This window comes from Nocardia ignorata NBRC 108230 (genome assembly GCF_001612905.1).
Lineage (GTDB): Bacteria > Actinomycetota > Actinomycetes > Mycobacteriales > Mycobacteriaceae > Nocardia > Nocardia ignorata.
In genome coordinates this window covers 57121-169304 of record NZ_BDBI01000030.1, presented here as the reverse complement: position 1 = coordinate 169304, position 112184 = coordinate 57121, and the positions used below count along the sequence as shown (strand labels likewise).

Here is a 112184-nt window from a genome sequence, read left to right as displayed (position 1 = left end):
CGTGCGCCTGTGCGACGCCTTCGAGATCCCCCTGATCTTCGTCGTCGACACCCCCGGCTTCCTGCCCGGCGTGGAACAGGAGAAGGTCGGCGTCATCAAGCGCGGCGGCCGCTTCCTGTTCTCCTACGTGGAAGCCTCGGTCCCCAAGATCACCCTGGTGGTCCGCAAGTCCTACGGCGGCGGCTACGCGGTGATGGGCTCCAAGCAGCTCGGCGCCGACATCAACCTCGCCTGGCCGACCGCCCGCCTCGCCGTGATGGGCGCCGAGGGCGCCGTCAGCCTCCTCGGCGCCGCCCAGATCGCCGCCGCCCCCGAAGACCAGCGCGCCGCCATCCGCCAAAACCTGATCGACTTCTACAACGCCAACATCGCCACCCCCTGGGTAGCCGCCGAACGCGGCTTCATCGACGCGGTAATCGAACCCGCCACCACCCGCCTGGAACTCCGCCGAGCCCTGAAACTCCTCCAGGACAAGAAACTCCAACGCAACCCCCGCAAACACCACGTGCTGCCCTTGTAGCCCTCACCAACGGCCTGTCGCGACTCCCGCGGCAGGCCGTTGTGCTCGGCCACCGAGCACCCACGCGCCGTCAACCACCGGCGACCGAGCGCAATCCTCATCGCGCTCCAAACCTGCTCGGGGGTCCCCACCCTCGCAGTCATCAAGGTCGGGGTGAAGGATGCCTCGTCGAGCGAATGCACTGGGTATCGTTGATTCATGACCGCAGCGCGTGAGCCGCTTATGACGACCGGGGAGTTCGAGGAACTCGCGCGCGTCGCCGGTCAGATGTCCGAAGGTGTACGGCTGGAGTTCGTCGAGGGGAAGCTGGGGGCGAAGGCCGTGCCGGACGGGGACCATGACTGTGTGCTCGAGTGGCTGATGCGTATCCTGCTCGTTCTGCGCCCCGAACTGTGGCTGTTTCCCGAACGCGGATTGAAGGTCGACTCGTATCGGACAGGTCGGGCGCGCCCGCACGGTGCACTTGCTCCGACCGGTGTCTTCGCAGGACAACCCGAATGGGCCGACCCTGCGCCGGTATTGATGGTCGTCGAGGTGACATCACACGATCAAGACACGGACCGGCGGGATCGTTGCGAGAAGCCGCGTGCTTACGCCAGAACCGGCATTCCGGTGTATCTCCTGATCGATCGGGAGAAGGGTTCCGTTGTCGTGCGGAGCAATCCGGTCGACGGTGAGTACGAGCGAATCCTCATCCAGCCTTTCGGTGCACAGGTCACCCTCCCCGAACCCGTCGGCGTCACACTCGATACAGAGCCGTTGAAAGCCTGGGTTGCCTGAGCCTGAAAAACCTTTTACGTGTTCGACCGACGAAGTCGGGGCTTTGGAATTCGTCGTCGACCAATTCTTTATTGCGGTCGGCCACCCGTGCGGTCATAAGCGTGCCGGAGTCGAATACCTTCGGGACGGGCCGCCACCGAAAGGAAGGTGGCGGCCCGGTGCAAGCGTCGAAAGATCAGGCGACGGTTGCGGATTCGATGATGACGTCGGCGGTGGGGACGTCCTGGTGGGGGCCCGCGTTGCCGGTGGGGACTGCGGCGATCTTGTCGACCACTTCGGTGCCCTCGGCGACCTTGCCGAAGACGGCGTAGCCCCAGCCCTGGCCCTGGGGGGCCGTGTGGTTGAGGAAGGCGTTGTCGGAGACGTTGATGAAGAACTGGGCGGTGGCCGAGTGGGGGTCGTTGGTGCGGGCCATCGCGACGGTGTACTTGTCGTTCTTCAGGCCGTTGGTTGCTTCGTTCTGGATGGGCGCCTGGGTGGGCTTCTGCTTCAGGCCGGGCTCGAAGCCGCCGCCCTGCACCATGAAACCGGGGATGACGCGGTGGAACACGGTGCCGTTGTAATGGCCGGAGTTCACGTAGTTCACGAAGTTGGCGACCGTGTTCGGCGCGGCCTGGTCGTCCAACTCGAGCACGATCGGTCCGTAGTTTGTTACGAGATTCACCTTGGTCATGCGGTCGAGTCTAGGGAGGGGAAGGGTCAGGAAGTGACCGGGGTCCGGCGCGCCGGTAAAACTACTCCCGGCAGAAGGGTGCGCCCGACCGGGAAATACCCTGTCGGGGGACATAATCGATCAGGAGCCCGCGTGCGCATCGAACGCACGCGGGCCTTATTGCACACCGGTGTGCTTCACCTGATTCGCGGTGACTTCGTCGCGATTCCCGTCACCGGAATATCACCCTGAAATCAGGGGCCGACCGTGATCGGCGTCGACGGATCGGTGGCGTTGTCCACCTTGTACGTGGCGGTCACCGTGCCGCTGGTCGCGCTGGTCGGGCAGCCGAACCCACCGGTCACCTTGATCGGTGCAGGCGCATCGGACAGCGCCACCGTGGAGGGCGTCCCGTTGGTCCACGTACCTGCCACATCTGCCGGGGCGGTTGGCGCGACCACGGCGGTGCAGGCCGTGATGCCACTGGTCTTGATCACCATGCCGCCGGTGGGGATCGCCAGGCTGCCGGTGATGGGCGAGCCGTTCTGGCCGGTGATCGCCCAATCTCCACTGGTGGTGATGGTGGCGCTGGTGCCGGGCAGACTCGTCGTGCAGTCGGCGAAGCTCGGCGCCGCGATCGGCACCGACACCGGCCCACTCGGGTTGGTGTTGCCGGGCGCGGCGGGCACCGTGCCGGTGGTGCTCGAGGTGGTGCAGGTGACGGTGACACCGCCCGCAACGAATTTCACCGACCCGGAATTCGTCGCCGACACATTCGCGCCGGCGGGCGAAATGGTGGTGGAGCCGGCGGCGTTTGCCGGTCCGATGCCGAAAGTGACGGCAACTGCCGCACAACTCACGCTTGCCAAGGCGGCGCGTGTCCAGAATTTGTTTTCGATCATGCGTACTCCTAGGTGAAGCCGACAAGCATTCGGAATGAAAGCTGTCAGGAGCAAGAGTACGAATCCGCATTGTTCATGTCGCGTGTTTCGCCGCGACCATTTCATGGTGAATCACCCGCCGTTCGGGACCCGAACGCGGCTCGTCCAGCTTAGAATGCCCAGCCGTTACCAGGCATAACAGTTACCACCGTTCGTATTAACGGTTGCACGATCGACCGGTACTATGGCGACTATCTCTGTGCCAAGCTGCGGGCGCCGATCCGAGTTGTTGCTGACCTGCTGTAATAGTTGTCAGGCATCATAAAGAAACGAACAGCAGGACCGTTGCAACTCGGTAGTTTCCGATTCTAAACACAATAAATCGGTTGAACTCCACACCGCCGGTCGTGAGAATTCGCCAGGCGTCATCTCATCCGAATCGGCTGTTCGGATCGGATATCCACAGCGGTGATGTCTCAGTGGATAACCGCCGAATCAGGACCCGGACATGGCAAATCCGCGTACAGGAAACAATTCTCGCCGCGGAATCTCTGAATGCGGGGACCCGCATGCGTCATCGGACGCATGCGGGCCTTTATTTATTGCACACCGGCGTGCTTCACCTGATTCGCGGTGACTTCGTCGCGTTACCCGTCACCGGAATATCAACCCTGAAATCAGGGGCCGACGGTAATCGGCACCGACGGGTTGGTGGTGTTGTTCACCTTGTAGGTGGCCGTCACCGTTCCGGTGGTCGAGCTGGTCGGGCAGCCGAATCCACCGGTCACCTTGATGGGCGCCGAGGCGTTGTTCAGCGACACCGTCGAGGGCGACCCGTTGGTCCACGAACCGGCCACATTCGCCGGTGCCGTGGGGGCGACAACGGCGGTGCAGGTGGCGAGACCGGAGGTCTTGATCACCGCGCCACCGGTGGGAATCACCAGGCTGCCCGTGATGGGCGAGCCGTTCTGGCCGGTGATCGCCCAGCTGCCGCTGGTGGTGACGGTGGCGCTCACACCCCACATGCTCGTGGTGCATCCGGTGATGCTCGGTGCCGCGATGGGAACCGTCACCGGCCCGCTCGGGTTCGAGTTGTTCGGCGCGGCGGGTACCGCGCCGGTGGTGCTCGAGGTCGTGCAGGTCACCGTGACGCTGCCCGCCACGAACTTCACCGTCCCCGAATTGGTAGCCGACACATTCGCCCCGGCGGGCGAAACGGTGGTGGATCCGGCGGCGTGCGCCGGCCCTATTCCGAAGGCAATTGCGGCTGCCGCACAACTCACGGAAGCCAGGGCTGCACGCGTATAGAAATTGGTATGGCTCATGCGTACTCCTAGGTGAAGCCGACAGACTTTCGGGATGAAAGCTGTCACGTTCAAGAGTACGAATGGGAATTGTTTACAGCGCTCGATTCATCGCGACGATTTCGTGCGGAAACTTTCGTGAAAAGGGTGCGTATTCGCCGATTCCGGCCTTAGAATGCACTGACGTTACCGCGTGTAACAGTTACTACACTTTTTATCAACACCGAGAACCCGCGCTGGTATCATCGGATGATTCCTGTGCCTTCTTCGGTCACCTTCTGCCACTCCGAACGGACCTGGATCGATAGCCGATACGCATCATGGCGAAACAAGCGGGGCCGGCGGGAGGATCACGGGCTCTACCAGGTTAAACCTAATGAAATGCTTGAACTTCACACTGGCAATCCGACGACTCCACGGCCGCTGACTCGCGCGCACCAACGCTGAGTCAACCCAGCAGATACCATGGCGAACCGTGCCAGACGCCGCAACAGCTGTTCTCTCCAAGCCACCCGCAGAACCGGTGGCCTCCGCGAAGGACTTCCGCATCGCGCGATGGATCGCGCTGATCGCCGGACTCCTGGGAGCCGTGTTCGCGGTGGCGACGCCGTTCCTGCCGGTCACCCAGACCACCGCGCAGCTGAACTGGCCGCAGAACGGCAAGCTCGGCAATCTGCAAGCGCCCCTGATGTCGCAGGTGCCGATCGACCTCAACGCCACCATTCCGTGCGCCGCGGTCGACCGGTTGCCCGCCCAGGGCGGCATGCTGCTGGCCACCGCACCACCCCAGGGCGACGGCGCCGCGCTCGAGGCGCTGTTCGTTCGCGTCTCCGACACCGCCGTCGACGTGGTCGACCGCAACGCGGTGGTCGCCTCGGCGCCGCGTTCGGAGATGGGCGGCTGCTCGACCATCACCATCGCCTCCGACCAGCACCGCACCCGCGCCTCGTTCGACGGCCTGACGACCGAGATCGAGCGGCCGATCCCCGGTCGGCCCGGCGCGACGGAGACGGTGCGCGTCCCGGTGGAGGGCGAGCTCGGCGGCGACCTGCGCCCGCAGATCGTCGGCGTGTTCTCCGATCTGGAAGGCGAAGTACCCCAGGGCCTCTCGCTCACCTCGACCATCGACACCAGGTTCTCGTCGAGCCCGTCGGCGGTGAAACTCATCGCGATCATCGCGGCCGTGCTGTGCACCCTGCTGGCACTCGGTGCGCTCGCCCAGCTCGACGGCAGCGACGGGCGTGGGCACCGCCGGTTCCTGCCGAAGAACTGGCTGAAACCGACCTGGGCCGACGGCGCGGTGATCGGCACGCTGCTCGTGTGGCATTTCGTCGGCGCCAACACCTCCGACGACGGCTACATCCTCTCGATGGTCCGGGTGGCGCCCGAAGCGGGCTACATGGCCAACTACTTCCGCTGGTACGGCGTGCCGGAGGCGCCGTTCGGCTGGTACTACTACGTCATCCAGGTGTTCGCGGAGATCTCCACGGCCAGCCCGTGGGTGCGCGTCCCGGCGCTGATCTGCGCGATCCTGTGCTGGATGGTCATCAGCCGCGAGGTGGTGCCCCGCCTCGGCAACGCGGTCAAGCGCAGCCAGGTGGCGCTGTGGACCGGTGGCCTGGTGTTCCTCGCCTTCTGGCTGCCCTTCGACAACGGCCTGCGCTCGGAGCCGATCGTCGCCCTCGGCGCGCTGCTCACCTGGGTCTCGATCGAACGCGCCATCGCCACCGGTCGGCTGCTGCCCGCTGGGATCGCGGTGCTCGTCGCCGCCTTCACGCTGGCCGCCGCCCCGACCGGTCTGATGTGTGTGGCCGCGCTGCTGGCCGGTATCCGGCCGCTGGTGCGGATCATCGTGCGCCGTCATCGGCAGTTCGGCACGGCCGCGCTGCTCGCGCCGATCGCCTCGGCGGGCCTGCTGGTGCTCACCGTGGTCTACAGCGACCAGACCTTCGCCGGTATCCAGGAGGCCAACCGGGTGCGCCAGGCCACCGGCCCGAACCTGGCCTGGTACGAGGACTACCTGCGCTACTACTACATGTTCGTCGAGACCGTCGACGGCTCGCTGGCCCGCCGCTTCGCCTTCCTGGTGATGCTGCTGTGCCTGTTCACGACGTTGCTGGTGCTGCTGCGCCGCCGCCAGGTGCCCGGTATCGCGTCCGGTCCGACCTGGCGTTTGATGGCCGTGGTGTTCGGCACGATCTTCTTCATGATGTTCAACCCGACGAAGTGGACCCACCACTTCGGCGCGTACGCGGGCATCGCCGGATCGCTGGCCGCGGTGACGGCCGTGGCCGTGTCACAGAGCGCGTTGCGTTCACGCAAGAACCGGGCGATCTTCCTCGCCGGGCTGCTGTTCGTGCTCGCGCTGTCGTTCTCGGGCATCAACGGGTACTGGTACGTGTCCAGCTACGGCGTGCCGTGGTTCGACAAGACCATCTCGCTGCGCGGGGTGCACTCCAACACCGTGATGCTGATCCTGTTCGGCGTCGGATTGGCCCTGGTCGGCTGGTACGCACTGCGCGAGGACTATGTGAAACCGCAACCCTCGGCGAAGACCAAGCGCGGCAGGCGGATTCGCAAGTTCGCCGCCATCCCGCTCACCGTCGTGGTCGGGCTGATGGTCGCGTTCGAGGTGCTCTCGCTGGTGAAGGGCGCCACCCAGCAGTACCCGGCGTATTCGCTCGCCCGCTCCAACATCGACGCGCTCGGTGGCGAGAGCTGCGGCCTGGCCCGCGACGTGCTGGTGGAAGCCGACCCGAACAGCGGCAGACTCGACCCGATCGTCGACCCGTCGCGTCCGCTCGTCGACCCTGCCGACCCGCTGCGCGGCACGCTGGCCGAAGGGTTCAGTGCCAACGGTGTGCCGAGCGACCTGTCGGCCGACGCCGTCGAGGTGAAGCCGGGTACCGGCAACACCAGCAACCAGTCGGTCGGCGCCGCCTTCGCCGAAGGTGAGAGCGCGGGCACCGGCGGTGGTGAGGGCGCGCGCGGCGTCAACGGGTCCACCGTCGCACTGCCGTTCGGTCTCGATCCCGCCCAGACGCCGGTGCTCGGCTCCTACCAGGAGGGCATGCAGCAGCGCGCCCGCCTCGAGTCGTCCTGGTACGGGCTGCCCGCGCGCACCGAGGAGTCGCCGCTGATCGTCATCAGCGCGGCCGGTCGCATCGCCTCCAAGGACGACACCGGCGCCGACAAGTACGGCCAGTCGCTGCTCGTGGAGTACGGCACGCGCAACCCCGACGGCAGCGTCACCCCGCTCGGCACCTACCAGCCGCGTGATATCGGTCCGGCGCCGTCATGGCGCAACCTGCGGGTGCCGCTGGCCGAGCTGGCTCCCGAGGCGAACGCCGTGCGCATCCTGGCCAACGACCCGATTCTGATCGGTGACCAGTGGCTGGCGTTCACCCCGCCGCGTGTGCCCAAGCTGCAGAGCCTCGACAGCTTCATCGGCCGCACCCAGCCGGTGCTGCTCGACTGGGCCGTGGGCCTGCAGTTCCCGTGCCAGCGTCCGTTCTCGCACGAGAACGGCGTGGCCGAGGTGCCCAACTACCGCATCCTGCCCGACCGCCCGCTGGCCATCTCCTCGACCGACACCTGGCAGGCCCAGGAGTTCGGTGGCCCGCTCGGCTTCGCGCAGATGCTGGCCGCCCGGGTGACCATCCCCACGTATCTGAAGGACGACTGGGCCCGCGACTGGGGTTCGCTGGAACGCTACGACCAGCACATCCAGGCCGAACCGGCCCAGCTCGAGACCACGACGACCGGTCGCGACGGGTTCTGGAGCCCGGGACCGCTTCGGGTGTTCTGAGTCGGGAAAGCGTGAAGGCGGGGACCACCATCGTGGTCCCCGCCTTCGGTTTGTATGCCGTGTGTGGAAGGTCAGACGTTGAGCAAGCGACGGTTGAGGTCGCGGCGTAATACCTCCTGGGAGGGCAGTCTTTCCAGCACCCGCATCACGGCAGGTCGTAGTTCCTTCTTCTCGTCGTCGCTGAGCAGGTCGACGAGATCCCGCAGGTCCATGTCATCGAAGGCTCCTGTCATACCCACCAGGGTACGTGCCCAAACCTGAGAACGGGCCAAGTTGAGCGGCTCCTTAACGGGTCTTTCACCGAAACGAAATGTGCAGTGACACTAGGGTTTTCGTGAAACGGCAGCGCAACTGCCCGATCACTGCCCATGCGCTGCCCCAGTCTCTACCGCGCCCGGATGTCCGGCTCCTTCGCCCGTCCGGACTGGTCTACCACGCGCACCGTGATGTCGGCGGGCGGCGCCGGTTCGTACGGGGTGAACCGCTCCAGCGAGCCCCAGTCGCGACCGAGATCACGATCCAGGTAGGTGGGCACAGTCTCGGCCTTCATCAGCAGACCTGTCCACCCGAGCGGGCCGCCGCCGATGTCGTCCTGCCAGGCGTTGGCCGCGTCCGAACCCACCCGGTCGGGCAGGATTCGCCACTTCGGCGCCTCGGCGACACCGTCGTGGTGCTCGAACGGGCGCTGACACGGGAACGCCAGGCCGACGTGCCAGTCCAGCAGCACAGGGTCGGTGTGCCCGACCACCGAGTCGAGGGAGGCCAATTTCGGCAGGCGCGGCGGGGTCACCGCGAGCCACTGCTTCTGGGTGATGTCGTTGTCGGTGGCGACCAGGCGCACCGCGTTCACGCCCGCGGGCAGACGGTCCAGCGGCACGCGCAGGTTGCGCCACGACGGCGACGGGCCGATGTCGAGCGGCTGGATCGAGCCGGTGACCTGCACCGATCCGTCGTCGGCGCGGGTGCCGTACTCGACGACCAGGTCCTGGCCGTAGTGCACGACGCCGTCGTTGTCGACGTAGCGGATGCGGCCCGCGGCGGTGACGACCAGGGCCTGGTAGGCGGGATCATCGCGCACGGCGTCGACATCGGCGCCGTACCACTGCGAGGTCAGCTTCGCCTGCTGCTGCACACCGTCCTGGTAGGAGCCGAGCACCGGCGTGCGGGCCGGGTCGAGGCCGAACGGCAGGGCGACGGTGCTGCCGTTGATGCCCGCCTCGGTGCTCGTGCCGCCGCCGGTACCCGCGCCGGTGGTGTTGGTCGTCTTGTTGGCCGAGTCCTTGTCGACGGAGTTGGCCCCGCCGACCACGGTCTCGTCGGCGTCGGCGGTGAGGTCGGCGGCCACCCCGTTCGGGGTGAAGGCCACCGATTCGGTGCTCAGCCCGTCGGCGGGGGCGCTGGTGATCGGGGTGAGCAAGGAATCGGCCGTATTCGTCTCCACCAGTACGTCGTTGGCCAAAGCGCACGTATTTCCCTGCAGCGACTCGATATTCGACTTGGCGATCGAATAGGCCGGGTACTGCGTGACCGCGCCCTTCAGCATCGAGGCCACCTCGAACGCCACGAGCAGCGCGGCCGCGATCGTCAACGGCATGGTGGCGAAACGGTCGAAACGGGCTGGGCGCGAAGGCTTGCGGTACGGGTCGCGCAGGTGGAAGTACAGGGCGACGAGCAGGGCGAGCACGCTGAGCCCGAGCAGTAGCGTCGACACGCCCTTGCCCGCGACCATCGGCGCCTTGTCCCAGAACGGCACCCCGAAGCTGGACACGTACCACCAACCGTTGGAGCCGGTGAACGTGAGCGCGAGCAGGAACAGGACCGCCGCGGTGAACAGGGCGCGATTGCGTGGTGCGCGAATACCATTGGCGCCCACCGCGACAGCGGCCAGTGCGGCAAGTGAGCCCGCCAGGCCCGCGTACACACCGAAGTGGTGTGTCCACTTGGTGGGCGTCCACATCATCAGCAGCAGCGCACCGAACACGATGCCGAGTATGCGCACCGACGGGCCGCGCGAGGTGCCGGGGATGCGGCCCTTGCGCAACACCTGCAGGATGCACACCAGCAGGCACAGCAGCATCACCAGGACGCCGAAACGTCTGGCCAGCGAGCCGTCGGGGGAGAGCATGAACAGCGAATCCCAGCGGGTGCGTTCGTCGAACCACGCCGCGTTGGGGCCGACCAGGGTGCGCACGCGGGTGGCTTCCATGACGGTCGCCAGAGTCTGGTCGGCGAAGACGACGATCAGCACGAGGGTGCCCGCGGCTATGCCCGGGGCCAGGAGGGCGGCGTAGCGGAAGATCTTTATGGCCAGGGAAAGTCGGCCGGATGCGGCATCGTCCGCGTCGGCGATATCCGCTGCCGTGGCCTGTTCGGCACGTGACCTCCGTGCCTCTTCGGCAGCGTCGAGTCCGTCTCTGTCAGCGGCGATTTCGCGAGGACGCAGACCTTGAGCGCGTTTGATGATGATCTGCATGACCGGGCGCGTGCCTGCGATGAGCGCGGCGATGCAGATGAGTCCGGTCGGACCCGCGGCCAGGGAGAACGCGGCGATGAGGATCGCGAGTGCGGCGGGGAGCAGGCGGGCGGTGGCGATCGCGCGTTCGATGGCGCACCAGGTGAGCAGGGCGCCTGCCGCGATGAGCGGTTCGGGGCGAAGACCGTTGTCGTAGGGGAGCCAGAAGGCGAGGAACACCAGGCCCGCCGTCCACAGCGCCACCTTGTCGCGCCGCACCCGGGCACCGAGGCGGGGCAGCACCTCTCGGCTGATCACCGCCCAGCACACCAGGCCCGCGACGAGCGCGGGCAGCCGCATCCACGGGCTGGCGTCGGAGATCTTCGTCATCCAGGCCAGCAGCTCGTAGGACCATCCGAACGGCGCCTCGGGCACCCCGAACCAGCGGTAGTAGTTCGCCATGTAGCCCGACGGGCCGGAGGCGCGCGCCATGTTCAGGATGTAGCCGTCGTCGGAGGTGTTCGCGCCGATCACATGCCAGCCGAGCAGCGTCGCCACCACGACCACGTCGGTCGGCGTGATGCGCCACCAGTGCCGGGGCAGGAAGTGACGGGCGCGGCGGCCGTCGGCGCGGTCGAGCAGGTGCAGGGCGACCAGCGCGACGAGAGTGGCGAGCGCGGCCACGATCATCACGGCCAGTTTCAGCGGCGTCGGGGTGGAGGTGAAGCGGGAGTCGATATCGGCGTGGAACCGGGCGCCGGTGAGCTGGGTTTCGTCGAGATCGGTGTACACCCCGACGATCTGCGGCCGCTTGTCCACGGTGACGGTGTTGCGGAACGGGCTGCCGTCGGCCCGCGTCACCCCGACGAACTCGACAGTCGTCGCGGCGATGGTCGACTCGATCGCGATGTGGTCGCAGTTCGCGATCTCCTCGATCGGCGCCGACAGCATCGGCACATCGCGGGCCTGCACCGTGAGCACGCCCTCGCGCGCGACGACACTCAGACCCTTGGTGATCTGCTCGGATTCGGCCGGGATCGTGGTGAGCAAGGTCGTCGGCTGCGGTGTGGGGTTCTCGCCCTCCGGGCCGCGCACATCAGCGCCGGGCAGTCCGCGCAGCACCGGACACGGCAATTGCGCGTTCACCTGCTGGGGCACATACGACACCAGTGGTGCTTGCACACTCGTCGCACCCGCCTGCGGCCAGTCGAGGCTCGCGCGGTCCTGGCGCACCGGCAACAGCGGTGTGAGCAGGGCAAGCACGAACCCGAGCAGCCCACAGACGAGGGCGATCAGGCGGTATCGGGTGAACGCTCGTTCAGATCGGTCCGGTCGCACGGGGGTTGATGCTAGCCACCCGACCCGATCGTGCGGGGGCGCCGCGTCCTATCCGGTCATCCTGTTCGACCAATCGAGCTGCGAGCGGGCCCAATCGGGAATCTCCGCGGCCGGACGCGGGTAGGCCACGAACTCCGCGCGCAGATCGTCGACCGATACCTCGGGCATCCAGTCGGCGACGGTGCCCGGCGAGTAGGTGGCCTTGAAACGGGTGGGTCCGGCGATGAAGATCTCCGCACTCAGCCAGGCGCCGACCGCCGGGTCGTAGGACATGCGCTTGTGGTCGGCCAGGTATTCGACGACCTCGGTCGGCGGCACCATATTGGTGACCGACCCATCGCGCTCCTTGACCTGAACGCCCGCCACCAGATGCCCGCCGACCTGCAGCGACCACAGCAAGGCGAACTTCTGACCGGGGGAGAGCATGGCGATCGCGGCATCGACCACGAACTTCTCGATTTCGCCGAGTGAGTGCAGTTGTTCCCGTGGCGCAGGTTCGGCGTCCTGGCGGTGTTCCCGCATCAGGAAATCGATTCGCTCCGGTCTGCTGAGCGTCATAGCTATACCTCTGCATCCGTACCGATCAGCGCTACCAAAACTGATTTCGGTCGGCCGAACTTGTCAACATTTCGCAGCGTACTCGCCCCGTCCGACGGACTGTGCGGTTTGTTCGCTGCAACCGCACATATTGTTGTCTATCGGTGCTCCGCACACCAGTAGCTACCGGGTGTCTATGGACACATGTCCGGTCAGGCTGCCGATGCGCGCAGGGCGAACCAGCCGTCGCCGGGGTCGGCGAAACCGTGGTAAACGAGGGGTACCCGCTGGTCCACGCCGAAAAACTGGTACACCGCCGCCATCGCCTGACGCACCGAGTGCGCCTGGAAGTCGTCGATGCGCCGGGCTGCGATCCGGTGTTCGGGCAGCATCGAGAGCCGGGTGAGCTCCGCCGGATCGTCCACATCGAGCCCGATCGGCGCCGGTTCCTCGATCAGATGGTCGTGCAGCACCGTGCGCGCCGCGGTGGGATCGTGCCGTGGGCCGGTGAACGCCACCCGTTGCACCCGGGCGAGCCCGGGCAGATTCAACGGCGTGCGCACCGCCTCGATGAGGTCGATCAGTTCGGGATCGGGCTCGGGCCCCCGTTCGGCCACCGGCGCCTGTTCCAGCAGATGCAGCATCTGCCCACCCCGAACCAGCGGCTCGGGCACCACGAACACACTGATACTCGGACAGGCGCAGTTCATTCCGGTGAGGCACACCCTGGTGTGCAACGGATCGGACATGAAGTCCTCCTCCGGTAACGGGCCACCCGGACCCACAACGTGCAGGATCGATAACCTTCGCCATCCGCCGACCCCCACCGACGACGACCGTTCCGCACCGCCAAGTGTAGTGCGCCTCCCCGCCCGGAAGACAGGGTTGGTGAAACTCGATTGCGGCAGGACCCTCCCGAGATGGGCCGGCGAGCCACAACCCTGCTCGCGGGGACCGACGAGTTCTACCTTCCGGATCTCATCCTCGCGGAAACCGTGTACGTCCTGCAGTGCGTGTACCGGGTGCCCAGGCCCGAGGTCGCGGCACTGGCCCGTGCCGTGATCGGCTCCCGCAATATCCAGACCGACGATCCGGCCGTCCTCATCCGGACGGTCGATGTGTATGAGCACCAACGGCTTTCATTCGCCGATGCCTACCGCGTCGCGCTCGCCGAAGCCGACTCCGATTCGGTGATCGCGTCGTTCGACAAAGGGATCGGCAAGGTCGGCACCGTGCGCCGTATCGAGCCTTGATTCAGCGGTTGACGGTGATGAGGGTGAAGGGGCCGATGTCGGTGGTGGTGAAGGCTGGGGAGGCGAAGAGTGGGCGGGGGAAGGTGACGGTGTAGCGCTTGACGTTGGGGTCGTTGGGGTAGACGTCTTCGGCGAGGCGGAGGGTGTAGTTGTCGCCGTCGCGGCGGAAGAGGAAGGCGTCGGGGGCGCGCCAGGGGGCGGCCGACATGGCGTCGAGGAGGGCCTGGGGGGAGTCGAGTCTGCTCCAGGCGGCGATGGTGTCGGCGCGGGCCTTGAAGTCGGCGAGGGGGTTCGCGTAGTGCGAGGTGAGGGCCTGGAAACCGAAGTAGGGGTAGAAGGACAGGAAGCTGGTGTCGGCCGTGAGGACGACGGATTCGTCACGGGGACGGCCGGTTTGCGCCACTAGAGCCTCGTCGACGGCGTGGTAGTAGGCCACGGCGGAGGGACGGCGCTTGTCGCCGCGTTCACCGAAAGTGCCGTAGGCGTCGGGTGTTTCGGTGGGCACCGTGTCGGTGTAGGCGGTGTCGATCTCGTGGACCAGAACGGTGGGGATCGTCTGGACGAAGGCCATCGCGCCGAGCACCGCGAGCGCGGCGGCCGCGGTACGCACCGGCGCGGGTTCGTTCAGCGCCTGATACACCGCGCGGCCGCCCTCGACGAAGCCGAAAACGCCTGCGGCGGCGAGCACGGCGAGCAGCACCGGTTCCAGCCGGAACGACAACAGGGTGGTGCCCACTGCCGTCGCCGCCATCGACAGCGATGTCCACAGGTAGATCGCCACCACACCGATGCCGAGCGCCTGCGCCCGCCGCGACGATCCCGCCCGCACGACCAGCCACAGCGACCCGAGCAGGCACAGCGCCCCACGCAGGGAGAACTCGAGCATCGGGAACGCCAGCTGCGCACCCGACTCGGGCAGATAGTGGAAAGCGTTGCCGGAGGGCAACTTCGCACCCGACAGCATCTTCAGCAGATACGGCGTCCACACCACCAGCGCCACCGCGATCGCGAGCACGCCGATCGCCGCCAGCCGCGTGAACGGCACGACAACCACCCGCCACGCCGGCTCGGTGGTGACGGCCGCATCGCGCTTACCGATCGCCCGCCCGCTCGCCCGCCGTGCGTACAGCGCGCACGCGGCGGCGATCACCGCCATCAGCACAACGGTGAACGCCGCGATCGCCAGGTACAGCGTGTAGAAACACGCCGCGACCCCGAGGAACAGCCCGGTCCCGAGCACCGCGCCCCACCCACCCGAGCGGCGGTGCAGCGCACCCCACGCCAGCACGAGCACCGGCGGAATGAACACGACCAGCACGGCCCCGTACGCCTCCGGCGAGGCATAGGCCAAGGTCATCGCGGTCACCGCGGCCGCGGCGCCCACGGCCGTGTCGGCGCGCACCAGCTGCGCCCACAGCACGAGCGCCACCGTGGCGGCCACGGCGAGCATGCCGATCGAGTACGGCTTGAACGCCTCCCAGCCGTCCATGCCGAGCAGGTTCGCGACCCGCCCACCGATCCAGAACCATCCGGCCGGATAGAACGGTGGCAGATCCACGTAGGTCATGTCCCGCAGTGCCGCACTGTCGGTGAGCCGCGTCAGATACTCGGTGCGGAATTCCTGGTCGACCGAAACACCGAACAGGTACAGCTTCGTCGCCGCCAACGGCATCCCGAGCGTCACCGTGACGAATCCCGAAATGCCCACCCAGGACGCGAGTTTCGCGACCACGGGCCATTTCCGCAGCCGGATCAGCAACACCGATACCACCAGCAGCCCCACCGAGACGACCTGCCCGACTGTGGTCAGCGCCCGAGTCACGTTGGAGGAGTTGAACGCAGGCCACTGCACCGCCGAGAACGCGAACAAGCCGACCACCGCCACGACCAGCGCGACGAGCGCCGCCGCGGCACCTTCGGCGAGACCGGTCGCTGTCGCGCGCCCCGCCCGCACGTTGTCATCGGTAGTCATCGGCGCGCATTCCTCCGGGTCCACTCTGCTCGACGGTCCGGGTCAGCCTAGTGGAGGGCTCGGGCTCCGTCGGCTCGCGCCGATGCCCCCGGCACAAAGAAACTGCCGCACCGCCGGAATGGCGGTGCGGCAGTCGCGATGGCTCCCGATCAGATGGGAAGCTTGCGGAAGATCGGGCGCGGCACGTGGCGCAGGGCCGACATCACGAAGCGGGCCTCGTTGGGGGTCCACACGATCTCGGTGCCCTTCTCCGAGGCGGCGACGGCCTGGCGGGCGACGTCTTCCGGGTTGACCGTGAGCGGCGCTTCCTTGGAACCGGTCGCTTCCCAGTGGGCCTTGGTCGCTGAGGTACGCACCTGCATCGGCCGCACGACGGTGACGCGCGGACCGTAGGGGCGAAGCGCTTCGCCGAGACCCAGGTAGAAGCCGTCGAGGCCGGCCTTGGTCGAGCCGTACACGAAGTTCGAGCGACGCACCCGCTCACCCGCCACCGACGACATCACGATGAACCGGCCGTGACCCTGCGCCTTGAACTTGTCGCCGACCAGCACACCCACCGACACACCGGCGGTGTAGTTGATGCCGACGGTCATGACCGCCTTGCGCTGGTCCTGCCACAGCTGCTCGGCATCGCCGAGCACACCGAACGCCACGATCGCGACATCCACGTCACCACCGGCGAACGCGGCGTCGACGACCTTCGGGTGCGAGTCGGTGTCGAGCGCGTCGAAGTCGATGACCTCGACGGCCGTGGCACCGGCCCCCTTCAGCTCGGCGACGGCGTCGTCGAGCAGCGGGTCGCCGGGCAGGTTCCCCAGGATGATCCGCGCGGGGCTCTTGCGCAGGTACTCCGCGCAGATCGCGAGACCGATCTCGGAGGTGCCGCCGAAGAGCAGGATGGTCTGCGGGTTGCCAACTGCGTTGATCACTGGAGCTCCAGCCTCCTGGCCATATCGGACATGAACACGCCGTTCGGGTCGACGCTGCGGCGGACCTTGATCCACTCGTCGATCCGGGGGTACATCTTGTGGAAGGTCTCGGCGCTGGTGCGCGAGTCCTTCGCGGTGTAGAGACGGCCGCCGAATTCCATCACGCGGCGGTCGAGCTCGGTGACCAGCTCGTTGAGGCCCGGCTTGATCGGGAAGTCCACGCAGATGTTCCAGCCCGGCATCGGGAAGCTCAGCGGCGCGTCGTTACCGGGGCCGAACAGCTTGAACACATTCAGCGCCGAGTAGTGGCCCGAGGCCTGGATGTCGATGATGATCCGCTTGAACTCCTCGACCGCCTCGGTCGGCACCACGAACTGGTACTGCAGGAACCCGTTGGAACCGTAGCCACGGTTCCACTCCGAGATCATGTCGAGCGGGTGGTAGAACTGCGTCAGGTTCTGCACCTTGCCGGTGTAGTTCCCGCCCATCGCGTAGTACGCCTCACCGATGGCCGACAGCGTCAGCTTGTTCATGGTGAAGTTCGGGAAGATGTCCGGCACGGTCATCAGGTGCGGCGCGTCGAACTTCAGTGGCTTCTTCTGCAACCGCTCGGGCAGTTCGTCGAGCTTGGCGAGGCGACCACGGGTGATGGTGGCGCGGCCCAGCTTGGGCAGCGGGCTGATCACGTCGAACCAGGCGCTCGAGTAGGTGTAGTTCGCCTCGCTGCCGTCGCTGTGCGCGGCGACCGTCTCGTCGAGGGTCGCGGTCTTCACACCGTCGTTGAGGAAGTAGGCCGTCTCCGTCGGCGCCATCTCGATGGTCGCGCGCAGGATGATGCCGGTGAGCCCGTTGCCGCCGACCGTCGCCCAGAACAGCTCGGCGTCGTTGTCGGGTGACACCGTGCGCACCGAACCGTCCGCGACGAGCAGGTCGATCGAGCGGACGTGGTTGCCGAAGCTGCCCTCGCTGTGGTGGTTCTTGCCGTGGATATCGGAGGCGATGGCGCCGCCGATGGTCACCTGGCGGGTGCCGGGTAGCACGGGAACCCACAGCCCGAACGGGAGCGCGGCCTTCATCAGCTGGTCCAGGCTCACGCCGCCGTCCACGTCGACCAGGCGGGTGTCGCGGTCGATGCGGTGGATGCGGTTGAGCGCGGGCATGTCGATGACGAGGCCGCCCGCGTTCTGGGCGTGGTCGCCGTAGGAGCGGCCGAGGCCACGGGCGATCACGCCGCGTCGCAGATGCGCCGGCTTGCTGTCGTTGTCCTCGGCGACCATGCGCACGGCCTCGGCGATCAGCTCGGGATCGCCGGTCGAGAGCACTTCGGCGGAGGTGGGTGCGGTGCGACCCCAACCGGTGAGCTTGCGCGTACGCGTAGGAAGCGTAAACGGCCCGTCGTTGGTGGTCGAAATGTTCTCAGACATCGGCTTAGAGGCTACAGGCATGGCACAACCTGTGACCGGTCTCGTACCCTTCCTCACGTGCAAGCACAGCCGCATCTGCCCCTGCCCCCCGAAATTCCCCTGGTCGACGAGCCGGGGGGTACCGATGTCGATCTGAAGACTCAGATTGTCCGGTTCACCCTCACGGGCGGTTTCTCGGCGATCGTCGACTTCGGCTTGCTGCTGCTGCTGTCGAACGTGCTCGGGGTGCCGGAGGTGCTCGCCAAGGCGATCAGCTTCATCGCCGGGACGACGACGGCCTACCTGATCAATCGTCGCTGGACGTTCCAGGCCGAGCCGAGCCGCAAGCGGTTCGTGGCGGTCGTCGCGCTGTACGCGGTGACGTTCGCCGTGCAGCTCGGGATGTATGCCGCGTTCGCGTTCGCGCTGCCCGACCAGTGGTGGCGTCAGGCGGTGGCGTTCGTCGTGGCGCAGGGCACGGCGACGGTGATCAACTTCGTCGTGCAGCGTGTGGTGATCTTCAAGATCAAGTAGGTCAGCCGGCTTTGACTTCGGCGTGCTGGCGGCCCGCCTTCACGCCGAAGTAGTCGCCGCCCTTGGCGCGGACGTTGTCGGTACCCCATTCGCGGCGGTCGCGGGAGACGGGAATCATCTGCGGAATGTGCTTGCGGCAGTGGATGTATGCCTCTTCCACGTCGACGACCACCCACACCTGCGCGGCTTTGCCCCGTTCCGCGGGTGGCAGATCGCTGACGGCCTCGCGTAGCTCGCTGTCGGCGACCATGCGGGCCTTCCCGTTCACGTGCAGGCCGATGAGGTCGCGGACGAAGTCGATCATCAGGATCCCGACGTGCGGGTTCTCGAGGATATTGCCGAGGCTGGCCATCACCCCGTTACCACGGTATTCGGGGTACGCAATCGTGCGATCGTCGATCACGTGCAGGAAACCGGGGGTGCCTGCACGGAAGCTGGCGTCGCATTCGCCGTGCGCGTCGGCGGTGGAGATGAACGCCATGTCCATCCGGGTGACGAATTCCATCATCATCGGGTTCAGATAGTCGATGACCTGGTCGTCGTAGAACCGTTCGGCGCGTTCGGTGGTGCCCAACGTTTCCTGAAGTTCGTGCTCTCCGTCGCTGCCGACCTGTGTTCCAGGCATCGGGGGCCCCTCTGCTGCCGAAGTGCTGTGACCACAATCTCATTGGAGTCTAGGGGAGTTCGGCGCGCGGCGTGGCGAGTCCAGTATTGCGAAGGACCGTAACGGGCGGTTTGCTTCGGGTTTCCTGGACGACGACCGATCAGGCCGGACCGACCGTCACCGGCACACCGTTGAAGACGGCGGTTCCGGTGATCGCGTCGACGATCGAATTGTCGGTCAGCGCATTGGCATTCACGCCTGCGTGCGCGCGGGCCACCGACTGGGTGGTGCTCGCGGCGTGTCCCCACCCGTGCGGCAGGCTCACCACCCCGGGCATGATCGCCGACGTCAGCTCCACTTGCACGGTCAGTGAGCCGGCGGCCGAGGTGATCTCGGCCGCCTCGCCGATGCCGAGGCGGTCGGCGTCGTCGGGGTGGATGTGCAGGGTGCAGTGGTTGGATCCGCCGACGAGTGCCTCGATGTTGTGCATCCAGCTGTTGTTGGAACGCAGCTGCCTGCGCCCGATCAGCACCATGGGCGGCGCACTCGCCGCGAGCCCTTCCCGGAGACGCGACACATCGGCGAGCAGCGGCTGCGGTGCCAGGTCGACGCGTCCCGTTGCGGTCAGCAGCACTCCGGGCAGACGTGGCTCCAGCGGGCCGAGGTCGATGCCGTGCGGGTTGTCGAGGAGGGTGCGCAGGCCGAGGTCGCCGCCGTTCCACGCGCCGTACGGGCCGAGTTTGAGCATCAGGTCGACGCGCTGTTCGGTGGTGTCGGCGCCCTCGAGCTCGTCGCGCCGGTCACTCATGCCCGCCTTGTGCAGCATGCCTGCGATGACCAGTTCGTCGATCATCGCGACGGCCTCGTCGCTGTGATGCGGCTGTCCGCTCACGGCCGCGGCGAGCCGGGCGAGCACCGCCGATTCCGACGGCCTGCCGTCGAGCGGCACCAGGGGGCGCGAGTAGCGCGCGTAGTTGCGCACCGCGAAGTGCAGCAGCGCGAAGTCGTAGTGCGGTGACTGGATCGAACGAGGCGGCGGCAGAATCACATTCGCGTGCCGGGTGGTCTCGTTGACGTACCGGTCGACGCTCACCATGAAGTCGAGCCCGGCCAGTCCCACGTCGAGCCGCGCGCCGCTCGGTGCGGAGAGCACCGGGTTGCCCGCCACCGTCACCAGCGCGCGGATCTGACCTTCACCAGGGGTTTCGAGTTCGTCGGCGAGGGTGGCGACGGGGAGTTCGCCCATGGTTTCGGGCAATTCGCGCACCCGGCTGGTCCAGCGGCCCGGCCGGAACGGCTTGGTGCGGGTGATGCCGAGTGCCGCGGGGGTGGCGAACATGGCGCCACCGGGGGCGTCGAGATTGCCGGTGAGGACATTGATCGCATCGACAAGCCACTGTGTGAGCGTGCCGAATTCGGTGGTGCACGTGCCGATTCGGGCATAGACGGCGGCCGTCGGGGCGGCGGCGAGTTCGCGGGCGATGCGGCGGATGGTCTCGGCCGGAATGCCGGTGCGTTCCGTCGCGACCTCGGGGGTGAAATCCGCGGCGGCCGCGCGTAGTTCGTCGAGGCCGTCGACCTCCACGCTCACGTCGGCCAGGTTTTCGGCGAACAACGTGTGCACCACCGCGAAGAGCAGATACGCATCGGTGCCGGGTCGGATGAAGAGGTGTTCGTCGGCCAGCTCCGCCGTGCGCGTCGCCCGCGGATCGACAACGACGAGCTTGCCGCCGCGCGCCCGCAACGCCTTCAACCGTCCGGGGAAGTTGGGCGCCGTGCACAGCGAACCGTTCGATTCCAGCGGGTTGGCGCCGAGCATCAGCAGGTAGTCGGTGCGGTCGAGGTCGGGAACGGGCACGACCATCGGGTCACCGAACATCAACCCGGCGGCCACCTGCTTGGGCATCTGATCGGCGGTGCTCGCCGAGTACACGTGCCGGGTGCTCAGCGCGCGGACCAGCGCGGGTGCGTAGAGGGCGCCCGCGATCGTGTGGGCGGTGGGATTGCCGAGGTAGACGGCGGTGGCGCCGGTGCCGTGTGCCGCGTGGACGGCTGCGAAACGTTGCGCGATCAGGTCGAACGCCTCGTCCCAGCTCGCCGGGCGGAAGTCGGCGTCGTCGCGGATGAGCGGAGTGGTGACCAGGTCGGGGTCGTCGTCGAGCTTGCCGAAACCGGCGCCCTTCGGGCAGATGAAGCCCTTGCTGAACGGATCGTCGCGGTCGCCGCGCACCGAGAGCACCCGGTCGTTGTCGTCGAGGGTGATGCTCAGGCCGCAGACGGCCTCACAGAGCGGACAGGTGCGAAGCAACGAACGCGGAGCCATGGTTCATGCCTACTCCACCCCGGCCGCTCGGCACCGGGAAACGCAGAAAACCCGCGAGGCGACGTGGGGATCCGTCGCGGTCGCGGGTTGGCTGTGGAAAGCTGCCTCAGCAGGCCACGGTCAGGGTGGCGCGCTTGCGGGTGGCGGCGGCGCGCACGGCGGCACCGAGCGCGACGACCGGCGGGATCCAGCGGGCCTCGGACGGGGCGACGCCCCAGGACGCCGAACCGGCGGCCAGCTGGGTGGGCGGCAGCGGGATGCTCGCACCGTCGGTGTGCACCAGCACACCGGCCTCGCGCATCGCGGCGATGGCCATGGTGGCCTTGGCGACGCCGGTCACCAGGTGGATCTCGCGACGCTCGGCGCCGGGGATCTCGATCACGGGGCCGGACAGGTTGTTGGCGCGCAGGAAGCGGCGGACCTCGCCTGCCATCTCGCCGGTGATCTCGATGGCCGAAACGTTCTCGTCGGTCACCAGGCACAGGCCGTTGGTGGTTTCGGCGACGTTCCAACCCCGCGCGGCGTAGTCCAGCGCGGCGGCACCCTTGTCGGCGGCCATAGTGTTGGTCGGAAACGTCGTGCGCACTGTGTTCTCCATTCCCCGAAGAGCTCTGTTCCTGCGTTCATGGGCGTATCGGCCCAAGGTGGCCGAGTTGTTACGCGGATTCCGAAAAATAATCGAGAGTGTCTGCTTCGTCTCATTCGACGAACCTTCGCTATCGCAGGTTCGGTCCCCGTGGTGTTGGCGTGTCGTCGGAAAGCGGGCAGGATTCGGACCATGACCGACGTGCCGAACACCACCCCGGCCGGTGAGCCGGAGGCCGAGGAGTTCGAGGCCGAATCCCGCTGGCTCTCTTGGAAAGAGGCCGACGTGAAGCGTACGGCGTCGCGTTCGCGAGAGCAGGCCGAGGACTCCGAAGAGACCGAGGCGATGAGGCTCGCGCGCGACGCGGGCTTCGACGATCCGTTCCGCAGCACCCGCTCGGCCACCCAGTGGGGCGCCGAGGCGCTCCGCTCCCTGCTCGACGTGCAATTCCGCAGGCCCGCGACCCGCACGCTGCTGCCGCTGGCCTACATCCTGTGCGTGATCTCCTTCGCGATCGGCCTGCCGATCGCGCTGACGGTGCTGATGTGGAAGGCCTCGGCGGTGCTCGGTGTGCTCGCCGCGCTCGTGGCCGTTCCGCTCGGGCTCACCATCGCCGCGTCGGTGCGGTTGATGCTCGAATTCGCCGACAACGCCGCCCGGCTCGCGGGCCGGGTCGAGCACATCAGCGAACTCGCCGACGGACTGTTCCAAGCACTGTCCGATGTGGCCGAACCGGTGAATCAGTTGTCCGAAGATGTTCGCGCCGTTCAGTTCTGGCGGTTCCGGAAGAAGAAGTAGGTCTTGCGCGGTGTCCGATTCATTGTGAAACAATCCGTCCGCAGATCTGATGATGCGTCAGCTGCGAACGGCGGCCTCCAGAGGACAAGGGGGAGGCCGGATTTGGATACAGGGGGGAAGTATGGCTTCACCGCAGGGCGTCACCGGTTCGACCATGCCGCGCAGGCAGCTGGGCAGGCACTTACGTGACCTGCGCAATCGTGCGCGGATGACCACCAGAACCGCGGCGGCGCAACTCGAGTGGTCGGAAGCGAAGATCTGGCGGATCGAAACAGGGCAGACATCGCTACGCAGCCTCGATGTCGAGGCCATGTGCAAGGTGTACGGCGCGCCCGCCGATCAGGTGGAACCGTTGGCGGCGCTGGCTCGCGAAACCAAGGCAAGGGGATGGTGGACGAGTTACGGCGATGTGATTCCGGAGGGCTTCGAGGTCTACATCGGGCTCGAAGAGGCGGCGGCCGAGCTGTCGATCTACGAGGACGGCCTGGTCCCGGCGCTGTTGCAGACCGAGGACTACACCAGGGCGCTGCTCGAACGCACGGTTGCCGAACTCACCGACGCCGACCTGGAACGGCGGCTGCGGGTGAGCGCGGCCAGGCAGACGTTGCTCACCAGGGCGGGCTCACCGTTGCGGCTGCGGGTGGTGCTCGCCGCGTCGGTGCTGTCGCGCCGGATCGGTGACGATCGGGTGCTCGCCGGTCAGCGTGCGCGGCTGCGTGAACTGGCCGAACGCGACACCGTCGACATCCGGGTGATCCCGGACGACTGCGGCTACCACGCCGGGCTCGAGTCGGGCCGGTTCACCGTGCTCGATTTCGACGGCGACAACGCGGTCGACAAGCAGGAACCACCGGTGGTCTACGTGGAGACCTTCGCCGGTTCGGTCTATCTCGACAAGCCGGCCGAATTCGACCGCTACCGAGCCGCTTTTGCCGACATCACCGCCGCCGCGAGCGCGACGGTGTAGCTCCTACCAGGAGTCGGTGAGCACCGAACGGTGCGTGGGCAGGGCCTGGTCGTAGACCGCCCTGCCCTTTTCCGTGAGCTTGACGAAACACGCCCGCCGATCGCCGTCGCAGGTGATGCGTTCGACCAGGTCGTCGCGTTCGAGCCGGGCCACGGCGCGTGAGAGAGCGCTCTGACTCAGGTAGATGTCGCCGGACAGGTCGGTCATGCGGTACTTCTCGCAGGCCGCGTCGACGAGACGGTCGAGGATCTCGAACTCGCTGAGTCCGATCCGGTGTTCGTTCTGAAGCGCCTTCTCCAGTGCGCAGCTCACGGCAGCGTGCCGGTCGAGCAATGCGCGCCACTGGCCGACCAGCTCGGTGGGCGCTTCGTTGCGCCGAGCTGTGTTGGCCGGGTTCGACATGCGGCCATCTTAGTGCGCCCGGCCAATCCATGCAACTGCATTAAATGTGTTGGCATTAAATGCGCATGCATGTAATGTCCTCCGCATGACTTCGCCAGCAACGCTCTCGGCCACCGAGGCGACCGACCCGACCCGGTGGTCCGCTCGCCTCTGGGGCCTGCTGATCACCCTGTGCATTGTTCTGTTCCTCGACGGCCTCGATGTTTCGATGATCGGCGTCGCCCTGCCGTCCATCGGCGCCGAACTCGATATGTCCACCTCCACCCTGCAGTGGCTCGTGGGCGGTTACGTCCTCGGCTACGGCGGCCTGCTGCTGCTCGGCGGCCGCACGGCCGACCTGCTCGGGCGCCGCAAGGTGTTCCTCGTCGCCCTGGCCGTCTTCGCGGTCGCGTCCCTGATCGGTGGCCTGGTCAGCGACCCGACGCTGCTGATCGTCACCCGCTTCGTGAAGGGCCTCGCCGCCGCGTTCACCGCGCCGACCGGCCTGTCGATCATCGCCACCACCTTCGCCGAAGGAAAAGCGCGCAACAAGGCGCTGTCCATCTACACCGTGTTCGGCGCGGGCGGTTACTCCATGGGCCTGCTCTTCGGCGGCCTGATGACCGGCGTCGGCTGGCGCTGGACCTTCCTGCTGCCGGTCCCGATCGCCGTCGCCGCGTTGATCTCGGCGTTCGTGCTGATCCCCAAGGACGGCAAGGCCGAGGAAGGCGGCCACGATCTGCTCGGCGCGCTGCTGTCCACCTCGGGCATGCTGCTGCTGGTCTACACCGTGGTCACCGCGCCCGAGGTCGGCTGGGCCTCGGCCCGGACCGTCGTCTCGTTCATCGCCGTGGTCGCCCTGTTCGCCGCGTTCGTCGTCACCGAGCAGCGCGTCACCCACCCGCTGGTCCGGCTCGGGATCCTGCGCAAGGTGTCGCTGGTGCGGGCCAGCCTGGCCATCATCGCGGTCGCCGGCTCGTACTTCAGCTGGCAGTTCATCGTCACGCTGTACCTGCAGGACACCCTCGGCTGGTCGCCGCTGAAGCTCGCCATGGCGCTGCTGCCGGTCGGCATCCTTGTCGTCGCCTCGGCGTTCTTCTCCGACAAGCTGATCGACCGCTTCGGCACCGGGCCGGTGATCGCCGTGACCATGTCGGTGATGGCCGTCGGTTACCTGCTGTTCCTGCGGATCGACACCGCGCCCGACTACCTGACCGTGCTGCTGCCGGCGGTCCTGCTGATCGGCATCGGCTGGGTCGGCTTCCCCGCCATCAACGTGCAGGCCACCAGCGGTATCGACGACGAGGAGCAGGGCCTGGCGGCCGGCGTGCTGCAGACCTCCATGCAGGTCGGTGCGGCCGTGGTACTCGCGGTGACCACCGCCATCGTCACCTCCGGTGCCGCGCACGGCACCTCGCCGCAGCAGATGCTCGACACCTACCGCCCCGGCCTCGAGTTCGCCGCCGGTGTCACGGTGCTCGGCGCACTGGTCGCGCTCACCGTCTTCTGGCCGCGTAAGCGGGTCGCCGACGCGCCGGTGGTCGAGGAGAAGGTGCTCCAGACTGTCTGATCGGAGCGCTGAAGGCACCACCGTGTCGCGGTGGTGCCTTTTCGGCGTGCCGGGCAACCACGGGTATTCGGACGCGAGGCCTTCCGGGCCGAAAACCCCGCGGCGCCAGCCGCTAATGTAACCGCGGCGCTGCCTGGTCCTTGGCGGAGCGGATGAAGGTGAGCGGGCGGCCGTCGCGGCCCTCGGTCGGCCAGTCGATGGCCAGCCGGGGGTCGAAAGCGTCCAGGTCACGGTCGAATTCGGGGGTGTACTCGAGCGAGCACAGGTAGGTCACCGTCGAGTAGTTCTCCAGCGAGAGGATGGCGTGGCCGAGCCCCTCGGACAGGAACACCGAGCGGCGGTCCACGTCGTCGAGCAGCACGCTGTCCCAGCGGCCGTAGGTGGGCGAACCCGGTCGCAGGTCGACGACCACGTCGAGAAAGGCGCCGCGCACACACGTCACATACTTTGCCTGGCCCGGCGGGTCCTCGGTGTAGTGGATGCCGCGCAGCACTCCAGCGGCCGACACCGAGGTGTTCACCTGGTGCAGGTCGAAGGGCCGCCCGGTGGCCTTCTCGAACTCCGAGGCCTTGAACGACTCGCAGAACATGCCGCGGTCGTCGCCGAGCAGGCGGGGAGTGACCACCCACGCGCCGGGGATGGCCAGTTCACGGATCTCCATGCGCTACCAGTCTTTTCCGCGGTCGATCAGGTCGAGCAGGTAGCGGCCGTAGCCGGAGCGAACCATCGGCTCGGCCAGTTCGCACAGCTGGTCGTCGGAGATCAGGCCGCGCCGCCACGCCACCTCCTCGGGCACCCCGATCTTGAGGCCCTGGCGTTCCTCGATGGTCCGCACGTAGTTGGCGGCGTCGAGCAGCGAGTCGAAGGTGCCGGTGTCGAGCCAGGCGGTGCCGCGTGCGAGCACGTCTACGCTGAGCCTGCCCTGCTCGAGATAGGCGCGGTTGATGTCGGTGATCTCGTACTCCCCGCGCGCCGACGGACGCAGCTCGCGCGCGATCTCGACCACGTCGTTGTCGTAGAAGTACAGACCGGGGATGGCGTAGTTGGAGCGCGGCACCTTCGGCTTCTCCTCGATGGAGACAGCGCGACCGTCCACGAACTCCACCACGCCGTAGGCGGTGGGGTCGCTCACCCAGTAGGCGAACACCGCGCCGCCGTCGATGTCGTGGAAGCGGTGCAGGCTGGCTCCGAGGCCGGGGCCGTGGAAGATGTTGTCGCCGAGCACGAGCGCGGCGGGTTCGGTGCCGATGTGGTCGGCGCCGAGTACGAAAGCCCTGGCCAGGCCGTCGGGTTCGGGCTGGACCACGTAGCTGATCGACACACCGAACTGGCTGCCGTCACCGAGCAACCGGGTGAACGCCTCGGCATCCTCCGGCGTGGTGATGACGAGAATGTCGTCGATCCCTGCCAACATGAGGGTGGACAAGGGGTAATAGACCATCGGTTTGTCGTAGACCGGGACGAGCTGCTTGCTCACCCCGCGCGTGATCGGGTGCAGCCGCGATCCGGTGCCGCCCGCCAAGATGATTCCGCGCATAGGTGGCAAGTCTGCCAGCTCCGGTGCCGCAGGAGTCGGGGAGGTTCCGACACGTGGACGAATTGATCACGAACGTTTCGCGGCCGGGTGTGTCGGTCGATAACTGGGACACGACGGCGTTCATCTGATTATGTGAGCGTCGATGTGTGAAACATCACTGTGTTAGATGTCAGCGTCGACATCCGATCCGGGGCTCGCACCCGGGCCACCGAGTCGACGCGCCAGTGTGAGGTAGGTGCGCGATGGAAGCCTCGAAGATCGGCAGGCCCGGTGTGTTGGGCGGGATCGTTCCCGCCGCCCCCAGGGTCACCACCAGCCCGAAGGCGGCGGGAATCGTCGTCAACTCCGGGCGGACGAGCACCGCGTCGCGCGTGCTGATGGGCGCCTGCGTCGGCGTCGTCGGACCGCTGCTGCGCACCGTCCCCATTAACCGGACAACCATCCCCATCGGCGGAATCGCCGTCGACCTGCTCGCGCGCCTGCGTCCCGAACCGACGGGCATCGAGCGCGAACAGATCCAGCTCGACGGATTCAAGATGGAGATGATCCGTCCCGCAGGCGCCTCGCGGGCGCTGCGCCACGGCGCGCTGCTGTATCTGCACGGTGGCGGCTTCGCCGTCTGCGGGTTGTCGACCCATCGGGCCGTCGCCGCCGGGCTGGCCAGGCGGACCGGTCTGCCGGTGCTCAATGTGGAATACCGTCAGCTGCCGGGTTCGATCGACGCCGCCATCGACGACTGCGTCCTGGCCTACCGCTGGCTGCTGCGCCACGGCGCCGATCCGGGCCGGATCGTCTTCGCCGGTGACTCGGCGGGCGGGTTCCTCACCTTCGCCACCGCGCTGCGCGCCCGCGACATCGGATTGCCGTTGCCCGCGGGTCTCATCGGCTTGAGTCCGCTGCTCGATCTGGACTACCGGGCGAAGAAGGACTACGTGAATGTGCGCCGCGACGCCTACATTCCGCTGGCCGGGCTGGAGGCCGTGGTCCGCCTCGGCGCCGAGCACGAGGGTCCGCTCGACGCGAAGCTGTCGCCGGTCAACGCCGACCTGGCCGGGTTGCCCCCGGTACTGCTGATCGCGGCCGAAGACGAATTGCTGCGCTACGACTGCGAACTCATGGCCCATCGGCTCGGTGCGGCGGGTGTGCCGCACACACTCGAGCTGTGGCGGGGGCAGGTGCACGCCTTCATGAGCATCCTGCCGGACATGCCGGAGAGCCGTTCGGCGCTCGGACGGGTCGCCAAGTTCGTGCGGGAGGCGGTGGCGCCCGCCGAACGTGCCCGCACCGCCTGACCTCGAAACGACAGGTGCCCCGCCGCGACTCTTTCGAGTCGCAGCGGGGCACCTGGCGTACCTGCTCGCGAATGTGCTTACGTGAGTCCGGTTATCGCACGTTCCGAACCGGAATTACTTGGCCGGCGGGGTGAACGGCGAGGTGACGGTGGCGAAGTACTGGATCGCCGCACCGATGGCAACCGGAGCGGTGATGAACAGCTGACCGGCGAGCACACCGAGGAAACCGACAGCGGCGGCACCGGCGATGCAGCCGGCCAGCGGGCCCGCGCCGAACAGGGCCAGGAGGGCACCGGTCAGGACCAGACCGGCACCGGCACCGGCGATGCAGCCGACAGCCGCGCCACCGAGGCCACCGACGAGGGCACCCATGGTGGCGCCGACGGAGATGGTGTCCTTCAGACGGTTGAACGCCGCGACCTCACGGTCGTACTCGGACTTCCAGGGCGCCTGCGCCTCGTAAGGCAGGGCGACCGGCTTGTAGACGGCCTTGGCCGGGTCCATCACCGGGGTCAGGGTGGCGGTGTTGCCGGAGATCTCGGCCACGATCGGGAGCTCGTGCTCTTCGATGCGGAACGCCAGCAGGGTGCCCGCGACGACGGTGCCGTCGGCCGCCTTGATCTTCAGGACATTGTCCTCGACGACCATCGAGCCGGCGTCGGTGGTGACGACGGCCTTCGAGTCCTCGACGATTTCGGCGGTGTAGTTGATCGGGGCAGCGGCGGCCGGGGCCTCTTCGGCGTGCGCGGTGCCGGCGGCGACGCCCATGGCAGCGATCAGCAGCGCCGAAGTGGCGGCGAATTTCCTCATCAGCATTTTTGTTGAACCTCGATGTTGGAGCGTTCGGAGGGGACCCGATGATCAAAAGCCCCCGCAGCTAACGAGCGGTGAACCACCTGTGTACTTCTATTCAAATTCTGTTCACCGTTGATACCCCAGGGCCGGTGCGCACCTAGAAACCTGAGTGCCGACTAGGGTTTTTCTCAGGAAAGCAGACCCCGGGTCGTAACCTGAACGCGCCCGGTGTGACGGACATCACGGTGTAAATACCGTGACTGTTTCTACCTGGGCGAGCGCCGGTTCGCTTTCTGTCCCCGATCGCGAGCACGTATCGTTGTCGGCGTGCGAGTGCTCGTTACCGGCGGGGCCGGATTCATCGGTGCGAATTTCGTCCAGCAGACGGTGGCCACGCGCCCCGACGTAGCGGTGACCGTCCTCGACGCGCTTACCTACGCCGGAAACCGCGCGTCGCTCGATCCGGTGGCCGACCGCATCGAATTCGTCCACGGCGACATCGCCGATCTCGACCTCGTCGACAATCTCGTCAGCGGTGTCGACGCGGTTGTGCATTTCGCCGCCGAATCCCACAACGACAACTCGCTCGCCGAACCGTGGCCGTTCGTGCAGACCAATATCGTCGGCACCTACTCCCTGCTGCAGGCCGTGCGCCGCCACGACGTGCGCTACCACCACGTTTCCACCGACGAGGTCTACGGCGACCTCACCCCCGACGACCCCGCCTTCACCGAAACAACGGCCTACAACCCGTCGAGCCCGTATTCGGCGACGAAAGCGGGCAGCGATCTGCTCGTGCGCGCCTGGACCCGTTCCTTCGGAGTGCGCGCCACGCTGTCGAACTGTTCCAACAATTACGGCCCGTATCAGCACGTGGAGAAATTCATCCCACGCCAGATCACCAATTTGATCGACGGCGTGCGCCCGCGTTTGTACGGTGCCGGTCATCAGGTGCGGGACTGGATTCACGTCGACGACCACAATCGCGCGGTGTGGGACATTCTCGAGCGCGGCCGAATCGGGCAGACCTATCTCATCGGTGCCGATGGTGAACTCGACAATCTCACCGTTGTGCAGTTGATTCTGGAAGCGTTCGATCGCGATCCCGCCGATTTCGATCACGTCACCGACCGGCCCGGCCACGATCAGCGCTACGCCATCGATGCGAGCCTGCTGCGCACGGAGCTCGGCTGGTCACCGCGCTACAGCGACTTCCGGTCCGGGCTTGCCGACACCATCACCTGGTACCGCGAGAACGAGGACTGGTGGCGGCCGAAGAAGGCCGACACCGAACGCGCCTACGCCGCCGCGGGCGAACAGAAACTCTGACGGACTACACCGTCGTCTGCGGGGGTCAGCCCCAGACGACGGTGTAATACGTCGCGGCAGCGGCGATCAGCGCGATCAGCGACGCGCAGGCCACGGTGAGTCCGGGTCCGCGGGTCGGGACGACACCGTCGGCATCGCGCAGCCGCAGCGGAACCAAGCGGATCACCACCGCGATACCGAGGATGGCCAGCGGCACGAAGTACCTGCCCTGTACGCCGTCGATGATGTAGTAGTCCACCGGTGTGAACGACATGTACAGCGTCACGTAGACCATCGCCACGCTGGCGAGCACCGTCGCCGCGACGATCAGGGTGCGGCGCAGCGTGCTGGTCAGCAGGTCGGCGATGCCGAAGCTCACCGCGAACGCGATCAGGCAGGCCAGCATCGTCAGCGCGGGCGCGTCGACGTAGGCGAAGCCGAGTTCACCGAAGAACTGGTTGAACCAGCGGTGATCGCGCAGGGCGATGCTCTCGCCGAAGGTGTGCACGAACTGCAGCGGGTCGCCGAGGATCCCGCGCAGCTGGTCACCGGGACGCACCTGACCCCACTGGTGCGGCGGGCGCATCAGGCTCATGCCGTCGCCGGTCGGTGCGGCGATTTTGGTCCAGACCAGGAACAGCGTGCCGCCGGTGATCGCGAACACCCACGGCAGCACTTTCAGCTTGCCGGCGAAACCGAGGCGTTCGGCGGGCACGACCACGATCAGCATGGCCAGCAGCACGTAGGCGGGTTTGCTCAGCGGCAGCGCGATCGTGGCGGCCAGCAGGGCGGCGGTCTCGGGCTTGCTCAGCCGGTCACCGATGAACAGCGCCTTCACCAGCAGCGCCGACACGAGAATGGCCAGCGCGTTGGTGAGCGTGTCGGCGGTGACGGTGCCCGCCTGGAACAGCGCGATCGGCAGCACGGCCACGGTGAACACCAGCCACTGGCTGCGCCGCTGCCGCAGGGCGTAGAGCCCGAACCCGACCACCGCGAGGTAGGCCGCCAACCCGGCCAGGCGGGTGAGCAGGTACATCCCGCCGATGTTCAGGCCGAGCGCCTCGCCTGCCCGGATACCGACGGCGGCAGGCACATACGGCACGGGGGAGTAGGCGGCGGTGTTGGTGAACCACATCGGCCGGGTCGCCGAGGAGATGTCGGCACCGGCGAGCCGGTCGTAGGCGCCGGGGTCGGCGACCATCGCGCCGGGTTCCTCGGGGTTGTCGTTGTAGTCGCGGAAGGCGTAGCCCATGAGCTCGTCGATGCTCACCGGGATCTGCCCGCCGTAGGCGACACCGCGATCGTCGTGGATGCGCTGCGGGAACACCCCGCCGTGCGCCACCTGGTAGGCGCGGCCGAACTGGGTGATCTCGTCGTGGCCCCAGAACGCGGGGGTGAGCACGGCGAACAGCGCGCCGAACACCGTCGCGAGCACGGCGAACGCCACCGTCGCGGCACCGAACCGGCCGGTCAGCGAGCGGACGGGGGCGGGCAGGCGGTCTTTGCGTTCGGTCGCGGGTACCTGTTCGGCGGCGACGGTTTCCGGTTCGACGGTGCTGGTCACCGACGGTCTCCGGCCGCGATGTCCGTGCTCTCGCCGACGGCCGAATACCGCAGATACACCAGCCGCGCCGCTTCGTGCCGCGACCGCCGGATGCCGTCCAGAATCAGCCCCGCGGTCCAGGCCAGGCAACCGAGCAGCATCAGGGTGAACGCGAAGAACAGCGTCGGGAACCGCGCCACCTCATGGGTGTTGTAGAACTCGATCACGATCGGCACGGTGAGGATCACCGAGAACAGCAGGGCCAGCGTGCCGAACAGGCCGTAGAAGGCGACCGGCCGTTCGTGCCTGGCCAGGCCGAGGATCAGCGCGAGGATCTTGGTGCCGTCGCGGTAGGTGCGCAGCTTCGATTCGCTGCCCGCGGGGCGGTCACGGAAACCGACCTGGACCGCGGTCTGCGGAACCCGCAGGTGCAGCGAGTGCACGGTCAGTTCGGTCTCGATCTCGAACTCGCGGGAGACGGCCGGGAAGCTCTTGACGAAGCGGCGCGAGAACACCCGGAAACCGCTCAGCATGTCTTCGACATTGTCGCCGAACACCTTGCCGACCACGCCGTTGAGCACCTTGTTGCCGGTCTCGTGCCCGGACCGGTAGGCGTTGGTGTCCTCGTCCTGCTTGCGCACACCGAGCACGTGATCGTAGGGGCCCTCGAGCAGGGTTTTGATCATCAGCGGCGCGGCCGACGCCTCGTAGGTGTCGTCGCCGTCGATCATCAGGTAGACGTCGGCCTCGATGTCGGCGAAGGCGCGGCGAACCACATTGCCCTTGCCCTTGGTGTTCTCGTAGCGCACGATCGCCCCGGCCTCACGGGCGCATTCGGCGGTGCGGTCGGTGCTCAGGTTGTCGTAGACGTAGACGACGATCCCCGGCACGGCGGCCTTCAGGTCGGCGACGACCTTGGCGACCGCGGCCTCTTCGTTGTGGCAGGGGACCACGGCGGCAATGCGAAGCTCGGTGGAGTCCACCCGGGTCAATCCTCAGATGTAGGCAGTTAAAGGGTCACCGGGAGGGTACCGGATACATGGCGGCGCGGACGCCGCGAGTTCGCGGCCCCACCGGTCCCGCCGATCAGGCACCGTTGCTTGCTCCTTCGTCGCCTACGCAACGGCACCTGATCGGCGGGACGGCCGCGAACCGGCCACTTCGTGGCCGCCCCTCCTCGAGGTCGGGGGTGGTGGCCGGTTACCGTCGGGTCCGTGTCGCATCAAGATGTTCCGCCGGTTTCGCTGCTGACGAAGGTGACGACGGCGTTGCGGCAGGGAGCGGCGTTCCTCGTCGTCGGCGCGGTCGGTTTCCTCGTCGACGCCGGTACGTACAACCTGCTGGTGTTCTGGGGCGGCGGATTGTCGCTGTCGGAAGGTGTGCTCTATCACTCCCCGCTCACCGCGAAAGTCGTCGCGATCGTGGTGGCGACGGTGGTCACCTACTTCGGCAACAAGTGGTGGACCTTCGCGCACAAGAAGTCCGGCAGCGCGGGTCGCGAATACCTGTTGTACGCGTTGGTGAATGTCGTGGCGATCGGCCTGCAACTGGGCTGCCTCGGCTTTTCCCGCTATGTGCTCGACCTGTCGTCGCCGCTGTCGGACAACATTTCCGCGACCGTCATCGGCCAGACGCTTGCTGTCATATTCCGTTATTGGGCCTACGACAAATTCGTGTTCACCGGCGCCGAGGCAACCGGTGAGCAACACGCGCGGGGTGCGGTTACCCCTCACTGACGGCGCCCGGCCCGGCGGTGATTGATATCCTCACCCCGCCCGCCGCGCCGCCCTTTCCTTACGTGACTGCTTGCGTCGGCGCAGTCGATACCGAGAATTTCGAGGACTTCATGGAGCAGTCGGCTACTCGAGTCGTGACCGAATCGAACGAACGGCACGAGGCCGCACCCGCGTCACTGCGTGGTGAACACTCGGCACCCGAACGCTTGGTCCTGGCCAGGGGCATCTTCACCGGCCCGTCGGCCCGGGTGAGCGACGAGCTCTACGCCGTCGTCAAGGGCGGTGCCGCCATCCGCGAGCGCCTGTCGCTGCACCTGCCCAAGGGCGCGACCGCGCACACCAACACCTACTTCGGCCGCTTCGCCGCCAGCTACTGGCAGCGCTGGACCACTGTCACCGAGGTGACCGCCACCGCGAATCTGCAGGTGGGGAACAAGGCGAATGTGCGCCTGGTCGCCTCCGATATCGCGGGCCACCGCCGCATCGTCGCCTCGCTGGTGGCGACCAGCAGCGGGTTCGTGAGCCTGTCCGCGCCGCTCGACCAGTACGTCGACGGTGGCGCGCTGTGGCTCGAGTTCGACGCGCTCGGCGGCGAACTCGACATCACCGAACTCACCTGGACCGCCAAGGCCCCCGAGACGGTTCGCCCGGTCGCCATCGCGATCTGCACCTTCAACCGGGCCGAGGACTGCGCCCACACCGTCGCCGCGCTGGCCTCGGATCCCACGGTGCTGGCCGCCATCGACGCGGTCTACGTCGTGGACCAGGGCACCGACCCGGTCGAGAACCGGCCGCTGTTCCAGCAGGTCCGCCCCGATTTCGGCGACAAGCTGCGCTACATCCGTCAGCCCAATCTCGGTGGCGCCGGCGGCTTCACCCGTGGGCTGTACGAGGTGTCGGCGGCCAACGAGCACGCCGACGTCATCCTGATGGACGACGACATCCTCTGCGAGCCCGAGACCGTCCTTCGCCTGCAGGCCTTCGCGAACCTGACGGTCGAGCCGACCTTGGTGGGCGCGCAGATGCTGTTCCTGCTCAACCCCGACTACCTCAACGTGGGCGCGGAGGACGTGCGCCTGGGCGAGCTCAAGCACGGGCAGAAGGTGCCCAAGGCGCTGCGCAACACCTCCATGCTCAAGAAGAACCAGGAGCGCCGCGTCGACGCCGGCTACAACGCCTGGTGGACCTGCCTGATCCCGGCCGAGGTCGTGAAGAAGATCGGCCTTCCGGTCCCGATCTTCTTCCAGTGGGACGACGTCGAATACGGTATCCGGGCCCGCGAGCACGGCTTCGTCACCGTCACCCTGCCCAATGCCGCCGTCTGGCACGCCGACTTCTACTGGAAGGACTACGACGACTGGGCGCGCTACTTCTCCACGCGCAACTCGCTCATCGTCGGCGCCCTGCACACCGATCTCGACGGCAAGGCCATCACCAAGGACTTCTTCCGCTACATCGCCGAACACCTCGTCGGCATGCAGTACGGCCTGGTGCACACCACCCTGCAGGGCATCGAGGACTTCATGAAGGGTCCGAAGGTGTTGCGCGACGGCGGAATCGAGGCGCTGGCCGCGGCCCGCACCTCCCGCAACGACTACCCCGAGACCATCAAGCACCCCGCCGCGACCCCGCCGGTGAACTCCGCCGAGATCCAGGTGCGCCGGGCGAGCGGTGAGCCGAGCCGCATCACCCTCGTGCTCATCAAGCGCGCGATCATGCAGTGGACCGGGCGCACCCAGCACGGCCTGATCGGTGTCACCCGCGAGGACGCGCACTGGTGGCATGTGGGCCTGTTCGACCACGTGGTCGTCACCGACGCCTCCCAGTCGGGTGTGCGCGTGCGCCGCCGCGACAAGGCCCGCGCCCGCGCTCTGCTCATCCGCACCTACCGCACGCTGCGCAAACTCCGCCGCGAACTCCCCAGGCTCCAGGCCGAATACCGCGCGGCGGTCCCCGAACTCACCAGCCGTGAGAACTGGGCCCGCCTCTACGGCATCGACCCCAGCTGACCGAGATCACCACGCGCTGGTGGCGGCATCGCCTGAGAGCTTCCGCCACCAGCGCGTGGTGATCGGCTAGGTCAGCGGTAGCCGCGTTCGCGGTACTGCTTGCGGTGTTGCTTGGCGATGGAGCGCCAGGCTCGTTCGCGTTCGGCGGCCAGTCGCTTGTCGGTGCGCGCGGCCATCCACTCGTTCTCCTTCGCCAGCTTGCGGTAGCTGGTGAGGCGGCGCTCGGTGATGGTGCCGTCGGCGATGCCCGCCTGGACCGCGCAGCCCGGTTCGGTCTCGTGCGCGCAGTCGGCGAAACGGCAATCAGCGGCGAGGGATTCGATGTCGCTGAAGGTCTTGCCGATACCGTCGGCGGCGTCGTAGAGGCCGATACCACGTAGCCCCGGTGTGTCGATGAGGGTGCCGCCGCCGGGGAGCGGTCGCAGTTCGCGGTGGACCGTTGTATGGCGGCCCTTGCGGTCGACCGCGCGAACGGCGTTGGTGGCGAACACTTCCGCGCCGAGCAGGGCATTGGCCAGGGTCGACTTGCCCGCGCCGGACGGCCCGATCAAGGCAACCGTGCCGTGCAGCACGGCCGTGAGCACATCCAGCCCGGTCTCGGCGGCGGCGCTCACCGCGAGCACCGTCGCCCCCGGTGCGACCGCACGAACGTCGTCGAGCGGAAGATGATCCGCCGCATCGGCTTTGGTGAGCACGACCACGGGTTGGGCATTGCTCTCCCAGGCGAGGGCGAGCATGCGCTCGATCCGCCCCAGGTCGACGTCGCCGTCGGCGGCACTGCAGATCAGCACGGTGTCGACATTGGTGGCGAGCACCTGGGCGACCGAGCGCCCCGACGCCGACGATCGCATGATCGCCGAACGGCGCGGAAGCAACAGGCGCACAGTGCCTTCGGCATCGAGACCGACCCAGTCACCGGTGCACAAGCCGGTGATGTCACGCGGACAGGCGGCACGAGACGGGCCGCCCGGTGCGACCACATCGCACTCGCTGCGATCCATCCGGACGATGCGTGCGGGCACGAGATCGCCGAGCAGCGGAAGATATTCGGAAGCTACGGCTTCGGTCCAGCCGTAAGGGACGAGCAGGTCGTAGTCGACCATCGGTAGAAGTCCTTCGTCGGGCGCCGAGCCCGACGTCGGGCTCAGCGAGTAGAGGTGATGTCCGGAGCGGTCGGGGCGCCATCGCGCACCTCGGGCACGGCAATCCACACGTCTGTACTCACGGACATCCACCTCCTCTCCAACGTTGCTCCTACTGTGCCGCATACCCGCGACACCGCACAACTGATTTATGCCGGCGAGCGCCCGATCAGCTCCCGGCGTCATCGACGCAGGTCAGGGAACGACGACCTCGGTCGAGGCGGGCAGGCTAGGCCGGTCGGTGCGCACGGTGAGCTGGAACCGGCCGGGACCGGTGGGGGCGATCACCTGGAACGGGTAGGTGCTGTTGTGCCGGGCGGGGACGAAATGCGTCATGGAGCCGGTGACGCCGTTGTCCAGGTTCCGCCAGTCGACGATGACGTTCACATCGCAGGTGAGCAGGGCGGGCGCCATGTTGCCGAGCAGGCCGTGCGAGATGCGCAGCGAGATGCTGTGGGTGGCGCCGGGCGCCACGCTCGGGTCGTTGAGCGGTCCGTCGAACGCGGTGCCGCCCACGTTGACGATGCCGAAACACACGCCGTTGCCCAGCGTGGGCACCGGGGCCGTCCGCACTTCGTTCATCACGCAGGAGCGGGGGCCGACATTGGAGACGCCGAGCTGACAGGTGTCATCAGCGCTTGCGGCGCCCGGCGCGGCAAGGCACAGCGCGCTGCCTGCGAGAACGGCGGCAGCGGCGGACGCGAAACTCGTTCGTAAGGTCACCTATCGATCCTAGGTCGCGGGCCCCAGGATCTATGCCCCTATTTCTGGGGGCCTCGCTGGTCCGGCTTGCCGAACTGCTCATTGCGTCCGAGCGAGCGCAACCGGAACCATTCCTTCAAGCCCGCCGGATCGCGGCGCGTCACCAGGAAGAACCAGGAGAACCGAATCCACTCCTGCGGCAACAGCTTCCGCATACCCGGTTGCGACATCAGGTACCCACGATTGCGATAGGTGAAGTAGCGCTTCACCGGATCGTCGGGGTACTGGGTGTGCATGCGCCCGCCGAGGATCGGCTTGAACTCCTCGGCACCGTTGGGGTGCAGGTAGGCGGTCTGCAGGCAGGTGCCGAACGGCAGGCCCGACCGGACCAGGCGCCGATGCACCTCCACCTCGTCGCCACGCACGAACAGGCGCAGGTCGGGCACACCGATCAGGTCGACGGCCTTCGCCGAGATCAGCGCGCCGTTGAACAGCGACGCGATGCCGGGCAGGAAGTCCTCGTCGCCGAGCTCCGAGCGTCGCCTGCGCCACACCACGCCCCGGCGCAGCGGGAAAGCGAGCCGATCGGGGTCGTCGATATCGCACACCACCGGCGATACCTCGACCAGGTTGTGCCTGCGCGCGCAATCGATCAGCGTCGCGAGGACTTCGGGACCGTCGGGTCGGCCGTCGTCATCGGCCAGCCACACCCAGTCCGCGCCCTGGGTGAGCGCGTGCAGCATGCCGAGCGCGAAACCGCCCGCGCCGCCGAGGTTGTGGCGCGAACCGAGGTAGGTGGCCTCGATGGGCTGCTGGGCGACCAGCTCGGCCACCTCGTCCTCGTTGGCGTTGTCGACGACGATCAGATGGTCGATCGGACGCGACTGCGAGGCAAGTACTTTCAGCGATTCGGCGAGCAGTTCGCGGCGCTTGTGGGTGACGACGACCGCGATGATCCGCGCGTCCGGCCCGGTGTCGGTGCTCAGGTCAGCCGGTTCGGCGCCTGCGGGCAGCTCGGGCTCCTCGGTCACGGGCAGCACGGCGGCGGGCTCCACCGGGGCAACCCCCGCCTCGAGCCGATCAGCCATGCTGAACCCACCGGGCACAGCGGCCGGGACACCGTCCTCACTGTGACCGCTCATGCCTGATTCTGCTCCAATTCTTTGTCGCCCTGCTCGGCTTCCAGCTCGCGAAGCACCTGTGCCACGTGATTACCCGCCTCGGGCCCTTCATACGCTCGCACAACGTCTTCGATGCCGCCCTGCTCGCGGATGCGACCGTGATCGATCCACATCGCGGTATCGCACAGCTGGGCGAGGAATTCATTGGAGTGGCTGGCGAAAACGAGGATGCCCGACCGCGCGACCAGCGACTGCAGCCGGGTGCGCGCCTTCTTCATGAACTCGGCGTCGACGGCGCCGATCCCCTCGTCGAGCAGCAGGATCTCGGGGTCGATCGAGGTGACCACACCCATCGCCAGGCGCACCCGCATACCCGTGGAATAGGTGCGCAACGGCATCGACAGGTACTCGCCGAGCTCGGTGAAGTCGGCGATCTCATCGATCTTGGCAAGCATCTGCTTGCGGGTCTGCCCGAGGAACAGGCCGCGGATGATGATGTTCTCGTAGCCGGAGATCTCCGGGTCCATGCCGACACCCAGGTCGAACACGGGTGCCACCCGGCCGCGGATGCGCGCACTGCCGCGCGAGGGTTCGTAGATGCCAGAGAGCAGGCGAAGCAGCGTCGACTTGCCCGCGCCGTTGTGCCCGACGAGCCCGACCCGGTCGCCTTCCTTGAGCGAGAGGTTGATCTCGCGCAACGCCTCGACCACCACCACGTCGGAACTGTTGCGCCCGATCGCGCCGCCCGCCTTACCGAGGAAGGCCTTCTTCAGCGACCGCGACTTGGCGTCGAAGATCGGGAACTCGACCCACGCGTCATGGGTTTCGATACTCACACGGCTCACGACAGTCTCCTAAACCCAGTACGGGACGCGGGCACGGTACTGCTTGAGCGCCAGGATCGCGACCACCCAGCCGACCACCGTGATCGCGCCGACGATGGCCCAGGAATGCCAGTCGGTGGGCTCGCCGAGCAGCGGGCCGCGCACGATCTCGAGGTAGTGGAAGGTGGGGATGATCTCGATCAGCTTGGCCCGGTCGCTCATGCCGCCGACCGAGTTCTCCAGCGCCTTCGTCGACCACATCACCGGGGTCAGCACGAACAGCATCAGCGTCATCGAGCCGAGGATCGGGGCGATGTCGCGGTAGCGGGTGGAGAAGATGCCGAACACGATCGACACCCACATGGCATTGAGGAACAGCAGCAGGATCGCCGGAACAACCAGCAACAACGTCCAGTCCAGATCGCGCCAGATGGAGAACGCGAGCAGCAGCACCGCGTAGATCGCCGCGTTGTGGATGAAGAACAAGAACTGGCGCCACACCAGGCGATACACATGCACGCTCAGCGCCGAGGGCAACTGTTTGATCAGTCCCTCGTTGGCGATGAACACATCCGAACCCTCGAGGATCGACGCGCTGATCACGTTCCAGACGATCAAACCGACCGTCACATACGGCAGGTATTCGCTGATCGGCTGATTCAGCAGCGTCGAATACAGCAGACCCATCGCCAGCGCCTGCAGACCGGTCGCGATGGTGATCCAGAACGGACCGAGCACCGACCGGCGATAGCGCTGCTTGATGTCCTGCCAACCCAGCGACAACCACAGCTCACGCTGATGGAACCCGTCGCGCATGTCTTTGAACGCGCGCCGGAACGTCTGCGAATCCGACACCATCGGCGTCTTCACCAGCAGCGGGGCGTCGGCGGTCTGTTCGGCGGCGGCCGCGTCGGCCACCTCGGCTTCGGTCGGTGTGTCGTCGGTATGCACGGGGCTCTCTTCGGTACGCGCGTCACCCTGGTCGGAGACCGATTCGGAACGAGCGGCAGCAGCGGGCACGATCCCCGACCTTACAGGTACTGCCCGCCGCCGACATGGCCATGGCCTGCCTTCCCGTCGGCCACGTGCATGCCGGGAGGGAGGGCGCCCTGGCGCATCTGTTCGAGTTGGGCGCGGGCGGCCATCTGCTGGGCGAACAGGGCGGTCTGGATGCCGTGGAACAGGCCTTCGAGCCAGCCGACGAGCTGGGCCTGGGCGATGCGCAGTTCGGCATCGGACGGCACGGACTCGTCGGTGAAGGGCAGGGTGAGGCGTTCGAGTTCCTCGCGCAGCTCGGGGGCGAGGCCCTGCTCGAGTTCGCGGACCGAGGACTTGTGGATGTCCTTGAGGCGCGAGCGGCTCGCGTCGTCGAGGGGAGCGGCGCGCACCTCCTCGAGGAGCTGTTTGATCATGGTCCCGATCCGCATCACCTTGGCGGGCTGCTCGACCATGTCGGCCAGCGACTCGGCCGACTCGTCGCGGTCGTCGTCGGCCTTCTTGTCCCCGTCGACCACCTGCGCGGTGTATTCGGCCGCGGCGTCGGAGTCGGCGGGCACGGTGACCGGCCGACCGTCGGGACCGATCACGACGATGGATTCGGGGGTGTCCTCCGAGTGCGTCATAGCCCCATCATTGCGCGTGTGTCGGCTTCGCGCTAAAACCCCCACGCGGTTACACCGCGACGCTCGCTGCCCTTAAAGTGGCCACCATGACTTATGACGTCGCGAGGGTTCGGGGCCTGATACCGTCCCTGGGCGACGGCTGGATCCATCTGGACCCGCAGGCGGGGATGCTGGTTCCCGATTCGGTATCGCGTGCCGTCTCAACGGGTTTCCGTACCTCCTCGTTTTCCCACATCGGCCGCCACGGTGCGGCGACCCGCAGCGGCGCGATCCTCGACGCCGCCCGGGAGGCGGTCGCCGACCTCGTCGGCGGAGATCCGGCCGGCGTCGTGCTCGGTCCCGATCGTGCGGTTCTGCTCGCCTGGCTGGCCGAGTCCCTGAGTTCGCGCCTGGGTCTCGGCACGGGCATCGTGCTCTCCCGCCTCGACGACGAGGCCAATGTCGCGCCGTGGCTGCGCATCGCCAACCGCTACGGCGCCCACGTGCGCTGGGCCGAGGTGGAGATCGAGACGTGTGAGATGCCGTCGTGGCAGTTCGAGGAGCTGATCGGACCGACCGCGCGCCTGGTCGCGCTCACCGCCGCGTCGCCGATCGTCGGTTCCGCGCCCGCCGTTCGGGTGGCCGCCGACCGGGTCCACGATGTGGGCGGTCTGCTGGTCGCCGATGCTTTCGGCGCCGCACCGTACGCGCTGATCGACATCGACGAACTCAATGCCGACGTGGTCGCCCTGAGCGCGCCGTCGTGGGGCGGTCCGCAGGTCGGTGCGCTGGTGTTCCGCGACCCCGCCTTCCTCGACCGCATCCCGTCGATGTCGCTCAACCCCTACGCCAAGGGGGCTGAACGCCTCGAGGTGGGTGGGCACCAGTACGCGCTGCTGGCCGGGCTCACCCAGTCGATCGACTTCCTCGCCGGACTCGACGAGCGCGCCACCGGCACCCGCCGCGAACGCCTCGAAATCTCGATCACCTCGCTGCAGGATTACCACGACCAGCTCTTCGACCACCTCATGCAGGTGTTGGAGCAGGTCGAGGGCCTGACCGTGATCGGCCGTGCCTCCACCCGCATCCCCACCGTCAGTTTCACGATGGCGGGCATGCAGGCAGAGAAGGTGGCGGCCAAACTGGCCGACGCCCGCATCGGCACGGTCAGCGGGGTGCACGGCGGCAGCCGATTACTCGACGCCCTCGGTGTCAACGACGAGGGCGGGGCCGTCACCATCGGCCTGGCCCCGTACACCACCCGCTACGAAATCGACCAGCTCGGCCGGGCCCTCAGCTCGCTCGAATAGTCCGTGCCGATCTTTCGCTCAGTCGCGCACGCGAAGCACGACCTTGCCGAAAGTCTCGGGTGCGTCGAGCAATTCGTGAGCCCGACCGGCTTCGGTGACGGGTAGTTCTGCCGAGATCACCGGAAAGATCTCGCCCGCCGCCACATCCGGCCACAACTGCGTGCGCACCGCGGCGATGACCTCGGCCTTGCTGCCCTCGCCTGCCCGCGGTCGGGCCCGCAGGTTCGTGGCATGCACCGAACCCCATTTGCGCAGCAGCCCACCGATATTCAGCGACCCGGTAATGCCGCCTTGCAGCCCGATCACCACCAAACGGCCGTGCGGGGCGAGCGCCTCCACGTTGCGTTCGAGGTAGGCGGCGCCCATGTTGTCGAGGATGATGTCGGCGCCACCGGCGTCGGCGAGCACGGTCACGAAATCCTGCGTGCGGTAGTTGACGAGGATTTCGGCGCCGAGACCCGCGCATCTGGCCAGCTTCGCGTCCGACCCGGCCGTCACCGCCACCCGCGCGCCCCGCCTCCGCGCCACCTGGATGGCGTGCGTACCGATGCCACCGCCACCGCCGTGGATCAGCACCAGCTGCCCCGAGCGCATCCCCGCGGTCATCACCAGGTTCGACCACACCGTCGCCGCCACCTCGGGCAAGCCGGCGGCGGCAGCCAGGTCCATCTCCTCGGGCACCGGCAACAGCTGGGTGGTCGGCACAGCCGCCAACTCGGCGTACCCACCGCCCGCCAACAGCGCGCACACCCGATCACCGACCTTCCAGTCCGTGACCCCCGGTCCCAGCTCGACGATGGTTCCGGAGCACTCGAGACCGGGCACCGAACTGGCGTCCGGTGGCGGTGGATAGAAGCCACGCCGTTGCATCACATCGGCCCGATTCACCCCTGCCGCAACGACTTCGATCAACACCTCGCCCGCGCCGGGTTCGGGATCGACCGTCACGGTCCACTCCATCACCTCGGGCCCACCGAACCCGTTCAGCTCGATAGCACGCATGCTGTTCCGCCTCTCCGCGTCTTTTGGCCAGACTAAGCGCGTGGGGCTGTGCCTTGGCGTCTTGCGAATCGTGTTGGGGCGGGGCAGCCCGTGCCCGGGGAGTTACCCATGTTCGTGCGAGATCTGTTGTCGCGGTCGCGTCCGCTAGTATTTCTGCTCAGGGAGACGTGGCAGAGCGGCCGAATGCACTCGCCTTGAAAGCGAGCATGGGTAACACCATCGGGGGTTCAAATCCCTCCGTCTCCGCAAATGACCCGCAGGTCAGCTTGCCGACTTGCGGCGTGGCCGAGTTCGGATCGGGCGAGCACCGCCGATCTTGTCACGGTTTGTCACAACCGCGTTCAAACTGCGGGCAGCGTCGGCGAGGGCGTCGGGCTGGCTGTGGACGTAGGTGCGCATCGTGAACGCGGCATCACAGTGGCCCAGCCAGGCCGAGACTACCGCGATCGGCACGTTCTGTAGGTGCAGCAGCGTCCCGCAGGTGTGCCGGGCATCGTGCAAGCGCAGGTGACGAACTCCGGCAGCTTCACAGACCCGGTGCCATTCCCGCGACATCTTCGACGGGTCGGCAGGGTTCCCGGCCTCATCACAGACGACGTACTCACCCGAGCCGTACGCCGCCCCGAGTTCGAGCTTTTCGGCGGCCTGAATCGCCCGCGCACGCTTGAGCGCCTCCGTGATCGCGGGCGTGAGCGGCAGCGTGCGGCGCGACTTCTCGGTCTTCGTGGTCTTCTCCACCACCTTGCCGTCCACCTGAATCCGCGTGTTCTCGATCTTGACCGTTCCGGCGACGAAATCGATGTCAGCCCAACGCAATCCGCAGATTTCACCACGCCGAAGGCCCGTCAATGCGAGGTGCCACGCCTGCCCGATCCGGTCACGATCTGCCACCGCGAGCACCTTGCGCACCTCGGCAGCGGTGTAGGTCTCCATCTCCTTGCGCGACCCCGGAACCCGGTCCACCAGATCAGCGACATTGCGCGCCAACCGGCCTTGGCCCATCTGGGAAGCCAGCACCTTGCCCGTGATCCGAAGCATGGGATTGATGCTCTGAGCGTTCCACGTCTTGCACGGCCGCCCGTGCGCGTAAACGAACTCGCCGTCTTGCAGATCGCTCACGAGGTCGTCAAGGTGAGCCTTGGCGAGCTGCTGAATCGGCAACGAGCCGTGACGGTCCCGAAGCGGTTGCAGGGCATGACGATAGGCCGCTTTGGTGCTCTTGGCGATGCGCTTGCCGTCGAGCCATTCCCGACACGCCTGCTCGACAGTCACCGTCGACCGTGCGACGTAGGCACCCTGGGAGACCGCCGACGCCACCGAGCCCAGAGCATCGCGGGCTTCCTTCTCGGTTCGGTAGCGCTTGCGGGTCTGCCGACGCTTGCCGGTCACCGGGTCTGTACCGGCCTCCGTCGTCACCTGGTACCGAATCGCCCCGCTCTTGAGCGTGATCTTTTCGATCTGGGGCGGGAGCTGACGCCTGCTCATGCCGCCGCCGCCTGATCGAGCCCGGCGATGTAGTCGGCAATGGCCTGTTCGGTGACGAACCGACGACGGCCGATCTTGACCGAGCGGAGCGCACCGGAGCCGATCAGCTCGTAGTACTTGCTGTGTCCGATCGGGATCAGTTTGCGGACTTCCTGTTCGTTCAACAGCTTCGACATGTTGCCTTCCTTCCTATGCTGCGGTGTGCTGGGGTGTCGAAATATCTTGTGGCACAACGGTTTCACGTGAAACGCCTGGTGGTCCTTCGTCTATCGCGAGGCGAGCCGTTGTGTACTCGGCGCGTTCGTTGATGCGCCGCGTGACGAGGTTCATGACCAGGTGCGAGCGCGGGGGCGCGTCTTTGTCGCCGGGGCGTACCGGGGTGATCCGCAGGTGCGAGGTATCGGGCTTGACGATGCCGACGCGGGCGAGTTCGGCGCGAACGAATTCCAGCCGTTCGGCCTTGTGATCCGGGATCGTCTTGCCCGACCACTTCCCCGAGTTCAGGCAGCGGCGACCGGGCAGGCCGAGGGTTTCGCGGCGGTGCGCGTTGCCCTTGCACTTGCCCGGCTGGGTCTTCTCGCTGGCGCCCTTGGGAACGATGCCGTACCGCAACCAGACACCGCAGCGCGGCGAGCACGGGGTGTCGCACAACTCCGCGTGCAACCGGTCGTAATGCACGGCGACACGGGTCGAGTCGGGTTCAAGGACTTCGCTGATCGACTTCGTGAGGTACTTCGTCAGGTACCGGACCTTGGTGTCCATCTCTTCGGACCCGCCGAGGATCGGCACCGGCTTGGCCTGCCCACCGAACCGCATCGTGTGAGCTGGCTCAAGGTCATCGACGGTATCCATGACCGCCAGTGCGTCATCCCAGTAGGTCAGTGGTTTACCGGTGCGGGGGTCGACGAAAGTGCCGGCGGAGTAGTCCCAGACCGGCATGTTCGTATCGGTGTAGACGGGGCGGTCGAAGTGCGGCCACCACACGTTGACGTAGGTCGCGGCGGTGACCTGGTAGAGCAGTTTCGTCGGGATGGAACCCCGGATCGCGATGTGCAGGTGCGGAGCCCCGCGCTTCTGCGGCTCGACCGAGGCCCAGTATTGGACGTTCCAGCCGACCGCGCGCCGCAGGTTCTGGACCCACCGGTCGAACAGCTTTGCCAGGTGGATCGTGTCGCGAGCCTGCCGGGTGTAGTCGTAGGACTCCGGGTCACGCGGGGAACCGTCCGAGACCATCTCACCGGTTTCCCGGTCACGGACCCGGTTGATCGACCCGTACGACGGCAGGGTCAGCGTGAAGAACGTCGAAGGCCGGTACTTGCCCTCGGCGTACGCCTGCCCGATGGTGAGGTTCTTGTTCACCTTCTTACGCGGCAGGTCCGGCACGTCATCACGGCGGCGGGTCGATTTGGTTTTGCGGCGTGGCTTCTCATCGAGCGCGGGGAGTCGACCACGCACGCCGAGTTCGCGTAGCTCGGTGTCGAGGTCGGCCACCAGAGCCTTGATCGCTTCGGCGAGTTCATGATCCTCAGCGCGGCGAGCGTCGTGGTAGTCGTTGAACAGCAGTGCGCGAGCACCCAATACGTCTTGCTGGGCTTGGGTGACGACGGTTTCGGGGTCGACCGGTTCGTGTTCGGCGCACCACCCCTCGCGCAACTGCGTCATCCGCAGGTAGCGGTTCGCCTTGGCGCACGCGGGGCAGACAGTGGCCACTGTCGATTTGCACGGGGCGCCGACGTAAGAAGTCCTCGAGGTGATCGGGTCGAAGGCGCGCATGGGGACGACCCGAGCGCACACGCCTTCCTTTTCGGCGGCGGCTTCGGCGATGTCGGTTATGTCGGGCATCGCGCGACGATCAGCCGCGGTTTCCCTGTTCGGTGCGAGACCGATGATCGGTGCGGTGGAAGAGCCGAAAGAGGCCGTTCCAGTGCTGGTGTTCATGGTCGGGCCTCCCTCAGTCGTGGTTGTGTCGGTCATGCGGCTTTGATGTCGGTGACGTTCTTGAATCCGGCGATGGACTCGAACGGGACGACGACGGGATCAGCGAGGGAGTCGTCGTGTCGGAAGGCGATTTCGATCTGACCGGGGCCAGCGAGATTCACGCGGGCTTGCTGGGCGCCGAACCCGTGGGCGAGGTGGTCGCGACGGTTGAACCAGGTATCAGGGCTGTGGCCGGGCAGCATCCGAGTCCGGACGATGTCGATGCTGTCGCCGATCCGCACCGACACCAGACGAGGCACGAACACTCGGTCCCCGTCACGGGTTGCCAGGTCACAGGCGGTGAGCAGGGTGGCCCAGCGGCGCCGGTACCGGAACCAGCCCAACCACCGGGAACGGATGCGACCGGACAGCCAGCGCTCGAAGGTCTGCGGACTCCACTGTCGCCACAGCACCATCCCCGCGACAGCCATCCCGGCCACCCCGATCCCGGCGACCCACCCGACCAACAGCCAGACACCGGCTGTGGCAGCGATCGGGGCCGAGACCATCGGGAACAACACCGCCCACCACAGCAACCGCCCGACCCCGGCGACGACGCCGATCATGGCCCGCCCGAGCGCGTCGAGGATCACGTCGAAGTGATCGACCTGTTCGGTGATGGTGATCGTTTGGGTGCGGGTCATGAGGACTTCTTCCGGTGCAGGTCGGTCAGAGCGAACAGTTCGAGTTGGTGGGTGTTCTTCTTCGCTGCGGCGACTTCCTCGGCCGCTTTGGTGAGCACCGGGTTCGGTTGTGGCCGTGCGGCTTTGGGCTTGCGAGTGGTCATGCCACGTCGTCCCATCCGCCCGTGTCGGCGTAGTCGTTCCAGGCCGGGACGGTGCCGGTTTCGGCGAGCACGGTTGCCGCCACGGTGGCCGGATCGAGGCCGCGGGCTTCGGCACGGCAGCGGGCACGGGCGGCGAAGTCGATCACGTCAGCGAGACCGTTGTTGTAGTGCTTCATTGCTCAGTTCTCCTGTTCGAGTTCGGATTTGATGAGCCCGCAGGTGGAGCAGGCGGTGATATCGCCAGTCACGGGCCAGATCTCTTGCTGCCAGCCCGGCGCCCAGCGGTGCCCGTTGGTCAGGCATTCCACCGCCCCCGAGCAGACGTCGCAGGTGACGCGGTCGCCGTCGTAGGACCAGCCCGAAACCTTGACGTTGAGGAAGCCCACGGCCTGGTGGGTGGAGTCGAAGCAGATCGACTCCCCATCGGCATCGGTGAGGACATCACCGCAGGTGTCGCAGTAGATGACCACGTGGGATTCGGTGATGAGTCCGCGTTTCATGCCAGCACCTCCGAGATGAACAGCCCGCACTGTTCGCACTGGCGGGTGATGTGGTGTGCGCCGATGCCTTCAGTGCTCGACATGCCGATGCGCCAGTCGTGGCCGGGGTTGTAGCAGGTGGCGACCTTGAGGCAGTCCTCGCAGAACAGCCGATCCCCGTACAGCTCGAAGCCGTCCGCTCCGTCGATGAAGAAGTCCATCGCCTCATCGATCGACGCGAACAAGCACGCCGGTCCCTCGATCGGTCCGAACTCACGGCCGCATTCGCAGCACGACGCGACCACCTGCGCGGTCGTCTGAAATCCGCGTTTCATGCCGCACGCCCCTGGGGCTCGTCGTCTTCGCCGGGAATGAAGTCGGGGTCGAAATCGGTGTAGTCACCCTGCGGGGACAGGTCCGGGTGCTCAGGGGCGTAGGCGGCCACGATGGCGTCGATGTGGTCGTCCGACACCCAGAACGCCCGCACCCTGCTCAGCCGGGTAGTGCCGTCTTCACCGACGTAGCCGACACCCGGTGTCGTATCGGGAATCTCGTGGCACAACGCGCCCCGGTCCTTGGCGCCCTGGCCGTGGACCATCGCGGTTTGGGTCGGCTCGTCCAAGCGCAGCCCGATCCGGACGGGGAACAACTGCCGGTTGGGCATGGTGTCCTTGGACGGGTCCTGCAACGCCGAGATCACCGAGAACCCGACCGCACGCCCCTTGGACTGCAACATCCCGGTCAGCTGCCGGAACTTCTCCTGTTCCTCACGCGAGGCATACGACGACAGGGCGGCAGCCTCATCGATGATGATCACCACCAGCGGTTCCTCGGTCGAGGGAACGTACTTGCGGATACCGGCCTGACGGAACCGGGCCGAGCGCTCATCCATCCGCGACACCGCTTCGGCGAGCATCCCGAGAATCCCCGGAGCATCGCACTCGAACCGGACCCACAGCTTTTCGCCACGTCCGAATTCCATGCCGCCCTTGGGGTCTGCCACCCAGATGTCGACGTATCCGGCTTTGATCGCGGGACCGAGCCCGGCCACGATCGACCACAACACCGAGCCCTTACCCGAACCCGTCGCACCGGCAAGCAGGATGTGGGCATAGAGGATGCGCAGCAGCCACGGGCGCCCGTCTTCGTGCACCCCGACATGAACGGCCTCGAGGTCGACCCCGGTGGATTCCACGCCGACCGGTTCCACGACAGCAGGTTCGACGGGGCCGGGTTCGACGGCACCGGCGAGGGTGTCGAAGGTGCGCAGTTCTACCCGAACGAATCCCGGGTCAGACCGGGTCACAAGGACTTTCGCGACCCCGAGGTATTGGGCGAGCTGGTCGGCGGTGTCGTCGTTGGTCCAGTCGGTCAGCTTCTGTCCACCGATCATCTGCACGTCGAACACCGCGCCGGACGGGATCAGGTCGACACCACCGGCGATGCTGGGCCAACCCTTCTCAGAGCCCAAACCCAGCGACAACCACATCAACATCAGGTGCCGGACATCGGTGAGCACGAGGGCGGCGGTGCGCAATTCGGCCGGCACTCCCGCGAACGGGTCCACCTCACCCACCGGCCGGGTGGGGCTGTCGAGGTGTCGCCACCACAACATCAATCCCGAGGCCAGCACGGCCGCGAGCGGAACGATCGTCGATCCCATCACTTCACCCCCGAGGAGGTCATGGGCAGCGATACCGGGCCGTCATTGCAGAACGCCACGCAACCGGGCGCTTCGGGGCCGGGCAGCGGCATTGCGGCCGGACCGTCGTCGCAGAACATCGAGCATCCCGGAACCAGCGGGTTCACCGAGGACACCACGGTCGGGGCGTCGCCGGGCTCTTCACCGGCCAGGAGCATCGGCACGACCACCGGGGTCGAGAGCAGACCCAGCAGCGCGACGGACACGAACAACAGACGGGGAGACATCACGCCACCGCCCGCAAGGTCGAGGCGTAGACGTCCAGCGCCGCAATCAGTTTGTCTGCGAGGTCGGCAGCATCGAACGGGGTCAGGTACAGATCACCGCAGCCGAGTGAGGCGAGGATCTTGCCGAAGTCCTCGAGGTAACGGACGTCGAAGTCACAGTCGTAGGTCGGCGACGTGACCGAGATGAACGAATAGTCAGACATGTCAGTTGCCCCCTGTAGGGATCGGGACCGCGACAGGCAGCAACGGCGCAGCCGAACGCGGAGAAGGATGGAAAGACGGCACCGATGCAGGAACCGGGCCAGGAAGGGAGGGTTCGACCGAGGGCGCCGGATCAGGCGCGACGGCAGGTGTTTCGGGTGCCGACTCGACCACAGCCGGAGCCGATTCCTGTTGTGCCGCACGGCGAAGCAGGACAAGGCCGTGTGTGTCGATGAGCAGGGCGAGGGGTGGGATCGCTGCCAGTAGGGCACCGCCCCAGCCGTGGCCGGTCAGGTAGGCGTGGATCGAGTTGCTCGACACCGACACCGCCGCCCCACCGACAAGGATGCGCGAGAACCAGGCCCGCTCAGCCGATTCCGGTGGCAGAGCGACCACGGCCATCGTGGCTTGGATGATGGTGCCGTCCACGATCACCGGGAACAACCACGCCAAACCCCGTGGTGTGCCACCCATGATCGCGAGGTCTTGCAGCGCCGCGAACGACAACACGAACGCGGCACCACCGATACCGATCAGAACCAGAACGGCGGACCAGCGAGCCCACCGCATACCCGAGGACTGCTGATCCGCCGTGCCCATCTCAGGCCGCCTCAGCCTCGGCCGCAGCCTGCTCCTTGGCCACGTGCTCGGCCGCATCATGAGCCATCAGCAGCTTCGGGAGTTCCTCGGCGAGCTGGCGAACGTGCTCGATGTCGAGGAAAACCGTCGAATGCGCGTCCTTGGCATCCAGCCTCACCCAGACCTTGGCCGGGTGCACGAAATCGAAGGTGTCATCGGCGCTGGCCGGGTGGTACTCGACTGCGACCGAGTCGAGCAGGATGGCCGACATACTCACGTGAGACATGACGATCACGCGGCCTTACGCGCGGCGGGCTCGTTGACCTTCGCGCCCGAGTTGTCGCCGACGATGCCCGTGGCCCGGATGTAGAACCCGATCGACTTGAACTCACCGTTGCCGACCACACGCGGCTTGAGCATCAGCCCTTCCAGCTGGATCGGGCAGAAGCCGGGCATCACCTCATTCGCAGGTGGCACCGGAACGACATCGGAGACGAATGTGATGTCCAAACCGGTGTTCTTCGCGCCCTTGCCCGCACCGGCCGGGTCCATGACCGTGGCCTTCCACAGCCGCTTACGCGAGCCATTGCCATCACGGTCCGCATCGATCTTCTGCCGCTTCGGCGCGTTGCGGTCCGAGCTGAACTCCTCGTCCGGCTCGATCTTGCCCACCAAAATCAGCCCCTGCGGGAAGACAGCGTTGAAATCGGTGGGGATCCACATGTCCTTGAGTGCCATTGAAATCAGCTCCTGTGTGTTGGTAGCGAGACCGAATTATTCGTTCGCGATGCATCAACGGTAGCAACTGATACCCAAAGATAGCAACTACTTTCGTGAGTCAATTCACAGCAACGATTGCGAAGGAACTTTTCCCAGGTCAGCGCGTCGGTGTCAGCTGATACCCTCAGGTCAGCAACTGCTACCAAAGGAGCCCCGTGGCCGCGAGCGAGCCGAAGACCTCTGCCCCTGCACGGATCGCGCAGGCCATCCGCAACGACATTGAGTCGGGGAGACTCCGTGACGGACAGCGCTTGCCGTCGACGCGGGAGCTGGCGAAGGAATGGCACGCGAGTCAGCGCACGATTACCGACGCGATGGACCTACTCGTCAAGGAGGGTTACATCGCGTCGCAGAACCGGTCCGGCCGTGTCGTGACGACGCCGACAACCGTCAGCCTTGCCCTGTCCGCACCGTTTCGGCCGGTCCGACCGCGCATCGTCTACGTCGGCGGCTTCCCCGGCTCGGGCAAGAGCGAGTTCGCGCGGACGCTGGCGCGAGCGACGAATTGGGCAATCCTCGACAAGGACACGATTGCCCGACCGCTGATCGAGCCCGCCCTCGAGGACCTCGGGCAGAGCATCAACGACCGCGAGTCAGACGTGTATTTCAACCGCCTCCGCCCCCGCGAATACGAAGCCCTTGAAGGCGTGATCAACGACAACATCGAGGTCGGCACCTCAGTGATCGCGACCGCGCCCTACATCAAGGAATTCACCGACCGCGCTTGGCTGGATCGAGTGATCGCCCGCGGTGAGACCTACCGCGCCGACTGCACATTCGTGTGGGTGCGCTGCTCGCTGGACACCATGCTGATGTACCTGCGCAGGCGCGGCGCGGGGCGCGACACCGCCAAGCTTGCCGATTGGGGCCGCTACAGCGCCGGGCTGAACCTCGACTTTCGCCCCGAGGTCGACCACGTCGTCATCGACAACGACCCGGACAGCCCGCCGCTTCGCACTCAGGCTCAGCAGTTGATCGATTCATTCCGGCGAGACTCTGCCCAATGAGTTCGGGTGTCATCCTCTACGGTGCGCCCGCTACCGGTAAAGACACTGTGACACAGGCACTTTCGCTTCTCGATACCCGATACCGGTTGTTCGAACGGTTGAAGGCGGGAGCCGGGCGAACCACCGGATACCGCATGACCGACGAACACGAGCTCGACCGGTTGGAATCGGCCGGACTGCTGGTCTGGCAGAACAGCCGGTACAGCGCCCGATACGCGATCGATCGGCCAGGCCTGGACGAGCTCACCCAAGCGGGACTCGTCCCGGTCGTTCACGCTGGGCAACCGGAGGTCATCGAAGCGGTGCGGACAGCGACGCCGAATGTCGAATGGACTGTTGTTCAGCTGGTCTGTGATCCAGAAACCGCGAAGGCGCGCATCATCGCCCGTCGAACAGGCGACGTTGCCGAACGTTTGGCAGCAGGAGCGGCAACGCCGACGATCAGCGCCGACCTCACGATCAACACTGACTGCCTCGAACCGAACGAGGCTGCACGCCAGATCGACGCTGCGATCAGACCGGGTTCATAGGCTGGGTTCACGCCTCCCGAGTTGTTGAGCGCCCGTCACCGCACGGAGTTGTTGCTGAATTTCGCTATATAGGATCAAGGCGCCTGCGGCGGCGCGTGCGCGCCGCCGCCGCGCTGCGACGCGCAGCCAGGCTGATAAGGCGCCGCCTGGGCGCGTCGACCGCGTCGGCGACGAGCACGCGCTTACGGCAGACGCCGGAGCTCCTGAATGCTCAATCCGCACTGACCCGCAGGCGTTGACGGGGCACGAGGAACCGGCCCGTCAGAATTGCTGAACGATTTCACGAGCCCGATTCGGCCGGCATCTGCCCCGATCGACGGCCACCAGCACACCGACTCTCGAACGGTGCTGCCGCACGAGCTTCGCTCGCTTGCCTCATAGACCCATCTGCCGGACTCGTGACGGGGTCACCGAACCGTCACCAGCCCCGACGAATGGTCGCCACCCTGCCCGGTCGGTTGTTCTGGTCCGGTCAGGTCGCGGCATGTCCAGTCGTTTTGCTCAGTTGGTCATGGCTCACGTTGCGACGCACACAGTTCCGCAGCAACGCTCACCAGGTTTCCTCTCCGGTCGTGGCGGTCTGACTGATCCGAGGGCTATCACGACTACGGCGGGCATCAAGGGCGCCTACGGCGTCACTGCGTGATTGCCTCGCAACCCTTGACACCCACCGCAGTCGTGATCGAGACGCCCTCAGCCAGACCACCCCGACCGGAGAGGAACCCCGATCATGAACATCACCACCGCCCCCAACTGCTGGGCCTGCGAATCCGCCCCCGCCACCACCGTCCTGCCCGAGGCCGAGCACGGCCCCTGGGCGCCTTACTTCGCCTGCCAGCCCTGCCTCGACGCCTGCCGCGAGACCGAGCAGCTCGAGTACCACTGACCGCCTGGGGGCTTCGGCCCCCTTTTTCACCTCCTGGCCGCCGTCAACGAAGCCGGTAGCGGGTCGCCAACGAAGCCGACCCCAGGCCAGGAACCCCGGCGCGGTGAAATTGCTGAACGGAATCCGCGGTGAGGTCGGTGGTATCGCGACCGATGGCCGCGCGGCCCTGTACTGGGTTGGCCTGCATTGTGATCCCGCGCCCCTCACACCTCAAGGGCGCCGATGGCGTCAGCTGCGCTGATGGACATTCGTCCACCCTTGACCTGTGAGCCTCTGCGCGCGAAAGGCAGGCCTTATCGGGCAGGCGGTGAGCCAGCCCCTATGTGCGCACCCCAACCCAGAACAGGCCGACGAACATCCCTACTCGACCTGTTGTCCGTTGAGGAACGTTCCACCGCATTTGGTGCATACTTTGTCGCCGGTGGCGGTCCCGAGGTAGTACTCGCGTACCAGGGTGTGCGAATCGCATTCGGGTTTCCCCGCTGCTTCCCACCGCTGCCGAATCTGTGCCGCTTCTTCCATCCGCATTGGTCCCAGACTACGCGCGGGAAATGTGTCACGCCGCTGTCACAACTCGCGGATACAACCGCGGACACGACGAAACCCCCACGGAAGCATTTCAGCACTTCGCGTAGGGGTACGGACGTCAGTAGACTTCCGGCGAACGGTCGCTATTCGACTTGAAAGCGAGCATGGGTAACACCATCGGGGGTTCAAATCCCTCCGTCTCCGCCACCGCCGGGCTTTTCGCCCGGCATCAGGTTGTTTCGAGGGGGAGTTCTCATGACCGGTGCTGCATTTCCTGCGGCCCCGCAGTTCCGAGCTGTACCGGGGCAGACCGGGGTCGTCGTCCACACGCGGAAGTTGCCGATCGCGTTCGGGATCGGTGCACGGGTCAGAGTCGACGGTTTCGAGGTTCCGAACATCACGTGGGGCGCTAACTTCGTCCCCGTGCCGCCGGGTACGCACATGCTGACCGTCGAGACCACGCAATGGGGGATGGGCTACGGCAGTAACCATGCCTCTGTCCAGGTCTTCCCCGGCCATACCACCGAGGTGCACTACTCCGCGCCCGCCCAGATCTATATGAAGGGTGCGCTCGGTGTGGAACGTCAGGCTACGCCCGGAGTAGCACTCAGTTACGTGGCGTTGGCGTTCTGTGTGCTCCTGGTCGTGGACTGGATCGCCCTGGCGATCTGACCCCGGACGCGCCTAAGCCCCGGTGCGAAACCGGGGCCTACGCGAGAGCATTTACGTCACGGCTTGTTTCGGCGACGGTCGTCGTCGAAGCCTTCGGTTTCCACACGCTCCTTGCGGACGGTGTCGGAGACGGTCTGTTCGTCGGCGACCTCGTCCACCTCGAGACGGACACGTTCCACCGGGACCGCTTCCTTCTGGACGTGCACCTGGTCGGCGTGCAGCGTCACCTCGCGCTCGTCGTCACCGATCTCGGTGCGACCGGTGCGCTCGCCGGTGATGGGCTCACGGACGATGTGCGCCTCTTCGTGGGTGGTCGGGACCTTGATGGTCTGCTCCTCGGTCACCACGTACTTACGCAGCCGTGCGGTGCCGACCTCCTCGCTTTCGGTGTCGACGCGCAGCTGCTCCTCCGAACGGACCATCGAATCGTCGGTGGTGTCACGATTCATGGCCGCCGGATTGCCGTGGGTCATCGGCTCGTCGGTTCCGGGGCGGATCTGCTGACGCCCATAGGTGTTCCAGCCGGCCGAGCGCGGGTCCACGTGGTAGTGGCGGAACAATTCCTGCTCGGACTGGGCGCTGATGCGGCCGCCGTCGTCGAGGTGCGGGGCGGACTTCACCTGCTCCTTGTCGACGTGCAGACGCAACGTGTCCTCGTCGGCCTTGTGTTCGGCGCCCGCCAGCGGCACCAGCGAGTCGGCACTGAACAGGCCGGTCGAGACGGCGGCCCAGGTCGGTGAGCCCGTGTTGTTGTCGATGTAGATCTGCTTGACCTTGCCGATCTTCTCGCCCCGCTCGTCATAGGCGGTGGCGCCGATCAGCGAATCCAATGTTGCCTTGCTCATTTTCATCCCTCCTACCGGGAGCGGAGCCGTCGAAATCCGGATCCGGGTGACGGTCCGCGTGGTTGTGGGTGACCAGTCGGGACGCAGTGACCGGGTTGACCAGATCAGCTACGTGGCGGCAAATACCCGGGGTCCAGGGGACCAAACAACCCGAGGTGAGGGCGGGGATGGGGAATCGGGCCCGCGAAGGACGCGACGTAATCGGTCAGTCGTCCATCTTTGGGCCCGAAATAGCAAGTGGCGCAAGGTTCAGCTGAACCGCGCCGTATTCTCCGGTGCGGTGGCGAAGGCGAGGAAACGCTCGTTCTCGTGCGGGTCGCCGATGGTCACGCGCACGCCGTCACCGGCGAACGGGCGAACCAGCACACCCGCAGCAGCGCTCGCCTCGGCGAATCCCAGGCTGCGCGCCCCGAGCGGCAGCCAGACGAAATTGGCCTCACTCGGTGGCACCTCGTACCCGGCGGCCAGCAATGCGTCGCGCACCTGCGCCCGCTGGGTGATGAGCACGTCGGTGCGATCGAGCAGCTCGCCGTGCGCCTCCAACGAGGCGATCGCGGCCGCCTGGGCCACCCGGTTCACGCTGAACGGGATGTGCACCTTCAGCAGCGCGGTGATCACCTCCGGGTCCCCGACGGCGTAACCCACGCGCAAACCGGCCAGGCCGTACGCCTTCGAGAACGTCCGCAGTACAACGACATTGGGTCGGGTGCGGCCGATCTCGATACCGTCCGTCTCCGGCAACCGCAGGTACTCGAAATACGCCTCGTCGAGCACCACCAGCACGTGTGGAGGCACCCGATCGAGGAAACGCTCCAGCTCGGCGCGTGGGTGCGCCGTGCCCGTCGGATTGTTCGGGTTGCAGACGAAGATCAGCTTGGTTCGTTCCGTGATCGCGTCGGCCATCGCGTCCAGGTCGTGGCGATGATCGGCGGTCAGCGGCACCGGCACCGAGGTGGCATTGCCCACCTGGGTGACGATCGGGTACGCCTCGAACGAGCGCCACGCGAACACCACCTCGTCGGTCGTGGCATCGCAGGTGATCTGCACGAGTTCCTGACACAGCGCCACACTGCCGCAGCCGACCGCAACGTTGGCAACGCTCACACCGAGGAATTCGGCCAGCGCCGCCCGCAACTCGGTGACCTGGTTGTCGGGGTACCGGTTGGCCTGCTCGGCCGCCGCCGCGATCGCTTTCGCCGCGCTCGGCAGGGGGCCGAACGTCGTCTCGTTCGAGGCGAGCTTCACCGCATCCGGGTGGGTACGGCCGGGAACATAAGCGGGAATGGTGGCCAGGTCGGGCCGGATACGCGCTGTCACCGCTCCACCCTACCCAAGACCAGTTCTGCCGCCTACGCTGGGAATATGCCGGGCACTTACAACGATGTCGCCCCACTGCGGCCGGTGGAGTCCGCCGGTGAGCCGGGTGGCGCCGAAACCAGCGCGCGCACCTCGGTGCCGATCACCGTCGTCGAGCCGGAACGAACGGCGCGCGGCGGCATCGTCGTCCTGCACGAATCGCGGGAGTTCCCGCCCCAGCTCGTCGAGCTCATGCGATCGCTTGCCCAGGAGGGCTGGATCGTCGTCGCCCCGCACCTGTTCGATCGTCTCCCCGACGACGACGTCCACGAGGTGTTCGGCGACGAACTGTTCGCCGACTTCGACGCGGGCTTCGACTGGCTCACCCGCCGCGGAGTCTTCCCAGACACCATCGGCGTTCTCGGCTTCGACACCGCGGGCACGGCCGCCTTCCTCGTGGCCACCAACCGACCCATCGGCGCCGCCGTGAGCGTGGCCGCCGCAGGCATCGTCGACCCGCTGCCCGACCAGCGCACCTCACTGGTTGAGGTGGCACCCAGCTTGCAAGCCCCCTGGCTCGGCCTGTTCGGCGCCGACGATCCCGCCACCCCGCCCGAGGCCGTCGACCAGCTCCGCGACGCCACCGCCCGCGCGAATGTGGCCAGTCTCACTGTCACCTACCCCGGCCTACGCCACCGCGCCGACCGCCCCGACCCCGATGACGACGCTGCCGCCGCCATCCGCATCGATTCCCAGACCCGCATCTACGACTGGTTCGACAGCAATTTACGCTAACTGACCAGGCGTTTTGGACTCCTACGACTGCTCGTGTAATCTTCATTCCCGGCGGTTCGACAAGGACCGGTGCCCTCGAAAGAGAAGGCTCCAGGAGGCGTGCCAGAGCGGCCGAATGGGACTCACTGCTAATGAGTTGTCCCTTCACGGGGACCGGAGGTTCAAATCCTCTCGCCTCCGCCACACCGGTTCGCCGGTACAACTGAAGACCATGCGCCCGTAGCTCAACGGATAGAGCACTTGACTACGGATCAAGAGGTTAGGGGTTCGAATCCCTTCGGGCGCACAACAATTCGCCTCCTATCGGTACTCCCGGTAGGAGGCGGATTTTTTTGTGTGGTTATTTCCAGGCGGGGAGTGGGGGGAGGGGGCCGGTCAGGTCGGTGCCGGGGGTGCGGCCCAGCAGCCAGGCCAGGAGGGAGGTGGCGGGGCCCAGGACGGTGTGGTGGGGGCGGTCGGGGCCGATGGTGGCGATGAAGTCGGTGTCGGTGGCTTGGATGTCGAAGGTCGGGGTGGCTTCGGGGTGGACCTTGGCCGACAGGTCGGCGACGGTTTCGGGGAGCAGGCGGGCGACGAATTCCTTCGGCCAGTCGGCGGGGGTGTAGCCGATGCCGAGGTCGACGTGGTGGATCTCGGTTTCGCGCAGACGCATCCACGGGACGATGTCGGCGGTGAGGGTGCCGCCCTGGCGGTTGCGGACCTCGGCCGCCCAGTCGGCGGCGGACATGGTGGTGGCCAAGGCCTGCCAGCGATGAGCCGACGCGGCGAAGTCGGCCCGCTGCACGTCGGGCGCGCGGCCCGCACCGGTTTCGATGTCGGCGTCGCGCACCGCCACGCTCGGATACTGCGGGATCTCGATGCCGGTGTGCGCCCACAGCAGCAGGTTCAGCAAGCTGTCCGCATTGCGGGCCAAGTGGGCGACGACATGGCCGCGGGTCCAGCCGGGCAGCTGGGACGGCTCGGCCAGGGCCGATTCGCCGAGCGCGTCGATCGAGGCTCCGAGACGCGCGGTGGAAGCGGAGACCTGAGCCAACAGGTCGGTGGGCGTTGCCATTTCGCTGGTCACGAGATCGAGGGTAGTAGTTCGGTGCGCGCGACACCGGCGTTCACGACGCCCTCGACCCGGCCCTGTGGATAACTCGAAACCTGTGGACAACTGTGCATTTTTCGCCGTCGACGCCCAGGGCGCGAAGTGCCCGTGATGCGACGATCAGCCGGCGACGATCGCATCGGCTTCGATCTCCACCAGCAGCCCCGGCGCGATCAACGCGGTGACCTCGTACATCGACGCCGCCGGCCGGATATCGCCGAACACTTCGGCGTGAGCGGCCGCGACCTCCGGCCAACGGGAGATATCAGTGACGAACATCCTGGTCCGCACCACATCGCGCACACTCGCGCCCGCCTGGTCGAGTGCGGTGGCGATCCGCGCGAGGATCTCGCGGGTCTGGGCGCCGATATCGTCGCCACCGACCGCGCCCCCACCGGGCAGCGCCGCCGTGGTGCCGCTGACCAGCACATGGTCGCCCACCCGCACGGCGCGCGAATACCCGACGACATCTTCGAAGTCGGAGGCAGAGGAAATGTTGAACCGGGTTGTTGTCATGGTGGCCAGAATGAGGCACCGGCGGCGGGAGGACAATTCATTTCCCGGTCGTCTGCTGGTCGGTTGCGCGCGGTACGCAAGGCGGATGAACGCACGACCAGGTCTTCGTTTCTTCCCGCTCACGGCCGCGCTGTGTGCCGCCGCCGTCACGGCGGCCTGCTCGACGCCCGGCTCCGATCCCGACTTCACCACGGCGAAGGACCAGTCGTTGGTGATCTCGCTGGACGAACTCGTGGCGAGCGTGGGTGGGGACGCGGTGCTCGGCGTGAGCATGGAGCCCGAGCACGGCAATCTCACCCGCAAGACCGACGGGTCCTACGTGTACACACCGGTCGCCGGCTACTCCGGGCTCGACCAGTTCACCGTGACCACCAGCGACGCGGTCCGGCTGTACACCACCGACATCCCGGTGCTCGGTGAATTCGGCGGGACCACGGTGCAGGGCAGCGGTTTCGGGTCGGCGTGGACGCCGGTGCCGGGCACCACCGACGAGTTCTACGGTCTCACCGACCGCGGCCCCAACGTCGACGGCCCGGGAAAGAACGAGAAGCTCTCGCCCACACCGGCGTTCGTACCGAAGATCGGCAAGTTCCAGCTGGTCGGCAGCAAGGCCGTGCTGCAGTCGAGCATCGAGCTGCGCAACCGGGCGGGCGTCCCGTTCAACGGCCAGGTCGATTCGGCGGCCAGTACCGGCGAAACCATCAAGGATCTCGCGGGCACCGTGCTGCCGGCCACCGACCACGGTCTCGACCCGGAAGGGCTTGTCGCCCTTGCCGACGGCACGTTCTGGGTATCGGACGAATACGGACCGTTCCTGGTGCACTTCGCCGCCGACGGCACCGAGATCGAACGGCTGGCGCCCGGCAACGGGCTGCCGAAGGAGATCGCCCTGCGCAGCCCCAACCAGGGCATGGAAGGACTCACCATCACCCCCGACGGCAGCACGCTGGTCGGCATGGTGCAGAGCGCGCTGAAGACACCCGGCCTGGACGGCTCGGCCAAGGAAGTTCCGTTCGCGCGGATCGTCACCGTCGACCTGAAGACCAAGGCGCAGAAGGAATTCCTGTACCCGCTGGAGAACCCCAAGCAGAACAAAGTCGCGGTCTCCGAGATCACGGCGCTGAGCGCGACGACCTTCCTGGTCGCCGAACGTGACGGGAACCTGGCGCCCGAGGCGAACAAGAAGATCTGGACGATCGACATCGCGGGCGCCACCGACGTCGGCCCCAACTCCACCCTCGCGGGCGCTCGGTACGACGCCGAGCAGGGCGGTCTGCTGATCGACGGCAAGCCGATCGAAACGCTCATCGGCACCGTCCCGACCACCGACGCGGTTGCCGCACTGGAGAAGTGGGGTATCACCCCGGTGGAGAAGAAGAGCGATCTCGACCTGGCGGCACTGGTCACCGCGCTCGACGACAAGGGCAGGTTCTTCGGCCACGACAAGATCGAGGGTATCGCCTCGCTCGACGGCGGCAAGACCATCTACATCGCCAACGACAGCGACTTCGGTCTCGCCGCGAGCACCGGCGAGCAGCCGCCGTTCGGGTTGAAGCCGAAGACGCTGGCCAACGGATTACAGGACACCGGTGAGGTGCTGGTGGTCGACACGACGAAGCTGCCCGCGAAGGTGGGAGGTCATACGGTGAAGATCACCGTGGAGTAGGTGGGGCGAACGGGGTGTGTGACCACGTCACACGCGGTTTCATCACAGGGCGCACAGGTTGTTGTCAGGTTGGACGGGCAAGCTGGGCGATGCAACCAACCGGAAAGGTCTTAGATGAGCTACGTGATCGCACTGGCCGGCTTCGCCACGATCCTGGCGATGGTGGTCTCCGGCTACGCCGCCGCCAACGCACCCCGTTCCCTGGTCCGCGTCCGCGCCGACCGCTCGCCCCACCGCCGCTGACCAAGCGCGCCCGGTCACCGGGCATTCTCGGGCGAGGGCCGAACCCCGATCAGCCAGTTCCGCGAACCAACGCGACGATCTGCTGGGCGACGACCCGCGGGTCCTCGTGTTCCCACACCCGCACCACCTGCCAGCCCGCCTCGATCAACGCGGCATCGGTAGCGCGATCGCGTGCCACATTGCCCGCCAGTTTCTGCGCCCACCACTCGGCATTGTTCTTCGGATCGGTCGCGTGTTCGGGACACCGATGCCAGAAGCACCCGTCGACATACACGGCGACTCGACGGCGTGGGAAAACAACATCGGCGCGCCTGCGCTGGCCCTTGATCGGCGCGCGGTCGACGAAATAGCGCAGGCCCGCGCGGTGCAGCTCGCGTCGTAGGGCGAGTTCGGGAGCGGTGTGGGCACGGCGCTGGCGCGACATCCGCGCGCTGGTCGCCGCGTCGGTGACGGGTGCCGACCGCGGAGCGTCGTCTCCGTGGTCCCGCCGCCCGGTCATGCCGCCCAGCCACCCATGCGATCGAGGTGGTCGCGCACGTCGTCGAGGAACCCGGGCGGAAAACGTAAGTTGCCCATGGACGTTCGTCGCAGAAACCCGGCCGTGGCCCGAGGGGAGAGTAGTCGCGGTTCGGTGAGGAAATTCTTCAGATCCTCGTAGGGCTCGTGGACCGGCCACGTCGACAGCGGCACCTGATGCACCACGCCCGCATGCCCCCACGCCGCACTCGGCCACGGTGCGCCCGGCCGCAGCGGCGTACCGACGGTGAGCGGCTCCAGCGGCGCGGCCAGCCGCTCACCCACCCAGTTCGCCATCCGCACACTCACCGCGTTGCCGACCAGCTTCCACCGATGCCCCTGCCGCACGCCCGGCACGTCGAGCGCGGGCGCGGTCCACTCGGCATCGAAACCCTGTAATCGTTCCCCATCGATGATGCCAGGGGTGACGATCTCGCCCGCCGGAAGCCGCACCGCGGGCGGGCTGGCGATACCGAGCCCGGAACCGCCCTTCAAGGTCGGCACCGCGTTCACCACCCAGCCGAGGCCGCGCACGCCCTCGGTCCAGTAGAAGCCGCACGGGTCGCGGTCGGGGTCGCCGTAGTCGCGCGGGCCCGCGTCGTCACCGAACAGCACCTGGCGCGGGTCCTCGGTGCGCGAGGCGAGCATCAGCACGCGCTGGCGCCGTTGCGGCAGGCCGAACGCGCGACCGTCGACCACCCGGTAGGCCCAGGTGTAGCCGAGTTCCTCCAGGGCGGTGGTGATGTGGCGCATGGCCGCACCACGACCCAGCTGGAGCATGAACGGCACGTTCTCGATCAGCAGCCAGCGCGGCCCACGCTGCCGCCGGACCAGCCGGAACACCTCGTCGACCAGGCCGGAACGGCGACCGGTTATGCCCGCGGTGCGGCCGGCCTGCGAGAGGTCCTGGCACGGGAACCCCGCCGCGACCAGTTCGGTGCGCGCGGGCAGCGAACGCAAGCGGGTGATGTCGGCGTGCAGTGGTGTTTCGGGAAAACGCGCGGCGAGCACGCCCTGCGCACCCGGATCGATCTCACACAGCAACTCGGTGGACCATCCGTGTCTGCCGAGGCCGAGTTCGAGCCCGCCGATCCCGGCGAACAACCCGACCATCCGCGTCAACAGTCCTCCTGTGCTTGTCGGAACGCGCAACCACCCACTTCTCGCGCCTGCGGCATTGTATCGGGCCGCTGAACAGCGGCAGAGGGCGTAGCGGCCGGGGCTGTGCACGGCTGTGGATGCTTTCGTCCGGCAGAAAATTCGGTGGCCGGGAACGGGGGACCGGTGCGACTCTGGAAGGGCCTACTTGTCGGACCCCGATGCGAACATCGTCTGGGAGTCCGTTCCGGTAATCAACCATCCAGCCGGACCCGAGGGGGAGTCTTTGTCTGTCACATCAGAACTGGCGGTCGCCGAATCGGAGGCCGACAGTTCCGGGCAGCCCACACAGCGAGCGCGCGGGGGTATGCGCTCGCTGCGCCGGTTTCTGCCCTACCTGAAGCCGTACCGGGTTCCGCTGATCCTGGCGAACCTGCTGGCCATCATGATGGCCGCGACCGCGGTGGTGACACCGCTGGTCATCGCCCGCATCATCGACGGGCCGATCGCCCGCCGCGATTTCGCGGGGCTGCTCGTGCCGGTCGCGTTCGTGTTCCTGCTCGGTGCACTCGAATCGTTCGGCATGTGGGGCAGACGCTGGTTGGTGTCCAAACCGGCGACGACATTCGAAATCACCATGCGCGCAAAGCTGTTCGCGAAGCTGCAGGCGCTGTCGATCGGCCGTCACGACGGGTGGCAGTCCGGTCAGCTGCTCTCGCGTGCGATCGACGACATGTCGGCGCTGCGCCGGTTCGTCGCGTTCGCCGGGCCGTTCCTCATCGTCAACTCGGTGATCGCGCCCGTCGGGCTCATCGCCTTGTTCGTGCTGAATTGGCAGGTGGGGCTGATCTTCACGGTGACCTGCCTGCCGCTCACCGTGTACTGCGCGCGTTTCGTCCGCCGGTTCGAGGTGGCCTCGCGCCGCTCCCAGGACCAGGCGGGAGACCTGGCGACCATCGCCCAGGAATCCGCGCAGGGCGTGCGTGTGCTCAAGGCGCTCGGCCGTGGCCAGTTCTTCGGCGCCCGATTCACCGCGCTGTCGCGTGAACTGCAACGCACCGAGCTGACGAAGGTGCATCTGGACGCCACGCTGTGGTCGGCGCTGGTGGCCCTGCCGACCATCGCGATCGCGCTGTCGCTCGGTGTCGGCGGATACGCGGTGGCGCAGGGCTCCATGACCATCGGCACCCTGGTCGCCGCCGTCACGCTGGAAACGTTCCTGCAGTGGCCGGTGATCTGGCTCGGCTTCCTGCTGTCGGAGCTGTTCGAGGCACGGACCGCCGCCGACCGGTACTGGGAGATCATCGACACCCCGCTCGACATCGCCGACCCGCCGGACCCGGTCGCCGTGCCCGTGCCGGTGCGCGGCGAACTGGTGATCGAGGGCGTCCGGTTCGGTTACCCGCGCGTCGACGGCGGTCCGGAAAACGCTGTGCTGGAGGATGTCTCGCTGCGGATCAGGCCGGGCGAGACGGTCGCGCTCGTCGGCGCGACCGGTAGCGGCAAAACCGCACTGCTCGAGCTGATTCCGCGCCTCTACGACGTGAACGCCGGTCGCATCACCATCGACGGCGTCGACATCGCCACGCTGCGACTGGCCGACCTGCGTCGGGTGGTGACGGTCGCCTTCGAGGAGCCGGTGCTGTTCTCGGCGAGCGTGCGCGAGAACGTGGCCCTCGGCGACCCGAGCGCCACCGACGACGACGTGCGCCGCGCGCTCGACATCGCCCAGGCCACCGAGTTCGTCGACGCGCTGCCGTGGGGTCTCGACACCAGGATCGGCGAGCAGGGCATGAGCCTGTCCGGCGGGCAGCGGCAACGGCTCGCGCTGGCCAGGGCGGTGCTCACCGGTGCGGCGGATGCCGACGAGGGCCGGATCATGGTGCTCGACGACCCGCTCTCCGCGCTGGACGTGGAAACCGAGGAGCGCGTGCAGGATCGGCTGCGCGCGGTGCTCTCCGGTGCGACGACCCTGCTGGTGGCGCACCGTCCGTCCACCGCCGCACTGGCCGACCGGGTGGCGCTGCTCGCCGACGGACGTATCGTCGCCGAGGGCACCCACGACAAGCTGCTTCGCACCAGCCGCCACTACCGCGAACTGATGGGCGGTGCCTGATGACCACCACCGAAACAGTTGAACCACAACAGGATCAGGCGGCCGACTGGCGCGGCATCGCCAAGGAGGACGACGCCGTCACCGGCACCGGAAACGTGGTGCTCGCCGGCCGTTCCCGCAGACTGCTGCTCGATCTGGTCCGGCCCTACCGCAAGCTCGCCGTCCTCACCTTCGTCCTGATCGTGCTGGACAACGCGGCGAAGGTGTCGGTGCCGTTGTTCATCGCCTACGGGCTCGACCACGGAATAACCCAAGGGCGCCAAGACAACTGGACGCCGTTGATCGCGACCGTCGCCGGATTCATCGCGGTGACGGTGCTGTCGGGTCTCACCACCTTCGCCTTCCTGCGCGCGGCCGGAACGCTGAGCCAGCGGGTGCTGTTCGACCTGCGGGTGCGCACCTTCGCACACACCCAGCGGTTGAGTGTGTCGTTCCACGAGAAATACACCTCGGGCAAGGTGGTCACCCGGCTCACCAGCGATATCGAGGCACTGCAGGACCTGCTCGAAGGCGCGCTGAACCAGGCGGCGAGCGCGCTGCTCTCGGTGGTCACCATCGCCGTTCTGCTCGTCTGGCTCGACCCGATGCTCGCGGCCATCGTGCTGCTCGGGTTCGTGCCGCTGGTGTTCGTCACCCGGTGGGCGCAGCGGCGGCAGCGGGCGGGTTACCGGCGGACCCGTGGCGCGATCGCCAGGGTGGTCGTGCAGTTCGTCGAATCGATGAGCGGCATGCGGGCGGTGCAGGCGTTCCGGCGCGAACACCGCAACCAGGAAGTGCTCGGCGTCGAGGACGCGGCGTACCAGAGGGCGACGACCACCGCGATGCGCGGCGTCGGCGACTACGTCGGCCTGTCGAACTTCATCGGCAAGGTGACAACCGTCGTCGTACTGCTCGTCGGGTCCTGGCAGGTGATGGAGGGCAACCTGGCCATCGGTGTGCTCGCTGCCTACCTGCTCTACCTCGACCAGTTCTTCGGCCCGCTCGACGAGTTGGCCCAGGTGTTCAACTCCTACCAGTCGGCCGCGGCAGCGCTGGAGAAGATCTCCGGTGTGCTCGAGGAGGAACCGGCGGTCGCGGAACCGGTCGAGCCGGTCACCGTCGAGCATCCCACCGGTGCGGTGCGGATGGACAAGGTGTGGTTCGGCTACGACGCGGCCTCGCCGGTGCTGCCGGAATTCGACCTCGACATCCCAGCCGGGCAGATCGTCGCACTGGTCGGTGCCACCGGGGCGGGCAAGTCGACGCTGGCCAAGCTGCTCACCCGGTTCTACGACCCGTCCGGCGGCACCATCACCCTCGACGGTGTCGACCTGCGCGAACTGGCCGACACCGAGCTGCGCAGGCACGTCGTGATGATCACGCAGGAGGCGTACCTGTTCTCCGGCACGATCGCCGACAACATCCGGCTCGGCAGGCCATCGGCCACCGATGCCGAGGTGCGGGCGGCGGCCCGCGCGGTCGGGCTCGACCAGTTCGTCGGGTCGCTGCCGGACGGATACGACACCGACGTGCGGACCAGGGGCGGGCGATTATCGGCCGGTCAGCGCCAGCTGGTCGCCTTCGCCAGGGTGTTCCTCGCCGATCCGGTGGTGATCGTGCTCGACGAGGCGACGTCGAGTCTCGACATCCCCGGTGAGCGCCTGGTGCAGCGTGCGCTGGAGACGCTGCTGCGGGGCCGGACGGCCGTCATCATCGCGCATCGCCTGTCCACGGTCGCCATTGCCGACCGGGTGCTGGTGCTCGACGGCGGCCGCGTGGTGGAGGACGGGGCACCGGCCGAGCTGATCGCGGGCCAGGGCCGCTTCGCCGGACTGCACGCCGCCTGGCGGGATTCGCTGGTGTGATGCGCTCGTGTTGTACAGCGCCGGGGCCGGTGTCGCTTACCGTAGAGAGGTGACGACCCCAGCCCCGGGCCCGGCCGCAGGCCCCACCGAGAACAGACCGGCCTCTCGGTGGCCGGCGGTGCTCACCTGGCGAGCCCACGACAACTCCCGGATGGAATCGGTCCGGGTGACGGTGAACGGCAACCGGATCAGGGCCGCGGGCCGGATGATCGGCAGCGCCAACCACGAGCACCCGGCGTTCAGCGCCTCCTACGATCTGGTCACCGACGAAGCGGGCGCGACCAGGCGTTTGTCGCTGCGCACCACGACCGCCGCCGGTGAACGCCACGCCTCGGTGTCGCGGGACGAGGAGAACTACTGGCTCGTCGACGCGGGCGGCACCCACGTGCGCTCGACGTTCGCCGGCGCCCTCGATGTGGACGTGGTGCTCAGCCCGTTCTTCAACACCCTGCCGATCCGCCGGTTCTGCCTGCAGAACGCCGTCGGTGACGTGCAGGTGCCGGTCGTCTACGTGCGTCTGCCCGACCTGCTGGTGCAGGAGGCCGAACTCACCTATTCGAGTGCCGCCGACGGCATCAACGTGCTTTCCCCGGTTTCGAGCGCCACGCTGACGGTCGACCCGGAAGGGTTCGTGCTCGACTATCCGGGGTTGGCCGAGCGAGTCTGAACCGCGGCACCGGCCGCCCATCGCAGGCGGCCACCGCCGGCGCCGACCGCCCAATGCCCTGATCGACCTGGCCGCGGCGGCCGGGGAACGGTCGCGACCGACTACAGCGCCCGCAGCACCCCGCCGCGCCGACCAGCACGCCGCAGCTCGTCGAGCCAGCCGTCGGCGCCGGGCGTCACCCCCGTGATCTCCCATCGCGCCCGGCTGTCGTACGCCGACCGCCCCCGGTAACCCGCCTCGACAACCTCGCCGAGCGTGCCGTCGGCGCGAAGAGCGTCACGCGCGGCGATCAGCGCCTCGATGGTTTCGTCGAGCACCAGTTCCAATGCCCCGGCATTCGGTTCACAGATCGCGCGAACCAGGTCGGGCGCGGTACCGGCTACCCGGGTCCCGTCGCGGAACGAACCGGCCGCCAACCCGAGCGCCAGCTCACCCCCGCCCGCCCCGGCCGCGGCCAGCGCCTCGGCCAGCACGTGCGGCAGGTGCGAGATCCGCGCGACGGCCTGGTCGTGTTCCTCGGCAACGACCGGAACCACGACGGAACCGCAGTCCAAAGCCAGCCGAACCACCCGCGACCACGGCTCAACCCGGGTGCCCTCGTCCACGCCCACAGCCCACACCGCGCCGCGGAACAGCTCGGGATCGGTTGCCGCCCAGCCGGATTCAGACGTACCGGCCATCGGGTGACCGCCCACATACCGGGCCTCCAGCCCCTGCTTGCGTACCGCGTCGGCCACCGGCCCCTTCACGCTGACCACATCGGTCAGCGCACACTCCGGCGCATAGGCGGCGACCTCCGCGAGTACCGGCGCGACGGCGGGCATCGGCACCGCGAGCACCACCAGCGCATCGGCGGCAGCGGCCCGGCTCAGCACCTCGGGCAGGTCACCCGACACGTCGAAACCGTCGAGCCGGGCGGCCTGCGCGCCGTCGGCCGACCGGTTGTACCCGAACGCCTCGTACCCGGCGTCCACGGCCGCGCGCAGCACGGAGCCGCCGATCAGACCCGTTCCGAGGACACACACGGCACCACGCTCGTCGATACTCACGAGAACAGATTGGCACACGAGTTCATCATTACGGGCGGGACAGACTACCGTTTGGTCCATGGCAGCACAGCGCTCGGGCACGAACAGGGCGGCGTCGGATGACGACTTCGACGTCGAAGGGTTCGCCGTGGCGGTGGTCCGCGAAGAAGGTACGTGGCGGTGCAGTCCTCTCAGCCACGACGCCCTCGTCGACCTCTCCACCGCCGAGACCGAATTGAAGGCATTGCGCAGCTCCGGTGCGGTGTTCGGGCTGCTCGACGTCGACGACGAGTTCTTCATCGTGCTGCGGCCCGCGCCGAGCGGCACCCGGCTGCTCGTCTCCGACGCGACCGCCGCGATCGACTACGACATCGCCGCCGACGTCCTCGACGCACTCAATGTCGAGATCCCCGACATCGACCCCGACGAGCTCGACGACATCGAACCGTGGGAAGAGGGCGACCTCGGCGTACTCGCCGACCTCGGCCTACCCGAACCGGTGCTCAGCGTGATCCTCGCCGACACCGACCTCTACCCGGACGAACAGCTGAAACTGATCGCCGAGCGCCTCGGTTTCGCCGACGAATACGCGGCGGTGCTGGACAAACTGCAGAAGTGACCGACGAGGACATGCTGCGCGCCGCGCTCGCGGCCGCCGCCGCCGCCGACCCGCGCGATGTGCCGGTCGGCGCCGTCGTCTTCGATGCGCAAGGCCGTGAGCTGGCCCGCGCGGCCAATGCCCGCGAAGCCCTCGGCGACCCGACCGCCCACGCGGAAGTCCTCGCCCTGCGAAAAGCCGCGGCCGTCCACGGCGATGGTTGGCGGCTCGAAGGCGCGACGCTGGCCGTCACCTTGGAACCGTGCACGATGTGCGCGGGCGCGCTGGTTCTCGCCCGCGTCGAGAAGGTGATCTTCGGCGCCTGGGAACCCAAGACCGGCGCCGTCGGCTCCCTGTGGGACGTGGTCCGCGACCGCCGCCTCAACCACCGCCCTCAGGTGCGCGCCGGAATCCTCGAATCCGACTGCGTCGCCCTCCTCGACGCCTTCTTCCGGAACCAGCGCTGACCAGCCGATTTAGTGATCGAGCCCCCTATCCGGTACCGTAGTCGGCGGTGGCGTGTCCGAGCGGCCTAAGGAGCACGCCTCGAAAGCGTGTGACGGGTAACCCCCGTCCGAGGGTTCAAATCCCTCCGCCACCGCCAGCAAGCCCCTTACCTGTTCAGGCAGGTGAGGGGCTTTTGCTTTGTGCGGTTCGGAAGGTGTTGCGGTACGCCGAGGGCGAGGTGTGCAGCGCCTTCGCGAAGTGGTGGCGGAAGGTGACCGCGGTGGCGAAGCCGACGGCCGTGGCGATCTCCTCCACCGGGGCATCGCTGGTCTCGAGCATCGCAAGGGCCGCCTGGATACGTTGCGTGGTAAGCCATTTGCTCGGAGTGGTGCCGGTGGACCGAACGAAATGACGCAGGTAGGTGCGCTGGGACAGGCCCGCGACCCGGGCGAGGTCGGCGACGCCGAGCGGCTCGTGGATGTGTTCGGCGGCCCAGGCCAGGCTGCGCCCGACCGGATCGTCGAGGGGTTCGGGCGGCATCGGGGACTCGATGTACTGCGCCTGCCCGCCGGTGCGGTGCGGCTGGATCACCAGCCTGCGGGCGACCGCGTTCGCGACGGACGCGCCCATGTCGGTGCGCACCAGGTGCAGCGCGAGGTCGAGGCCCGCCGCGCAGCCCGCGCTGGTGAGGATGTCGCCGTCGTCGGTGTAGAGCGGTTCGGCGTCGACGACCACGGCGGGATACCGCTCACGCAGCAGATCGGCGTATCGCCAGTGCGTGGTGGCCCGGCGACCGTCCAACAGCCCGGCCGCCGCGAGCGCGAAAGCACCCGAGCAGATCGACACGATGCGTGCCCCGTTGCGATGCGCCTGCCGTAGAGCCGCGATCAGCTCCGGCGAGGTGGCGGCGCGCGGGTCGGCGACGCTCGGCACCACCACCGTGTCGGCGGCGGCGAAGTCGGCGAGACCGTAGGGGCTGCTCATGGTCGCGCCGCCGATCACCCGGATGGGGTCGGGGGTTTCGGTGCAGACCTTCAGCTCGTACCAGGGCAGATCGATGTCGGGCCACACGAGGCCGAACACCTCGATGACGATGCCGGCCTCGAACGCCGTCATCCCGTCGTACGCCAGCACCGACACTGTCGAACCCATGTCTGAATCTTAGCGATAGTCGTCATCTACGCCACTTCTCGTGGCCTTCGCAGCTCGCGACCATGGATTCATGTGGAAGAAATTGAAGGAATTCGCACTCGGCATTCACGCCGCGAACGCCATCAGGCACGGTGTGTGCCCGCCCGCCGCCGCCCGTCGCGAACCCGCGAAACCCACAACGCGCTGATCGAGAGCTGTCGACGGCTATTCACCTGCGTCCGACCTGCGGTGTAGTACTCGCGTAATAGACTGAGTTACACCGAAATCCGGGAAGGAACGATGATTATGCGCGGGCGTGTGCCGCCACCCGCGAAGTCCGGGATCGGGCTCGGGGGGAAGCTCTTGGTTCTGATCGTGCTCGGGTGGGTGGCCGTGGGGCTGCTCGCCGCAGGTCAGCGGCACTATTTCTCGAAACTTCCGAGGGAGTGCTCGGATTGGGCGACGATCGCCGTCACGGCGGCGGCGGGACCGGGGAACTACATCGGGCTGAACCCCAGGGTCACCGAATGCGAGGTTCCGCAGCCGAGCAAGTAGGCCGGGCACCCGAACGAGTGCCCGGCCCGGGTCTCACAGTTCCGCGGCCGCCATCTCGCGGTCGTTGCGGTGGATCTCGCGCAGCTTGGAACCCTCCACGTCGATATCGGGAACGATCTTGTCCAGCCAGGCGGGCATCCACCACGCCCATTTGCCCAGCAGCACAAGCAGAGCGGGAATGAGCACCATGCGCACGATGAACGCGTCGAGCGCGACGCCCGCCGCCAGCGCGAAGCCCATCGACTTCGCGGTGACATCGGATTCGAGCAGGAACGAACCGAACACCGAGATCATGATGATCGCCGCGGAGGTGACCACGCGCGCGCCGTGGTGATAACCCTTCACCACCGCCTCGGTCGGTTCGGAGCCGTGCACGTATTCCTCGCGCATGCGGGTCACCAGGAACACCTGGTAGTCCATCGCGAGCCCGAATACCAAGCCGATCAACATGATCGGCAGGAAGCTCACCAGCGGGTGCGGGTCCGAGATCAGCCCGAGCTTGCCCTCCTGGAAGACCAGCACGGTCGCGCCGAACGTCGCCGCCATCGACAACAGGAACCCGAGCGCGGCCGTGAGCGGGACCAGGATCGAGCGGAACACCAGGATCAGCAGGATGAACGCGGCGCCGGCGACGATCGCCATGTACGGCACGATCTTGCTCAACAACACGTGGTCGATATCGGCGTAGATCGCGGTGGTTCCCGTGATGCCGTACGACATCTGGTACTGCTCGTGCAGCGCGGCCTCGGCATCGCGGGCCGACTGCACCAGATCCTTGGTCGACTGATCGTTGGGACCGGCCTTCGGAATGCCGTTGATGAGGGCGCCCGCACCGTCGGAGCTCATCTGCGGTTCGGTGACCAGTTCCATGTCGGGGTAGGACATGAGCTGGTCGCGCAAGGCATTCAGCGCGGCGGGCCGCTGGTCGGCGGGGGTGTCGGCCAGGTCGACGGCCACCTGCAACACACCGTTGCTGCCCTCACCGAAACCCTCGGTGCGCAGGTCGTAGGCCTTACGCACGGTGGTCGACTTGGGCAGGCTGTCCTCGCCGGGCAGGCCGAGGTTCAGGTTCAGCGCGGGTGCGGCGAGCAGGCCGAGCACCACGATGGCCAGGATCATCGTCACCGCGGGGAACTTGGCGATCACCCGGGCAACGCGGGTGCCGTTGGTGACGACGCTGTCGTCCTCGGGATCGTGCTGGGCGATCAGCGGCAGCTTCGGCTTGAACAGGGCCTTGCCGAACGCACCGAGCAGCGCGGGCATGAGGGTGATCGCGGTGAGCACGGCGAACGCGGCCGCCACCGCACCACCGAGACCCATGAACGTCAGGAACCGGACACCGACGATGGACAGCCCGGCCAGCGCGATGATGACGGTGAGACCGGCGAACACCACCGCCGAGCCCGCCGTGCCGAGCGCGGTACCGGCGGCTTCCTCGGCCGAATCCTGCACGGTCAGTTCGTGTTTGTAGCGGGAGACGATGAACAGCGCGTAGTCGATCGACAGCGCGATACCGATCATCGAGGCGAGGAACGTCGTGAAGCTCGGGATCTCGAGCACCGTGGTGGACAGGAAGATCAGCGAGGTCGCGGCGCCGAGGCCGACGATGGCGGTGATGATCGGCACGAAGGCCGCGACGATCGCGCCGAACGCCACGATCATCACCACCAGGGCAACGGCCATACCGATCATCTCGGACTTACCGCTGGGCATCTCCTGCTCCATGGGCAGGCTGCCGCTCATCTCCACCGTGAGACCGGCGGCGCGGGCGTCGTCGCCTACGGCGTAGGCGGCCTCGCGGTCCTCGGGCTTGACATCGGCGAACTCTTTGATGGTGAACGGCACGCTGAAGTAGGCGACGGTGTCGGGTGCCGACTCGTTCAGCACATTGAGCGGCGCGCCACTGCAGGTCGACGGATCGGGTTGCGCGGTAAGGCAACCCATCTCCTCGGTGGCAGTGATCGGGTCGACGATCGGTTCGGTGTGATCGACGATCGGCAACTGCTCGAGCCGTTCGATCATCGCCGCGACGGCCTGGCGATTGGCCGGGTCGGTGAGCTTCTGGCCGGCGGGCGCGCCGACGACGTAGGTGCCGGTGACCGCGTCGAACGCGAACGCCTCCGACATACCCGGGAAGTGCTTGTCGAGGATTTCGGTGGCCCGCTCCGACGGCAGGTTCGGCATGCTGAAGTCGTCGGTCATCGGTTTCTGCAGCTGGGCACCGAGTCCGCCGAGCACCATGAAGCAGAGTAACCAGACAGGGAGCACGATCCATTTGCGGCGAAAGGCCAGCTTTCCCCACCGGTACAGATAGACGGACACGGGTTTCTCCTCGGTGATTCGATGCAGAACGTGGAGTAGAGCCGGGTCGAACTAGTCCTGAGTCTGCTGCCGCGATACCGCGATATCAAGCAACCGGGCCCGCACATGCGACGACCCCGCGATCCATGGGGCGGATCGCGGGGTCGTGTAGGGGATTACGGTCAGCCGACGGCGACCGGGTGCTTCACCGTCTCGGAACCCGAGTTGCGCAGCTGCTCGAGCTTGGCGCCCTCGACGTCGATATCGGGAACGATGCGGTCGAGCCACTTCGGCATCCACCAGGCCCACTTGCCCATGATCACCAGCAGCGCGGGCACGATCACCATGCGGACCACGAAGGCGTCGATGGCGACACCGGCGGCCAGCGCGAAACCGAACGACTTCGCGGTGACGTCGGTTTCCATGATGAAGGAGCCGAACACCGAGATCATGATGATCGCGGCCGAGGTGACCACGCGGGCACCGTGGTGGTAACCGGCGACCATGGCTTCCTTCGGCGAACGGCCGTGCACGAATTCCTCACGCATGCGGGTCACCAGGAACACCTGGTAGTCCATCGCGAGACCGAACACCAAGCCGATCAACATGATCGGCAGGAAGCTGACCAGCGGCTGTGGGTCCTCGATCAGCCCGAAGGTGCCCTCCTGGAAGATCAGCACGGTGGCACCGAAGGTGGCAGCCATCGACAGCAGGAACCCGAGCGCCGCGGTGAGCGGGACCAGGATCGAGCGGAACACCAGGATCAGCAGGATGAACGCGGCGCCGGCGACGATCGCCAGGTACGGCACGATCTTGCTGAGCAGCGCGTGGTCGACATCGGCGTAGATCGCGGTGGTACCGGTGATGCCGTACTGCATGCCGTACTGCGCCTGCAGCTCGGCCTCGGCGCCGCGCGCCGACTGCACCAGATCCTTGGTTTCCTGGTTGTTCGGACCGGACACCGGGACGCCGTTGAGCATGGCGCCCTGCTTGTCCTCGCTCCACTGCGGCTCGGTGACGTAGTCCATGCCCTCGTAGGAGGCGAGCTTGTCGCGCAGCGCGCCGAGCGCCGCCTCACGCTGACCCTCGGGCGTGGCACTCAGGTCGGCGACGACCATGAGCACACCGTTGCTGCCCTCACCGAATCCCTCGGTGCGCAGGTCGTAGGCCTTACGCACGGTCGAGGTCTTGGGCAGGCTGTCCTCGCCGGGCAGGCCGAGGTTCAGGCCCGCGGCGGGTGCGGCGAGCGCACCGAGCACGACCACCGACAGGATCAGGGCGACCCACGGCGCCTTGCCGATCAGGCGGGCGAAACGCTGGCCGTTGGTGACCGAGGTGTCGTCCTCGGGATCGTGCTGGGCCACCAGCGGCAGCTTCGGCTTGAACAGGGCCTTACCGAAGGCGCCCATCAGGGCGGGCATCAGGGTGACGGCGGTGAGCACCGCGAACGCGGCGGCGATGGCGCCACCCAGACCCATGAAGGTCAGGAACTCCACGCCGACGATGCTCAGCGCACCCAGCGCGATGATGACGGTGAGACCGGCGAACACCACGGCCGAACCGGCGGTGCCCAGCGCGGTACCGGCCGCTTCCTCAGCCGAATCACGCACGGACAGTTCGTGTTTGTAGCGCGAGACGATGAACAGCGCGTAGTCGATCGACAGCGCGATACCGATCATCGAGGCGAGGAAGGTGGTGAAGCCGGGCACTTCCATGAAGGAGGTGCCGAGCATGATCGTCGAGGTAGCGGCACCGAGGCCGACGATGGCGGTGACGATCGGGACGACCGCGGCGACGATGGCGCCGAACGCGATCACCATGACGATCAGGGCGACGCCCATACCGATGAGTTCGGACTTGCCGCTCGGCTGTTCCTGCTTCATCGCGATGGAACCGCTGAGTTCGACGGTCAGGCCTGCGTTGCGGGCGTCGGCGCCGACCTCGAAGGCGGCGTCGCGCTCGGCGTCGGTCACGTCGGTGACGTTCTCGATGGTGAACGGCACGTTGAGGGTGGCGACGGTCTTCGGCGCGGTTTCGTTCAAGACGTTGAGCGGGGCGCCCGAGCAGGTCGACGGGTCAGGGTTGCTCAGGCAGCCCATCTTGTCGGTCATCTCGATCGGGTTGGCCAGCGGCTTGGTCTTGTCGACGATCGGCAGTTCACCGAGCTTGCCGATGAACGCTTCGATCGCGGCACGGTTGGCCGGATCGGTGAGCTGCTGGCCTTCCGGCGCGGCGATCACGTACGTGCCTGCCACGGCGTCGAACTTGAACTGTTCGGACATGCCGGGGAAGTGCTTGTCGAGGATTTCGTTGGCGCGAGCCGAAGGCAGCTCGGGCATGCTGAAGTCGTTGCTCATCGGCTTGCTGAGGGTGGCGCCGAGCCCGCCGAGCAGCACGAACAGCAGTAGCCAGACCGGCAACACTATCCATTTACGGCGGAAAGCGAACTTTCCCCATCGGTACAGGTATACGGACACGTGTCCCCGCCTCCACATCGCGAATGATTGTCTACCGTGCGGTAGGTAGACTACCGACGGCGTAAGCGGAGGGGCAACCTCAATTTTATGGGCGCCGGATAGATCACCAACGATTCATGGGAGGATTGCGACATGGCTGCCCGGGACACCGCCGACACCGTTACCGCAGGTGGAGGCACTAAACAGGCGATTCGTGATGCCGCGCTCCGGCTGTTCGCCGCGAAAGGCTTCGAGCAGACGAGCCTGCGCGAAGTCGCCGATATGGTGGGAATCACAAAGGCGTCGCTGTACTACCACTACGCGTCGAAGCTCGATCTGCTGCTGGCGATCATCGACCCGATCATCGATCACATGCGCGACATCGTCACCGATATCGACGCCGTCCCCTACGACAGCGAGGGCATCCGCGCCGTCCTGCGCACCTATCTGCGCGGCATGATCCGCCACCGCGACGCGGGTGCGCTGTGCGTACGTGACACCGCCGCCATCGTCAACGCCATCGCCGACCGCTACCCGGATCTCATGGAACCCACTCGCGAGCTGCGGACCTGGTTGTCCGGACCGAATCCGACGCCGGAGTCGATGCTGCGCGCGGCCGGTGCCATCGAGGTGCTCGGGGTGGCACTGCTGTCGATCGAGCTGGCGCCGGGAGCCACCGACGCGCTCGTCGAGCAGACGTTGCTCGACGCGGCGACCGCCGTGCTGGCCGGCGGCGCGACCGCGTAGGTTCGAGACCGTGCATATCACCGCAAGAGTCGATTACGCGGTGCGAACGTTGCTCGAGCTCGCCGCGGCCGACGGGGTCGTGAAGGCCGAGGCCATCGCCGCCGCGGCGCAGATCCCGCCGAAGGTCCTCGAGACCGTGCTCGCCGAGCTGCGTCGCGCCGAACTGGTGCGCAGCAGGCGCGGACCGGACGGCGGGTACCGGCTGGGCAGGCCCGCCGAGGAGATCTCGGTGGCCGACGTGATCCGTGGCGTCGAGTCGCCGCTGGCCTCGGTGCGCGGGCAGCGCCCCGAGGACGTGCGCTACCCCGGTGCGGCCGAACCGCTGCAGCGGGTGTGGATCGCGCTGCGGGTGAATATCCGGGCCGTGCTCGAGAACGTGTCGATCGCCGATATCGCCGCCGACCGACTGCCCGGTTTCATCGATGAGTTGATCGCGGATCCTGGCGCCTGGGCGCGGCGCGAGCCACGTACGCCCGCCGACGCGTGATTTATCCACAGGTTCGGGTTTATCCACAGGCCTGGTGAAACGCCTGGATAACCCGGGGGCGCGGCCTCGCCGCACGCGGTAGCCTGCGTCCATCATGTTGATCACCCTGCTACGGACCTACCTGGCCCCGTACCGCGCCCAGCTGGCCGGGGTTCTCGTGCTCCAGCTGGTCTCGGTCATCGCGATGCTCTACCTGCCGAGCCTCAACGCCGACCTCATCGACAACGGCATCACCAGGGGCGACATCGGCTACATCTGGACCACCGGCCTGTGGATGCTCGCGGTGAGCTGCGTGCAGATCATCGCCTCGTCGGCGTCGGTGTACTTCGGTGCGCAGGCGGCGATGGGCGCGGGCCGGGACATGCGCGGCGCGGTGCTGCACCGGGTCGAGACGTTCTCCGCGCGCGAGGTCGGCCTGTTCGGCGCGCCCTCGCTCATCACCCGCTCCACCAACGACATCCAGCAGGTGCAGCTGCTCATCGTGATGTCGGTGACGATTCTGGTGATGGCACCGATCATGTGCGTCGGCGGCATCATCATGGCGGTGCGCGAAGACGCCGGGCTCTCGTGGCTGCTGCTCATCGCGGTGCCCGCGCTGGCGCTGAGCATGGGGCTGGTCGTCGCGAAGATGGTGCCCGGCTTCCGGCAGATGCAGGAACGCATCGACGGGGTGAACCGGGTGCTGCGCGAGCAGATCACCGGTATCCGGGTGATCCGCGCGTTCGTGCGGGAACGTCAGGAGATCTGGCGCTTCGGGATGGCCAACACCTCGCTCACCGACGCCTCGCTGCGCGTGGGCAAGCTGATGGCGCTGATGTTCCCGATCGTCATGCTCATCTCCAATGTCACCGCCGTCGGGGTGATCTGGTTCGGCGGGCATCACGTCGACGACGGCACCATGCAGATCGGCTCGCTCACCGCGATGCTGTCCTACATCATGCAGATCCTGATGGCCGTGATGATGGCCTCGTTCCTGGCGATGATGGCCCCGCGCGCGGCGGTCTCGGCCGACCGCATCGGCGCGGTGCTCGAGACCGAGTCCTCGGTGCGCCCGCCGCGCCTGCCGCAGCCCTTCGCAGGCGATCCGGCGACCGTCGACCTGCAGTTCGCCGAATTCGCCTTCCCCGGTGCGGAGAAGCCGGTGCTGCGAGCCATCCGCTTCCAGGTCGCACCCGGAACGACAACGGCCGTGGTCGGTTCCACCGGTGCGGGCAAGACCACGCTCGTCAATCTGATCCCGCGCCTGATCGATGTCACCGACGGCGCGGTGTACGTGGGCGGCACCGACGTGCGGCACCTGGACCTCGAAACCCTGCGCGGCGGAATCGGATTGGTGCCGCAGAAGGCGTACCTGTTCTCCGGAACCGTCGCGAGCAACCTGCGCTACGGCAAACCCGACGCCACCGACGACGAGCTCTGGCACGCGCTCGAGGTGGCCCAGGCGGCCGACTTCGTGCGCGAGATGCCGCAGGGCCTCGACACTCCGGTCGCCCAGGGTGGGACAACGGTGTCGGGTGGTCAGCGTCAGCGCCTGTGTATCGCCCGCGCGCTGGTGCGCAGGCCGCGCATCTACCTGTTCGACGATTCGTTCTCCGCGCTCGACGTGGCGACCGACGCCCGGTTGCGCGCGGCGCTGAAACCCGAGACCGCCGACGCGTCGGTAATCATCGTGGCCCAGCGGATCCAGACCATTCGCGACGCCGACCAGATCGTCGTCCTCGAGGACGGCGCGATGGCGGGCCTCGGCACCCATGACGAACTGATGCAGCGGTGCCCGGAGTACCGCGAGATCGTCGAGTCCCAGCTCAGTGTGGAGGAGGCTCGATGAGGCCGGGTGCACCCGTCCCCGGCGCCCCGGGTACGAAACCGAAATCGTTCGTTCCGTCGCTGAAGCGGCTGCTGCGCAGGCTCGCGCCGGAGAAATTCTCCGTCGCGGTCATCATCGCGCTCGTCGTGACCTCGGTGGTGCTCAACACGCTCGGCCCATGGTTGCTCGGCAAGGCGACGAACTTGGTGTTCGACGGGTTCGTCGGCAAGCAGCTCCCGGCGGGGCTGAGCAAGGACGAGACCGTCGAGATGCTGCGTCAGCGCGGGGAGAACACCCGCGCCGACATGCTCTCGGCCATGAACGTGATCCCTGGCACCGGTATCGATTTCGGTGCGGTCGGCCGGGTGCTCACGCTGGTGCTCGTGCTCTACGTGGTCGCCGCGGTGTTCGGCTGGCTGCAGGGTTATCTGCTCAATGTCGTCATCAACCGCACGGTGAAGCGCCTGCGCGACGACGTGGAGAACAAGCTGCACCGCCTGCCGCTGCGCTACTTCGACACCGCACCGCGCGGCGACGTGCTCAGCCGCGTCACCAACGACGTCGACAACGTCTCCCAGAGCCTGCAGCAGACCATGAGCCAGCTGCTCGTCTCGCTGTTCACCGTGGTCGGCATCCTGATCATGATGTTCTGGATCTCGCCGCTGCTGGCGCTGATCGCCCTGCTCACGGTGCCCGCGGCCATCGTCGTCACCGCGCAGATCGCCAAACGGTCCAAGCCGCACTTCGTGAACCAGTGGAAATACACCGGTGAGGTGAACTCCTCGGTGGAGGAGGCCTACACCGGCCACGAGATCATCACCGCGTTCGGCCGCAGCCGCGAGGTCGGCCGGGAGTTCGACGAGCGCAACGACAAGCTCTACAACGCCAGCTTCAAGGCGCAGTTCATCTCCGGTCTCATCATGCCCGCGATCATGTTCCTCGGAAACGTGAACTTCGTGTTCATCGCGCTGGTCGGTGGCCTGCGGGTGGCCACCGGCAATCTCTCGCTCGGTGAGGTGCAGGCCTTCATCCAGTACTCGCGCCAGTTCAGCCAGCCGCTCACCCAGATCGGCGCCATGGCCAACCTGCTGCAGTCCGGGGTGGCCTCGGCCGAGCGGATCTTCGAGATCCTCGACGCCGAGGAACAGAGCCCCGACCCGCTGGTGGAGAACTCGCGCCCGGTCGACCGCGGCCGGGTGGAGTTCGACGCGGTGTCGTTCGGCTACGACCCGGAAACCCCTGTCATCGAACGGCTTTCGCTGGTAGCTGATCCCGGTCATGTGATCGCCATCGTCGGCCCGACCGGTGCGGGCAAGACCACGCTGGTGAACCTGCTGATGCGCTTCTACGAGATCGACGCGGGCACCATCTCCATCGACGACGTCGACATCACCACCATCACCCGCGACCACCTGCGTTCGCGTATCGGCATGGTGTTGCAGGACACCTGGCTGTTCCAGGGCACCATCCGCGAGAACATCGCCTACGGCAATCCCAACGCCTCCGAGCACGACATCATCGCCGCGGCCCGCGCCGCCTACGTCGACCGGTTCGTGCACTCGCTGCCCGACGGCTACGACACGGTGATCGACGAGGAAGGCGGCGGGGTGAGCGCCGGTGAGAAGCAGCTCATCACCATCGCCCGCGCGTTCCTGGCCAAGCCATCGATCCTGATCCTCGACGAGGCGACCAGTTCGGTCGACACCCGCACCGAACTGCTGGTGCAGCACGCCACCGCCGCGCTACGTCGCGACCGCACGAGTTTCGTCATCGCCCACCGGCTCTCGACGATCCGCGACGCCGACCTGATCGTGGTGATGGAGAAGGGCCGCATCGTCGAACACGGCAACCACGAACGCCTGCTAGAGGAGCGAGGCGCCTACTACCGCCTCTACAACGCCCAGTTCGCGGCCGCTCAGTAGCGCCCTGGCACCATGGGCGGGTGGCCGACAGCAGCGAATTCTCCTTCACGGTAGGTACCCGTCTCGACGGGGACCGGCACGGGCGTACCGGCGTCATCAGCACGCCGCACGGGGAGATCGCGACGCCCGCCTTCATTCCGGTGGGGACGAAGGCGTCGGTGAAGGCGGTGCTGCCGGAGACGATGAAGGAGCTGGGGGCGCAGGCGCTGCTCGCCAACGCCTACCACCTGTATCTGCAGCCGGGGTCCGACATCGTCGACGAGGCCGGTGGGCTCGGGAAGTTCATGAACTGGGACGGGCCGACCTTCACCGACAGCGGTGGTTTCCAGGTGATGTCGCTGGGTGTGGGTTTCAAGAAGGTGCTCGCGATGGAGGCGGTGGGGGTGCGCTCCGATCAGGTGATCGCGGCGGGCAAGGAGCGGCTCGCCACCGTCGACGACGACGGTGTCACCTTCCGTTCCCACCTCGACGGCTCGAAGCACCGGTTCACCCCCGAGGTGTCGATGGGTATCCAGCATCAGCTCGGCGCCGACATCATGTTCGCCTTCGACGAACTCACCACCCTGATGAATACCCGTGGCTACCAGGAGAAGTCGCTGCAGCGCACGCACGAGTGGGCGCAACGCTGCATCGACGAGCACGAACGGCTCACCGGCGCCCGCACGCATCGGCCCTACCAGGCGCTGTTCGCGGTGATCCAGGGCGCGCAGTACGAAGACCTGCGCCGCAAGGCCTGTCGTGAACTCGAATCCATCCGGGGCAGTGGCGGAACGGAATTCGACGGGTACGGCATCGGCGGTGCGCTGGAGAAACACAATCTCGGCACCATCGTCGGCTGGTGCTGCGACGAGCTGCCCGAGGCCAAACCGAGGCACATGCTCGGCATCAGCGAGCCCGAGGACATGTTCGTCGCCATCGAGAACGGGGCCGACACCTTCGACTGCGTGAACCCCTCGCGAGTGGCGCGCAATGCGGCGATCTACGTCGACGAGGGCCGGTTCAACATCAACACCAGCCGCTTCCGCCGCGATTTCACCCCCATCGACGAGAACTGCGACTGCTACACCTGCGCGCACTACACCCGCGCCTACCTGCATCACCTGTTCAAGGCCAAGGAGATGCTCTCGGCGACGCTGTGCACCATCCACAACGAGCGATTCACCGTCCGCCTGGTCGACCGGATCCGGGCGAGCATCGAAGGCGGCTACTTCGACGAGTTCAAGAAGGAATTCCTCGGCCAGTGGCAGGGCCGTATCAAAGCGCCGGGGCAGTAGGCGGCGCCGGACGTCCGATCACCACGCTCTGGTGGCGGGGGGCTCTCGGGCGATGCCGCCACCAGAGCGTGGTGATCACCTGACCGGCGTCAGTCGTGTAGCGCGTCGACCTTCGCGGGAGCGTAGGTCGGCTCCTTTTTCTTCAGGATGGCTATGACGCGGTAAGTGATGGGCAGGACGAGCACCTCGCACACGGTCTTCCAGACGAAGCCGACGATCACGAAGTTGACGAACGACTGCCAGGTGTCGATGCCGATCGCCGGGGCGGCGATCGAGCAGAAGATCAGGGTGTCGGCGAACTCGCCGACCACGGTCGACCCGATCAGCCGGGCCCACAGGTGCTTTTCCTTGGTGCGTTCCTTGATGAACACCAGCGTCGCCGAGTTCAGCAACTGGCCGACGAAGTACCCGGCGAGCCCGGCGAGCACCAGCTGCGGGGTGGTGCCGAGGACGGTGCGGAACGCTTCCTGGTTCTCGTAGAAACCGGCGGCAGGCAGCCGGACGGCGACGAAGAAGCAGCCGACGGTGAGCAGCAGCGCCGCGAAACCGGTGTAGATGGCGTGGCGAGTGGCGCGGAAGCCGTAGACCTCGCTGAGCACGTCACCCAGGATGTAGGCCAGGGGGAACAGGAAGAAGGCGCCGTCGGTGGCGATCGGCAGGATCTGCAGCGGGCCGAGCACGACCGAACTGCCGGAGAAGAACTCCACGCCCTTGGTGGCGCAGATATTGGAGATGATCAGCGTCGCGGTGAACACGGCGACGATTACCGGATAGAACCCCCGCGCTACCTGGGCGAATGCCGCATGCTCCGGCGCGGGGTGCCCAGATTCAGCGGGTTTGTCGAGCGAATTCGTATCAGTCACGGGTTACATCTTCCCAGCAGGGGCACGCGGGCCCCCGCCTCGAGCGCGCCAGCGCTCCAAACGCCTATGCAATACGCTGTAGCAATGACGAATCCCGGCGATTCCGACGAGTGGTGGAAGCAGTACGGCGGTTCCGGCGTGTCCCCGGAATCCGGCGCGCCGGGTTCGGTGCCGCAGTACCCGACCGCCCCGCCGTCGCAGCCTTCGAGCTACCCGTCCAACCCGCAGCAGTCCGCGCCGCAATACCCGCAGCAGCAGCCGCCGTCGCAGCCGCAGTATCCGAATTATCAGCAGCCTGCGGCGCCGCAGTATCCGCAGCAGCCGCAGTACGGCGGGTATCCGGCGGCCGGGGCCTACAACCCATACGGTGGGTACCCCCAGCCGCAGGGCACCAACGGCCTCGCCATCGGCGCGCTGGCGTCGTCGCTGATCGGCCTGTGCAGCTGCGGTGTCGGTTCGATCGTCGGCATCATCCTCGGTGTGATGGCGATCAACCAGATCAAGGAACGCGGCGGTGAAGGCAAGGGGATGGCGCAGGCCGGCATCTGGATCGGTGCCATCTCCCTGGTGCTCTGGCTGCTCTACATCGTTTTCGTCGTGGTCCTCGGTGTGGTCGGCGGGATGGATTCTTCGTCCACCTACTGACTTTCGCGGTCAACACAAGGGGCGCTTCCGGAATCCGGAAGCGCCCCTTGGTGGTTTCGCAGGTCGGAGCTGAATCAGCCCTTGACGACCTGAGTTCCGCCTGCGAACTTGTCGTGCCAGCCCTGCTTGTTCGGGTCGTTGTTGATGGTGACCGCGATGTAGATCCCCAGGCCCGCGGTGGCCAGGTTGCCGAGGCAGTAGATGACCGAGGGCACCAGGTAGATGTTGCGCTTGATGGAAACCTCAGGGGTCAGCTTCGGCGCACCACCGGGGGCGACCACGCGCAGGCCGAGCAGCTTCTTGCCGACCGTCGCGCCCTGGGTCACCTCCATGGCGACGTTGTAGCCGACGAGCGCCAGGGTGCTCAGGATCGGGATGACCACGAACGTGACCAACATGCTGGCGGGCAGGATGAAGTTGACGATCGCCATCGGAATACCGACGATCAGGCCGTCGATGAACCGAGCGCCGAAGCGCGTGCCGAGGTCACCGGCCTGCGCGCCACCGAATCCCTGCTGGTTGTACGGATCGGCACCGTAACCGGGCTGCGGCTGCCCGTACGGCTGCTGGCCGTAGGCGGGCTGCTGCTGACCGTACGGGTCGGCCTGCCCGTAACCGGGCACCGGCTGGCCGTATCCCGGGTTCGGCTGACCGTAAGGCTGCTGCTGTCCGTAACCCGGCTGCTGCTGGCCGTAGGGGTCCTGGCCGTAGCCGCCGGGCTGACCGCCCTGCGGGTACTGATTGGGGTCGTAACCACCGCTGGTCATAAATTCGTCCTCGTCGTGATCAGTAGATCGGTCGTTGCGTACGTTACGGACATCGGTCTGGTTGGAACAACCCGATAGGCTCGAGTATCCATGGTTTCTCCGGGATGCGCGCCGGGTCGAAAACCTGGCGGAGCTCTGCCGTTGTACGAGCGGCATATCCGAGTGAATCGGCGATCGCCGCCACCACGTCGCCGGGCGTGTTGCCGAGCGCCATCTGATCGGAAAGGCTCACCGCCCCATCACGTTTGGCGAGTCTCTTACCTTCGGTGTTGAGTACCAACGGAACATGGGCGTAGATGGGCCGTGGCAGGCCGAGCAGGTCGGCGAGATAGGCCTGGCGCGGGGTGGACGGCAGCAGATCTTCGCCGCGCACCACTTGATCCACACCCTGGGCGGCATCGTCGACAACGACGGTGAGGTTGTAGGCGGGGATGCCGTCACCCCGGCGCAGCACCAGATCGTCGACGGCGCCTCGGTAGCGGCCGTGGCGCAGGTCGGTGATCTCGTAGTCGGTCACGTCGGCGCGCAATCGCACTGCGGGTGAACGGCCTTCGGCTCGGCGAGCGGCACGCTGTGCGTCGGTGAGGGTGCGGCAGGTGCCGGGGTAGGCGCCCATCGGACCGTGCGGTGCGGCGGCGGCCTGCTGGATTTCGCGTCTGGTGCAGAAACATTCGTAGGTGCGCCCGGCCGCGGTGAGTTCCTCGATCGTCGACTCGTAGACCGCGAGCCGGTCGGATTGCCGCAGCACCGGCCCGTCCCAGTCGAGCCCGATGGCGGCGAGGTCGTCGAGCTGGCGTTGTGCCGCTCCCGGGCGGACGCGGTCGAGGTCGTCGATGCGCATCCGGAACGCGCGCCCGGTGGTGCGGGCGTAGAGCCAGGCCAGGATGGCGGTGCGCAGATTGCCCAGGTGGAGCTCGCCCGAGGGGCTCGGGGCGTAGCGGCCTGCACCTGGTGAACTGGACACCTGTCCGATCCTAGTCGGTCGTGCGACGCAGCCTCGGCCGCAGCTGTTCGTCGGTGAGCTGGGCGCCGCCGTCGATGGCGTCGAGCAGCTGCTCGGCGTAGGAGATCAGGCCCGCACGGTCGACATCGTGCTGCTGGGCATTCGCCGGGTAGGCGCCGAGCCGCTCGCAGGCGCGCTGCAGCAGCGTAGTCGCGCCCTTGGTGTTGCCGCGCTGGATGTGGGTCAGGCCGACGGCATATTGGGCAAGACCCTGCCAGAGCATCCGCTCGGCAACCGGCCCGTTCTTCCAGGCCGCCTCCAAAACCTCGTGTGCGTTGAATGCCAATCCGTCGTCCAGCAGTTGCTGGGCGAAGGTCAGAGTTTGCTGGGGGGTCAACTCGAGATCGTCGGGAATTCGGGCGACTCCGGCACTGCCGGGCGGCAGTAGACGGCCGAGTCGGTCGCGTGGGCGGTCGTTACGGGCACGACCTGCGGCGTCGCGGTCACGGGAGATCATTCCCCCATGATCCACGCCCACCTCGGATGGTGCTCATGTGGCCTGTGAGACGAGCAGGAATGTGACGTATCACGAACCAATAACATGGAAGTAAATCCGCATGTGTAGAGCCTGCGGGGAATGGGTAAGAGGCTTCGGCAATGCCGCCGCAAACCCGAACCTTCGCAAGGTTGGCAAACGGATATGAGAAAGCAAATTCTCATCCGCAAACTTGCGGAAGACCTGCTAGTGTTTCTTCCGCGGGGGCAGCCCCCGGAGGCGGAAACGCCTCATGCGCTGGTTCGTGCCGATCGGTTGCGCGTTCCGGGTGGCAGTGCTGTGGGTGCCACGAAGTAACTCGTCGGTCGCGCCGTAAATCGGAAATGCTGAACCGATTCGGCGGTGTTATCCCGTTCTCACTGATGCAAAGGAGCAAGTGCTGTGGAGGTTGATGTGACGGGCGCTGTGTGGCGCAAGAGCACCTACAGCGGTCCCGATGGAAACTGCGTGGAAGTCGCCTTTCTCACCGGCGGCGAGATCGCGGTCCGCGACACCAAGGATCACGGGCGTGGCCCCGTGCTGGCCTTCGGACCAGGAGCGTGGCGAGCGTTTCTCGCCGACGTCACCGCGGGACAGTTCGCGCGCGGCTGAACCGCGAATGCGCCTGAACCGGGCAGTCCGGGCCCCGGGTCGATAGGACTCGGGGCCTTCTCTCGGCGTGGCCTATCGTGGCCGGGTGACCAGAATGGCCCCGCGCGACGCGACGATGTTCTGGCTGTCGCGCCGCACCGCCAATGATGTGTTCCTGCTCTACTGTTTCGCCGAAACCCCTACTCCTACTGACGAACTGCGCGCCGCCGTTGCCGAACGCGTAGCGCTCATTCCCGATCTGTGCCGCCGGTTGCGCGAGACCGCGCGAGACCTCGACTATCCGCACTGGATCCCGGCCGAATTCATTCCCCAGCAATTCATTGCCCACCGGCCCGACGGCCTGCCGTGGCCCACTCTGCTCGACCGGCTCGGCGAACTTCTGGGCACCGGCGTCGACGCCACCGAACGACCCTGGCGGCTACACGTTTTCCGTGGCGTTCGCGATGCGCCGATGTCGACCGGGCCGTCGCTGGTCGCGGTGGTTCAGATCTCCCATGCTCTCGCCGACGGCACCCGTGCGGCCGCACTCACCAGATCCCTGTTTATCCACAGGGTTCCCGGTGTCCCTGTGGATAACTCGGTGAAACACCGAGTGGATCCTGGGAAAAAGCCGGTGAGCCCTGTGGATTACTGGGGACAACTCTGTGGATGGATGGATCCGAGTGTGCTTGGGGTACTACGTTTTCCCCAGCAGCTGGTCGCGACGTTCCGCCGTGGTCTGGCGGCGGGGCGTGCCCAACGGGACCTCGCCGAGCGCACCGCCGCCGGTGAAGTGCCCGCGCCCACAACCGGCTTCACGCCCGGCGCTTTCAACACGATGCGGCCCGTCGCGGCGCTCGACCATCAGGTCCGCATGCTCGTCGTCACCGCGGACACGCTCCGCCGCCCGCACGTCACAGTGACAGTGCTTGCGCTGACGGCGATTTCGCGCGCACTCACCACCTACCTCACCGAGCACGGTCGAGCACCGGAACGCCTCGGCGCCGCACTGCCGATGGCCGTGCCCGCATCGAGCGACGCGCACAACAACTACCGGAGCCTGTCCATCGACCTGCACATCGAGGAATCCGACCTGCGCGCCCGTGCCGAACTGATCGCCGACGAACTGCGAACCCGTCGTGAACGCGCGCTGAATCCGCTTCTCGCCGTGCGGGATCGAGTCGGTGACACCGTTCCCGCGCTGTTCGCGGTGCGTGACGTCGCCCGCGCCGATCTCGACACGCCACCGCAGGCGATCGACGGCAACACCGTCGTCTCCAGCGTGAATCGTGGCGCCGCCGACCTCACCTTCGCGGGCGCACCGGTCCTGTTCACCGGCGGATTTCCGGCGCTCGGCACCGTCATGCACCTGACTCACGGCATCCACGGGCTCGGCGAGACCATCACGCTCTCCGTGCATTCCGACAAAGCGGCCGTGCCGGATCCGGATCGGTACCTGGCCCTGCTCGCCGAAGCGGTGGACGCCGTGCGCGGCTAGCGCTTGCCCGCCCGCCCCAGCTCGTCGCCGATCGCCCGCAGCGCCGAACGCAGCGCGGTGGTCGCGTCGGTGCCCGCCGCCTCACCCTCGATCAACCCGTCGATCCGGAACGGACAGAAGTACCCCGAATCACCCTGGTGCGGGCGGCCGATCTCGATGAGGGGACGGCCGGTCCGATGCGCGATAGCGGCGGCGAGGGCCGCGTCGGCCGCGCGTGGATCGCGTCGCGCGCGGGGGAGGGCAGGCACCGCCTGGGCGTGCACCCGCTCGTACCAGTCGATCACCTCGGAAGGCGCGGCGCGCGTGCCGGTTTCGTAGTGACCGAGCGCGGCCCGGCTGTACGGAACGCGGGTGGCCAACCCCGCCAAGGACAATCCGGCTTCTTCCCGCAGCCGCCGCAACCGCGCGCCTACGAGTCTCCCCTGCTCGCCCCGACTGGACATGCAGCCATCGTAGAGAACTGTAGACGTTTGTAGACGCTTTTTGCTGTCCAAAAGGTCTTGACAGTGACCATACTTTCCCTGGCGGCTTCACCAGAACCATACCGCGCCACCCGCGCAACACTGACACGTTCGGAGGGGAAAGCATGGATGTCTACCTGTGGATTGCCGTCGGCCTCTTGGGATTCGGGGCACTCACCCGGTACCTGCTGTTACTACCGCCCGCCGAGACCGTCACCGGCCGTCCGACCGTCGCCGAAATCCGCCGCAGGATTCAGTCCGAGCGGGCGCCCGGCCACGATTCGACGACACCGTCGCCGCGCAACATCTCCAGCAGGAGCTTCTCGGCGTCGGACTTCTCCCTGGCCAGTGCGCTCCAGCCGCGCACCACACCGTCGGGGCCCGATTTCGTCGTCCACGAGCCCACCGCATGAGCGCCCTGGGGGTGCAGCGAGTAGTAGATGGTGCCGACCGGGAAGGCGACATCCATGCCACGCACCCAGCCGGTGATCGCGTCGCCGTCCCATACCCGCATCTCACCGCGCACACCCGGCCCCGGATCGTCCTCGGCCGCAGCGGTTTCGGCGGTGTCGAGCAGCAGGTGGTCGCCTTCGTGCCGGATCGTCACCTCCGCTACCTCGACCTCGTCGCCGTGTTTCGCCGCCTTCTGCCAGGCTGCCCACCAGCGGCCCGCCAGGTCGACCCGGTTGTCGACGATCCCGGCCAGTTCCGCCAGCGAGATGCGCAACGCGTCGGCCAATCGGATCGCGACCGGAAGGGTCGGCGACTGCTCCTCGGATTCATACCGGGTGATCTGCCGCGAACTCACCCCGATGGCGGTGGCGAGCGCGGGCTGCGACAGCCCGAGCAAGCGCCGCCGCTCCTGAATCACCTTCCCCGTCCCGGTGTTCATACAGTCATCGCCTCCATTGCCGGCCCCTACCGTCACACCCTGCCCGACACATCCGCGCCGGACCCGCCGCCACGGGTCGTCACCGGCGATATCGAACATCACTGGCGCACCGCACATGCCGACTGCGTGGCCGATTCTCCCATCTCTTCGCTCCAGCAGGCCCGTTTCGTGCTGACCGAGCACGACGGGTGCGGACCACGCTGCCTGCAGCACCTCGCCGCCACCGCCTACAGCACGGGTCTGATCGACGACATCTGAGCAGGTCGCGGGGAGTTACGAACGACACGTTGACGAACTCGTGACGAGACGGCGAACCGGCACGAAACGCCGTTACGGTCGAAGTATGACAGCGGAGCACACGGCGGACGACGACGATTCGTCCCTCGGACGCCTCGGATCGCGTCCGCGTCTGCGCCTGCGCCGCCCGTTCTGGCGTCCGCTCGAACGCGCGACCGCCGACAACATCGTCGCCGCGCCCACCCCGCTGCGGCCGATCGACCTCACCGACGACGCCGAGGTGTCGCAGGTGCTCGATCTGGCGGTACGGGTGGGTGAGGTGGTGCTCGCCGCCGGTACGGGTGTCGGCGACACCTCCGCGCAGGTTCGCTTCATCGCCTCCACCTACGGTCTGGACAAATGCGATATCGACGTCACCTTCGACGCCATCCGCATCTGGGCCGACCGCGGCCCGTATCTGCCTCCGGCCAGCGATATGCGGGTGGTGAAGTACCGCTCGCTCGACTTCACCCGCCTCGCCGCCGTCGACCGGTTGACCCGGCGCATCCGCACCCAGGTGGTTCCGGTCGAGAACGCGCACGCCGCGCTCGACGAGATCGTTTCCGCCCGGCACCCGTATCCACGCTGGGTCTCGACGGCGGGCTGGTCGCTGCTGGCCGCGGCCATCGCGGTGCTGCTCGGCGGCGGCGTGATGCTCGCGGTGATCAGTTTCGCCACGACCGCCGTCATCGACCTGGTGAACCGGGCGCTGCATCAGCTCGGTCTGCCGTTGTTCTTCCAGAACATGATCGGTGGCGTCATCGCCTCGACCCCGGCGATAGCGCTGGCCGCGTTCAGTGACCAATGGCGAGCCGATGCGGCGCTGATCGTCGCGGCGGGGATCACCGTGCTGCTGTCCGGATTGCAACTGGTCGGTTCGGTACAGGACGCCATCACCGGTGCGCCGGTCACCGCCGCGGCCCGCATGCTCGAAGTGGTGATGATGACCGGCGGCATCGTCGCGGGCATCGGTCTGGCCCTGCGGGTTTCGACGATTCTCGGGATCGAGGTGCCCGAGATCGCGGCGAACGCGGGTCGCGATACCGAGTTCCTCGCGCTCAAGCTCAGTGCCGGTGCGGTGGCGGCGGTCGCGTTCGCGATGGCCTGTTACGCCGAGCGGCGGGCCTTGTTCGCGGCAGGTCTCAGCGGTGCGGGCGGCACCGCGGCCTACCTCGTCGTCCAGGACATCGGGTTCGGGCCGGTCGTCGCCTCGGGTGCGGCGGCCACGCTGATCGGCATGGCCGGTGGTCTGATGGCGCGGCGCGCGCTCACTCCGCCGCTGGTCGTCGCGGCCGCGGGTATCACGCCGCTGCTGCCTGGTCTGAAGGTGTACCGAGGGCTGTACGCCCTGCTCGAGGACGAAACGCTGCTCGGGTTCGGGCAGATTCTCGGTGCCTTCGGCGTGGGGTGCGCGCTGGCGGCGGGCGTCATTCTCGGTGAATGGTTCGACCGGTTGCTCAGTCGCCGCGGCACACCGCGCGACTTCGACCCGACCTACACCAGCGACCGCTGACTCAGACCGCGCCCATCAGCGTGCGCGGTCCGTCGGCGGCGGTGTCGGCCGGCGCCGGATCCTGGATACGGGGCTTGCCCGCGGCCCAGCGCATCTGGCTGCGCGCGGCGGCCGCCTCGGTGGAGGCGGGAATGACGAGGAGCGCGAGGCTCGCGCCGTTGCTGCCGACCAGGTGCATGATGCGCGCGGCCTCGTCGGCGCCGGATTCGTCGGCGGTCCAGTCGAATCCGAGCTGGGCCAGCTTGCCGATCTGCGGTCCGACCGCGGTGACCAGCTGGTGCATCTCGGTCATCGGCGCGTCGGTGCGCGGCCACCAGGCGCCGTCGATCGGGCCGGGTGCCGTCTTGCGGTCGCGCAGCATCAGCCGGATCGGGCCCGCCGTGTCGCGACCGATAGTCGTGTCAGGTGTACTCACGAAAGTTTCCTCTTGGTGTGTTCGGCCGGCGCTCTCGACGCCGGCCGGTGTGCGCCGCCGGTTTCGACGGGCACGAAGCCTTAGTACCCAGTTCCGCTGTGTCTGCACGCGCGATTTATCGCGGCGACGACGGCGGTCGGGTGCGGTGGGGGTCTCCCGCACCATCGGGGGTCACTCTACGGACACCCACCGACAGATCCACCGGATTAAACGAACAGGGCCCCGACCGGCGAACCGATCAGGGCCCTGCTGTGGCGGAGGATAGGGGATTTGAACCCCTGAGGGCGTTAACCCAACCCGCGTTCCAGGCGAGCGCCATAGGCCACTAGGCGAATCCTCCGTGGAGCAGCATAGCGGGTCGACGGGGGCCGATGCCAAACCGGCCCCCGTCCTACCCCGCTGACCTGCTATTTCTTCAGTGCGGTCAGGACCTTGCGGACCTGGGTTTCGGCGGCCGAGCGCAGGGTCGACTTGTCGACACTGCCCATCTTGTCCACCTCGATCTCCACCTTCACCGAGATATTGCTGTCGTGCGCGGCGACCACGTAGATGTAGTCGTTCGGGATGGAACCGTAGATGCGCTGCTCGTAGGCGTAGTACGCCTCCGTGCCGAGGCCGCTGAGCGGGCCGTGGTCGTAGTCCTTACCGGTGGTCTTGGTGTCGTAGCCCTTCCAGCGCGAGTAATCCGATTCGGTCTCGTAGCTGGACTTGAACGCCACCTCGAGCGAGATCTTCGCGCCGGTGCCGCTGCGGCCGGAGTCCTGGTTCTTGGCATCGCAGTTGTAGGAGCCGCCACCGCCGTACTCCGAGGGCTCACGCTCGGTGTGCGTGGTCGTCTCCCTGGTCGAGGACCACTGGTTGAGCACCGTGAGGTCGATCAGGTCGCAGGCGTTCTTGCCCTTCTGGAAGGCGTAGTCGCCTTCCCATTCGGACGGATTGGGGCCGAACGGGTTGGTCTCGTCGGCCTTGTTCGCGGCGAACGCGATGAGGCCGATCACCAGCACGCCGACCAGCAGCACCGCGCCGCCGACGATCCACCACACGGCCTTGTTGCCCGACGACGGCGGACGCGGCGGCGTGCCCCACTGCTGGGCCGGGTACTGCGGCGGCGCCGCGAACGGCTGTGCGGTGGCGCCTGCCTGGTAGGGCATGCCGGTGTAGGGCTGCGGGTTGGCGCCGCTCTGGTACGGCGTCGCCGCCGGGGGAGCGGTGTAGGGGTTGGCGCCGCTGTGCTGCGGTGCGGGCGGTGCGGTGTAGGGGCCGGGCGTGCCGATGTCGCCGCGCAGGATGGTCGGATCGGCCTGCTGTGGTGGCTGACCCGAGTCGGGGCCTGGGCGTTCCCACCACTGCACAGTCGGGTCGGACGGCGGTACGTCGCCGCCGGGCGGTTGCTGGTTCGGGCCGGTCACGCGCGGAACCCCCTCGTAGTCATGGGGAACCGGGACCCCCCTTGCCGATGTCGCACTGATCGTAGCCAGCTTCGTCAGGGGATGACGTATCTATACGCCTACGTACACTGGTTCTTCCGTCGTCGGACGAGCAGAAACGGAGCACACGTGGGCGTCGCGCGAACACCACGCGAACGGTGGATCGAAGAGGGGCTGCACGTGCTCGCCACCTCGGGTGTCGACGCGGTGCGAGTGGAAGCGCTCGCCAAACGCATCGGCGTCACCAAGGGCGGTTTCTACGGCTACTTCGCCGACCGCGAGGCCCTGCTGACGGCGATGCTGGAAGCCTGGGAGCGCGAGGCCGTCGACGAGGTGCTCGCCAAGGTCGACAACGCGGGCCTCGACCCGAAGAACCGGGCGCGCATGGCCGGTGTCCTCACCCTCTCGGATCACCGGCTGCTGCCCATCGACCTGGCCGTTCGCGACTGGGCCCGCCGCGACGACGACGTCGCCACCCGCCTGCGCCGTGTCGACAACGCGCGAATGGCGTTGCTGCGCGAGACGATCGGCGAATTCTGCGATGATCCCGATGAGGTGGAAGCCCGCGCCCTGCTCGCCTTCTGCGCCGTGATCGGCGGGCACTTCCTCGCCGCCGATCACGAGGGCCGCACCCGCGTGGAGGTGTTCATCCGAGCCGCCGACCTGCTGTTCGAACCCCGAAATCGCTAGTACGCGCGATTGCGGCTACACTGGCCGACGGATCCCGCGCGGCGCGCATCCTGTGAACTCCCCCAGGGCCGGAAGGCAGCAAGGGTCAACGGGCTCTGCCGGGTGCGCGGGGTCCCCTTTAATTTCGGGACTCCGCTGCACACCTTCGCAGCGTGCGAGCCCATCCTCCCCGGATACCCTGCCGATTCCCGGCAACCGCCGGGTAACGTTGCGGGTACACCCACCTTGCTGCTTCGAAAGGCTGCCCAGGATGCCCCGGCAAACGCAGATCGGTTTGATGAGCCACGCGGAACTCGTGTCCGAGCACGAGTCCCAGACCGCGAACTACGCGACGCTCAAGACCGAGAAGCTCACGCTGGATCTCACCCGAGGTAAGCCGTCACCGGAACAGCTCGACCTCTCCTCGCCCCTGTTGGCCCTACCCGGCGACGGCGACTTCCGCGACGGCACCGGCACCGACTGCCGCAACTACGGCGGCCTCACCGGCCTGCCCGAACTGCGCGCCATCTTCGGCGAACTGCTCGGTATCCCCGTCGACCAATTGGTGGCGGGCAACAACGCCAGCCTCGAGATGATGCACGACATCATCGTCTTCTCGATGCTCTACGGCACCCCCGACTCCCCGCGCCGCTGGGCCTCCGACGAGCCGATCAAGTGGCTGTGTCCCGCCCCCGGCTACGACCGGCACTTCGCCATCACCGAGGCGCTCGGCATCGAGATGATCACCATCCCGATGCGCCACGACGGCCCCGACACCCACGTCATCGCGCGGTTGCTGGCAAACGACCCGCGGATCAAGGGTCTGTGGGCGGTGCCGAACTACTCCAACCCCACCGGCGTTGTCTTCTCCGAAGAGATTGTGCGCGAACTGGTTTCGATGCCCGCCGCCGCACCGGACTTCCGCCTGTTCTGGGACAACGCCTACGCGGTGCACCCGCTCACCGACACCGCCGCACCCGTGCTCGACGTGCTCGGCATGGCGGCGGCCGCCGGTCACCCGAACCGTCCGCTGGTCTTCGCCTCGACCTCCAAGATCACCTTCGCCGGTGCGGGCGTGAGCTTCTTCGGTGCGTCCAAAGCAAATATCGACTGGTACCTCGACCACGCGGGCAAGAAGAGCATCGGCCCCGACAAGCTCAACCAGCTGCGCCACCTGCGGTTCTTCGCCGACGCCGAAGGCGTGCGTGAGCACATGCAGAAGCATCGGCGGTTGCTCGAGCCGAAGTTCGCACTGGTGCGCCGGATCCTCGAGGATCGGCTCGGGGCGTCGAAGGTCGCGTCGTGGACCGAGCCCAAGGGTGGGTACTTCATCAGTCTCGATGTGCTCGAAGGGACGGCGGCGCGGGTGATCGCGTTGGCCAAGGACGCGGGGATCGCGCTGACGGCCGCTGGGTCGGCGTTCCCGTACCGCAACGATCCCGAGGACAAGAACATCCGGATCGCGCCGAGTTTCCCGCAGTTGCCGGAGCTGGAGAAGGCGATGGACGGGTTGGCGACCTGTGTGTTGCTTGCCGCGACGGAGAAGCTGCTCGAAGCCTGACCACGAAGGAGGCCCCGCGTACCCCGCTGCCGGGATACGCGGGGTTTCGTCTATTTCTTGTAGGCCAGGGTCGCGAAGACGGTGACCGAGATGTGGGTGTGGCCTCGGGCCGCGGCCTCGTGGAGATCGGTGAGGAGTTGGTCGCGGGCTTCGGGGGTGACGGTTCCGCGCAGGACCGCGAGGTCGGCTATGCGGTTGACCAGGGCGCCCGCGCCGATGGTTCGGTCCTGGACCAGGGCGTGGGAGCCGATCTCGTCGACGGTCAGGCCCGCGTCGGTGAGGAGGCCGGCCAGTCTGCGGCCGGAGAAGGGGTTGGTTGTGGAGGAGATCAGGGTGTCGATCACCGCGCGGGCCACCTCGGGGACGCCGGGATGGATGATGGCGGTCGCCCAGTCTGCGTCGACGACCACCGCGCGGCCGCCGGAGCGCAGGACGCGCGCGATTTCGGTCGCGGCGCGGGCGGGGGCGGTCAGGTGCTGGAAGACGCGTTCGCACAGGACGGCGTCGAAGGTGTTGTCGCCGAAGGGCAATCCGTAGGCGTCGCCGGAGACGAAGGTGGCGGTGGAGCCGCGTTCGGTCGCGCGCCGGGTGGCGGAGGCGAGCAGATCCGGGTCGGGTTCCACGCCGACGGCGGTGCCACGGGGGCCGACCGCGTCGGCGAAGGTGAACACTTCCGAGCCGGTGCCGGAACCGATGTCGAGCGCGCTGTCGCCGGGCCGCAAACCGAGTCGTTCGTGGGTCCAGGCGCCGAGAGCGCGCACGCCGGGCTGTGTCACCTCCAGGTCATGGGCATCGATCAGCTGGGGTTGTCCCGCCCGATCGAAACGGTCCGGGCGTGGGGTGTAATCCGTCATTCGTACCGCCGATGTGGGTGCAGTGAAATGTGTCACGATGAATATATGACCCGAACGCTGTGCCTTGCCCAGGACGCCGAGGCCGATCAACTACTCAGCACCGACGATTTCGCCTTGCTGCTCGGCATGCTCCTGGATCAGCAGTACCCGATGGAACACGCCTTTCGGGGGCCGCAGAAACTGGCCGGGCGAATGGGCGGATTCGATCTGCGCCGTATCGCCGAGGCCGACCCGGCCGAATTCGAGGAACTCGCCGCCACCCCACCCGCCATCCACCGGTACGGCCGCTCGATGGCCCGGCGCGCGCAGGCGCTCGCCAACTACATCATCGAGCACTACGACGGCGTACCAGCGAAGATCTGGACCGAGGGCGACCCCGACGGCAAGGAAGTGCTGCGCCGGTTGCAGGACCTGCCGGGCTTCGGCGCGCAGAAGGCGAAAATCTTCCTCGCCCTGCTCGGCAAACAACGCGGTGTGCAACCGGAGGGCTGGCGAAAAGCGGCGGGTGCCTACGGCGACGAGGGTTCGCGCCGTTCGGTCGCCGACGTCGTGGACGCCGAAACCCTCGCCGAAGTAAGGGAATTCAAGAAACAAGCGAAAGCGGTGGCCAAAGCGGCCGAGTGAATTCGGCGATTGCGATCTCGGTACGTTTATTCCTCGTCATACCGTCGCGGCCACCCCGCTGACGTTCCGACTCGACGAGTTCGAATTGCCGAGCGCCGCCGAGATCTCGGGTAACACCGCCACCCTCACCCCGCAGCTCGACCCGGCCAAGGCCGTGTACAAGCCGGTCGCCCTGCCGTACGAGGACAAGGCGCCCTGGAAGTCGGAGTACGAGCTCGAGCAGGCGGCCTGGTCGCGCCTGACCTCGACGATCTCGATGGGCGCGACCATCGGCACCCTGGTCGGTGGGCTCGGCGGGGCCGCCGCCGGTTGCATCGCGGGCGCGGCGCTCGGCCTCGTCGCCACCGGTGCGCTGCTCACCCTGTTCGGCCTCGGCCCGCTGAGCGGATGCGTCGCGGGTGCGGCCGCCGTCGGCTTCCTCGGCGTGATCGCCGGGCAGCTGTTCGTCACCGGCCCGGTAGCCGTCGCCGCCGCGATCCAGTACTTCACCACCATCAACCAGCCCTTCACACCACCGGCCAAGTAGGCCGCCCGCACCGCGCTGACCTGGTGATTTGCTGTGTATCACCGCACAATTCGCTGGTCGGTCTTGGATGGGGGCCGATTCGGTGTTAATTTGACTGTTATGTCCGGCAACCATCACTACGCCCCGCGGGTCACCTATGTGACCGCCGCGCTGGGTCTGCGGTTGCCGTTGACGCGCGAACTGTGTCGTTCCTGCCGCTGCAGCTGAGCCTGTCGGGCTCGCGAGCTGCCACACCCTCGTGTAGGCAAACCCGTTGGTGAAACGGGATTTTCGGCAAGGAACCGCATATGTCTGCCCCCATTCTCGACCGCCCGATTTCGCGGGTGGTCACCGGTCGTTCCCGAGTTTCACGTCCCGTCGTCGCCCCTGAACTGCGGCGCGGCGACAACCCTGCCGCCGCCGTGCTGCGCGCGGCTGTCGGCGGCCCGATCTCCCGCGACAATGCCGCCCGGGCAACGGGTTTGAGCATCGCGACGGTGAACCGCCAAGTGGCCGCGCTGCTTTCGGCCGGCCTGCTGCGTGAACGCCCCGATCTCACCGCCGCCGGTGCGGTCGGGCGGCCACGGGTGCCCTTCGAGATCGACCACGACGCCTACCTCACCATCGGCATCCACATCGGCGCCGCGGCGACGAAAATCGTGGCCGCCGACCTGCGCGGCCGCATCCTCGGTGGGCTCGCCATCGCGACGCCGCAGACCGGACAGGACTTCGCCGTCACCACGGTCGCCCGCAGCGCCAAGGCGTTCCTGCAGCGCTGGCACCGGCGCACCCCGCTGTGGGCAGGCGTCGCGATCGGTGGCCGGGTCGACACGCACACCGGCCTCGTCGACCATCCGAAACTGGCGTGGCAGGGCGCACCGCTCGGCCAGGTCCTCGGTGACGTGCTCGAGCTGCCGGTTTCCGTCGCGCCGCACGTGGAAGCGATGGCCGCCTCGGAACTGCTGCTGCCGACCTTCGACGCGCGCGGCCCGGAACAGCCCGCCGACCGGCCCGGCAGCAGCCTGTACTTCTACGTCCGCGAGACGGCCGGCATCGCCGTCACCCTCGACGGGCGGGTGCACACCCCGAGCAACGGCCCGGGTTCCATCGCGCACCTGCCCACCGGTTCGGACGTGCAGTGCACCTGCGGCAGGCGTGGCTGCTTGGAAGTGACCGTCGGCGATCGGGCGCTGCAGGCGCGTGCGGTCGGGCGCGGAATCATCCCGGCGCACAACGGAACCGTGGGCACCACCATCGCCGACCTGTACCGGGCCGCCGAGTCCGGTTCCGACGGCGCCCGCGAGCTGCTCGCCGAACGCGCGACCATGCTCGGCCAGACCGCCGCCCTGGTCCGCGACATGCTCAACCCGGACCGGGTGGTCCTCGGCGGGCAGGCCTTCACCGGCTACCGCCCGGCCCTCGGCCACGTGGCCCGCGCGTTCACCCAGAGCACCCAGCTGCCCCCGACCGACATCCGGGTCAGCGGATTCGGCGGCAAGGTGCAGGAATTCGCCGCTGTCGTCACCTCGCTCAGCGCGTTGTACGCCGACCCGCTGGCCGCCCTGCGCCGGGTGTAGCTACTTGCACGCCCCTTCGAGGGCGGTGATGAAGAACGGGAACTGGGAGGCGAAGCGGTGCAGGTTGCGGTCGCGGTCGTAGCCGGCGAACCAGTACAGGCCGGGCTGGGAATCGGCGGACGGGTCCATATCGCGGAAGGTGCGGATCCAGTTGTCGGCGCGACCGGTGATCACCGTGTAGGGCAGGGCGCGGGAGAAGATCGTCTCCTGATCGATCGGTGGGATGCGGTCGCGTGACACCGAGTCGAGTCCGCGTCCCATCGCCTTGATCCGGCCGACCACGGTGTCACCCAGCGTGGTTCGGGTCGGCAGGTAGTTCGGCAGCACGACCGCCGCCACCCCGGCCAGCAGGATCGCCACGCCGACCAGGGCGTGCCCGGCGGTCAACGCCAGGGCGACGGTGGTCGCGGCACCGACGGCGATCAGCGCGGCGCCGATCCAGCGGGGCAGCATCCGCTGCTTCGGATCGGCCAGCGCGCCGGTCGACACCGCGTCGCGGCGCATGGCCTCGCGGATCGGGTCCAGTTGCAGCCGGCCGGGCGCGCGCAGCTCGCGCACGGCGACGGTGTCGGTGCCCTCGGGCAGCAACATGTCGTAGACGACCCGCTCGTACTCGCGCAGCTGGTCGTCGGGGGCGTTGACGCGGCTGATCCGCCAGTCGTCCTCGCCGCGCGCGTTCACCGGGGCGATCCACAGGTAGCGGCGCACCGCCAGATCGACGACGGTGGCGGCGATGTCGACCGGGTCGACGTGTTCGTCGAGCAGCAGACCGGCCTCGCCGGGGAGGACGCCGTCGGGGGAGGTGAATTCCATCCGGTCACCGGTGCTGACGAGCGGGTCGAACGTGTCGCTGGTGGCGCGGGCCGTCGCACCGCGCTTGCGGGCGGTGAGCACGTAGGCGATCATCCCGGCCAGTGCCAGCAGCAGGGCGCCGAAGGCGGCGAGGACCGGGGTGGTGAAGGCGAAGAAGTTGTTCGAATCACCATCGCGCACATCGGCATTGGCGGGCACCGTGCCGGGGGGCATCTGCAGGGTGAGGTCGATCGCGTCGCCCTTGCGCAGGTCGGTCTGGCTCAGATACAGCACACCGTCGGGTTCGACGTGCACCTCGGCGCACGGGCGCGCACTGCCCGCGGGGCCCAATTTGCAGTCGACGATGCCCATTTGGAAGCTCGGGCTGATCACCGACACATCGAGGGAGGCGATGTCGGCGTTGAGCACGCCGAGCCAGTGGAACATCTGCGTGCCCGGCGCGTCGGCGACGGTGTTGTGCACCGTATACGTGAACTTGGATTCACCGGGCTTGGCCTCCACGACGAACTGGTCGTCCACGGTGGTCGCGGTGCCCGCCCCGGTCGCGGACACATCGGTGACCTTGAACACCCGCTCCACACCGTCGCCGAGGCCGAGTCGCAACGGCAGCGACATCGTGAAGTTCCCGTCGGCGGGCACCGCGACGGTTTCGACGACCTGCAGCACGCCAGTCTCGGTCAAGGTGAGATCGGCGGTGATCGACACCCCCGCGGGCTGCGTGTGGGCTACCGGAGCGGCCGCGAGCAGGCCCGCCGAAGCGAGCAGCAGCGCGCCCGCGGCGCCCCCCCGAAAAGTCAGCATGGCTGCCTACTCTAGACAGCTTGCTATCCTGCGTCAGCGGCTGTCGGCGACGAACTAGACGAGGGGGTACGGGGGACGTGAACCAACCACCGTACGGCTACGGCCCATACGGGCCCGGTGGACGACCGGTTCCGCCACCCCCCGGCTATGGTCGTGCCCCGGGTTATCGCCCGGAACAGGGCTACGGTCCGCCCGGATACCCACCGCCGCAAGGGTATCCGAAGCAGCGTCCGGCCTACGGACCGCCGCCGGGCTACCGTCCGCCGCCGATGCCCTACGGGCCACCCGGCAGACCGACCCCGCCGCCACGCAAGCGACGCGGCGGTTTCACCTCGCTGATGTTGGTGGTGATTTTCCTCGTCGTCGGTGGTCTGGTGAAGTTCGCCGTGAACAAGGGCGTCGATATCGGCATCGACGCGTTCGGCCCGAGACCGACCACTACCTACACGCCGCAACCCGGGAGTGCGCCCGCCAAGACCGGTGACAATCCGCTGGTCACCGATGCCGACGGCTCGCTGGTTCCAGCCTCCTGCGATTACGCGCCGTGGGGCGCCCAGGTCGACAAGGCCCGCAAGTTCTTCGAATCCGCCGCGGGCTGCCTGGAAGCGGCGTGGAAGCCGCTGATGGCCGCCAACGGGCTGCCCTTCGAGTCGCCGACGCTGAGCATCACCGCCACCACCGACGGCATCACCACCCCGTGCACCGGCTCCACCAGCAACTTCGCCGCCTTCTACTGCGCGGCGAACAAGACCATCTACATGCCGATCAGCCAGTTGCAGACCGATCAGTTCCGTGACAACTGGGTGGTGTACCTGTCGGTGTTCGCGCACGAATACGGGCACCACGTCCAGGCGCAGTCCGGGATCCTGCGCAAGGCCAACAGCGAACGGGTCGACGCGGGGGCGCGCTCGACCAAGGGACTCGAGCTGTCACGCCGAGTCGAGTTGCAGGCCAACTGTTTCGACGCCATGTTCATCGCCGCGTCCAAGGGCGGCGGTTCGCTGTCGTCGGACCAGGTCACCCTCGCCACCCGCGATTCCTACGGGCGCGGCGACCGGCCGGGCGACATGCGCGACCACGGCACCGCCGACAACGGCGGCAAGTGGTTCGAAGCCGGGCTGGAAAACCTGACGCCGCAGTGCAATACCTTCATCGCGGCGGCAGGCGACGTGAGCTGAGTCAGCCGCGAGCGTCCTTGGCCAGCGCGCGCAGGCCACGTTTGCCCGGGGCGGGCAGGTCGTCGCCGGTGTCGGCGAGCCATTCGGCGGTGACCAGCCAGCGGCGCTGAGCGTGCGCGTCGGCCACGTCGAAGAACACGCGGCGGCCACGATCGTCACGCAGGTCGCGCGACAGTGCCGCCCAGCTCGGGGCGCGACCCTTGTCCACGGTGTGCTCGGCGACGAAACCCGCGACCATCTTCCCGATCATGTTCACCGGCTTCTGCGACACCCGGTTGCCGTATTTCGTTGTGTGCCAACGACGGGCGGGGCACAGCGAGCCCGGGTTCGCGTTGGAGGCGATCCAGCCCGCGCGCTGCGCGCGTTCGATGAGCCACAGGTGTTTCACGGCGGTCGGCGCGATCTCACCGACCCGGTCGGCGATGAGTTCGGTGATCTGGGGGTCGGCGAGGATGTCGCGGCGGGTGGGGCCGATGCCGTGCTCGGTCCAATGTGCGGCCGCGAGCCTGGCCAGGATGCGGCCGAACTCGTCGATGCTGCGTTGTGCCCGCCTGCCGAGCCGTTCGATCCGTTCGGCCTCGCGGCGCATCTCGTTCTGCGCGGTGAGGGTGCGGATCGCGGCCATCGTCGGCACCTGCCCGCGCTCGAGCAGCTGCAGGATGGCGGCCGCGGTGGCCGGGTCGGCGGCCGCCGCGACGGGTAAGGAGTCGCGTTTGATGTCGAAGTCCTGCGGGCTGATCGCCCGGCTCAGCAGTCCGACCGCGGCGTGGTCGCCCGCGAACTCGGTGTGGGCCAGCCAGGCGGCTGCGATGTCATCACACGACAGCACGATGAAACGTTCCTCCGGTCGATGCGGTGGGGGAGCGATCGGTGCGCGAAGGTTGTGCCCCGGTCGGGATGAGGGACCGGCCGGGGTCACCAACCTGATGAAGGTTTGGCCACCGAAGTTGCCGATAACCACGGTAGCCAGCCGCTTGCGCCGCTGTCACGACGGTTCACGGTTTCGTTACATCTGGAAACGACTCGATATTCGGGGACCGGGTACGGAATTAAGCGACAACCAGGATCGACGAAGTCGTCCTGTCGCGATTCGCCGAATAGGGAACCCTCGATAACGGGTGAGTTGCACCCAACGGGCCCGCTATGCGGCCTCGAGTTGAACCTTTAACCACTATGTGATCTACAACACATGTAACTTGCTGTACCGCTATGCCCTTCGGCTCCACCTCTGCGGCGCCAGCCGGGATGTCACACCGCACCGGTAGCCTTTGGGCCGTGGCTCTGTACCGGAAATATCGACCGGCGACATTCGCTGAGGTAGTGGGTCAGGAGCACGTCACCGACCCGCTGAGTACAGCGCTGGACACCGGCCGCATCAGCCATGCGTACCTGTTCTCCGGGCCGCGCGGCTGCGGCAAGACGTCCTCGGCGCGCATCCTCGCCCGCTCGCTCAACTGTGTGGAGGGGCCGACCTCGCGCCCGTGTGGCACTTGCGCGTCCTGCGTGGCGCTCGGGCCGGGCGGGTCCGGCAATCTCGACGTCATCGAGCTCGACGCAGCCAGTCACGGTGGTGTCGACGACACCCGTGAGCTGCGCGATCGTGCCTTCTACGCGCCCGCCGAGTCGCGCTATCGCGTGTTCATCGTCGACGAGGCGCACATGGTCACCACGGCCGGTTTCAACGCGCTGCTCAAGATCGTCGAGGAACCGCCCGCCCATCTGATCTTCATCTTCGCCACCACCGAACCCGACAAGGTGCTGCCGACCATCCGGTCGCGCACCCACCACTACCCGTTCCGGTTGCTGCCGCCCGCGACCATGCGCGGGCTGCTCGGCAAGATCTGCGAGCAGGAGCACGTGCCGGTGGAGGAGGCGGTGTACCCGCTGGTCATCCGGGCCGGTGGAGGTTCCCCGCGCGACAGCCTCAGCGTGCTCGACCAGCTGCTCGCCGGTGCCGGGCCCGAGGGCGTCACCTATCCGCGGGCGGTTTCGCTGCTCGGCGTCACCGATGTGGCGCTGATCGACCACGCCGTCGACGCACTCGCCGCCGACGACGGCGCCGCCCTGTTCGGCACGATCGACCAGGTGATGGAGGCCGGGCACGACCCGCGCCGATTCGCCGTCGACCTGCTCGAACGCCTACGCGACCTGATCCTGCTCCGCGCGGTCCCCGATGCCGCCGAGCGCGGCCTCGTCGCGGGCCCCGGCGACGTGCTCGAGCGCATGCGCGACCAGGCCGCCCGCATCGGCCCCGCCACCCTCACCCGCTACGCCGAACTCCTCCACGAGGGCCTCGGCGAAATGCGCGGCGCCACCGCCCCCCGCCTCCTGCTCGAGGTCATCTGCGCCCGCATGCTCCTCCCGTCGGTCTCCGACACCGAATCCGCCACCCTCCAACGCCTCGAACGCCTGGAACGCGGATTCGCCACCGGCGCACTCCCTTCCGCCCGCCCTGCCGGCGACGCCCCCACCCGGCCTGTGGTCGACGCACCCGCGCCCGCCCCGTCGAGTGCGCAAGGTTCGAGCGCCGAGGGTCGCCGTCGAGGCGCGGAAATCCTCGCCGCCGCCATGGCGGAAAAGGAAGCCGCCGCGCGCAAGTCGGGAGCTTCCGGCGCTGAGGCAGCCGCCGCGCACCAGTCCGATGCTCCCGCCGCCGATGATCGCGCGCCACATCCGCACGTCCCCGCCGCTCACGAGGCCACGACCGACAACTCGGCCACCACGCATTCGCCGGTCGCCCATTCGGCCGCATCGCCACCGGCCGCCGACTCGGCTGCATCGGCACCGGCCGCCGACTCGGCCGCGACGGCGCCGAACGCGCTCACGGGACAGGATCCGGCTCCGCAACGTCCGCAGCGGGCGAGCGAGAGCGACACCGGTATTCGGGGTGCCGAGCGCGATGCGGCTTCGCGACCGCAGGCTTCGGCGGCGCAAGAGCCTGCCGGCCGTGATCGGGGTGCTGAGCAGGCCTCGCCTGCGCCGCAGCGTCCGTCCGTCGCGCATCAGACGCCCGCCGTGCCGCCGCCGGGTACCACCGAAACGGCCGCACCGTCATCGCGCGACGAACAAGATCGTGCTGCTCGGTCGTCCGGTGTCCCCCGACCGGTCGTCGACACGCAGGACGCCGATCCGACTCCGCCGTCCTCGGTCGACTCGGTTTCCGCCACCTCCGTATCGGCACCGGCCGTGTCGGACGCCCGCGGTGAGGGACCGGAAGTTGCCTCGCCGCAGCGTGATTCGCGCGCTGGTACGGCAGATGAGCCTATGGCCGGGTCTCGGCGAGACGGCGCAACCTCGACGCCCGCACAGGCAGCTGCGACCGGTAGTCCCGAGGTGCCGCAGGGGCAGGCACCCGCGGAAGATCTGCTCGCCCTCGTCGACGCGGCGTGGGCCGACATCAAGACGAAGGTGCGGGAGTTCGGGCTCACGTTGCACGCGCTGATGTCGGGGGCCGCGGTGTCGCGGGTGGAGGGGCAGACGATCGTTTTCGCGCATCAAAGTGCTCCGTTGGCGCAGCGGTTGTCCGATCCGCGCAATATCGAGTCGGTGCGGGCGGCCGTGCGGGCGGTGCTCGGGCGGGAACTGGATGTGCGCTGGGAGACCGGTGCCCCCGCGGCACGCCCGGCGCCGCAGGCCAAGAACACGGCGGGTCCGGCGGAGAGCAAGCCCGCCGCCCGGCCGCAGTTCTCGCGCCCGAGTCAGGCCAAGGGTGGGCGGGCGCGCACCGGCAAGCCCGACGACGACATTCCGCCGCCCGACTTCCCCGACTTACCCGACGACCCGGGTCCGCAGGACAGTTATGCCGTCGATCCGGCGCGTTCCGGCGGCGAGTCGGCAGGCGCCCCGCGCCCCGCGCCCGGCATTCCCGCCCCGCCGACTCCGGAGGAGGAGCAGGAGATGCTGGCCGCCGCCGCGGTTCCGGTGGCTCCGGGCGACCGGCAGGACCCGGACGAGGTCGCCCTGGCGTTGCTGCGCAGCGAGCTCGGCGCAAAGTCTCTGGACGGTTGACAGCCACCGTCCATACCGCGTTAAGTTAACCGGAGTTCGCACACCACGGTAGTATGAACGGGTGGCCGGGAACTCCGGATGGGCATGGTTCTATGCTCCGCTGGTGCTTGCCGGATTTGTACGGCGTCGAAGACGATTGGTCGTGGCGTTCGTGCGGCCACCGCACCCCAAGGAAGGAAACACTCCGATATGACCACAGAGGCCTACATCTACGAGGCCATCCGCACTCCGCGCGGCCGCGGCAAGAAGAACGGCTCGCTGCACTCGGTCAAGCCGATCGATCTGACTGTTGGTCTGATCCAGGAGCTGCGTGGCCGCTTCCCGAACCTCGACGAGGATCGGATCTCCGACATCATCCTCGGCGTGGTCACCCCCGTCGGTGACCAGGGCATGGACATCGCCCGCACCGCGGTCACCATCGCCGGCCTGCCCGACACCGTCGGTGGCTTCCAGCTGAACCGTTTCTGTGCCTCCGGCCTCGAGGCCGTGAACCTGGCCGCGCAGAAGGTGCGCTCGGGCTTCGACGAGCTCGTGATCGCCGGTGGCGTCGAGTCCATGTCGCGCGTGCCGATGGGCTCCGACGGCGGCGCCTGGGCGCTCGACCCGGCCACCAACTACGACGGCTACTTCGTGCCCCAGGGCATCTCGGCCGACCTGATCGCCACCATCGAGGGCTTCACCCGCGATGACGTCGACGCCTACGCCGTGCGCTCGCAGGACCTGGCGGCCAAGGCCACCACCGGCGGCTACTTCGCCAAGTCGATCGTCCCGGTCAAGGACATCAACGGCCTGGTCGTGCTCGACAACGACGAGCACATGCGCCCCGGCACCACCGCCGAGGACCTGGCCAAGCTGAACCCGGCCTTCGCAGGCATCGGCGAGATGGGTGGCTTCGACGCGGTCGCGCTGCAGAAGTTCACCTACGTGGAGAAGATCAACCACGTCCACCACGGCGGCAACAGCTCGGGCATCGTCGACGGCGCCGCCCTGCTGCTGATCGGTTCCGAGGATGCGGGCAAGAACTCGGGTATGACCCCCCGCGCCCGCGTCGTCGCCACCGCCACCTCCGGTGCCGACTCCACCATCATGCTCACCGGCCCCACCCCGGCCGCCAAGAAGGCGCTGGCGCTGGCCGGTCTGACGATCGAGGACATGGACCTCGTCGAGATCAACGAGGCCTTCGCCTCCGTTGTGCTGAAGTTCCAGAAGGACCTGAACGTCCCGGACGAGAAGCTGAACGTCAACGGTGGCGCGATCGCGATGGGTCACCCCCTCGGTGCCACCGGCGCGATGATCACCGGCACCGTGCTCGACGAGCTGGAGCGCCGCAACGCTCGCTACGGCCTGATCACGCTGTGCATCGGTGGCGGCATGGGCGTTGCCACCATCATCGAGCGGGTCTGACCTTCCAACCGGAACTTCTCATAGGAGAGAACGAAAAACTATGACTGACAACATCATCGGTTGGGAGAAGGACGCCGACGGCGTGGTCGTCCTGACCATCGACGACCCGAGCCAGGGCGCCAACACCATGAACGACGCGTACATCACCTCGATGGCCGCGACCGTTGACCGCCTGGAGGCCGAGAAGGACGACATCACCGGTGTCGTCATCACCTCCGGCAAGAAGACCTTCTTCGCCGGCGGCGACCTGAAGAACATGATGCAGGTCGGCCCGGACAACGCCGCCGACGTCGCGAAGATGCTCGACGGTGTCAAGGCCCCGCTGCGTCGCCTCGAGCAGCTCGGCAAGCCCGTCGTCGCCGCCATCAACGGTGCCGCCCTCGGCGGTGGCCTCGAGATCGCGCTGGCCACCCACCACCGCATCGCGGCCGACGTCAAGGGCTCGGCCATCGGCCTGCCCGAGGTGTCCCTCGGTCTGCTGCCCGGCGGCGGCGGTGTGACCCGCACCGTGCGCATGCTCGGCCTGCAGAACGCGCTGATGCAGGTGCTGCTGCAGGGCCAGCGTCACCGCGTCACCAAGGCCAAGGAAATCGGCCTCATCGACGAGGTCGTCTCCTCCGTCGAGGAGCTGCTGCCCGCCGCCAAGGCGTGGATCGCGGCCAACCCCGAGGCCGCCCAGCCGTGGGACAAGAAGGGCTATAAGATCCCCGGCGGCACCCCGTCGACCCCGGCGCTCGCGGCGAACCTGCCCGCGTTCCCGGCCAACCTGCGCAAGCAGATCAAGGGCACCAACATGCCCGCCCCGCGCGCCATCATGGCCGCGGCGGTCGAGGGTGCGCAGGTCGACATCGACAACGCGCTCGCCATCGAGGGTCGTTACTTCATCAGCCTGCTGACCGGCCCGGTCGCGAAGAACATGATCCAGGCGTTCTTCTTCGACCTGAACCACATCAACGGTGGCGGTTCGCGTCCCAAGGATGTGCCCAAGCGCGAGATCAAGAAGATCGGCGTCATCGGCGCCGGCATGATGGGCGCGGGCATCGCCTACGTCTCGGCCAAGGCCGGCTACGAGGTCGTCCTCAAGGACGTCGAGCTCGCCAACGCCGAGAAGGGCAAGGCGTACTCGGAGGCCATCGAGAAGAAGGCCCTCTCCCGTGGCAAGACCACCCAGGAGAAGTCCGACGCGCTGCTGGCCCGCATCACCCCGACCGCGGACGCCGCCGACTTCAAGGGCGTCGACTTCGTGATCGAGGCCGTGTTCGAGAACCCCGACCTCAAGAACAAGGTGTTCCAGGAGATCGAGGACATCGTCGATCCCGACGCGCTGCTCGGCTCCAACACCTCCACCCTGCCCATCACCCTGCTCTCCGAGGGCGTGAAGCGGTCCGAGGACTTCATCGGTATCCACTTCTTCTCCCCCGTGGACAAGATGCCGCTGGTGGAGATCATCAAGGGTGAGAACACCTCCGACGAGGCGCTGGCCCGGGTGTACGACTACACCCTCGCCATCAAGAAGACCCCGATCGTCGTCAACGACAGCCGTGGCTTCTTCACCTCGCGCGTGATCGGCACCTTCATCAACGAGGCCATCTCCATGGTCGCCGAGGGTGTCGACCCCTCGACGGTCGAGCAGGCCGGTCTGCAGGCGGGCTACCCGGCCGCGCCGCTGAAGCTCAGCGACGAGCTGAACTTCACCACCATGCAGAAGATCTACAAGGAGACCGCCGACGCCATCAAGGCCGCCGGTGGCGAGCTGAACGCTGCCGCGGAGACCACCGCCGCGGTGCTCGACAAGCTGGTCGGCGAGTTCGACCGCAAGGGCAAGGCGGGCGGCGCCGGCTTCTACGACTACGTCGACGGCAAGGCTGTCGGCCTGTGGAGCGAGCTGCGTTCGCTGTACAACTCGCAGCGTGAGCTCCCGGAGGGTGTCACCTTCCAGGACCTCAAGGACCGGATGATGTTCGCCGAGGCCATCGAGACCCAGAAGTGCTTCGACGAAGGCGTGCTCACCAGCACCGCCGACGCGAACATCGGCTCGATCTTCGGCATCGGCTTCCCGGCCTGGTCGGGCGGCTCGCACCAGTTCATCGTCGGCTACCCCGGTGGCCAGGAGGCCTTCGTGGCCCGCGCCGACGAACTGGCCAAGAAGTTCGGCCCCCGCTTCGAGGTCCCGGCCTCGCTGCGCAAGTAGTAACCACCAGCGCCCCACCCCGGCGCTGCTGACCCGACAGCCCCGCCTCGCCACCGCGAGCCGGGGCTGTCGACGTATTCGCCTCCCTTGTCGAGGTACGGCGAGTAGGGCTCTATCGGAACAGGATGGCGGTGATGATGTCGGTGTGGCGGTAGCGGAGGTATTTCTCGACGGTGGCCGCGTCGACGGCGGAGGTGGCGGTTGCCAGCGTGATCACCACGAACTCGGCTTGTGAACCCGCGCGCCATTTGCCGGTCGCGAAATCCTTGATGTAGCTGCCGGGGCGGAGTTCGAAATCTTTGTCCTCGATCTTGTCGGCGGCGGCCTCGGCGGTGGCTTTGTCCGGCATCGCCAGGATGAACTGGGTGAATTTCAAGCCGCCGCCTTCGGCGGACAACACCAGTTCGGCGGCGTACTGACAACCGAGCTCGGTGAGTTTCCCGGCGTGCTCGATGGGTGCGCAACTGGTGTGATCGCGGCCGTCCACCCAATCCGCGTGCAATTCGACGTTGTCGAACTTGAAATCCCACGGGCCTTCGTAATCGGTATAACTCAGGCGCTCACCGGATCTCGACGGTGGTTTACCCGTGGTGCTCGTCGTGGTCGGCTTGCGGGTCGACGGCACATCCGTCGCCGACGCCGCGACCGCGGAACCGTCCACCCCGTTGTTACCCGCCCACACCAGCAAACCCGTGCCGCCGACGAGCCCCGCGACCACCACCAGCGCGATGACGATCCATGCCCCGCCGGAGTTGCGCGGCGGCGGCGCGAGCGGCGGAACTTCCTGCGCGAACTGTGGATACGCCGTCTCCTTCGACGGCTGCCCCCACGGCGCGGGATCCTGTGGTGGATAAGTCATCTCAGCTCCCCCTTCCACGGACGGCAATCGCGCCCGAGCCTGCCCCGAGCTTACCGATCGGCGGGTCGGTGGAAGTATTCGAACGGCGTTCACCCGACGGCACTCCGGGGTGGCTAGCGTGCCGGAGATGGGACGTCGACTGGGTGCGGTGGTGTTCGGTGCGGTACTGGCCGGGGTGTGGGCCCCGGTCAGTGACGCCGAACCGATGGTGCGGGTGCTCGGGGAGCAGGTCATCGAGCACGACCTGGATTTTCAAGGCACGGTGGTCGGCGGGTTGTCGGGCATCGACTACCGGTCCGGCAGCGGCGATTTCGTGCTGATCAGCGACGATCGCTCCGAGAAGAGCCCGGCGCGGGTATACACGGCGCGGATCCCGGTCGGTGACACCGGTGTGGGGGCGGTGGAATTCACCGGAACCGTTCCGTTGCGTCGCGCCGATGGTTCGATGTATCCACCGAAGTCGGTCGACCCGGAGGACATTCGGGTCGACCCACTGACCGGCGACTATTTCTGGACGCAGGAGGGCGAGCGGGCCGGAGTGCTCGCCGATCCCTCGGTGCGCGTCGCCCGATCCGACGGAAGTTTCGTCTCCGAATTGCCGATCCCGGAAAACGAACGCATGCTGCCGGATTCGGGCCCACGCCAGAACCAGGCACTCGAAGGGGCGACCTCAGCGGCGGGCGGCGCCTTGTTCGTCACCGCGCTGGAAGGACCCCTGCTCGGCGACGGACCCGAGGCCACGCCGACGAGCGGCGCGACCACCCGGATCACCGTGCAGGCCAGGTTCGGCCCACTCCTCGCCCAGTACCCGTATCCGCTCGAACCGGTCTTCGCCGATTCGCGTCCGGAGCCCGGCCGGGCGAGCAACGGCGTCACCGCGATCCTGGCCGTCGATCCCGTCGACCCGACCCGATTCCTGGTGCTCGAGCGCGCGTTCGCCGAGGGTGCGGGCAACCGGGTCCGCATTTTCGAGATCGATACGGCAGGCGCGACGAATATCCTCGACGCGCCCGTCGCGGGCGCGCGTCCGGTGACCAAACGTCTCGTCGCCGACCTCACCGACCTCGGCGTCGCGGCCGTCGACAACATCGAGGCGATGACATGGGGACCTCGGCTCTCCTCCGGCGAGCGGACCTTGGTGCTGGTCGCGGACAACAACTTCAGCGCACGTCAGCGCAGCCAGGTGATCGTTCTCGCCGTTCGCTGACCGTCGGGCCATCCGTTGCCGCCACTGCATCGAATCTCCACCCGTTGGATGCCGGATCGCGCTAGCTTGGATATGTAAGACCGGTGACGCCATTTCGAATCGAGAGGTGGTCACATGGAACCGGAGCCGACGCGCATCCAGGATGGGCGACCCGGATCGTCGCCGGTCGGGACCGATACGCAACGAACCACCGCGCCGGGTGAGACCGACGAGGCCGTGGTAGCCGAACTCGACGCGATGGGGTTGACCGACGCCACCGAGATCGGGCGCGGCGGGTTCGGTGTGGTGTATCGGGCGGTGCAGCCCGC

At 67.3% G+C, this 112184-nt stretch carries 110 protein-coding genes, 6 tRNA genes, 1 other RNA gene and 1 pseudogene (2 of these 118 only partly in view); 54 read left to right on the top strand and 64 right to left on the bottom strand.

Going from position 1 to position 112184, the window contains the following annotated elements; genetic code table 11:
• Both NI2_RS24540 and NI2_RS24535 read left to right on the top strand, forming a co-directional pair.
• On the top strand, positions 1 to 520 hold the 3' end of the coding sequence (locus NI2_RS24540; RefSeq protein WP_067494870.1) for an acyl-CoA carboxylase subunit beta. The gene continues 1025 nt to the left of window position 1, outside the view; 520 of the gene's 1545 nt are visible here — the last part of the coding sequence; the start codon falls outside the window, past its left edge; the stop codon is at positions 518 to 520.
• Between the two features lie 198 nt (positions 521 to 718).
• Entirely contained in the window at positions 719 to 1300 is a 582-nt protein-coding gene (locus NI2_RS24535; RefSeq protein WP_067494866.1) for a Uma2 family endonuclease, read from the top strand.
• 175 nt (positions 1301 to 1475) lie between these two features.
• Here NI2_RS24535 and NI2_RS24530 read toward each other — a convergent pair whose 3' ends face one another.
• From NI2_RS24530 to NI2_RS35320, 3 genes are all read right to left on the bottom strand, one after another.
• Positions 1476 to 1973 carry a peptidylprolyl isomerase gene (locus NI2_RS24530; protein WP_067494863.1) on the bottom strand — a complete coding sequence of 166 codons (498 nt, stop codon included), beginning with the start codon at positions 1971 to 1973 and terminating at the stop codon, positions 1476 to 1478.
• Positions 1974 to 2206: 233 nt separating this feature from the next.
• On the bottom strand, positions 2207 to 2854 hold the full coding sequence (locus NI2_RS24525) for a hypothetical protein (protein ID WP_067494860.1): 648 nt from the start codon (positions 2852 to 2854) through the stop codon (positions 2207 to 2209).
• Positions 2855 to 3510: 656 nt separating this feature from the next.
• Positions 3511 to 3849: a hypothetical protein gene (locus tag NI2_RS35320; RefSeq protein ID WP_243750027.1), complete on the bottom strand. Its 339-nt coding sequence runs from the start codon at positions 3847 to 3849 to the stop codon at positions 3511 to 3513.
• Between NI2_RS35320 and NI2_RS35315 the strand changes: the two genes are divergently transcribed.
• Positions 3839 to 4141, top strand: a complete 303-nt coding sequence (locus NI2_RS35315) for a hypothetical protein (RefSeq protein WP_243750026.1) — start codon at positions 3839 to 3841, stop codon at positions 4139 to 4141. The genes NI2_RS35320 and NI2_RS35315 overlap by 11 nt on opposite strands.
• A gap of 471 nt (positions 4142 to 4612) precedes the next feature.
• A complete protein-coding gene (locus tag NI2_RS24515; protein WP_067494853.1) occupies positions 4613 to 7945 on the top strand; it encodes an arabinosyltransferase domain-containing protein in 3333 nt (1110 codons plus the stop codon).
• A 71-nt stretch (positions 7946 to 8016) separates the two neighbouring features.
• On the opposite strand, the gene NI2_RS34005 is transcribed toward NI2_RS24515, so the two are convergent.
• The 4 genes from NI2_RS34005 to NI2_RS24500 form a co-directional block, all read right to left on the bottom strand.
• A complete protein-coding gene (locus NI2_RS34005) occupies positions 8017 to 8178 on the bottom strand; it encodes a hypothetical protein (protein WP_157101793.1) in 162 nt (53 codons plus the stop codon).
• 152 nt (positions 8179 to 8330) lie between these two features.
• Positions 8331 to 11735 (bottom strand): arabinosyltransferase domain-containing protein, encoded by a 3405-nt coding sequence (locus NI2_RS24510; protein WP_067494851.1) that lies wholly within the window; start codon positions 11733 to 11735, stop codon positions 8331 to 8333.
• Between the two features lie 48 nt (positions 11736 to 11783).
• The gene (locus NI2_RS24505) at positions 11784 to 12293 is read right to left on the bottom strand and encodes a hypothetical protein (protein WP_067494847.1); all 510 of its coding nucleotides are present in this window, start codon (positions 12291 to 12293) and stop codon (positions 11784 to 11786) included.
• A gap of 191 nt (positions 12294 to 12484) precedes the next feature.
• Entirely contained in the window at positions 12485 to 13021 is a 537-nt protein-coding gene (locus tag NI2_RS24500) for a hypothetical protein (protein WP_067494981.1), read from the bottom strand.
• Between the two features lie 171 nt (positions 13022 to 13192).
• On the opposite strand from NI2_RS24500, the gene NI2_RS24495 reads away from it, so the two are divergent.
• Positions 13193 to 13525, top strand: coding sequence for a PIN domain-containing protein (locus tag NI2_RS24495; RefSeq protein WP_067494845.1), 333 nt, complete (start codon positions 13193 to 13195; stop codon positions 13523 to 13525).
• Between the two features lies 1 nt (position 13526).
• Here the strand turns inward: NI2_RS24495 and NI2_RS24490 are convergent, their stop codons facing one another.
• The 3 genes from NI2_RS24490 to dprE1 form a co-directional block, all read right to left on the bottom strand.
• Positions 13527 to 15497, bottom strand: coding sequence for a galactan 5-O-arabinofuranosyltransferase (locus NI2_RS24490; RefSeq protein WP_067494842.1), 1971 nt, complete (start codon positions 15495 to 15497; stop codon positions 13527 to 13529).
• Positions 15498 to 15646: 149 nt separating this feature from the next.
• The gene (gene dprE2 / locus NI2_RS24485) at positions 15647 to 16426 is read right to left on the bottom strand and encodes a decaprenylphospho-beta-D-erythro-pentofuranosid-2-ulose 2-reductase (protein ID WP_067494840.1); all 780 of its coding nucleotides are present in this window, start codon (positions 16424 to 16426) and stop codon (positions 15647 to 15649) included.
• Positions 16423 to 17850 (bottom strand): decaprenylphosphoryl-beta-D-ribose oxidase, encoded by a 1428-nt coding sequence (gene dprE1 / locus NI2_RS24480; RefSeq protein ID WP_067494837.1) that lies wholly within the window; start codon positions 17848 to 17850, stop codon positions 16423 to 16425. The genes dprE2 and dprE1 overlap by 4 nt, the downstream gene beginning before the upstream one ends.
• Positions 17851 to 17907: 57 nt before the next feature.
• Between dprE1 and NI2_RS24475 the strand changes: the two genes are divergently transcribed.
• Positions 17908 to 18363, top strand: a complete 456-nt coding sequence (locus NI2_RS24475; RefSeq protein WP_084457194.1) for a GtrA family protein — start codon at positions 17908 to 17910, stop codon at positions 18361 to 18363.
• A 1-nt stretch (position 18364) separates the two neighbouring features.
• On the opposite strand, the gene NI2_RS24470 is transcribed toward NI2_RS24475, so the two are convergent.
• The 3 genes from NI2_RS24470 to NI2_RS24460 all read right to left on the bottom strand — a co-directional run bounded on the left by NI2_RS24470 (position 18365) and on the right by NI2_RS24460 (position 21888).
• A complete protein-coding gene (locus NI2_RS24470; RefSeq protein ID WP_067494834.1) occupies positions 18365 to 18988 on the bottom strand; it encodes a pyridoxamine 5'-phosphate oxidase family protein in 624 nt (207 codons plus the stop codon).
• A 139-nt stretch (positions 18989 to 19127) separates the two neighbouring features.
• Positions 19128 to 21290, bottom strand: a complete 2163-nt coding sequence (locus tag NI2_RS24465; RefSeq protein ID WP_067494831.1) for a molybdopterin-dependent oxidoreductase — start codon at positions 21288 to 21290, stop codon at positions 19128 to 19130.
• A 106-nt stretch (positions 21291 to 21396) separates the two neighbouring features.
• Positions 21397 to 21888 (bottom strand): hypothetical protein, encoded by a 492-nt coding sequence (locus NI2_RS24460; RefSeq protein WP_174552230.1) that lies wholly within the window; start codon positions 21886 to 21888, stop codon positions 21397 to 21399.
• A gap of 180 nt (positions 21889 to 22068) precedes the next feature.
• On the opposite strand from NI2_RS24460, the gene NI2_RS24455 reads away from it, so the two are divergent.
• The gene (locus NI2_RS24455; protein ID WP_067494828.1) at positions 22069 to 22674 is read left to right on the top strand and encodes a DUF4282 domain-containing protein; all 606 of its coding nucleotides are present in this window, start codon (positions 22069 to 22071) and stop codon (positions 22672 to 22674) included.
• 121 nt (positions 22675 to 22795) lie between these two features.
• The gene (locus NI2_RS24450) at positions 22796 to 23641 is read left to right on the top strand and encodes a helix-turn-helix domain-containing protein (RefSeq protein WP_067494825.1); all 846 of its coding nucleotides are present in this window, start codon (positions 22796 to 22798) and stop codon (positions 23639 to 23641) included.
• 3 nt (positions 23642 to 23644) lie between these two features.
• On the opposite strand, the gene NI2_RS24445 is transcribed toward NI2_RS24450, so the two are convergent.
• Positions 23645 to 24043 (bottom strand): MarR family winged helix-turn-helix transcriptional regulator, encoded by a 399-nt coding sequence (locus tag NI2_RS24445; protein ID WP_067494823.1) that lies wholly within the window; start codon positions 24041 to 24043, stop codon positions 23645 to 23647.
• A gap of 85 nt (positions 24044 to 24128) precedes the next feature.
• On the opposite strand from NI2_RS24445, the gene NI2_RS24440 reads away from it, so the two are divergent.
• Positions 24129 to 25592, top strand: coding sequence for an MFS transporter (locus NI2_RS24440; protein WP_067494820.1), 1464 nt, complete (start codon positions 24129 to 24131; stop codon positions 25590 to 25592).
• Between the two features lie 112 nt (positions 25593 to 25704).
• Here the strand turns inward: NI2_RS24440 and NI2_RS24435 are convergent, their stop codons facing one another.
• The gene (locus NI2_RS24435) at positions 25705 to 26253 is read right to left on the bottom strand and encodes a dTDP-4-dehydrorhamnose 3,5-epimerase family protein (RefSeq protein ID WP_067494818.1); all 549 of its coding nucleotides are present in this window, start codon (positions 26251 to 26253) and stop codon (positions 25705 to 25707) included.
• Between the two features lie 3 nt (positions 26254 to 26256).
• Positions 26257 to 27129: a glucose-1-phosphate thymidylyltransferase RfbA gene (rfbA, locus tag NI2_RS24430; protein WP_067494815.1), complete on the bottom strand. Its 873-nt coding sequence runs from the start codon at positions 27127 to 27129 to the stop codon at positions 26257 to 26259.
• A gap of 242 nt (positions 27130 to 27371) precedes the next feature.
• Between rfbA and NI2_RS24425 the strand changes: the two genes are divergently transcribed.
• Entirely contained in the window at positions 27372 to 28421 is a 1050-nt protein-coding gene (locus NI2_RS24425; RefSeq protein ID WP_084476715.1) for an alpha/beta hydrolase, read from the top strand.
• A gap of 114 nt (positions 28422 to 28535) precedes the next feature.
• On the opposite strand, the gene NI2_RS24420 is transcribed toward NI2_RS24425, so the two are convergent.
• Complete coding sequence (locus tag NI2_RS24420; protein ID WP_067494812.1) at positions 28536 to 29237, bottom strand: DUF8020 domain-containing protein; 702 nt, start codon at positions 29235 to 29237, stop codon at positions 28536 to 28538.
• A 306-nt stretch (positions 29238 to 29543) separates the two neighbouring features.
• Here NI2_RS24420 and rfbB point away from each other — a divergent pair, with 306 nt between their 5' ends.
• The gene (gene rfbB / locus NI2_RS24415) at positions 29544 to 30545 is read left to right on the top strand and encodes a dTDP-glucose 4,6-dehydratase (RefSeq protein WP_067494809.1); all 1002 of its coding nucleotides are present in this window, start codon (positions 29544 to 29546) and stop codon (positions 30543 to 30545) included.
• 25 nt (positions 30546 to 30570) lie between these two features.
• Here the strand turns inward: rfbB and NI2_RS24410 are convergent, their stop codons facing one another.
• Entirely contained in the window at positions 30571 to 32088 is a 1518-nt protein-coding gene (locus NI2_RS24410) for a DUF2142 domain-containing protein (protein ID WP_067494805.1), read from the bottom strand.
• The gene (locus NI2_RS24405; protein WP_067494802.1) at positions 32085 to 33050 is read right to left on the bottom strand and encodes a glycosyltransferase; all 966 of its coding nucleotides are present in this window, start codon (positions 33048 to 33050) and stop codon (positions 32085 to 32087) included. Before NI2_RS24405 ends, NI2_RS24410 begins: the two co-directional genes overlap by 4 nt.
• Positions 33051 to 33281: 231 nt before the next feature.
• Here NI2_RS24405 and NI2_RS24400 point away from each other — a divergent pair, with 231 nt between their 5' ends.
• Positions 33282 to 33803: a GtrA family protein gene (locus tag NI2_RS24400; protein WP_084476713.1), complete on the top strand. Its 522-nt coding sequence runs from the start codon at positions 33282 to 33284 to the stop codon at positions 33801 to 33803.
• 110 nt (positions 33804 to 33913) lie between these two features.
• Entirely contained in the window at positions 33914 to 35812 is a 1899-nt protein-coding gene (locus NI2_RS24395) for a glycosyltransferase (protein WP_067494799.1), read from the top strand.
• Positions 35813 to 35883: 71 nt separating this feature from the next.
• Here the strand turns inward: NI2_RS24395 and rsgA are convergent, their stop codons facing one another.
• The 6 genes from rsgA to NI2_RS24365 all read right to left on the bottom strand — a co-directional run bounded on the left by rsgA (position 35884) and on the right by NI2_RS24365 (position 41223).
• Positions 35884 to 36915 carry a ribosome small subunit-dependent GTPase A gene (gene rsgA, locus NI2_RS24390; RefSeq protein WP_067494796.1) on the bottom strand — a complete coding sequence of 344 codons (1032 nt, stop codon included), beginning with the start codon at positions 36913 to 36915 and terminating at the stop codon, positions 35884 to 35886.
• 234 nt (positions 36916 to 37149) lie between these two features.
• Positions 37150 to 37677, bottom strand: coding sequence for a hypothetical protein (locus NI2_RS24385; RefSeq protein ID WP_243750025.1), 528 nt, complete (start codon positions 37675 to 37677; stop codon positions 37150 to 37152).
• A gap of 38 nt (positions 37678 to 37715) precedes the next feature.
• Positions 37716 to 38798: a galactofuranosyltransferase GlfT1 gene (gene glfT1, locus NI2_RS24380; RefSeq protein WP_243750024.1), complete on the bottom strand. Its 1083-nt coding sequence runs from the start codon at positions 38796 to 38798 to the stop codon at positions 37716 to 37718.
• Positions 38795 to 39613: a galactan export ABC transporter ATP-binding subunit Wzt/RfbE gene (gene wzt / locus NI2_RS24375; RefSeq protein WP_067494791.1), complete on the bottom strand. Its 819-nt coding sequence runs from the start codon at positions 39611 to 39613 to the stop codon at positions 38795 to 38797. Before wzt ends, glfT1 begins: the two co-directional genes overlap by 4 nt.
• An 18-nt stretch (positions 39614 to 39631) precedes the next feature.
• On the bottom strand, positions 39632 to 40519 hold the full coding sequence (gene wzm, locus NI2_RS24370; protein ID WP_443093646.1) for a galactan export ABC transporter permease subunit Wzm/RfbD: 888 nt from the start codon (positions 40517 to 40519) through the stop codon (positions 39632 to 39634).
• A gap of 113 nt (positions 40520 to 40632) precedes the next feature.
• Positions 40633 to 41223 carry a bacterial proteasome activator family protein gene (locus tag NI2_RS24365; RefSeq protein WP_067494788.1) on the bottom strand — a complete coding sequence of 197 codons (591 nt, stop codon included), beginning with the start codon at positions 41221 to 41223 and terminating at the stop codon, positions 40633 to 40635.
• A gap of 86 nt (positions 41224 to 41309) precedes the next feature.
• On the opposite strand from NI2_RS24365, the gene NI2_RS24360 reads away from it, so the two are divergent.
• Complete coding sequence (locus NI2_RS24360) at positions 41310 to 42512, top strand: cysteine desulfurase-like protein (RefSeq protein ID WP_067494785.1); 1203 nt, start codon at positions 41310 to 41312, stop codon at positions 42510 to 42512.
• 18 nt (positions 42513 to 42530) lie between these two features.
• Here NI2_RS24360 and NI2_RS24355 read toward each other — a convergent pair whose 3' ends face one another.
• Positions 42531 to 43514 carry an NAD(P)H-quinone oxidoreductase gene (locus tag NI2_RS24355; protein ID WP_067494782.1) on the bottom strand — a complete coding sequence of 328 codons (984 nt, stop codon included), beginning with the start codon at positions 43512 to 43514 and terminating at the stop codon, positions 42531 to 42533.
• A gap of 161 nt (positions 43515 to 43675) precedes the next feature.
• On the opposite strand from NI2_RS24355, the gene NI2_RS24350 reads away from it, so the two are divergent.
• Positions 43676 to 43760, top strand: a tRNA-Ser gene (locus NI2_RS24350).
• Between the two features lie 15 nt (positions 43761 to 43775).
• On the opposite strand, the gene NI2_RS24345 is transcribed toward NI2_RS24350, so the two are convergent.
• The 14 genes from NI2_RS24345 to NI2_RS24285 all read right to left on the bottom strand — a co-directional run bounded on the left by NI2_RS24345 (position 43776) and on the right by NI2_RS24285 (position 51689).
• Positions 43776 to 44999 carry a site-specific integrase gene (locus NI2_RS24345; protein WP_067494779.1) on the bottom strand — a complete coding sequence of 408 codons (1224 nt, stop codon included), beginning with the start codon at positions 44997 to 44999 and terminating at the stop codon, positions 43776 to 43778.
• Positions 44996 to 45175 (bottom strand): helix-turn-helix domain-containing protein, encoded by a 180-nt coding sequence (locus NI2_RS24340; RefSeq protein ID WP_067494776.1) that lies wholly within the window; start codon positions 45173 to 45175, stop codon positions 44996 to 44998. Before NI2_RS24340 ends, NI2_RS24345 begins: the two co-directional genes overlap by 4 nt.
• A 13-nt stretch (positions 45176 to 45188) precedes the next feature.
• Positions 45189 to 46841 carry a replication initiator gene (locus NI2_RS24335; RefSeq protein WP_067494963.1) on the bottom strand — a complete coding sequence of 551 codons (1653 nt, stop codon included), beginning with the start codon at positions 46839 to 46841 and terminating at the stop codon, positions 45189 to 45191.
• Positions 46842 to 46969: 128 nt separating this feature from the next.
• Positions 46970 to 47620 carry a hypothetical protein gene (locus NI2_RS24330; RefSeq protein WP_067494774.1) on the bottom strand — a complete coding sequence of 217 codons (651 nt, stop codon included), beginning with the start codon at positions 47618 to 47620 and terminating at the stop codon, positions 46970 to 46972.
• Positions 47617 to 47763 (bottom strand): hypothetical protein, encoded by a 147-nt coding sequence (locus NI2_RS34000; protein ID WP_157104679.1) that lies wholly within the window; start codon positions 47761 to 47763, stop codon positions 47617 to 47619. The genes NI2_RS24330 and NI2_RS34000 overlap by 4 nt, the downstream gene beginning before the upstream one ends.
• Positions 47760 to 47939 carry a hypothetical protein gene (locus NI2_RS24325; protein WP_067494771.1) on the bottom strand — a complete coding sequence of 60 codons (180 nt, stop codon included), beginning with the start codon at positions 47937 to 47939 and terminating at the stop codon, positions 47760 to 47762. Before NI2_RS24325 ends, NI2_RS34000 begins: the two co-directional genes overlap by 4 nt.
• 3 nt (positions 47940 to 47942) lie before the next feature.
• A complete protein-coding gene (locus NI2_RS24320; RefSeq protein ID WP_067494768.1) occupies positions 47943 to 48263 on the bottom strand; it encodes a hypothetical protein in 321 nt (106 codons plus the stop codon).
• On the bottom strand, positions 48260 to 48577 hold the full coding sequence (locus NI2_RS24315) for a hypothetical protein (RefSeq protein ID WP_067494764.1): 318 nt from the start codon (positions 48575 to 48577) through the stop codon (positions 48260 to 48262). Before NI2_RS24315 ends, NI2_RS24320 begins: the two co-directional genes overlap by 4 nt.
• Positions 48574 to 49905: an FtsK/SpoIIIE domain-containing protein gene (locus tag NI2_RS24310; protein WP_067494762.1), complete on the bottom strand. Its 1332-nt coding sequence runs from the start codon at positions 49903 to 49905 to the stop codon at positions 48574 to 48576. The genes NI2_RS24315 and NI2_RS24310 overlap by 4 nt, the downstream gene beginning before the upstream one ends.
• On the bottom strand, positions 49905 to 50171 hold the full coding sequence (locus NI2_RS24305; RefSeq protein ID WP_067494759.1) for a hypothetical protein: 267 nt from the start codon (positions 50169 to 50171) through the stop codon (positions 49905 to 49907). Before NI2_RS24305 ends, NI2_RS24310 begins: the two co-directional genes overlap by 1 nt.
• Positions 50171 to 50374, bottom strand: a complete 204-nt coding sequence (locus NI2_RS24300) for a hypothetical protein (protein ID WP_067494756.1) — start codon at positions 50372 to 50374, stop codon at positions 50171 to 50173. The genes NI2_RS24305 and NI2_RS24300 overlap by 1 nt, the downstream gene beginning before the upstream one ends.
• Before the next feature lies 1 nt (position 50375).
• Positions 50376 to 50972: a DUF2637 domain-containing protein gene (locus NI2_RS24295; RefSeq protein ID WP_067494753.1), complete on the bottom strand. Its 597-nt coding sequence runs from the start codon at positions 50970 to 50972 to the stop codon at positions 50376 to 50378.
• Between the two features lies 1 nt (position 50973).
• Complete coding sequence (locus NI2_RS24290; RefSeq protein ID WP_133734147.1) at positions 50974 to 51237, bottom strand: hypothetical protein; 264 nt, start codon at positions 51235 to 51237, stop codon at positions 50974 to 50976.
• Between the two features lie 5 nt (positions 51238 to 51242).
• A complete protein-coding gene (locus NI2_RS24285; protein WP_067494747.1) occupies positions 51243 to 51689 on the bottom strand; it encodes a hypothetical protein in 447 nt (148 codons plus the stop codon).
• Positions 51690 to 51886: 197 nt separating this feature from the next.
• Here NI2_RS24285 and NI2_RS24280 point away from each other — a divergent pair, with 197 nt between their 5' ends.
• The 3 genes from NI2_RS24280 (at position 51887) to NI2_RS33995 (ending at position 54154) form a co-directional block, all read left to right on the top strand.
• Positions 51887 to 52738, top strand: a complete 852-nt coding sequence (locus tag NI2_RS24280; RefSeq protein ID WP_133734146.1) for a P-loop nucleotide/nucleoside kinase family protein — start codon at positions 51887 to 51889, stop codon at positions 52736 to 52738.
• Positions 52735 to 53268 carry a DEAD/DEAH box helicase family protein gene (locus NI2_RS24275; protein ID WP_067494745.1) on the top strand — a complete coding sequence of 178 codons (534 nt, stop codon included), beginning with the start codon at positions 52735 to 52737 and terminating at the stop codon, positions 53266 to 53268. The genes NI2_RS24280 and NI2_RS24275 overlap by 4 nt, the downstream gene beginning before the upstream one ends.
• A gap of 730 nt (positions 53269 to 53998) precedes the next feature.
• Positions 53999 to 54154, top strand: coding sequence for a hypothetical protein (locus NI2_RS33995; RefSeq protein ID WP_157104678.1), 156 nt, complete (start codon positions 53999 to 54001; stop codon positions 54152 to 54154).
• A gap of 360 nt (positions 54155 to 54514) precedes the next feature.
• Here NI2_RS33995 and NI2_RS34520 read toward each other — a convergent pair whose 3' ends face one another.
• Complete coding sequence (locus tag NI2_RS34520; RefSeq protein ID WP_166655807.1) at positions 54515 to 54682, bottom strand: TFIIB-type zinc ribbon-containing protein; 168 nt, start codon at positions 54680 to 54682, stop codon at positions 54515 to 54517.
• A gap of 107 nt (positions 54683 to 54789) precedes the next feature.
• Here NI2_RS34520 and NI2_RS33990 point away from each other — a divergent pair.
• Positions 54790 to 54889: transfer RNA gene (locus NI2_RS33990), tRNA-OTHER, on the top strand.
• 48 nt (positions 54890 to 54937) lie between these two features.
• Positions 54938 to 55354 carry a hypothetical protein gene (locus NI2_RS24270; protein ID WP_067494743.1) on the top strand — a complete coding sequence of 139 codons (417 nt, stop codon included), beginning with the start codon at positions 54938 to 54940 and terminating at the stop codon, positions 55352 to 55354.
• Between the two features lie 56 nt (positions 55355 to 55410).
• Here the strand turns inward: NI2_RS24270 and NI2_RS24265 are convergent, their stop codons facing one another.
• Positions 55411 to 56199 carry a DUF2382 domain-containing protein gene (locus tag NI2_RS24265; RefSeq protein WP_067494957.1) on the bottom strand — a complete coding sequence of 263 codons (789 nt, stop codon included), beginning with the start codon at positions 56197 to 56199 and terminating at the stop codon, positions 55411 to 55413.
• A 249-nt stretch (positions 56200 to 56448) separates the two neighbouring features.
• Complete coding sequence (gene hisC / locus NI2_RS24260) at positions 56449 to 57516, bottom strand: histidinol-phosphate transaminase (protein WP_067494740.1); 1068 nt, start codon at positions 57514 to 57516, stop codon at positions 56449 to 56451.
• 45 nt (positions 57517 to 57561) lie between these two features.
• On the opposite strand from hisC, the gene NI2_RS24255 reads away from it, so the two are divergent.
• From NI2_RS24255 to NI2_RS24245, 3 genes are all read left to right on the top strand, one after another.
• Positions 57562 to 58290 (top strand): dienelactone hydrolase family protein, encoded by a 729-nt coding sequence (locus NI2_RS24255; protein WP_067494737.1) that lies wholly within the window; start codon positions 57562 to 57564, stop codon positions 58288 to 58290.
• 93 nt (positions 58291 to 58383) lie between these two features.
• Positions 58384 to 58473: transfer RNA gene (locus NI2_RS24250), tRNA-Ser, on the top strand.
• A gap of 30 nt (positions 58474 to 58503) precedes the next feature.
• Positions 58504 to 58576, top strand: a tRNA-Arg gene (locus tag NI2_RS24245).
• Positions 58577 to 58630: 54 nt separating this feature from the next.
• On the opposite strand, the gene NI2_RS24240 is transcribed toward NI2_RS24245, so the two are convergent.
• Both NI2_RS24240 and NI2_RS24235 read right to left on the bottom strand, forming a co-directional pair.
• On the bottom strand, positions 58631 to 59356 hold the full coding sequence (locus tag NI2_RS24240; protein WP_067494734.1) for a maleylpyruvate isomerase family mycothiol-dependent enzyme: 726 nt from the start codon (positions 59354 to 59356) through the stop codon (positions 58631 to 58633).
• 144 nt (positions 59357 to 59500) lie between these two features.
• Positions 59501 to 59896, bottom strand: a complete 396-nt coding sequence (locus NI2_RS24235; protein ID WP_067494731.1) for a RidA family protein — start codon at positions 59894 to 59896, stop codon at positions 59501 to 59503.
• An 85-nt stretch (positions 59897 to 59981) separates the two neighbouring features.
• Between NI2_RS24235 and NI2_RS24230 the strand changes: the two genes are divergently transcribed.
• Both NI2_RS24230 and NI2_RS35310 read left to right on the top strand, forming a co-directional pair.
• On the top strand, positions 59982 to 61562 hold the full coding sequence (locus NI2_RS24230; protein ID WP_067494728.1) for an esterase-like activity of phytase family protein: 1581 nt from the start codon (positions 59982 to 59984) through the stop codon (positions 61560 to 61562).
• Positions 61563 to 61676: 114 nt separating this feature from the next.
• Positions 61677 to 61805 (top strand): hypothetical protein, encoded by a 129-nt coding sequence (locus tag NI2_RS35310; protein ID WP_255284037.1) that lies wholly within the window; start codon positions 61677 to 61679, stop codon positions 61803 to 61805.
• Positions 61806 to 61854: 49 nt separating this feature from the next.
• Here NI2_RS35310 and NI2_RS24225 read toward each other — a convergent pair whose 3' ends face one another.
• Both NI2_RS24225 and NI2_RS24220 read right to left on the bottom strand, forming a co-directional pair.
• Positions 61855 to 62304 (bottom strand): very short patch repair endonuclease, encoded by a 450-nt coding sequence (locus tag NI2_RS24225; RefSeq protein WP_067494724.1) that lies wholly within the window; start codon positions 62302 to 62304, stop codon positions 61855 to 61857.
• Complete coding sequence (locus NI2_RS24220) at positions 62301 to 63434, bottom strand: DNA cytosine methyltransferase (protein ID WP_067494721.1); 1134 nt, start codon at positions 63432 to 63434, stop codon at positions 62301 to 62303. The genes NI2_RS24225 and NI2_RS24220 overlap by 4 nt, the downstream gene beginning before the upstream one ends.
• Positions 63435 to 63705: 271 nt before the next feature.
• Between NI2_RS24220 and NI2_RS24215 the strand changes: the two genes are divergently transcribed.
• From NI2_RS24215 to NI2_RS24205, 3 genes are read left to right on the top strand one after another with little or no spacing between them, the layout of a single operon-like run.
• Positions 63706 to 65535 (top strand): ABC transporter ATP-binding protein, encoded by a 1830-nt coding sequence (locus tag NI2_RS24215; RefSeq protein ID WP_307657982.1) that lies wholly within the window; start codon positions 63706 to 63708, stop codon positions 65533 to 65535.
• A complete protein-coding gene (locus NI2_RS24210; RefSeq protein ID WP_067494718.1) occupies positions 65535 to 67379 on the top strand; it encodes an ABC transporter ATP-binding protein in 1845 nt (614 codons plus the stop codon). The genes NI2_RS24215 and NI2_RS24210 overlap by 1 nt, the downstream gene beginning before the upstream one ends.
• Positions 67380 to 67428: 49 nt before the next feature.
• Complete coding sequence (locus tag NI2_RS24205; protein ID WP_084457200.1) at positions 67429 to 68046, top strand: putative glycolipid-binding domain-containing protein; 618 nt, start codon at positions 67429 to 67431, stop codon at positions 68044 to 68046.
• Between the two features lie 101 nt (positions 68047 to 68147).
• On the opposite strand, the gene NI2_RS24200 is transcribed toward NI2_RS24205, so the two are convergent.
• Positions 68148 to 69113: a prephenate dehydrogenase gene (locus tag NI2_RS24200; RefSeq protein ID WP_067494715.1), complete on the bottom strand. Its 966-nt coding sequence runs from the start codon at positions 69111 to 69113 to the stop codon at positions 68148 to 68150.
• Positions 69114 to 69153: 40 nt separating this feature from the next.
• On the opposite strand from NI2_RS24200, the gene NI2_RS24195 reads away from it, so the two are divergent.
• The 3 genes from NI2_RS24195 (at position 69154) to NI2_RS24185 (ending at position 70276) form a co-directional block, all read left to right on the top strand.
• A complete protein-coding gene (locus NI2_RS24195) occupies positions 69154 to 69693 on the top strand; it encodes a tRNA adenosine deaminase-associated protein (protein ID WP_067494712.1) in 540 nt (179 codons plus the stop codon).
• 11 nt (positions 69694 to 69704) lie between these two features.
• The gene (locus tag NI2_RS24190; protein WP_084476721.1) at positions 69705 to 70139 is read left to right on the top strand and encodes a nucleoside deaminase; all 435 of its coding nucleotides are present in this window, start codon (positions 69705 to 69707) and stop codon (positions 70137 to 70139) included.
• Between the two features lie 46 nt (positions 70140 to 70185).
• A tRNA-Ser gene (locus tag NI2_RS24185) sits at positions 70186 to 70276 on the top strand.
• Positions 70277 to 70293: 17 nt separating this feature from the next.
• Here NI2_RS24185 and NI2_RS24180 read toward each other — a convergent pair.
• On the bottom strand, positions 70294 to 71271 hold the full coding sequence (locus NI2_RS24180) for a GlxA family transcriptional regulator (protein WP_067494706.1): 978 nt from the start codon (positions 71269 to 71271) through the stop codon (positions 70294 to 70296).
• Between the two features lie 285 nt (positions 71272 to 71556).
• Here NI2_RS24180 and NI2_RS24175 point away from each other — a divergent pair, with 285 nt between their 5' ends.
• Positions 71557 to 71805, top strand: coding sequence for a hypothetical protein (locus NI2_RS24175; RefSeq protein ID WP_067494949.1), 249 nt, complete (start codon positions 71557 to 71559; stop codon positions 71803 to 71805).
• Positions 71806 to 71838: 33 nt separating this feature from the next.
• On the opposite strand, the gene NI2_RS24170 is transcribed toward NI2_RS24175, so the two are convergent.
• Together NI2_RS24170 and NI2_RS24165 are read right to left on the bottom strand one after the other, a co-directional pair.
• Positions 71839 to 74127 carry an MMPL family transporter gene (locus NI2_RS24170; RefSeq protein WP_067494703.1) on the bottom strand — a complete coding sequence of 763 codons (2289 nt, stop codon included), beginning with the start codon at positions 74125 to 74127 and terminating at the stop codon, positions 71839 to 71841.
• 161 nt (positions 74128 to 74288) lie between these two features.
• The gene (locus tag NI2_RS24165; RefSeq protein ID WP_067494700.1) at positions 74289 to 76583 is read right to left on the bottom strand and encodes an MMPL family transporter; all 2295 of its coding nucleotides are present in this window, start codon (positions 76581 to 76583) and stop codon (positions 74289 to 74291) included.
• 132 nt (positions 76584 to 76715) lie between these two features.
• Here NI2_RS24165 and NI2_RS24160 point away from each other — a divergent pair, with 132 nt between their 5' ends.
• The 5 genes from NI2_RS24160 (at position 76716) to tgt (ending at position 82799) form a co-directional block, all read left to right on the top strand.
• A complete protein-coding gene (locus tag NI2_RS24160) occupies positions 76716 to 77309 on the top strand; it encodes a TetR/AcrR family transcriptional regulator (RefSeq protein WP_067494697.1) in 594 nt (197 codons plus the stop codon).
• 10 nt (positions 77310 to 77319) lie between these two features.
• Entirely contained in the window at positions 77320 to 77796 is a 477-nt protein-coding gene (locus NI2_RS24155) for an RrF2 family transcriptional regulator (RefSeq protein ID WP_067494693.1), read from the top strand.
• Positions 77797 to 77890: 94 nt separating this feature from the next.
• Entirely contained in the window at positions 77891 to 79624 is a 1734-nt protein-coding gene (locus NI2_RS24150) for an ABC transporter ATP-binding protein (RefSeq protein ID WP_067494690.1), read from the top strand.
• Positions 79621 to 81525, top strand: coding sequence for an ABC transporter ATP-binding protein (locus NI2_RS24145; protein WP_067494687.1), 1905 nt, complete (start codon positions 79621 to 79623; stop codon positions 81523 to 81525). The genes NI2_RS24150 and NI2_RS24145 overlap by 4 nt, the downstream gene beginning before the upstream one ends.
• Positions 81526 to 81545: 20 nt before the next feature.
• Entirely contained in the window at positions 81546 to 82799 is a 1254-nt protein-coding gene (tgt, locus tag NI2_RS24140) for a tRNA guanosine(34) transglycosylase Tgt (protein WP_067494684.1), read from the top strand.
• A gap of 89 nt (positions 82800 to 82888) precedes the next feature.
• Here the strand turns inward: tgt and NI2_RS24135 are convergent, their stop codons facing one another.
• Positions 82889 to 83662: a queuosine precursor transporter gene (locus NI2_RS24135; RefSeq protein WP_067494681.1), complete on the bottom strand. Its 774-nt coding sequence runs from the start codon at positions 83660 to 83662 to the stop codon at positions 82889 to 82891.
• Between the two features lie 84 nt (positions 83663 to 83746).
• Here NI2_RS24135 and NI2_RS24130 point away from each other — a divergent pair, with 84 nt between their 5' ends.
• Positions 83747 to 84307, top strand: coding sequence for a DUF4190 domain-containing protein (locus NI2_RS24130; RefSeq protein ID WP_067494678.1), 561 nt, complete (start codon positions 83747 to 83749; stop codon positions 84305 to 84307).
• 74 nt (positions 84308 to 84381) lie between these two features.
• On the opposite strand, the gene NI2_RS35560 is transcribed toward NI2_RS24130, so the two are convergent.
• Genes NI2_RS35560 through NI2_RS24115 form a run of 3 tightly spaced genes read right to left on the bottom strand, consistent with a single transcriptional unit; the run spans position 84382 to position 86534 of the window.
• Entirely contained in the window at positions 84382 to 85074 is a 693-nt protein-coding gene (locus NI2_RS35560) for an RDD family protein (RefSeq protein WP_067494673.1), read from the bottom strand.
• A gap of 43 nt (positions 85075 to 85117) precedes the next feature.
• Positions 85118 to 86038, bottom strand: a complete 921-nt coding sequence (gluQRS, locus tag NI2_RS24120; protein WP_243750023.1) for a tRNA glutamyl-Q(34) synthetase GluQRS — start codon at positions 86036 to 86038, stop codon at positions 85118 to 85120.
• Positions 86039 to 86048: 10 nt separating this feature from the next.
• A complete protein-coding gene (locus NI2_RS24115; RefSeq protein ID WP_067494667.1) occupies positions 86049 to 86534 on the bottom strand; it encodes a DUF309 domain-containing protein in 486 nt (161 codons plus the stop codon).
• A 420-nt stretch (positions 86535 to 86954) separates the two neighbouring features.
• Between NI2_RS24115 and NI2_RS24110 the strand changes: the two genes are divergently transcribed.
• Positions 86955 to 87164, top strand: a complete 210-nt coding sequence (locus tag NI2_RS24110; protein WP_067494664.1) for a DUF397 domain-containing protein — start codon at positions 86955 to 86957, stop codon at positions 87162 to 87164.
• An 85-nt stretch (positions 87165 to 87249) separates the two neighbouring features.
• Positions 87250 to 88641, top strand: a complete 1392-nt coding sequence (locus NI2_RS24105) for a WS/DGAT/MGAT family O-acyltransferase (RefSeq protein WP_133734145.1) — start codon at positions 87250 to 87252, stop codon at positions 88639 to 88641.
• On the opposite strand, the gene NI2_RS34670 is transcribed toward NI2_RS24105, so the two are convergent.
• Positions 88638 to 89084, bottom strand: coding sequence for a helix-turn-helix domain-containing protein (locus NI2_RS34670; protein WP_084476708.1), 447 nt, complete (start codon positions 89082 to 89084; stop codon positions 88638 to 88640). The two genes, NI2_RS24105 and NI2_RS34670, sit on opposite strands and share 4 nt — an antisense overlap.
• 271 nt (positions 89085 to 89355) lie before the next feature.
• Positions 89356 to 89994, bottom strand: coding sequence for a helix-turn-helix domain-containing protein (locus NI2_RS24095; protein ID WP_166655806.1), 639 nt, complete (start codon positions 89992 to 89994; stop codon positions 89356 to 89358).
• Positions 89995 to 90120: 126 nt separating this feature from the next.
• Here NI2_RS24095 and NI2_RS35295 point away from each other — a divergent pair, with 126 nt between their 5' ends.
• Together NI2_RS35295 and NI2_RS24090 are read left to right on the top strand one after the other, a co-directional pair.
• Entirely contained in the window at positions 90121 to 90252 is a 132-nt protein-coding gene (locus NI2_RS35295; RefSeq protein ID WP_255284036.1) for a hypothetical protein, read from the top strand.
• A gap of 85 nt (positions 90253 to 90337) precedes the next feature.
• Positions 90338 to 91783, top strand: coding sequence for a threonine/serine exporter family protein (locus NI2_RS24090; protein WP_084476706.1), 1446 nt, complete (start codon positions 90338 to 90340; stop codon positions 91781 to 91783).
• A 1-nt stretch (position 91784) separates the two neighbouring features.
• Here the strand turns inward: NI2_RS24090 and NI2_RS24085 are convergent, their stop codons facing one another.
• The 3 genes from NI2_RS24085 to NI2_RS24075 form a co-directional block, all read right to left on the bottom strand.
• Complete coding sequence (locus NI2_RS24085) at positions 91785 to 92198, bottom strand: DUF5994 family protein (protein ID WP_133734144.1); 414 nt, start codon at positions 92196 to 92198, stop codon at positions 91785 to 91787.
• Between the two features lie 252 nt (positions 92199 to 92450).
• Positions 92451 to 92538, bottom strand: a tRNA-Ser gene (locus tag NI2_RS24080).
• Between the two features lie 67 nt (positions 92539 to 92605).
• Positions 92606 to 93607: a hypothetical protein gene (locus tag NI2_RS24075; RefSeq protein ID WP_067494648.1), complete on the bottom strand. Its 1002-nt coding sequence runs from the start codon at positions 93605 to 93607 to the stop codon at positions 92606 to 92608.
• A gap of 147 nt (positions 93608 to 93754) precedes the next feature.
• On the opposite strand from NI2_RS24075, the gene NI2_RS24070 reads away from it, so the two are divergent.
• The 3 genes from NI2_RS24070 to NI2_RS24060 all read left to right on the top strand — a co-directional run bounded on the left by NI2_RS24070 (position 93755) and on the right by NI2_RS24060 (position 95855).
• Positions 93755 to 94315, top strand: coding sequence for a TetR/AcrR family transcriptional regulator (locus NI2_RS24070; RefSeq protein ID WP_067494645.1), 561 nt, complete (start codon positions 93755 to 93757; stop codon positions 94313 to 94315).
• Between the two features lie 26 nt (positions 94316 to 94341).
• An RNA gene (gene ffs / locus NI2_RS24065) (signal recognition particle sRNA small type) lies at positions 94342 to 94436 on the top strand.
• A 129-nt stretch (positions 94437 to 94565) separates the two neighbouring features.
• A complete protein-coding gene (locus tag NI2_RS24060; protein ID WP_067494642.1) occupies positions 94566 to 95855 on the top strand; it encodes an aspartate aminotransferase type Ic in 1290 nt (429 codons plus the stop codon).
• Positions 95856 to 95905: 50 nt separating this feature from the next.
• On the opposite strand, the gene NI2_RS24055 is transcribed toward NI2_RS24060, so the two are convergent.
• Complete coding sequence (locus NI2_RS24055; protein ID WP_067494639.1) at positions 95906 to 96709, bottom strand: methyltransferase domain-containing protein; 804 nt, start codon at positions 96707 to 96709, stop codon at positions 95906 to 95908.
• Between the two features lie 45 nt (positions 96710 to 96754).
• Between NI2_RS24055 and NI2_RS24050 the strand changes: the two genes are divergently transcribed.
• The 3 genes and pseudogenes from NI2_RS24050 (at position 96755) to NI2_RS24040 (ending at position 99415) form a co-directional block, all read left to right on the top strand.
• Positions 96755 to 97333: an HhH-GPD-type base excision DNA repair protein gene (locus tag NI2_RS24050; RefSeq protein WP_067494636.1), complete on the top strand. Its 579-nt coding sequence runs from the start codon at positions 96755 to 96757 to the stop codon at positions 97331 to 97333.
• 40 nt (positions 97334 to 97373) lie between these two features.
• Positions 97374 to 97859: pseudogene (locus tag NI2_RS24045) on the top strand (DUF8020 domain-containing protein); the annotation flags it as partial.
• Positions 97860 to 98146: 287 nt separating this feature from the next.
• On the top strand, positions 98147 to 99415 hold the full coding sequence (locus NI2_RS24040) for an ROK family transcriptional regulator (RefSeq protein WP_067494634.1): 1269 nt from the start codon (positions 98147 to 98149) through the stop codon (positions 99413 to 99415).
• On the opposite strand, the gene NI2_RS24035 is transcribed toward NI2_RS24040, so the two are convergent.
• Positions 99416 to 101029: a DUF2207 family protein gene (locus NI2_RS24035; RefSeq protein WP_067494631.1), complete on the bottom strand. Its 1614-nt coding sequence runs from the start codon at positions 101027 to 101029 to the stop codon at positions 99416 to 99418.
• A gap of 269 nt (positions 101030 to 101298) precedes the next feature.
• On the opposite strand from NI2_RS24035, the gene NI2_RS24030 reads away from it, so the two are divergent.
• Positions 101299 to 102207 (top strand): neutral zinc metallopeptidase, encoded by a 909-nt coding sequence (locus tag NI2_RS24030; RefSeq protein ID WP_067494628.1) that lies wholly within the window; start codon positions 101299 to 101301, stop codon positions 102205 to 102207.
• Between the two features lies 1 nt (position 102208).
• Here the strand turns inward: NI2_RS24030 and NI2_RS24025 are convergent, their stop codons facing one another.
• Positions 102209 to 103036, bottom strand: a complete 828-nt coding sequence (locus tag NI2_RS24025) for a hypothetical protein (RefSeq protein ID WP_067494625.1) — start codon at positions 103034 to 103036, stop codon at positions 102209 to 102211.
• Positions 103037 to 103482: 446 nt separating this feature from the next.
• Between NI2_RS24025 and NI2_RS24020 the strand changes: the two genes are divergently transcribed.
• The 3 genes from NI2_RS24020 (at position 103483) to NI2_RS24010 (ending at position 109810) form a co-directional block, all read left to right on the top strand.
• Positions 103483 to 106215 carry a DNA polymerase III subunit gamma and tau gene (locus NI2_RS24020; protein WP_067494622.1) on the top strand — a complete coding sequence of 911 codons (2733 nt, stop codon included), beginning with the start codon at positions 103483 to 103485 and terminating at the stop codon, positions 106213 to 106215.
• 189 nt (positions 106216 to 106404) lie between these two features.
• Entirely contained in the window at positions 106405 to 107619 is a 1215-nt protein-coding gene (locus NI2_RS24015) for an acetyl-CoA C-acetyltransferase (protein WP_067494619.1), read from the top strand.
• 40 nt (positions 107620 to 107659) lie between these two features.
• Positions 107660 to 109810, top strand: coding sequence for a 3-hydroxyacyl-CoA dehydrogenase NAD-binding domain-containing protein (locus tag NI2_RS24010; protein WP_067494616.1), 2151 nt, complete (start codon positions 107660 to 107662; stop codon positions 109808 to 109810).
• A 112-nt stretch (positions 109811 to 109922) separates the two neighbouring features.
• Here the strand turns inward: NI2_RS24010 and NI2_RS24005 are convergent, their stop codons facing one another.
• Complete coding sequence (locus NI2_RS24005) at positions 109923 to 110669, bottom strand: hypothetical protein (protein ID WP_067494613.1); 747 nt, start codon at positions 110667 to 110669, stop codon at positions 109923 to 109925.
• A gap of 127 nt (positions 110670 to 110796) precedes the next feature.
• Between NI2_RS24005 and NI2_RS24000 the strand changes: the two genes are divergently transcribed.
• Both NI2_RS24000 and NI2_RS23995 read left to right on the top strand, forming a co-directional pair.
• On the top strand, positions 110797 to 111876 hold the full coding sequence (locus tag NI2_RS24000) for an esterase-like activity of phytase family protein (protein WP_067494610.1): 1080 nt from the start codon (positions 110797 to 110799) through the stop codon (positions 111874 to 111876).
• A gap of 114 nt (positions 111877 to 111990) precedes the next feature.
• On the top strand, positions 111991 to 112184 hold the 5' end (the start) of the coding sequence (locus tag NI2_RS23995) for a serine/threonine-protein kinase (protein WP_067494607.1). Its footprint extends 3355 nt past the window's final position; 194 of the gene's 3549 nt are visible here — the first part of the coding sequence; its start codon is at positions 111991 to 111993; its stop codon lies beyond the right edge, outside the window.

Excerpts from the sequence above, each read along its gene's own strand:
- NI2_RS24535 (WP_067494866.1), top strand. The coding sequence starts at position 719 with ATGACCGCAGCGCGTGAGCCGCTTATGACGACCGGGGAGTTCGAGGAA.
- NI2_RS24530 (WP_067494863.1), bottom strand. The coding sequence starts at position 1,973 with ATGACCAAGGTGAATCTCGTAACAAACTACGGACCGATCGTGCTCGAG.
- NI2_RS24525 (WP_067494860.1), bottom strand. The coding sequence starts at position 2,854 with ATGATCGAAAACAAATTCTGGACACGCGCCGCCTTGGCAAGCGTGAGT.
- NI2_RS34005 (WP_157101793.1), bottom strand. The coding sequence starts at position 8,178 with ATGACAGGAGCCTTCGATGACATGGACCTGCGGGATCTCGTCGACCTG.
- NI2_RS24505 (WP_067494847.1), bottom strand. The coding sequence starts at position 12,293 with ATGACGCTCAGCAGACCGGAGCGAATCGATTTCCTGATGCGGGAACAC.
- NI2_RS24500 (WP_067494981.1), bottom strand. The coding sequence starts at position 13,021 with ATGTCCGATCCGTTGCACACCAGGGTGTGCCTCACCGGAATGAACTGC.
- NI2_RS24495 (WP_067494845.1), top strand. The coding sequence starts at position 13,193 with ATGGGCCGGCGAGCCACAACCCTGCTCGCGGGGACCGACGAGTTCTAC.
- NI2_RS24490 (WP_067494842.1), bottom strand. The coding sequence starts at position 15,497 with ATGACTACCGATGACAACGTGCGGGCGGGGCGCGCGACAGCGACCGGT.
- dprE1 (WP_067494837.1), bottom strand. The coding sequence starts at position 17,850 with ATGTCTGAGAACATTTCGACCACCAACGACGGGCCGTTTACGCTTCCT.
- NI2_RS24470 (WP_067494834.1), bottom strand. The coding sequence starts at position 18,988 with ATGCCTGGAACACAGGTCGGCAGCGACGGAGAGCACGAACTTCAGGAA.
- NI2_RS24465 (WP_067494831.1), bottom strand. The coding sequence starts at position 21,290 with ATGGCTCCGCGTTCGTTGCTTCGCACCTGTCCGCTCTGTGAGGCCGTC.
- NI2_RS24460 (WP_174552230.1), bottom strand. The coding sequence starts at position 21,888 with ATGGAGAACACAGTGCGCACGACGTTTCCGACCAACACTATGGCCGCC.
- NI2_RS24455 (WP_067494828.1), top strand. The coding sequence starts at position 22,069 with ATGACCGACGTGCCGAACACCACCCCGGCCGGTGAGCCGGAGGCCGAG.
- NI2_RS24450 (WP_067494825.1), top strand. The coding sequence starts at position 22,796 with ATGGCTTCACCGCAGGGCGTCACCGGTTCGACCATGCCGCGCAGGCAG.
- NI2_RS24445 (WP_067494823.1), bottom strand. The coding sequence starts at position 24,043 with ATGTCGAACCCGGCCAACACAGCTCGGCGCAACGAAGCGCCCACCGAG.
- NI2_RS24440 (WP_067494820.1), top strand. The coding sequence starts at position 24,129 with ATGACTTCGCCAGCAACGCTCTCGGCCACCGAGGCGACCGACCCGACC.
- NI2_RS24435 (WP_067494818.1), bottom strand. The coding sequence starts at position 26,253 with ATGGAGATCCGTGAACTGGCCATCCCCGGCGCGTGGGTGGTCACTCCC.
- rfbA (WP_067494815.1), bottom strand. The coding sequence starts at position 27,129 with ATGCGCGGAATCATCTTGGCGGGCGGCACCGGATCGCGGCTGCACCCG.
- NI2_RS24425 (WP_084476715.1), top strand. The coding sequence starts at position 27,372 with ATGGAAGCCTCGAAGATCGGCAGGCCCGGTGTGTTGGGCGGGATCGTT.
- NI2_RS24420 (WP_067494812.1), bottom strand. The coding sequence starts at position 29,237 with ATGCTGATGAGGAAATTCGCCGCCACTTCGGCGCTGCTGATCGCTGCC.
- NI2_RS24395 (WP_067494799.1), top strand. The coding sequence starts at position 33,914 with ATGGAGCAGTCGGCTACTCGAGTCGTGACCGAATCGAACGAACGGCAC.
- rsgA (WP_067494796.1), bottom strand. The coding sequence starts at position 36,915 with ATGGTCGACTACGACCTGCTCGTCCCTTACGGCTGGACCGAAGCCGTA.
- glfT1 (WP_243750024.1), bottom strand. The coding sequence starts at position 38,798 with ATGAGCGGTCACAGTGAGGACGGTGTCCCGGCCGCTGTGCCCGGTGGG.
- NI2_RS24365 (WP_067494788.1), bottom strand. The coding sequence starts at position 41,223 with ATGACGCACTCGGAGGACACCCCCGAATCCATCGTCGTGATCGGTCCC.
- NI2_RS24360 (WP_067494785.1), top strand. The coding sequence starts at position 41,310 with ATGACTTATGACGTCGCGAGGGTTCGGGGCCTGATACCGTCCCTGGGC.
- NI2_RS24355 (WP_067494782.1), bottom strand. The coding sequence starts at position 43,514 with ATGCGTGCTATCGAGCTGAACGGGTTCGGTGGGCCCGAGGTGATGGAG.
- NI2_RS24345 (WP_067494779.1), bottom strand. The coding sequence starts at position 44,999 with ATGAGCAGGCGTCAGCTCCCGCCCCAGATCGAAAAGATCACGCTCAAG.
- NI2_RS24340 (WP_067494776.1), bottom strand. The coding sequence starts at position 45,175 with ATGTCGAAGCTGTTGAACGAACAGGAAGTCCGCAAACTGATCCCGATC.
- NI2_RS24335 (WP_067494963.1), bottom strand. The coding sequence starts at position 46,841 with ATGCCCGACATAACCGACATCGCCGAAGCCGCCGCCGAAAAGGAAGGC.
- NI2_RS24330 (WP_067494774.1), bottom strand. The coding sequence starts at position 47,620 with ATGACCCGCACCCAAACGATCACCATCACCGAACAGGTCGATCACTTC.
- NI2_RS34000 (WP_157104679.1), bottom strand. The coding sequence starts at position 47,763 with ATGACCACTCGCAAGCCCAAAGCCGCACGGCCACAACCGAACCCGGTG.
- NI2_RS24325 (WP_067494771.1), bottom strand. The coding sequence starts at position 47,939 with ATGAAGCACTACAACAACGGTCTCGCTGACGTGATCGACTTCGCCGCC.
- NI2_RS24320 (WP_067494768.1), bottom strand. The coding sequence starts at position 48,263 with ATGAAACGCGGACTCATCACCGAATCCCACGTGGTCATCTACTGCGAC.
- NI2_RS24315 (WP_067494764.1), bottom strand. The coding sequence starts at position 48,577 with ATGAAACGCGGATTTCAGACGACCGCGCAGGTGGTCGCGTCGTGCTGC.
- NI2_RS24310 (WP_067494762.1), bottom strand. The coding sequence starts at position 49,905 with ATGGGATCGACGATCGTTCCGCTCGCGGCCGTGCTGGCCTCGGGATTG.
- NI2_RS24305 (WP_067494759.1), bottom strand. The coding sequence starts at position 50,171 with ATGTCTCCCCGTCTGTTGTTCGTGTCCGTCGCGCTGCTGGGTCTGCTC.
- NI2_RS24300 (WP_067494756.1), bottom strand. The coding sequence starts at position 50,374 with ATGTCTGACTATTCGTTCATCTCGGTCACGTCGCCGACCTACGACTGT.
- NI2_RS24295 (WP_067494753.1), bottom strand. The coding sequence starts at position 50,972 with ATGGGCACGGCGGATCAGCAGTCCTCGGGTATGCGGTGGGCTCGCTGG.
- NI2_RS24290 (WP_133734147.1), bottom strand. The coding sequence starts at position 51,237 with ATGTCTCACGTGAGTATGTCGGCCATCCTGCTCGACTCGGTCGCAGTC.
- NI2_RS24285 (WP_067494747.1), bottom strand. The coding sequence starts at position 51,689 with ATGGCACTCAAGGACATGTGGATCCCCACCGATTTCAACGCTGTCTTC.
- NI2_RS24275 (WP_067494745.1), top strand. The coding sequence starts at position 52,735 with ATGAGTTCGGGTGTCATCCTCTACGGTGCGCCCGCTACCGGTAAAGAC.
- NI2_RS33995 (WP_157104678.1), top strand. The coding sequence starts at position 53,999 with ATGAACATCACCACCGCCCCCAACTGCTGGGCCTGCGAATCCGCCCCC.
- NI2_RS34520 (WP_166655807.1), bottom strand. The coding sequence starts at position 54,682 with ATGCGGATGGAAGAAGCGGCACAGATTCGGCAGCGGTGGGAAGCAGCG.
- NI2_RS24270 (WP_067494743.1), top strand. The coding sequence starts at position 54,938 with ATGACCGGTGCTGCATTTCCTGCGGCCCCGCAGTTCCGAGCTGTACCG.
- NI2_RS24265 (WP_067494957.1), bottom strand. The coding sequence starts at position 56,199 with ATGAGCAAGGCAACATTGGATTCGCTGATCGGCGCCACCGCCTATGAC.
- NI2_RS24255 (WP_067494737.1), top strand. The coding sequence starts at position 57,562 with ATGCCGGGCACTTACAACGATGTCGCCCCACTGCGGCCGGTGGAGTCC.
- NI2_RS24235 (WP_067494731.1), bottom strand. The coding sequence starts at position 59,896 with ATGACAACAACCCGGTTCAACATTTCCTCTGCCTCCGACTTCGAAGAT.
- NI2_RS24230 (WP_067494728.1), top strand. The coding sequence starts at position 59,982 with ATGAACGCACGACCAGGTCTTCGTTTCTTCCCGCTCACGGCCGCGCTG.
- NI2_RS35310 (WP_255284037.1), top strand. The coding sequence starts at position 61,677 with ATGAGCTACGTGATCGCACTGGCCGGCTTCGCCACGATCCTGGCGATG.
- NI2_RS24225 (WP_067494724.1), bottom strand. The coding sequence starts at position 62,304 with ATGACCGGGCGGCGGGACCACGGAGACGACGCTCCGCGGTCGGCACCC.
- NI2_RS24220 (WP_067494721.1), bottom strand. The coding sequence starts at position 63,434 with ATGGTCGGGTTGTTCGCCGGGATCGGCGGGCTCGAACTCGGCCTCGGC.
- NI2_RS24210 (WP_067494718.1), top strand. The coding sequence starts at position 65,535 with ATGACCACCACCGAAACAGTTGAACCACAACAGGATCAGGCGGCCGAC.
- NI2_RS24195 (WP_067494712.1), top strand. The coding sequence starts at position 69,154 with ATGGCAGCACAGCGCTCGGGCACGAACAGGGCGGCGTCGGATGACGAC.
- NI2_RS24190 (WP_084476721.1), top strand. The coding sequence starts at position 69,705 with ATGCTGCGCGCCGCGCTCGCGGCCGCCGCCGCCGCCGACCCGCGCGAT.
- NI2_RS24180 (WP_067494706.1), bottom strand. The coding sequence starts at position 71,271 with ATGGGTTCGACAGTGTCGGTGCTGGCGTACGACGGGATGACGGCGTTC.
- NI2_RS24175 (WP_067494949.1), top strand. The coding sequence starts at position 71,557 with ATGCGCGGGCGTGTGCCGCCACCCGCGAAGTCCGGGATCGGGCTCGGG.
- NI2_RS24160 (WP_067494697.1), top strand. The coding sequence starts at position 76,716 with ATGGCTGCCCGGGACACCGCCGACACCGTTACCGCAGGTGGAGGCACT.
- NI2_RS24150 (WP_067494690.1), top strand. The coding sequence starts at position 77,891 with ATGTTGATCACCCTGCTACGGACCTACCTGGCCCCGTACCGCGCCCAG.
- NI2_RS24145 (WP_067494687.1), top strand. The coding sequence starts at position 79,621 with ATGAGGCCGGGTGCACCCGTCCCCGGCGCCCCGGGTACGAAACCGAAA.
- NI2_RS24130 (WP_067494678.1), top strand. The coding sequence starts at position 83,747 with ATGACGAATCCCGGCGATTCCGACGAGTGGTGGAAGCAGTACGGCGGT.
- NI2_RS35560 (WP_067494673.1), bottom strand. The coding sequence starts at position 85,074 with ATGACCAGCGGTGGTTACGACCCCAATCAGTACCCGCAGGGCGGTCAG.
- NI2_RS24115 (WP_067494667.1), bottom strand. The coding sequence starts at position 86,534 with ATGATCTCCCGTGACCGCGACGCCGCAGGTCGTGCCCGTAACGACCGC.
- NI2_RS34670 (WP_084476708.1), bottom strand. The coding sequence starts at position 89,084 with ATGTCCAGTCGGGGCGAGCAGGGGAGACTCGTAGGCGCGCGGTTGCGG.
- NI2_RS24095 (WP_166655806.1), bottom strand. The coding sequence starts at position 89,994 with ATGAACACCGGGACGGGGAAGGTGATTCAGGAGCGGCGGCGCTTGCTC.
- NI2_RS24090 (WP_084476706.1), top strand. The coding sequence starts at position 90,338 with ATGACAGCGGAGCACACGGCGGACGACGACGATTCGTCCCTCGGACGC.
- NI2_RS24060 (WP_067494642.1), top strand. The coding sequence starts at position 94,566 with ATGCCCCGGCAAACGCAGATCGGTTTGATGAGCCACGCGGAACTCGTG.
- NI2_RS24055 (WP_067494639.1), bottom strand. The coding sequence starts at position 96,709 with ATGACGGATTACACCCCACGCCCGGACCGTTTCGATCGGGCGGGACAA.
- NI2_RS24050 (WP_067494636.1), top strand. The coding sequence starts at position 96,755 with ATGACCCGAACGCTGTGCCTTGCCCAGGACGCCGAGGCCGATCAACTA.
- NI2_RS24040 (WP_067494634.1), top strand. The coding sequence starts at position 98,147 with ATGTCTGCCCCCATTCTCGACCGCCCGATTTCGCGGGTGGTCACCGGT.
- NI2_RS24035 (WP_067494631.1), bottom strand. The coding sequence starts at position 101,029 with ATGCTGACTTTTCGGGGGGGCGCCGCGGGCGCGCTGCTGCTCGCTTCG.
- NI2_RS24030 (WP_067494628.1), top strand. The coding sequence starts at position 101,299 with ATGCCCTACGGGCCACCCGGCAGACCGACCCCGCCGCCACGCAAGCGA.
- NI2_RS24015 (WP_067494619.1), top strand. The coding sequence starts at position 106,405 with ATGACCACAGAGGCCTACATCTACGAGGCCATCCGCACTCCGCGCGGC.
- NI2_RS24010 (WP_067494616.1), top strand. The coding sequence starts at position 107,660 with ATGACTGACAACATCATCGGTTGGGAGAAGGACGCCGACGGCGTGGTC.
- NI2_RS24005 (WP_067494613.1), bottom strand. The coding sequence starts at position 110,669 with ATGACTTATCCACCACAGGATCCCGCGCCGTGGGGGCAGCCGTCGAAG.
- NI2_RS24000 (WP_067494610.1), top strand. The coding sequence starts at position 110,797 with ATGGGACGTCGACTGGGTGCGGTGGTGTTCGGTGCGGTACTGGCCGGG.